The organism is Dermabacter sp. HMSC08H10 (assembly GCF_001807585.1).
Classification (GTDB): Bacteria; Actinomycetota; Actinomycetes; order Actinomycetales; family Dermabacteraceae; genus Dermabacter; species Dermabacter hominis.
In genome coordinates, this window is record NZ_KV789428.1 from 1 (window position 1) to 101,639 (window position 101,639).

Sequence of the window (101,639 nt, forward strand, 5' to 3'; positions counted from 1 at the left end):
GCCCGCGTGGAATGCTAGCTTTCCACGCGGGCGCCCCCTTTATGTGCGCTTTCGTGGCCAAGAGGTTCACCGACCAAATTGCAGCTTCACCGCAAATAAAGACCAGCGGCCTATTTCCCTATTTCCATATATCCAGGCGAAGAAAACCGTTCCCCGGGAAACTAACTGAGAAGCCAATACACAGTAAGACAGGCAACACAGCCGCGCAGATTTGCTGTTACACTGACTTTGTTCCTTACCTAGGAACAATGTCACAACATCAAGAGAGAGAGATCATCGTGTCTGAGCTCAATGCTGGCCCCCAAGCGGGCGTCGAGACCCAAACTACCGCTGACCAACGCGCGGTGCGCATGGGCAAGCGGGCCGACATGCTCAAGCAGCAGGAGCGTCTGCCTTACCCCGTTGGTGTAGAAAACACCACGACGATTCAGGCCGTCCTCGAAAAGCACGGTGAACTTGAAGGCTCCGAAGTAAAGACCGGCGACATAGTCGGCCTTTCTGGACGTGTCGTCCACATCCGCAAGACCGGCAAGCTCGTTTTCGCCGTTCTCCAGGCCGGGGATCACTCACGCTTGCAGTCAATGCTTGTGGAGAATGAAGTTGGCGAACAAGCATTCGAAGACTTCAACCGCCTCGTTGATATCGGTGACCACATCTTCGTGCACGGAGAAATCGGCACCTCCAGGACTGGCGAGCTTTCCATTTACGCTGACCGTTGGGAAATGGCTTCGAAGTCGCTTCGCCCACTACCGAACCTCCACACCGACCTCAGCGACGAAATGCGAATGCGTCGTCGCTATGTCGACCTCATTGTCAACCCCGAGGCACAGCGCATCGCACGCTTGCGAACTCGTGTGATCCAGGCTCTGCGCGACACCTTCCGCGAGCGTAACTACATCGAGCTCGAAACGCCTATGCTCCAGGTTGTGCCCTCAGGTGCATCCGCGCGTTCCTTCGATACGCACATGAACGCGTTCGATATGCAGGTTTCGCTACGTATCGCTCCTGAGCTCTTCCTCAAGCGTGCCGTTGTAGGTGGCCTCGACCGCGTATTCGAGATCAACCGCAACTTCCGCAATGAGGGAGCGGACTCGACGCACTCCCCCGAGTTCACCATGCTGGAGTGCTACGAGGCGTACGCCGACTACAACGTCATGGCCGATCTGGCACAAGAACTCATCCAGAACGCAGCCATCGCGGCAACCGGCTCAACCTTGGTCACCCTCGATGACGGCACTGAGTTCGACCTCGGTGGCGAATGGAAGCGCATCGACCTCTACGAGAGCATTTCACACTATGCAGGGGAAGAGATCACTCCTGAAACCTCCGCCGAGCACCTTCGCGAACTCGCCCGCAAGTTTGAGGTAGATGTGGATGAAGAGACGCTCGGCCACGGAAAGCTCGTCGAAGAAATTTGGGAGCATCTGATCCCCACCGAAGAGCTCTACAATCCCGTTTTCGTCATGAATTACCCAGTCGAGACGAGCCCGCTCACTCGCGATCACCGCGACCGCCCGGGCGTCGTGGAGAAGTGGGATCTTTACATCCGTGGCTCGGAAATCGGCACAGCCTACTCCGAGCTTGCTGATCCGGTTATCCAAAGGGAGCGGTTCGTGCAGCAGGCGCAGCTTGCAGCTGGCGGCGACGAAGATGCAATGCGTTACGACGAAGATTTCTGCGACGCCATGGAATACGGATTCCCTCCGTCAGGCGGCATGGGAATCGGCATCGACCGTGTACTCCAGACCATCACCGGTCTCGGTATCCGTGAAACCATCCTTTTCCCGCTGATCAAGCCCATCGAGAACTAGGAATCCAAGGGGCTCAAGCAGTGGATTAATAGCCATTAGCTTCGTGAGCCTTGACCCCGGGCCACCACAGGCCGGCATCTATGCCCCTGTGGTGGCCCGGTCACTACTGAATATAGCCAGCCGGAACTCGCATACAAACGCGAATCAGCCCTAAGATCGAAGACGTAGAAATAACCGCAGACTTCTGCTATAATCAGATAATCGCGCCATTAGCTCAGTTGGTTAGAGCAACTGACTCTTAATCAGTGGGTCCGGGGTTCGAATCCCTGATGGCGCACGGTAATCCCCACCTTCCCAGGTGGGGATTACTTTATGTTGGCTACCCACCGACCCGTGGACGCCTCACACGTATTCGAAAGCCACATCCCTATGCTTGCTCATCGATAGTGTCCTGTTGGCACAACGCTTGACCTTCACAACGAGACCAAAAACTCGAGTTTCTCGCTACTGCCCCGAGGCTCAATGCCACCACTTCGCTTCCGCCAACACTAGCCATTTCAAGGCAAAGGAGTTCTCAAGAGGTTTACGGCATTGCGCGAACGACTACCGCAGCGGCGTTGTGGCCGTCCGCTCGGACGCAGGGGTCTACAGCCACCTGTGGCTCCTGTATGGACTATACACACGTGCTTGCATACGGCAGTCATCGACCAGGAATCGCCTCCCATGGAGCATTTTCGACGCCCCACGATTCCGTTGCTGTTTTGCAAGGCAACAGCGTCCCGGCGGATCTGGCACACTGCACAAACTTAGTGCTTCGTCTAGTTTCGGCAACCAGAATGGCTTAGGAATCCACCTAGACACCAGAGAATGCTGAACTCTGTTGACAAATCCATTCATTCGCTGACAGCTAGTGACGCCGATGCCAAACGCCTTCGATTCGATCACAGCTACAAACGCACACCGGTGGCGACGGTCTCCAGCTCTACCGGCTCCAACACCGCCCGTTAGGTGGGAGAGGCAGCTCGCATCGTTTTAGCAAAGCACGAAGCGAGAGTATCCCAAAAAGCCAGGCACAAAAAACCGCCCCGCTTGCAGGAGCTGCTAGCAAGCGGGGCGGCAGTTAGTTATATGGGTTCAGTCCTGACACTCATATAGAGCCGGGCACAAACCCGTTAGACCCATGCTCGATCAGGCCGACGCTGGATTAAGGCCGGAGTTGGTTTGCTTAGCCTGTTCGATCTCGTCGTGAACCTTGGCATCATCATCCTTGCCCCCGTCAAGCAGTCGCGGAGCGAGGACACCGAAGAGGGTCCAACCGAAGAAGGTGACAAGCGCTCCACCCATCATGGCCTGCTCGCCAGCGGTGAAGAGGGAGTAGAGCGAGTAGAGAGCCGCAATAAATGCGAGCACGTTCACTGCGCGTGCCTTGCCTGCAGGAACTCCAGAACGCTTCTGCAGAATCTTGACCGCACCCATAGAAAGGAGGTAGGGAATCAGGTTGGTGATAACTGCAAGGTTGACAAGCACCTCGAACTGTTCAGCAAGGCTCGGGCTCATCGTGAAGAACGAGAGGAGAGTCTGCAGACCGGTGATGATGCACATACCGATGATCGGCGCGCCAGCTTTGGTCACGTGGTTGAAGATCCTAGGCAGCTGCCCAACCTTCGCCATCGAGCGGGCAACTTCCGCAATGGTGAACTGCCAGCCGAGGAGCGAGCCGAAGCAGGCAATAACCATGAGTGCAGTGATGATGCGTCCAACAACCGGGTTGAACATGTGTGCGAAGGCAAGGCCGAACGGACCGTTCGATGCAGCGAGCTCCTCGTGGTTGACGATGCCGGCGACAACGTTGGTCGAAAGGATGTACATAACTGCAGCACCGAGAGTACCGCCCATAACCGCGATAGGAACGTTCTTCTCGGGATTTTCAACGGCATCGGAGTTCGCAGAAGCGGACTCGAGACCGAGGAAGGCCCAAAGGGTCATTGCGATCGAGGACGAAACTGCCTTGAAGAACCCAAGGTCATGCGGGTTCCAGGCGGCGGCCCATGTGGACGGCGAGAACCAGAACCAGCCGATGATGCAAATGCCGAGCACCGGTGCGATAACGCCCCAAACGGTGATGGAGCCGATCTTGCCAGTGATGCTGGCACCACCGAAGTTGAGCACGGTTGCAAGCCACATGGTGGCGATGGCAAGACCACCCACGATAAGGGGACCATTGCTCATGCCTGAAGTATCGATATCGAAGAGCGTGAGGCCGTAGCCAACAGCCGAAATCGCGATCGCGATGTTCGCAATACCGAGCGAAAGAATGTAGGTGTAGTTGGCCATGAACGAGCCGGACTTACCGAAAGCATATTCGGCGTAGCCGCCCATGCCACCGGCGTTTCGACTGTAACGACCAAGCTTTGCAAAGCAGTACGCGAGAATCGTCGCACCGCCGGCGGTGACAATCCAAGAAAGGATCGAGATTGTGCCGATCTGAGCAAGCTTCGTAGGAAGCATGATAATGCCGGAGCCCATCATGTTAACCATCGTGAGGATGGTCAACTGCACAACTCCCATTTTCTTTTGAACTGGTTTATCGTTCATGTTTCAATTCTCCATAGTCTAGGGGCGGAGCCGCGGGACCGCCGCGGCCCCACCCCTTTGACAAATTAATTAGTTTTTGACCACGTACGCGTATGCACGCGTAGAGCCGTCGTCTTCATTCACCATGTGCACACCCTGGAGCTCCGGTGCGAAGCCGGGAAGCACATTGATGCCCTCTTCAAGGGTGAGGAAGTACTTGAGCTGGGCACCACCCCATACCTCACCGGGAACAACACAAATGATGCCCGGGGGGTAAGGCAATGCGCCCTCGGTTGCGATTCGACCCTCTGCCTCACTGAGCGGGATGAGTTCAACATCCCCCGCAATAAGGGCGGTGTTCGCATCTCGTGCACTCATTTCGCTCTTCGGCAGGGTCTCTTCACGGAACATTGCTCGCTGAAGTTTCGCGACCTCACGCTCTTTATAGAAGTCGTGCATCTCCTGGCAAAGCTGGCGAATGGTGTAGCCGCGGTAGCGCTCTTCGTTTTCAGCATAAACGCGCGGGAGCACCTCGGCCAACGGTACATCCTCGTCCAGCATTTGTTCAAACTGAACAAGTGCAGCAACCAGTTCCTGCATCTTCGGCAGAGTTTCTGCGGGCGTGATGAGGAAGAGGATTGTATTGAGGTCACACTTTTCAGGAATGATACCGAGCGTACGCAGGTAGTTAGCGAGGATATTGACCGGAACGCCAAAGTCCTCATACTCGTAACCGTCCTCAGTGTTACGAACACCGGGAGTTGTGAGAAGGAACTTCATCGGGTCGATGAAGTACTGGCCTTCGCGGTACGAGGGGAATCCATGCCAAGTTTCGCCCGGCTTGAACTCGAAGTACTCACGGCTCGCCATGATTTCTTCGGTCGGAGTGTCTTCCCACTTAACACCGTTAACGGTCGGCGGGAGGAACGGACGAATGTACTTGCATTCCTTCAGGATCATCTTGCGGGCTTCAATCGAAACCCTGAGCGCCTCAGCCCAAAGTTTTTCACCAGAGCCATCTGCGTGGATGCGTGCGTTAACGTCGAGTGACGCATACATCGGGTAGAACGGGCTCGTGGAGGCATGCATCATGTATGCATTGTTGAAGCGATCGGAATCGCAGTAACGAGCCTGGTCCTTGATGTGGTTGTCCTTCTTGTGGATCTGCGAAGCCTGCGAGAAGCCCGCCATACCCTTGTGGACAGACTGGGTCACAATGATGCCGGGATCGTTCTCGTTGAGGTCAAGAAGCATCGGCGAGGACTGCTTCATGATCGGGATCCACTGCTCGTAGCCAACCCAAGCGGAGTCGAACAGGACGTAGTCACAAAGGTGACCGATCTTATCGATAACTCGTCGAGCGTTGTAGATGGTGCCGTCGTAGGTGCCGAGCTGGAACACGGCGAGGCGAACGGGTCGCTCAGCCTTGGCACGCTCGGGGTCAACCTTCGCGACGCGCTCGCGAATGTAGGCTTCGTCGAAGCAGTGTGCGTCGATACCACCGATAAGACCGAACGCATTTCGTTCGGTTTCAAGGTAGACAGGCTTAGCATCGGCCATGACGAGGCTGCCGTGGTGAATCGACTTGTGGTTGTTGCGGTCGAACAGGACGACATCGCCCGGCGCGAGGAGAGCGTTGAGAACAACCTTGTTGGATGAAGAGGTGCCGTTCAGGACGAACCAAGTGTCGTCAGCGTGGAAAACTTCAGCTGCACGGTCGAGGGCTTCTTCGGGGGCGCCTTCGTGAATCAGAAGGTCGCCGAGCGCGACGTCCGAGCTGGAAAGGTCAGTGCGGAAAAGGTTTTCGCCATAAAATTCAAAAAACCGGCGACCTGTTGGGTGCCGGCGGAAGTACTGACCGCCGTGGTGGCCAGGACTCGGGAAGTTCGAGTTGCCAAGGTCACGGTAGTCAACCAGAGCTTCGAAGAACGGGGGGAGAATTTCGCGGTCGTAACGGCGAGCAAATTTCTCAACCTTACGTGCGAAATAATCGCTCTGAATGCGGTCTTTGGTGATCACATCATCGATTTCACCCTTACCGATAAGATCTTTACGGTCGGCCGAGACACACGCAATAACCGGGAGACCCCAGCCGAGTTCTACAATCTCTTTGCCTTTACCGTCTTGAACATCCTCTTCGGACAGCACGACCACAGCAGCATCGGTGAGGTCAGTTTCGCTAAGAGCAACTACCTGGCGTTCAGTTGGGAACCAACGTTTATAACTTTCAGCGAGCGAGTCGCTAACAACTACGTTTCCGTGTTTCACTTCAATCCCTCGGCAGAGCCGGGGCCCTTTCTAACGATACGGATATACTGCATTGTTCAACCTTTCACCTAGAGGGCTACCCAGCCCGGGTTCTAGGTCTCAAGGCCTAGTGAAATCCTCACATAGATGACACCCGAGCACCAGGACACTGGTCCCGCAAAATGGACAAAGTTGACAGCCGCCGCCCCAAATCTGCTTCCGCGCCCTCATGTGCCGTCCATGTCACCCACTGGGACCGCTAGTAAAGGTCATCGACCGCCGTCGGGAACGCCTCCGCGCAGATGCTCGAGTCGCCAGCCCTGAGAGGTGGTCCACCACACACCCCAATAACGATGTTCCCCACACTTGCGGGCCAAGCAGTCACGCGTCAGATATACTGGATCCATAAACTAAAGATTTAAGACGGTGTATAGAAATGTCGTGGAGAGCGCGCTGGGCTGCCCTAGCTGTCGTTCTGTTGCCAGTTTTCCTGATCAGTATCGATGTCACGGTTCTGAGCATCTCGCTCCCGGGCATCTCGCAGGATCTCCATCCGTCGGCAAATGAACTTCTGTGGATCGTCGATTCGTACTCGTTTGTGCTCGCGTGCCTGCTCATTGTGATGGGCAAGTTCGGCGACAGTTTCGGGCGGCTTCGTCTTTTGATGTGGGGCTCTGCCCTCTTCGGCGCGGCCTCTATTTTGTCGGGCTTTAGCACCTCGTCGCTCATGCTGATCGTGGGCCGTTCCCTCCAGGGACTCGGTGGTGCGACTCTCATGCCGTCGACGCTCGGCATGATCCGCCACATTTTCCAGAAGCGTTCGGAGAGGCGTCTCGCGCTTGCACTGTGGTCGGCAGCATTTTCTAGCGGTAGTGCGATTGGCCCGCTTCTCGGCGGCATCTTGCTCGAGGTCGCGAACTGGCGGTACGTGTTCTTTATTAACGTGCCGATCGTGATCGTCTTCGTGATCCTCGCGAGGCTTTACGTTCCCGAGTCAGACCTCGAGGAGGCCGAGCGCATCGACCTTCTCTCCCCCGTGCTACTGATCGCGTCGATCTTTGCGCTCGTGCTGAGCTTCAAGCTCCTCATTGACGATTTCGCGATCTGGCAGGCAGGCCTCTTGGTCGCTGGTGCGGCGGGTCTCGCGCTCTTTTGGCGTCGCCAGTACGTTGTCGCGAACCCGATTCTCGACGTGGATGTGGTCTCGGAGCCGACGTTCCGCTCGGCAACACTCATTAACGGCATCGCGTACTTCATCACGATTGGCACGCTGTTCTTCTTCCCGCAATACCTCATGGTTGTTTCGGGACTTTCGCCGATCGAGGCGGGCCTGTGGGCGCTTCCGATGGTTGTGGCGACGATTCTTGGCGCGCTCATCTCCCCGATCTTTGCTCGAAAGTTCCGGTCGAACCAGCTTGTGGCTCTCGGCCTTTTCACGTGCGGCATGGGCTGCCTTTCGGTGCCGCTGCTCGTGACCGTCCACTTCAACCCGTTCTTCTACTTCCTGTGCACGTTCCTCATCGGTCTTGGTATCGGGTTCTCGGAGCCGCTCACGAACGACACGATTCTGTCGTCGGCCCCGGACAAGGAGGCCGGCTCCGTTTCGGCAATTTCCGAAACGGCGTACGAGCTTGGCGGGGCGCTCGGCACTGCGGTTCTTGGTGGCGTGGGAATGCTCGCTTATCGCCTCTCCCTGTCCTCGCGCGAAGGCGGCATGGGTATTTCGGATCAGGTGCTTGAGGAGGCTAAGCAGACGATCGGGTCAGCGACGGTACTGGCCGAGCCCGGCAATTCTGCGAACCCGGATATGGCCTGGAATCTTGCAAAGGCGTCGTTCGTTGATGGGCAGAATGCCGCGATGTATCTCGCTGGCATTGCGGCCTTTGCCGCGACCATTATTGCGCTGCGTGGCATGCGCGCCGAGCTGCATTTGAGGCTTCAGGACAAGCTCGGCGCAAAACCCCCGCAGGAGTCCTCTGACCTGCAGTAATGGACTTTTCAACACAGTTTTGGTGCAGGTCTTTGCTCTAGGCTGAAGCCATGGCTTTCGTCGATACTCCCACCCCCGCCGATTACCCCGCTATCGCCCTTATTGCTAGGGATCTTTTGCGCGCCTCTGATCCTTCCGAGGTGTTCGACGGCACCGACCTCATCAACACGATTGAGGCGGGGCACCCCGCGATGGTGATCCGCGAATCACGCGGCTCCGGCGAGGAACCGGCACCGGTTGTGGCGTACGCGATGGTGCACGATCACGCTCGGGGCCGCATCGATGCGAAGTGGGCGGTACGTCGTGGCGATGAGTTCTATATCGCGCATGCCGCGCGCTGCCTGGAGTGGATCGAGAAGCAGGCCCGCATGCTTGGCGAGAAGCGCGGCGAGGAGGGCTTCGTGATCGTCACGGAGGTCGGCCCGGGTGATTTTATCCGCGCGGAGGCTCTCGCTGACGCCGGCTTTACGAAAGCGCGCACCTGGGTGGTGATGGACCAGGACATCCCCGCGCGTGTGCAGGAAATCAAGGAGCGGGGGTCCGACGCTTCCCTGGCTCCCCGCGTGGCTGCAAATGTTCGCGTTCGCACTCTTGCCGACGTTGAGGATCGCCGCGCTGCCCACGCTGCTCTTGAGCATGCTTTTGAGGATCACTTCAATCATTTCGAGGAGAGCTTCGACGAGTGGTGCGAGCGCACGGATCTGTATGCGCATCACGAGTGGGACCGCGATCTTTTGGCTGAGCTCGTTCCCGCGGATGGTTCGGCACCGATGGTGATCGGCACGCTCATGACGTCGTGGCTTCCCGAGTCGAAGACGGCCCACGTGGAGTATCTCGGCGTAACGCGCGAGGGTCGCGGCAAGGGAGCGGCGCACGCGCTGCTCGATGCTTTCTACCTGCTTGCCACGGAACACGGCTATGGCCGGGGCGAGCTTTTTGTGGACGCCGATTCTCCCACGGGGGCAAATCTCGCCTACGAGAAGATGAATTGGCGCCAGGATTTCCTCAAGGAGACGTGGCACAAGGAGATCACTCTCTAGCCTCTCGCACCGCCCCACCTTTACCCGCTGCAACCCCTCGCCCCGCTGCGCCCCGTTATCCCTCCCTCACCCTCACCCCGCTTCCCCCTCACCCCGCGGCCGTCTTCTTCCCTGCGGATGTGGTGAAAAACGGCGTCAGGGGCCCGAATATCAACGTGAGGTGGCGATTCGTCACCACCTTCGAAAAAGGCGGCGGAAAGTGGGCAACGAGGCGACCCCGGTAGCCCAGGAACCCGGAGCCAAGGAAAGTCGACTACAAGGCTCCCCAATGCGCTGGTCGGGGAAACTCCCCCTGGGCATGGCAAAGGGCCCGCTCCCCAAAAAGGAACGAGCCCTTTACTACCGCGGGATCACTCCCACTCGATCGTGCCCGGCGGCTTGCTCGTCACATCGAGGGTGACGCGGTTAATGCCATCAACCTCGTTCGTGATGCGCGTCGAGATCTTCGACAGAACATCGTAGGGAACCTTCGCCCAGTCGGCGGTCATGGCGTCGTCCGACGTCACCGGTCGAAGAACGATGGGGTGGCCGTACGTGCGGTGATCGCCCTGCACGCCAACGGAGCGCACGTCGGCGAGGAGCACGACGGGGCACTGCCAAATGTCGCGGTCGAGGCCGGCGAGGGTCATCTCTTCGCGGGCGATAGCGTCGGCGGCGCGAAGCGTGTCGAGTCGCTCCTTCGTGATCTCGCCGATGATGCGAATGCCGAGGCCCGGGCCGGGGAACGGCTGGCGCCACACGATTTCGTCAGGCAGGCCGAGCTGGGTGCCGACGGTGCGCACCTCATCCTTGAACAGCTGGCGAAGCGGCTCCACAAGTTCGAAGGTCAAATCGTCGGGAAGCCCACCAACGTTGTGGTGGCTCTTGATGTTGGAGGTGCCATCACCACCGCCGGACTCAACAACATCCGGGTACAGGGTGCCCTGCACGAGGAAAGCTTTGCGGCGGGCCTGGTCGCCGTCAACAACCCCCTGCTCGCGCAGAATATCTTCCTGGGCCTGCTCGAATACACGGATGAACTCACGGCCGATGATCTTGCGTTTTTGCTCGGGGTCGGTGACGCCCGCGAGCGCCTCGAGGAAGCGCTCTTCTGCGTCGACCACGACGAGTTTCGCGCCGCCCGTCGAGCCGCTGAAGGCGCGCTCAATTTCTTCGGATTCGCGAAGGCGCATGAGGCCGTGGTTGACGTACACGCACGTGAGGCGATCGCCGATCGCACGCTGCACGAGGGCCGCGGCAACGGCGGAGTCGACGCCGCCGCTCAGGGCGCAGATGGCGGTGCCGTCTTCACCGATCTGGGCGCGGATCAGCTCGACCTGTTCGTCGATGACGTTGGACATCGTCCATTCGGGCTTGATGCCGGCGCCGCGGTAGAGGAAGTTCTCGAGGATTTCTTGGCCGCGCTCGGAGTGCTTGACTTCGGGGTGCCACTGGACGCCGAAGATGCGCCGTTCGCGATTCTCGAATGCGGCAACGGGCGAGCCCGCCGAAACGGCGATCACGTCGAAGCCTTCGGGGGCTTCGTGAACGCTGTCGCCGTGGCTCATCCACACGTTCTGGTTGAGGTCTTGATCGGCAAGCAGAACGGAATCGCCCTGAATTTCAGTGAGCAGGGTCGCGCCGTACTCGCGCGTGCCCGTAGGGGCGACCGTGCCTCCAAGGGCCTGCGCGATCGCCTGGAAGCCGTAGCACAGGCCGAGTACCGGGATACCCGCCTCGAGGAGCGCGGGGTCGAGCTTCGGGGCGCCGTCGGCATACACGGAGCTGGGACCGCCGGAGAGGATGAGCGCTTTGGGGTTCTTCGCGAGGATTTCGCTCGCGCTCATCGAGTTCGGGACGACCTCGGAGTAAATGTTCGCTTCGCGGACCCGGCGCGCGATGAGCTGCGCGTATTGCGCACCAAAATCGACGACGAGGACCGGATCTTGCTGGGTGCTGAGCTGGTTGTCGTTCATCACGCTCTCCATCCTAATGCGCGTACTACTGGTCCGCCGCATCGCCGAGTGTGGGGCGCTCGGCGAGATCGCGCTCGACTTTGGCGTGAGTCCAGCGCTCGCCGAAGAAGCTCAGCACGGGGATCACGCCGAAGAACATGAGCAGGAGCATCCGCTCGAGGCCCCAGCGCATCTTGCTCCACAGATCGAAGGCGAGCACGACGTAGATCATGTAGATGAGGCCGTGGATGGGACTCCACGTCTTTGAAATCGTCGCCCACAGATCGCTCTGGCCCCCGTACACGAGGTAACGCATGATCATGATCGCGACGAGCACGAGCAGGGCGATACCTTCCACGATCGAGGCGACCCGGAAGCGGGCCATCGACGTGCGGATTTGAGTGTCATTGAGCGGCTTGCGAGCCACGGGGCCTCCTTGCGGCATGGTTGGGGCGGTGGCGGCTAGTCCGAGGTTTCGCCGGCGAGCCGCGATTCGAGTTCGAGCCTACGCTCAGCCTGCTCATCAAGGTAGGTGGAGCGCACGCTTCGCCACCAGATGTAGAGGAAAAACACGCCGAAGAGGATCCACTGGAGCATGTATCCGAAGTTTTGGAGGTTGAGGCCACTCGTGAAGCTCGACTGTGCGGCGGGAAGCGGCCCAAGGTCGCGCCACGCGTCCGCAGCGGTTGCGCTCGCACCGTCGGACTCCCCCGGCCCGGCCATGTACTGACGCGCCTCGTTCGTGAGGGCCCCGTACCCGGCGAGCATGGGCCCCTCCCACACGTTCACGAGCAGGGTGGAGGAAAGCGTTCCGACGGTCGCCACGCCCCCATCGCCCTCGCGGTGCACGGTGCCGCTCGCCTCCTCGGAAGCCTCGAGGCGCACGACTATTTCGTGCGAGCCGGTGGGCGGCTCGGGAAGGGTACCCCATTCGCTCGAAGGGGCGGTCGTGTAACCGCGCGCGACGGGGATGGATGTGCCGCGAAGCGGCCCTTGAGTGATGCGTGCGTTTGTGACGACGACGGCGGCCTCGTAGCCGTCGATCTCGCGGCCGGGCACGAGCACTTGCTCCGAGGCCACGAACTCTCCCGTGAATGACGCGAGGCGACCCTGGACCGCGTTTGTGACAGGTGCATGCGCGTCCATGAGCTCCTCGATCGGGACGGGCGCGGCGGAAGTTGTTTCCTCGCGGGCGTCGAGGGCTCGCGTTGCTCGCTCGAACTGCCAGTTCGCGAGGAGACCGCACACGAGGGTCGCTGTTGCCATGAGGGCGAGTAGGCCCAGGAACTTGGGGCGGAGAGCGACGCGAAGCATTCCTTAAGTGTAGGCGTGAGATTGAGCGAATGGGCCCTCGGTTCCCGGGCAGCGTCCAACTGCTCGCCCTATCCTAGAAAGCGTGTCTCACAGTGTGTATGTAACCTCGTCAGAAGGACGCTCCGGCAAGTCCACCGTTGCCCTCGGCCTCCTTGAAGCCCTCGTCGCCACGTCAGAGAACGTCGCCGTGTTCCGGCCGATTATTGATTCGCGCCACGAGCGTGACGCCGCCGTCGAACTCCTTACTTCGCACCCGGGCATCAGCCAGGGCTACGACGAAGCACTCGGCGTCACCTACGACCTCGTGAACTCCAATCCCGAAAAGGCGCAGGAAGAGATCATGCGCCGCTATCAGGAGCTGCGCGAGAAGTATCAAGCGGTGCTCGTTCTCGGTTCCGATTACAACGGACTCGCAAACCCCACCGAACTCGCCTTCAACGCTTCCGTGGCCGCGAATATCGGCGCGCCGGTTGTGCTGGTCGTCAGCGCACGCCGCCGCGATCCGCAGCAGGCCGCGACGGTCGCCCAGATCGCCTTCCACGAGTTTGCACAGAACCACGCGACCCCCGTCGCCGTCGTCATCAACCGCGCCGCGGACGAGGACCTGCCCGCAAGCCGCGAAGAGATCGCGAAGGTTCTTCCCGAAGGCGTGATCACCGCTGCCCTTCCCGAATCGGACATCGTCTACTCGCCGAGCGTGAACGCTATCAAGGATGCCGTGAACGGCACGGTCGTCCAGGGTGCGCCTGAGCTTCTCGATCGCGTCGCGCTCGACATCGTCGTGGCCGCGATGGGGCTGCCGAATGTGCTCAAGAATCTCCACGAGTCGAGCACCGTGATCGCCCCCGGCGACCGGCACGATCTCATCCAGGGCATCCTCATGTCACAGCAGTCGGGCACGTTCCCGTCGCTCAGCTCGCTCGTGCTCACGGGCGGTTACGACCTTCCCGAGGAAATCAAGACCCTCGGCACGGGCGACCTGCCGATCATCGTGACGGAGGAAAACACCTTCGAGGCCGCCGTTGCCGCGAGCAATATCGACGGCAAGCTCACCTCGACGCCGCAAAAGATCGACGCGGCCCGCCGCCTCGTCGCCGAAAATTTTGCGATGACCGACCTCATTTCGGCGCTCAACCTCGCAAAGAGCGACGTTGTGACACCGATGATGTTCCAGTTCGACCTGATTGCCCGCGCGCAGGGTGAGAAGAAGACGATCGTGCTTCCCGAGGGCGATGAGCCGCGCATCATCGCAGCCGCCGAGGCGATCCTCAGCCGCGGCGTTGCAAACCTCGTGCTGCTGGGAGACGAAACCGCGATCCGCCAGAAGGCTGTACAGCTCGGCCACGACATCGCCGAAGCCCGCATCGTGTCCCCGCACGATGAAGAGCTCGTCGAGAAGTTTGCCGAAGAGTTTGCGCGTCTTCGCGCAAAGAAGGGCGTGACCCTCGACCAGGCGCGAGACACCGTCCAGGACGTCTCCTACTTCGGCACGATGATGGTCCACATGGGCTACGCCGACGGCATGGTCTCGGGCGCCGTTAATTCCACCGCCCACACGATCCGCCCCGCGCTTCAAATCATCAAGACGAAGCCGGGCGCGAAAGTCGTCTCCTCCGTGTTCCTCATGGCGCTCGAGGATCGCGTCCTCGTGTACGGCGACTGCGCCGTGAACCCTGACCCGACCGCCGAGCAGCTCGCCGACATCGCCGCTCAGTCCGCCGCAACGGCCGAGCAGTTCGGCGTGGATCCGCGGATTGCGATGCTCTCGTACTCGACGGGCACGAGCGGTTCGGGGGCCGACGTCGACAAGGTTCGCGAAGCGACCGCGCTCGTGAAGGAAAACCACCCGGACCTGAACGTCGAGGGCCCGATCCAGTACGACGCCGCCGTGGACGCCTCAGTCGCGAAGACCAAGCTTCCCGATTCGGCCGTTGCAGGCCGCGCGACCGTGTTCGTGTTCCCCGACCTCAACACCGGTAACAACACGTACAAGGCAGTACAGCGCTCCGCCGGAGCGATCGCGATCGGCCCCGTCCTCCAGGGACTCAACAAGCCCGTGAACGACCTTTCGCGCGGCGCGCTCGTCGAGGACATCATCAACACCGTCGTGATCACCGCGATCCAGGCGCAGAACCAGAACTGACGGGCGAAGAGCCCCTTCTTGACTACGAACGGAGAAACCGTGACCAACAGCAACGTTCTCGTGATCAACTCGGGTTCGAGCTCGATTAAATTCCAGCTCATCGATCCCACCTCGAATCACGTGACCGCCTCCGGCATCGTCGAGCGCATCACGCTGCCCACGGGCAACGCCTCGATCGAGGCCGGAGACAAGGAAGAAACGTGGGAGGGCTCGATCCCCGATCACGTTAAGGGCATGCAGGTCGTCGAGGAGCTCTTCGCGAAGGTTGGCGTTGAGCTGACCGAGGAGACCGTGAGCGCCGTTGGCCACCGCGTTGTCCAGGGCGGCGCGGTGTTCCCCGAAGCCACCCTCGTGACCGACGAGGTCCGCGACCAGATCCACGAGCTCGGTGCCCTCGCGCCCCTGCACAACTACGCGGCGGTGGACGGCATCAACGGTGCACGCGCGCTCCTGCCGAACCTTCCCCACGTCGTCGTGTTCGACACGTCGTTCTTCACGCAGCTTCCGCCCGAGGCATACACGTATGCGATCAACAAGGAGGTCGCCGAGCAGTACAAGATTCGCCGCTACGGCGCACACGGCACCTCCCACGAGTTCATTTCCTCTCGCGTGCCGGGCTTCCTCGGCCGCGAAGGCGAAGACCTCCGCCAGATCGTCCTGCACCTCGGCAATGGCGCTTCTGCCTCCGCCGTCAAGAACGGCAAGCCCGTTGATACCTCGATGGGTCTCACCCCGCTCGAGGGCCTCGTCATGGGCACCCGCTCTGGCGACATCGACCCTTCCGTGTACGCGCTCCTCAGCCGCCAGGCCGGTATGGACCCCGCGGAGGTCGACACGCTTCTCAACAAGAAGTCCGGTCTCATGGGCCAGCTCGGCATGAGCGACTTCCGCGACATTTCCGCCGCCGTGGAGGCTGGCGACGAAGCCGCGAAGCTCACGCTCGGTATGTGGGCTCACCGCGTCAAGAAGTACGTGGGTGCGTACGCGTTCATCCTCGGTGGGCTCGATGTCATCACGTTCACCGCGGGCATCGGCGAGAACGCTTCGCTTGCCCGCTCGAGCGCCCTCGAGGGTCTCGAGGAGTTCGGGATCATCCTCGACGAGGAAGCAAACGCCCAGCGTAAGAAGGAACCGTGGATCATCTCGGCGCCTGAATCGAAGGTCACCGTTGTCGTGTACCCCACGAACGAAGAGCTCGCGATCGCGCAGCAAACTCTCGAGGTCGCGCGCGGCTGACGATTACCGCACAGAAAATGGGGCCCGCCGACAATGGCGAGCCCCATTTTTCGTGGAGGGTATCAGCGAGTCGTGACGACCTCGACGCGCTGGAACTCCTTGAGGTCCGTGTAGCCGGTCGTCGCCATCGCGTGGCGAAGCGCGCCGACGAGGTTCGTGGTGCCATCGGCAGAAAGGCCGGGGCCGAACAGGATCTGCTCGAGTGGCGCGACCTGGCCGACCTCGACACGGTGCCCGCGCGGCATCGTGGGGTGGTGTGCCTCGCTGCCCCAGTGGAAGCCGCCGCCGGGGGCTTCCGTGGCTCGTGCGAGCGCGGCACCGACCATGAGACCGTCGGCCCCGCACGCAATGGCCTTGACGATGTCACCGCTACGGCCGAGGCCACCGTCGGCAATCACGTGCACGTAGCGGCCGCCGGATTCGTCCATGTAGTCCCTGCGGGCCGCGGCGACATCCGCGACGGCAGAGGCGAGCGGCACGGAAATACCGAGGGTTTCCCACGTGGTTTGGCTCGCGCCGCCACCGAAGCCCACGAGAACGCCCGCCGCGCCCGTGCGCATGAGGTGGAGGGCCGCGGTGTAGGTTGCGCAGCCGCCCACGATGACGGGGACGTCGAGCTCGTAGATGAAGCGCTTGAGGTTGAGCGGCTCGCGGTTTCCCGAGACGTGCTCGGCGCTCACAGTAGTGCCGCGAATGAAGAAGATGTCGACGCCCGCATCGACGACGCTCTTCCAGTGTTCCTGCGTGCGCTGCGGCGAGAGGGAACCAGCCGCGACCACACCAGCTTCGCGTAGCTGCGTGATGCGCTCACGGATGAGGCCCGGCTTAATCGGCTCCGAGTAGATCTCGCGGATGCGGTGGTGAACATCCTTCGGGTCGAGGCGCGCAATCTCCTCCAGGAGCGGCGTGGGGTTCTCGTAGCGAGTCCACAGGCCCTCGAGATCGAGCACGCCGAGCCCACCGAACTGGCCGAGTTGGATCGCCGTTTCGGGACTCATCACGGAATCCATGGGGGCCGCGAAGATCGGGATGTCGAAGTGGTAGGCATCAACCTGCCACGAAGTTGAGACATCCTCCGGATCCCGCGTGCGGCGGGAGGGCACCACGGCTACATCGTCGAGGCCGTAGGTGCGACGGCCTCGCTTATTGCGTCCAATTTCGATTTCGTTCTGCACGGTTTCCAGTCTACAGAGGCCATACGGGATTGACGTCTGGTGTTTTGCCCTGCCGCTTGAGATAGTCGATGAAATTTTCGGCCCATGCGCGGTGAAGCTCGATTTGCTTCTTATGGAGCTCGGCGAGATCGCTTTCGGCAATGACCGTGTGCTTCTTCGCCATGGCGCGCAGAACATCGAGGGTCATGGATACATCGACATCTGCCGTGTGCATGTTTCCCTCGGGCTCCTCGATCCCGTACACCTCCATGAGAGTCGACAGATTGCGCTTGCCCTTGCGGTAGCGATCCAGCCCGCGATCGAGCACGAGCGGATCGACGACAGGCGCAATCGCGCGGCCGAGGCGATCCTCGAGCGTGGGCAGGCCGTTGCGGCTCAGCTCCGCTTCGATGATCGAAAGATCGAAGCCACCGTTGAACGCGACAATCGGCGCGCCCTGCTCAAGGCACTCAACGATGCGCACCGCTATTTCCTCGAGGGCGGGCGCAGGCTCCATGCCGTAGGCGCGCGCGTGTTCCGTGGAGATGCCGTGCACGCGCGAGGCCTGCTCGGGAATCTCCACGCCTGGGTTGATGAGCCACGTCGCGACAGTTTCGCCCTCGCGGCCCGGCCCCGTGGAGAACACGAGGGCTGCGGTCACGATGCGATCATTCGCGGTATCCGTGCCGGTGGTTTCCGTATCAAAGCCCAGCATCGGGCCGTCAATCCAACTCATGTCACAAGCCTACGTCGGGGTGGGACATTTAAACGTGGCCGGCCGTAGGATGAGGGAAAGACCCCCTCCGCGCGAGCAACCATGGAGAGCCGTGCTCGAACTGCACAACATCACCAAGTCCTACACGACGGGCACCTTTACCCAGGTCGCGCTTGCCGGCGTGAGCGTCGCGTTTCGTGACAACGAGTTCGTCGCGATCCTCGGCCAATCCGGATCCGGCAAAACCACGATGCTCAACGTGGTTGGCGGCCTCGATCACTTCGATTCCGGCGACCTCGTCATCGACGGTATCTCGACGAAAAACTTCAGGGACCGCGACTGGGATCGCTACCGCAACAACCGCATCGGTTTCGTTTTCCAGAGCTACAACCTCATCCCCCACCAGAGTGTCCTTGCGAACGTTGAGCTCGCTCTCACGCTCTCGGGCGTCGGGCGATCCGAGCGCCGCAAACGCGCCCTCGATGCGCTCGCCAAAGTGGGCCTTGGCGAACATGTGCACAAGAAACCGAGCCAGCTTTCCGGCGGGCAAATGCAGCGAGTAGCTATTGCACGCGCTCTCATCAACGACCCCGAGATTCTTCTCGCCGACGAGCCCACGGGTGCCCTCGACTCCGCCACGTCCGTGCAGGTCATGGACCTTCTTCGCGAGGTCGCGAGCGATCGCCTCGTCATCATGGTCACTCACAACCCCGAGCTCGCCCACGAATACGCAACCCGCGTCGTCGAGTTTGCCGACGGCAACGTCGTAGGTGATTCCGATCCCTTCGACCCGGCCCTCGAGGAGACGCGCGAAGCGAAGCCCACGCGCAACACGCGCATGGGGCCGCTCACGGCACTCATGCTCAGCTTCAACAACCTTATGACGAAAAAGGGCCGCACGATCATGACCTCGTTCGCGGGCTCGATCGGCATCATCGGTATCGCCGCGATTCTCGCGCTCGCGAACGGCGTCAACAGCTACATCGCCAAAACCGAGGAAAACGCTCTCGCGAACTACCCGCTCAGCATCCAAAAAACGGGGGTCTCGATGGAATCGGGACTCGCGAACGCCAAGCCCAAGGGCGAAGAAAAAGCGAACACGGTGCGCGCCGTTGAGATGTACACGCGCTCCATGAACTCGACGAGCACCAACGATCTCGCCTCCCTCAAGAAGTATTTCGACGCCAACGGAGGAGGAATCAATTCCTACGCCAAGGCGATCGAATACTCGTATGCGGCCGAACCTCAAATCTTCGCGCTCGACACCGACAAACCCGTGCAGGTTCACCCGGAACAGGCGTTTTCGCAATACTCGGGGGGTTTCTCGCTCAGTCCCGCGAGCGCGATGTTCTCGATGAACGCTTTCCGTCAGCTCCCCGAAAACACCGCGCTCTACACCTCGAAATACCGGGTCCTCGACGGCCGCTGGCCGACAAACGCGCACGAACTCGTGCTCGTCCTCGACGAAAATGGCCGAATGCCCGATCTATACGAGTACACGCTCGGCTTCAAGGACCACGCGAAACTCGACGAGATGATGGAAAACACGCAGGCGGGACGAGCATCGGGAGATTCCGACGGCACCTCGGGAGACAAAACCTCCACAAAACCCGGCGAGTACACCTACGACCAGATCATCGGCACCGAGTTCTCGCGCGTCAACGCCTTCGAGACCTACACCCACAACGACGACACCGGCACGTGGATCGACCGCAGCGGCGATGCCGACTTCATGCGCGAGAAGATCGAAAAAGGCGAGCGCCTCACGATCGTCGGCATCGTGCGGCCCAACGAAGGCGAGGACATGGGCGCGCTCCAGCAGGGCATCTCCTACCTCCCCGCCCTCACGGACCAGGTCATTACCGAAGCTGCCCAGTCGGAGATCGTCCACGAGCAGCGGGCGCATCCCGATGTCGACGTTTTCACCGGAAAGACATTCGACGAACTCAAAAACGACGATCAGGGCGACGACTTCGACATGAGCTCCCTGTTTACGGTCGACCAGGAGAAGATCCGCGGCGCATTCCAGATCGACGAGTCGAAGCTCCAGATGGACCTCAGCGGTCTCGATCTCAGCTCGATTCCCGCGCCGAGCTTCGATCCGGGCGCACTCGATATGAGCGACCTTGATCTTTCGAGCCTCGACCCGGGCGCGGTAACCGTCGGACCCCCAACCGTGGATCCCCAGGACCTCGACCTCGCCGGCCTCACCGCGCGCTACCCCCAGCTCGCCGATATCGACCTCCAGGACGCGCTCGCGAAGGCGCTTGAGGGCGACGTGATCCGGCCCGGTGCCGGCGCGTACCTCAGCGGCGAGGCGGGCGCGCTCATCCAGGGCTTTCAGGAGTACTACGCGGCGCATGCGGATTCCGACGGCGACCAGATTCCCGATCGGGACACGGCCGAGGTCGTGCTTGAGTACATGCAGACCGACGAGGTCAAAGGGAAACTAGACGAGATTTCGAGCTCCGACAAGGTGGTCGATCGCGCGCTACTTGAACAGCAACTTTTCGAGGCCCTCGGCGACGACCCGGCCCTCAAGGACGTTTCCTCCGCGGTCAGCAACGATCTCTCGAACGCCATCGCCGAGCAGCTCTCCACCCAGCTAGGCGGCGCCCTCGCAAGCCAAATTCAGCAGGCCATCGGCGGATATTTGACGAACGCGATCGGCTCCATGATGCAGGAATACATGAGCGCACTCCAGGGCGAGATTGAACGCCAGATCAATGACGCGATGTCCACGATGGGCGAGAATTTCGCGAATGCCATGAGTGTCGATCCGGAGAAATTCGCCGATGCGTTCGAAATGAACATGGACAAGGAAGAGCTCGCTGCGTTCATGTCGACGATGGTGTCGACGCGCGCGGCAAGCTACGAGGACAATCTCGAAAAGCTCGGCTGGGCAGACCGCACGAGTCCCGATCAAGTCGATATTTACCCGGCGAGTTTCAAGGACAAGGACAAGGTCAAGGCCATTCTCGACTCCTACAACGCGCAGGCCAAGGCGCGGGGCGAGAAGAAGAAGGAGATCGTCTACACCGACATGGTGGGGATGCTCATGAGCTCGGTGACGAGCATTATCAACGTGATCACGTGGATGCTCATCGCCTTCGTGTCGATCTCGCTCGTGGTCTCGTCGATCATGATCGCGATCATCACCTACATTTCCGTGCTTGAGCGGCGTAAAGAAATTGGCATCCTGCGTGCGGTAGGGGCGTCAAAGGCCGACGTCCGCCACGTGTTCAATGCGGAAACGGTCATCGAGGGGCTTCTCGCGGGCCTTATTGGTGTGGGCATCACGCTTCTGCTGTGCATTCCAGCGAACATCATCGTTGAGCAGAAATTCGACGTCGAGAATATTGCGAGCCTCCCGCCACTAGCGGGAGTGATCCTCGTGGGAATCTCGGTGCTGCTCACCGTACTGGCGGGCGTGATCCCCTCGGGGAGGGCGGCGCGACAGGACCCGGTCGAGGCCCTGCGCGCCGAATAGCCCCAGGCTTTAGCGGGCGCGGTAGTTCGGCGCCTCGACGATCTGCGCCATGTCGTGCGGGTGTGATTCCTTGAGACCCGCCGCCGTGATGCGCACGAACTTGCCGCGCTCCTTGAGCTCGGGGATCGTGTGGGCGCCCACGTAGAACATCGACTGCGCGAGGCCGCCCGTCAGCTGGTGCACGACGGTGCCGAGCGCGCCCTTGTAGGCGACAGTTCCCTCGATGCCCTCGGGCACGATCTTGTCGTCGGTCTCGACATCCGCCTGGAAGTAGCGGTCCTTCGAGAAGGACTTTTTGCCGCGCGAGGCCATCGCGCCGAGCGAGCCCATGCCGCGATAGCTCTTGAACTGCTTGCCGTTCATGAGGATCACCTCGCCGGGCGACTCGGCGGTGCCCGCGAGGAGCGAGCCGAGCATCACGGTATCGGCACCGGCAACGAGAGCCTTCGCGATGTCGCCCGAGTACTGCAGGCCACCATCGCCAATGAGGGGAACACCCGCGCTCTTGCATGCCTTCGAGGCTTCATAAATGGCCGTGACCTGCGGGACGCCGACGCCGGCGACGACGCGAGTCGTGCAGATCGAGCCCGGGCCCACGCCAACCTTGACGGCATCCACGCCCGCGTCAATCAGGGCCTGGGCACCTTCGCGGGTTGCGACGTTACCGCCGATGATCTGAACGCCGTCAAAGGCCTTATCAGCCTTGAGTCGGCGAATCATGTCGAGGGCGAGGCGCGCGTGACCATTCGCGGTGTCGACCACGAGCACGTCGACGCCCGCGTCGCGCAGCGCACCGGCGCGCTCGTAGGAATCGCCAAAGAAGCCCACGCCCGCGCCGATCAGCAGGCGCCCCTCGGCGTCCTTCGAGGCATTCGGGAACTGCTCGCTCTTGACGAAGTCCTTAACGGTGATGAGACCCGTGAGCGTCCCGTTCTCGTCGACGAGGGGAAGACGCTCGCGCTTGTGCTTGCGCAGCAGCGCCGTTGCCTCCTCGCGGCTCACGTCGGTGGGTGCCGTGTACACCTCGCGGGTCATGACGTCCGCAACCTTCGTGCTCGCCCACTCGGCGACGGGAATGAAGCGCAGGTCGCGGTTCGTGCAGATACCGAGAAGCTTCCCGTGTTCATCGACGACGGGCAGGCCCGAAACTCGGTAGTTGCCGCACGTCGCATCGAAGTCCTCGAGAGTCGCCTCCGGACCGATGGTCACGGGATTCGGGATGCGACCGGTCTGGGTACGCTTCACGAGGTCGACCTGGTGGGCCTGATCCTCAATCGAAAGGTTGCGGTGGAGGATGCCAATACCGCCGAGGCGCGCCATCGCAATCGCCATGCGAGCCTCGGTCACGGTATCCATCGCGGCGGAGGCGAGGGGCACCCTCAAGCTAATCTCGCGCGTGAGGCGCGAGGTCGTATCAACATCGCTGGGAATGACGTCCGTCTCCCCGGGGAGAAGCAGCACGTCGTCGTAGGTAAGGCCAACAAAACCGAAGGGATCATTCGTCATGATCCAACCTTAGCGCCGCCTCCTTGCCAGTTGCTTCCTGCGCGCATCAAATGCTTCGAGAAACACGTGCGGATCCTCGAATTCGCCGCGCCATGCCATCCCGTACTTCTTCGCAAGAGCGCGGTTCTCCCAGGACTTTCGCGCGGCTCGATCGCGCGCGAGCAACTGCGGGCGAGATACCCCCTCCCCCGCAAATACCCTCCGCTCGAATTCGGCGATTCCCTCGTAACTGCGGTCGTCCCAGCCGCTATAGGGGATGAGCAAGCGTCGGGCCCCCTCCCCCGCCTCCAGCGCCGTGACACCCTGGGGCCGAAAGTCCGGAACCACCGCCTGGACGTGCGCGACCGCAAGATGCTGCCGGCCCCGACGGACCTCGCCCGCAACCGGGTCCCACCAGGTAGTCCTGTGCACGCACGCGAGCACGGCGAGCAGAAGCAGCGCGAGCAGGGCCCAGCCCGCACACCACGCAAGCGGGAGCGACACAAACCATGGCCAACCGCTGATGCGCCCCACATACAGGCCCGTGACCGGAAGGAACAGCGCGGCAAGGAGCGGCGCCCCCCACTTGAGCCACGGCACTAGGCGCGCGACAAAGGTCGGGCCGAGCGCGATCCGGCCACCTTTCACACGCGGCTCAACGCGCTCAGTCATCTCCCGGCACCTCCGGCGGCCACCACTCGAACCGACGCTCCCTGCCCGTCACCGGATCAGTGAACGCCATGAGCACGCTCCACAGGGCGAGAGGCTCACTCACGTCCCGTCGTGACCGCTCCCCCGTCGCGGGATCGGGCGGGGGCGCGGGATACAGTTCGTCCCCCACAATCGGCAGGCCCACGTGTGCAAGGTGCACGCGCAGCTGGTGGGTGCGGCCCGTATGCGGTACCAGGCTCACGAGACTCCGACGGCTCTCCGCCTCACGCCGCATCATCCGCACGCTCGTCCACGCCTCTTTCCCATGCGGGTCAATGTGCGCCCAGAGATCACCGTGCCGTTTCGCGATGGGTTCGCGGATCTCGATCGGGCCGCGCTCGAGTTCGGCAAGCGTCGGCCCCTCCCCCGACACCCACGCCACGTACCGCTTTTGCACTTCCCCGCGCGCGAAGAGCTGCTGGTAGGCGCCCCGCTCCTGCGGAATCTTCGAGAGCACGAGGATCCCGCCGGTCTGCTTATCAAGCCGGTGAATCGGCGAGAGATCGGGAAGCCCATGCGCGACTCGTAGTCGCACGAGGGCACTGCGGCGAATGTGCTCGCCGCGCGGAATGCTCGCCATCGTGCGCGGCTTCGCGACCACGAGCAGATGCCCGTCCTCGTACACGCTCGGAATCTCGGCCGGCTCGAAAGGTTCCGGCGCGAGCTCCCGGTGGAAAAATACTTCGCGCGCACGCGTCATCGGCTCCTGGGCTGACCACGCGGCGCCATGCTGGTCCACGACCTCGCCCTCGGCGAAACGCGCACCGAGGTCACGCGCCTCAGGCGAACCGAGCGCAGGGAATCGGTCCAGCAGCACCTCGCCTACCGGACGGCCCACCTCGCGTGGCGCCGCCACCACCCTCACGGCATCGAGCCCAGCCCTCTGCGGCAAAGGCGGGCGGGCAAAACGCTTCGTACGGCGGGCAGGCATGGCTCCATTGTGCCAAGGAACCGGTGGCTTCAGATCCCCCAGATCATGAAGGTCAGCACATTGTGCGCGGCGTAGAACGCGACAATCGCGAGCACGAACATGTTCGGGTGACGATCGATGACCGTCAGCGAGCCGGGCATCATGCGGGCAAGCTCACCGGGGCGCGCATGATCAATATGGTCGATCCTGACGCCGTGAGCCTCGGCTTCGCGCACGAGAATCGACTGCGCCCGCGTGCCGTAAAACGCGCCCGAGAGGTTCGCAACGCGGCTCGTACTCGAGCGCATGATGAGGGCAGCATCGAACGCATCGACCTCGGACTCCACGGGGTCACGGGGTTCTTTTCCGCGGTAGATGTCGCGCACGAGCCAAATTCCCGAAAGCGCACTCCAGCGCGCCGAACGCGGGATGCGGAAGAGCCCTCGAACCTTGATCCGATCGTCATGAAGGATCACGCACTGGCTGACGATACGCAGCACCCCGATGAGCGCAAGAGCCACGACACCGAACCACACGTAAAGCGGCAGGGTGAACCAGTGATCGCGAAACAGGCGCGCATCACTCCAGAGGCCCTGACCGATGAAACTGATGCCCACGAGAAATTCAAGAAGAACCGTGAACACGATCGCCGCAAGGAGCGAGGCGCTCATGGCCGCGGGGCTCGGCCGCATAACAATCCTGTGCGCCTTGCCGTTGTGTCTCGTCGTCACATCCTGCGTGGGGCGCTCACCCCTGGGCGTGCTGCGCGATGGTGAGTGGAACACTGCGCTCATGCGATCCCCTCTCACTCTCGCGAGTCTCGGCAGGTCAGGCGTCGGTGTGCGTCGGCGCGTGTGGCGCGCTTTGGGTGCACTTTGCTAAGAATACGCCCCGCTTCTCGAGAAAGCTCAAGGAGCGGGGCGCGTGAGATGGGGGCCGACGATTGACTACTCTTCGTCGTCCTCGCGCTTGTCAACGACGAGGGTCTCGGTCGTCAGAACGAGGCCCGCGATCGAGGCGGCGTGGCGCAGGGCACTGCGCGTCACCTTGACCGGGTCGATGATGCCAGCGTCGACGAGGTCGACGTATTCGCCGGTCGCAGCGTTGAGGCCGGTGCCCACCGGGGACTCCTTGACCTTCTCGACTACGACGTAGCCCTCTTCACCGGCGTTCTCGGCGATCCAGCGCAGCGGCTCGGCAACGGCCTTGGCGACGGCGCGAACGCCGACGGCCTCGTCACCCTCGAGCCCGAGATCATCGGCGAGGACGGTCGCGGCCTGGACGATGGCCGAGCCACCGCCAGCGACGATGCCCTCTTCGATCGCGGCACGCGTTGCGGCGACCGCGTCTTCGATGCGCATCTTCTTTTCCTTGAGCTCGACCTCGGTGTGCGCGCCAACCTTGATGACGGACACGCCGCCCGAGAGCTTCGCGAGGCGCTCCTGGAGCTTCTCGCGGTCCCACTCGGAATCGGTGTTCTCAATTTCTGCCTTGATCTGCTGGACGCGATCGGACACGGCTTCGACATCACCGGCGCCGCCCACGATGGTCGTGTTGTCCTTCGTGATGACAACACGCTGTGCGGTGCCGAGCTGGCTGAGCTCGGTCGTCTTGAGGTCGAGGCCGAGATCCGGCGTGATGACCTCAGCGCCCGTGAGGATCGCGATGTCCTGCATCATGGCCTTGCGGCGGTCGCCGAAGGCAGGAGCCTTTACAGCGGCGCCCTTGAAGGAGCCGCGCAGCTTCGAGACCACGAGGGTTGCGAGGGCTTCGCCCTCGACGTCCTCGGCAATCACGAAGAGGGGCTTGCCGGACTCCACAACCTTCTCGAGCACGGGCAGGAACTCCTGCACGTTCGAGATCTTGCCCTGGTTAATGAGCACGTAGGCGTCTTCGAGAACGACTTCCTGGCGGTCAGCGTCGGTCACGAAGTGCGGGGAGATGAAGCCCTTGTCGAACTGCATGCCCTCGGTGAAGTCGAGCTCGAGCGCCGTCGTCGAGGACTCCTCGACCGTGATGACGCCGTCCTTGCCAACCTTGTCGAATGCCTCGGCAAGGAGCTCACCGATCTCGGCATCCTGCGACGACACGGTCGCGACGGAAGCGGTCTGCTCCTTCGAATCGATGTCGATCGCGATCTCGCCGAGCTTCTCGCTGAGGGCCTCGACAGCCTTCTCCATGCCGCGCTTGAGCGCCGCGGGGGCGGCACCCGAAGCAACGTTGCGCAGGCCCTCGTGCACGAGCGCCTGGGCGAGAACGGTTGCGGTCGTCGTGCCGTCGCCAGCAACGTCATTGGTCTTGGTCGCGACTTCCTTCGCGAGCTGAGCGCCGAGATCCTCGTAAGGATCATCGAGCTCGACCTCGCGAGCGATCGTCACGCCGTCGTTCGTGATGGTGGGGGCGCCCCACTTCTTGTCGAGGACGACGTTGCGGCCCTTGGGGCCAAGCGTCACCTTGACGGTGTCCGCGAGCTTGTCGACGCCGCGCTCAAGCGCGCGACGCGCCTCCTCGTCGTAAATGATTTCTTTTGCCACGGTGAGCCTTTCAGCCTTCGATGATTGCGAGAACGTCGCGCTGGCTCAGAACGAGGTATTCCTCGGAGCCGTACTTCAGCTCGGTGCCGCCGTACTTCGAGAAGACGACCTTGTCACCAACCTTGACGTCCATGGGGATGCGAGCACCCTTGTCGTCGAAGCGGCCTTCGCCAACGGCGACGACCTCGCCCTCCTGGGGCTTTTCCTTGGCAGTGTCGGGGATGATCAGGCCCGAAGCAGTCACCTGCTCGGCTTCGAGCGGGCGGACGACGACACGGTCCTCGAGGGGCTTAATGGAGACCGACATGCGACCTCACTCCTTCTTTAATCAATGTGAAGTTGACGGGTGTGCCACGGTGGGATGCTCGTCGTCGCGGTGCCGAGCAACCCGGCGCACCTTTGGCACTCTCACGCTGAGACTGCCAACGGATCAAGACTAGTGTGCCCGTTAGCACTCGTCAAAGCTGAGTGCCAGCTTTACGCGGAGCGCAAACCCCCACAACTCCTATGCAATTCGGGGGGTGGGATTCGGGTCAAAATGGGGCCTAGGTCCCATAAGCCCGTGGCTCTTACGTCACATATCCGGCATACCGGAACCCGGGTTCTGTATCACACGATCCGCCCTAGCGCGACTTAGTGTCCACTTCATAAGATTGAAGCACGTGAGAAACCAGCGGTGGAGAGCGCTCTACCGCCACTTTTCGCGCACAAATTAGGTACCACCGGTAGTGAGGACACACCCAAAATGACCATCATCCGCTCAATCTTCAAGACCTTCGAAAACCTCGCCGATCACATGGTTGGACAGGACGTCGAAAGACACAACACGGTTCACAAGAACCGACTTGGCGGCGACTTCGCGGCAATCGCACAGGCCCGAAGCAGCCAGGGCTCGACAACCCTCGGTCTCGGCCGCTAAATCCCCCAACCTCACCTACCGAACGCCCCGCGCGCCGCTCCTACGAGCGCAGCAGCGCCGGGCGTTTATTCATGCCCAAAAACCGACGGTCGGGACGCTCCTCAGCCGATCGCGGCAACCCATTCGTGGGTACCGTCGGAAAAATACTGGTCCTTCCAAATCGGAACGCGCGCCTTCACCTCATCCACGAGATCCGCACACGCCTCGAACGCACGCGCCCGGTGGGGAGCTGCGACCGCAGCAACGAGCGCCGAATCGCCCACCTCAAGAGCACCGTGGCGGTGGCTTGCGGCGACGAGAACATCCGGGTAGCGCTCGGCGATCGTGCGCACCACATCGACCATGACCTCGCTCGCGCTCGGGTGCGCTTCGTAGGCGAGACGCACAACCCCGCGCCCCTCATCGTGGTCGCGCACGAGCCCGTCGAAGGTCACAAGCGCGCCGCAACGCCGATCCTCGACACAACGGACCATGTCAGCGACGGCGACCGGCTCGCCACTCACGCTCGCGTGACGCACGCGGTCCTCGACGCCGCCGAGGTGCGGATCGCGCTCATCCTGCACTGCTTTCACGTCTTTCCCCTCGCTCATTCGTGACCTCCCCCATCGCGCTGGCGCAGCACGTGCTCGACAATGGGCTCGAGCACCGCCATACCGTCCTTCACTCCACCACGGGAGCCGGGCAGATTCACCACGAGAGTGCGACCGGCGAAACCGGCAAGCCCCCTGCTCACTACCGCGTACGGCGTCGATTCGCGCCCCTTGAGTCGCAACGCTTCCGCAATCCCGGGGATCTCCCGCGTGAGGTGGGGGCGAGTGTGTTCCGGCGTGACATCGCTCGGCGTGAGGCCGGTGCCTCCCGTCGTGATCGCGAGATCCACTCCCGAGGAGATGGCATCTGCAAGGGCGCGGCCAACGTCGGGCCCATCCGGAACCACCGTGACGCCACACCCGCGAAAGCCGCACCGTTCAAGCCACGCGGAGAGTACGGGCCCCGTAAGGTCCTCGTATTCGCCGCGAGCCGCACGCGTCGAGGCGACGATCACGCACGCCGACCAGCCGCGCTCCCCCACACAATTCACCGCGCACCGCCCTTGTCGCCGCGCGCGACGGCACGGTCCCAATCGCCGCTCTTACCCCCGGACTTCGCGAGAACCTTGACGTCGCCGATTACCGCGAGGTGATCGACGGCCTTCACCATGTCGTACACCGTGAGCGCCGCAACGCTCGCCGCCGTGAGCGCTTCCATCTCGACGCCCGTCTTCCCCTCGGTCTTGACGCGCGCGCGAACCTCGATCACCTCGGGAGCGATCCGCGCGAAGTCCACGGTGACCTTGGTAATGGGAAGCGGGTGGCACAGCGGGATCAGCTCGTGTGTGCGTTTGGCCGCCATGATGCCCGCAACTCGGGCGACGCTGAGCGCCTCCCCCTTCGGCAGCTCGCCCGAAAGAACCCGGTCGATCACGTCAGCGCGGCTCGTCAGGGTCGCGCTCGCGACAGCTTCGCGGGTCGTGACGGCTTTGCCCGACACATCGACCATGTGGCTCGAACCGTCGGAGCGCACGTGCGTAAGGGGGCTGCTATCGCCACTGTTGACACTGGTCATCGAAGAATCATCACCTCATGAATGTCGCCGTCGGCCACGCGCGTGACCTCCGGGGGAATAAGCACGAGCGCATCGCTCAGGGCGAGCGCGCCCACGAGATGCGAACCGGGGCCGCCCACGAGCTTCACGGTCGAGTCAGAGTTGAGCCGAGCGCGCCGAACCTGCACGAGCCCCTCCGGGGACGACTCGCTCGCGCCGGTTTGTGTGCGCACCGGCAGGTGCACACGCGCGCGCGGCGGAGCTGCGAGGGCGTCGCGAACGAACATCTCGAGGCTCACGTACGCCGAAACCGGGTTGCCGGGTAGCGCGATCCACGCGACCTCGCCATGCTCCGCCGCGAGAATACCGAGTCCCTGCGGCCCTCCCGGCTGCATCGCCACCTTGTCGAACGCGAGGCGCAGCGGCGAGGCTTCCATCTGGGCTGCCTGGCGAATCGGCTCAACGGCCCCCGCACTCACCCCGCCGGTCGACACGACAAGATGCGCTCGGGCACTCTCGCATGCCTCACCCACGTCATCGAGAAGCGCACGCGGATCATCCGGAACGCGAAGCCTGGCGCACACCTCAATCCCCGCGTCTTCAAGCGCCGCAGCCACGAGGAAGGAGTTCGCATCAAAAATGCGCCAGTCTTCCGGCTCCGGCTCCCCCGGCTCGCGCACTTCAGTTCCCGTCGAAACAACAACGGCGCGTAGCCGCTCGCGCACCTCCACTTCGGCCACACCGACAGAAGCGAGGTGCCCAATCAGGCGCGCAGTCAGCACCTGGCCTGCCCGCGCGACGACGTCGCCGCACTCGGTGTCGCTTCCCGCGGGGCGCACGAAACGCCCCTCGGTGCGGTGCTCGGGGGCGAGGGCAAACGTGAGGTCCGACGGTTGCTGGCCGACGTCGGATTCTTCCTTCGTCCGCTGGGAGAAGCGACCGACCGCGGTCTCTTCGACGGGGATTACGGCGTTCGCGCCCACAGGGATGGGGGCGCCCGTCATGATGGGACGGGCAGTTCCCGGCTCGAGCGTCGAGGGCTCGTCGCCCGCCGCGATGAGAGGGCCGAGCGGAAGCGTAATCGGGGCACCGTCGGGGGTTGGGGCGAGGCTTTCAACGTTGAGCGCGAAGCCGTCCATCTGCGAGTTTGCGACGGGAGGCACATTCACGGGCGAGGTCACGTCTCGGGAGAGGGTGCGGCCTCGGGCACGTTCGAGGCCGACGGTTGCCACGCCCGGGGCGTGTGGCGAATCCAGCACGGCGCCCACGAGCTCCCGAAGGCTCCGCCGGTGCTCGGCGAGAGGGATGCGACCAGGCGCGAAGCGCGAGTCTTGCTCCAAGGTGGTGTTCCTTCCTCGTGTGGCCAGGGCCTCTAGGGTAGCGCGCGAAAGTCCCCTAAGCTGGTGTGACACCTCTTTGTCGTTCCCCGTAAAGGAGAGCATGTCGATCGATCTCGGGATGCCGAAGCCCCGCGCCATGGACCCCATCGAGGAAGCGCCCTCGACCGAAGGACGCCCCGCAACGGGCGCGCTCATCGACACCTTCGGGCGTACGGCGCGCGACCTGCGCATCTCCCTCACGGATTTCTGCAACCTCCGCTGCACCTACTGCATGCCCGAGGCCGGCCTCCAATTCCTCAAGAAACCGCAGCTCATGAGCGTCGAAGAGGTCGCGCGGTTCGTCCGCATCGGCGTGGAGGAGCTCGGAATCCGGGAAGTGCGTTTCACGGGCGGCGAGCCGCTCACGCGAAACGACCTCGCCGACATCATCGCCGAAGTCGCCGCCCTCGATCCCCGGCCCGACATCTCGCTCACGACCAACGCGATCGGCCTCGAAAAACGCGCCGAAGGACTGGTGGCTGCGGGCCTTGACCGCATCAACATTTCGCTTGATTCGGCGCATTCCGAAACGTTTGAGGCAATGACTCGCCGCCCGTTCCTCCACCGCGTCCTCGAGGGCATCGAGGCCGCACGCGCAGCCGGGCTGAGTCCCATCAAAATCAACGCCGTTCTCCAACCCGGCGCGAACGAGCACGAAGCGGCCGAGCTCCTCGCGTGGTGCCTCGAGCGCGGCCTCGAACTGCGCTTCATCGAATACATGCCACTCGATGGCGCCGGCCGCTGGAACCGCGAGCGCATGGTGACCGCCGACGACGTGTGGCAGCTGCTCAGCCCCTACTACGTTCTGCACCCCGTGCGCGAGGTGCGCGGCGGGGCGCCCGCCGAAAAATTCGATGTGTGGCCGCGAGAAGGCGTCGCGGGCCCGGGAGCGCCGGGCACGATCGCCAAGGCGCTCAAGGATCGCGGCATCGCCCCCGCCGACACACGCGCGGTGCGGCGGGTTCTACCGCCACCGCCCGGCGAGCCGTTCGTCGAAGCGTGCGAGCGGCCGGGCACTGAGGCGCTCGGAACCGTCGGAATCATCGCCTCCGTTACCCGCTCGTTCTGCGCGGACTGCACCCGCACGCGCCTTACCGCCGAGGGTCGCGTGCGCACGTGCCTGTTCTCGCACACCGAGACGGACCTCCTCGGCCTCATGCGTTCCGGCGCGAGCGACGAAGCTATCGCCGATCGTTGGCGCGCCGCCCAATGGGGGAAGCAGGCTGGCCACGGCATGGAACGCAGCGACTTTGTTCAACCCGAGCGGCCCATGAGCGCCATTGGAGGATAGACGCATGACTGAAAAAACCACCGCCGACGTTCGCTTTTTTGCCGGCGCGGCCCACGCCTTCGGCACGAGCGAGCAACGGGTCGAGTTCGAAGGGACGACCCTCGGGGACCTGCTCGAAGCGCTGCGGTCAGGCGCTATTTCGGAGGCGGGGCCCGACGCCGGTGAGGTACTTGGCCGCTGCAGCTTCCTTGTTAATGCGGTGAGCGAGAACGACCCGAAGGCGCCCCTCGTCGCAAGCGAGGGCGGCACCATCAGGGTGGACGTGCTGCCGCCATTCGCGGGCGGCTGAGGGCCAGCCCGTTCGCGGCTCCCCCTCGCCGCAGCCCTCCGGGCGGGGTCTCCGTCTCCCCCCCCGGGCGAGGCCTCTCCGCGGCCCCTCCAGGCGACCCCTTCTCCGCAGCCTTCCAGGCGACCCCTCTCCGCAGCCTCTCTGGTACCCCTCCGCACCCACTCCGGCATCTCTCCTCGGTCTAGGAAACTAAACCCAACATTTGCGATGCTTTTCGGCGCTATACCGCCGCAAACGTTGGGTACAGATTCCCATTCGGTCCCTGTCCACCTTGCTCGACCGTTGCTATGACCGCGTTGGGCCGCAGGCGATTCTCGTCCTGCGCCTCAACGCTCTCTGTGCAACCGCTGCCGCGCGAGAATTCCCGAGCGCTCTCATCACCACATCATCGGGGGCGTTGAGCGGAAGTAGCGGCAGGTCACGGATATGGAGACGAAACACTTCGAGGCCGCGATCCGCGTACATGAAGTCCTTAGTCCGATCCCGTTCGATCGCGTCGAGCGTGCGGTGGTAGTCGCCGTCATACTCCCCCACAACCCGCTCCCTTTCCCAAAAGAAATCTGGCGAGCACACGATGCGCCCATGCTCGTCGAGAATTGGGACATTGAGACGCGGCTCTTTGAGCCCCGCGAAGACCATTGCGAGCCGTGCGCGACTCTCCTGTGCGGAATCGGATCCCACCCTGATAAGTTCGAGTGCCTTTCGCGCGCGGCAAATTCCGGGAAGGCCTGGGTAGGCGGCGACTGCTGCTTCTAATTCTGCGAGGGTTGCATAGGCGCCGGTTCGCCCGATCTCGAGGTTCGGGCGAGGCACGCGTACAAGCGCGTCGCCTGCGGCCACGAGGTAATCAAGCGGAACGATCGACGCGAGATCGAGCCAGGTACGCACGCGAGACAGGATTTGCAGCGTGTGGTTCCCGCGCCGGAGAGTGCGCACTTCGTGCGGTTCAACCCGTGAAAAATGCAGGTCAATCATGGGATGCGGCCGCGCGTCCTTCAGCGACGTCGTGAAGCTCATGGGCGCCGCGGGGTCCCACGTCGAGAGCTGGGGCGGAAGCGGCATCTCATGCACCCGCGCCGCATTCACCCCCGAAAGCACGAGGTGCGAGTACTTCGCGCAAAGCGCCCGGGCGAGTTCAGGCTCGGTGAAGTCCCGGTTCCTATCGGCATATAGACCGGGGCCGAGGGTCGCGATGTCGCTTCGCCGAAGTCGGTCTCGACTGATCCCGTGATCAGCGAGGTCACGCGAAACAAACACCGGAGGAAGCTTCTTTGGCAGCGGCAAGGGAGGTCGATTCATACGGCAAGTCTTGCCGCCGGCGGCCTTGCGAAAAAGCGCCCCTGCCAAATTGTGGATAACTTCCGATGGTTCAGGTCGCCGCGGCCCAAGACCCCGAATCTGTACCCAACGTTTGTGGCGGTATCGCGGCGAATACCCCCACAAACGTTGGGGTTAGTTTTCTAGGTCGAAAAAAGGGGTGGGCGAACCGGAGCAGCAAAGGGATGGGGAGCACGAGCCACACCAGCGCCCCTCACCTCCACAGCCGCAACGCCACTAATCACCCAGGGTTGCAGCAAGGTAGCCGCCCGCCATGTCGGCCACTTCGATCCCAAGCGCCGCAAGCTCGGCCTGCACCGCTGCCGAACGCGCCCCTCCCGCGCAGTGCACGATCGCGCCGCGCAGCCCATCGACTCCTTGAAGGGGTCCGACGGCCGCCCGCTCCCCTCGCGCAAATTCCATGAGTTCAGCCCGCGGGATATTGACGGCATGAGGCAGCATGCCCGCTGCAGCTTCCGATTCTTCGCGGATGTCGATGAGGAGCCGGCCGGAAGCAGCCGCTCGCCGCGCCTGAGCTGGCGAGAGGACTTCCCCGTGCACCGGCGCCGCCCCGGGTGACTCGACCGCGGGAAACCCACACGTCTCCACGAGGTCTTCGAGCTCGGCGACGGGCGCGCGGCCCGGACGACGGGCAACGTCGATGCGCGACCAGTCGCCGGTGAGTGCGTTATAGAGCTGAATGCACCCATAGAGCGGGGTGCCGAGCCCGGTGAGGACCTTGAGGGCCTCCATCGCCATTGTTGAACCGATGACGCCTACGAGCGGACCCAGCACCCCCGCCTCACTGCAGCTAGGGACCTCGCCTGGCTTCGGGGGGCGAGGGTGGACATCCCTATAGGTGACGCCACGGCCTGAATCGCCATAGAACGCAGCCACTTGCCCGTCGAACGCAAGGATCGACCCCCAGATCAGAGGCAGGTTGAGGATTTCGCAGGCGTCAGACACGAGGTAGCGAGTAGGGAAATTGTCGGTGCCGTCAAGAACAAGGTCGTGACCCTCGAGAACTTGAAGCACATTGATCGGCGTCAGCGCTTCGGGCACTTCCCGTACGTCGACGGTGGGGTTGAGTGCGCGGACGGCCGCTGCGGCGGAAGAGGTCTTCAGTGTTCCGACGGCGGACTCCGGATGTATAACTTGCCGCTGTAGGTTGGAAATATCCACTCGATCAGGGTCCGCAACGGTAATGTGACCAACGCCAGCGGCGGCTAGATATTGCAGGATAGGCGCTCCAAGACCTCCCGCCCCAACGACCACAACCCGGGCTTGCCTCAGCTTTTGCTGCGTCTCCAGCGTGAAACCCGGGAGATTGAGGTGCCGGGAGTAGCGCCTATAATCGGCACCACTAAGCTCTCGTGACGAATCACCGGCTGCATAATTAACCATGTTTTTTAGTCTCACAGTTTGACTTGAACGAAGGAGGCGTAGAAAAATCCTTCACAATGGTCCGGTGAACCACCTCACATGAGGTACAGTTCAACCGTTCCGTGAATAGTTCATGACCTTTCCGTGACGCCGCTGTTCACAATACGGTCAGCGTCTCCACGGTCGTTGAACTGCCCTATTCTGGAGCATCCCCGCGCCCGCCCCGGACGCACCCGATCCCGTCGCCCCCGGGCGCCGACTGCAAATAAGGAAAGCACGCGTGACCCTTATATCCACCCCCCTCAGCGCCTGCCGCGTCGCAGCCCCCTCGCGCCGCGCACAGAGTGCATGGGAAGTCAGCGAGCGTTTCACCGCTCTGATCGGAGCACTCTCGTGACAAAGTACCTCCTTCGCCGTTTCGTGAACTACGCGTTCCTCACCGTTGTGGCAACCGTGTTCGCCTACATCGCTGCCGGCAGCTTCTTCTATCCGCGCCGACGTTGGCTCAATCAGAATCCTCCAATTCCCGAGGCCTCAATCGACGCGACGCTCAACGAGTTGAACATGAATGACAAGGTGCCGATCCTTCAGCGCACCTGGACGTGGCTCTCGAACATCGTTGTAAAGCCGTGGAGCCAGAAGCTCGGCAAGGACATCTCGGGACAGTGGGTCATCGATCAGATGGCGATGCGCGCCGGCGTTTCGCTGCGCCTCCTGATCGCTGGCGCAATCCTCGGGGCCCTTATCGGCGTCATCCTCGGCGTGTGGGGCGCTGTTCGCCAGTACAAGCTTTCAGACCAGGTTGTCTCGTATGCCTCGTACGTGCTGATTTCGACCCCGACCTTCGTGGGCGGCCTCCTACTCATGGTTGTGGCCACGAAGCTTAACCAAGCACTCGGCACGCAGCTCATCCGCTTCAGCGGCTCGTATACCCCCACGTATCACGCGCAGGGTGGAATGACCGCTTTTCTCGACAGTGTCAACCACCTGATCCTTCCCACCATCGTCCTCGCCGCCTTCGGTGCAGCCGGGTACTCGCGCTACCAGCGCTCGATCATGCTTGACGTCCTCGGAAGCGACTTCATTCGCACGGCCCGCTCGAAGGGCGCAACCCGTAATCACGCTCTTGTCAAGCACGGTGTGCGCGTAGCGCTCATCCCCATGTCGACGTACTTCGCCTACTCCTTCGGCACGCTCGTCGCGGGCGCCGCGTTCCTCGAGATGATCTTCTCGTGGGCGGGCATGGGCCAGTACGGCATCAACGCGGTTCAGCAATCCGACGTCAACGCCCTCGCGGGCAACGTGTGCTTCACGTCGATCGTGATTCTGTTCTCCTCGATGCTTTCCGAAGTTCTTTACGCGGCGCTTGATCCGCGAGTGAGGGTGTGACGCCATGAGCTCCAGCAACCCGATTCCCCCCGTCAACGAAGCTACCGAGCTTCCCGAAGCCGTCCCCGCGACAGAAGAACTCGCGGAAACCGCAGCGACGGATCCGAAGGGCAAGCGCCGCCGCAAGGCGGAAAAAGCGCAAAAGAAGCCTCTTTCGCGCTGGGCTCTCGTGTGGCGTCGCCTCAAGCGCAAGCCAAACTTCTGGATTGGCGCGATCGTTCTTGGCGCGATCGTTCTGTTCGCGCTCTTCGGCAACATCCCGAACGTGTACGAGCTCGGCGAGACCGACGCCTACAGCTACAACTCCCCGCCTAGCGGGCAGCACTGGTTCGGTACGGACTCTATTGGCGTGGATCTCTACGCCTCGATGGTTGAAGCGCTTCGCAAGTCGCTCTTGATCGGGCTCCTTGCTGCGCCCGCCGCGACGCTCATTGCGGCGTTCGTGGGCTCGCTCGCCGGTTACATCGGCGGCAAGCTTGAGACCGTCGTCAACTGGATCATTAACCTCCTGCTCGTGCTCCCCGTGTTCTACGTGCTCATGATCATTTCGCCGCTTCTGTCGAACGTGAGCTGGATCGTCATCGTCGTCGCCATCGCGGGCTTCGGCTGGATGGTGATGGCGCAGATCGTGAAGAACCAGACCAAGTCCCTCAAAGACCGCGAATACGTGAAGGCCGCGCGCTACATGGGCGTTGGCACGACCACGATCCTCGCGCGCCACATCATCCCGAACGTTGCCTCGCTTCTCATCATCGATGCGGCGCTCGGCGTGAGCGGCGCAATCCTGTCCGAAACGTCGCTGAGCTTCTTCGGCCTCGGCATTCAGCCGCCGGACGTCTCCCTTGGAACGCTCATTGCGAACGGCCAGAATGCGGTTCTTACCCGCTGGTGGCTATTCGTGATTCCCGCAGCTTTCCTCGTCGCCCTGCTCACCTCGGTGAACTTGCTCGGTGACGCACTCCGCGACGCAATCGATCCCACGAGCGAGGTCAACCGTGCCTGAACCACTTCTTTCCGTCCAAGACCTCACGGTCACCTTCCCGAACGCCAATGGCGATGTTCGCGCCGTACGCGGCGTGAACTACCACGTCAACGAGGGTGAGTTCCTCGGTATCGTCGGTGAATCGGGCTCGGGTAAATCCGTCAGTTCGATGGCCGTCATGGGCCTTCTTCCCACTTCCGCGAAGATCACGGGCGAAATCACCTACCGCGGAGAGTCGCTCCTGCGCAAGAGTGACCGCCAGCTTTCCGACCTTCGCGGTCGCGAGATCTCGATGATCTTCCAGGATCCCCTGAGTGCCCTCACGCCGGTCTATACGATCGGCCAGCAAATCGAAGAGGCCCTCACGCTGCACAATTCGAATATGAGTTCGCAGGCGCTGCGTGCACGCTCGATCGAGCTTCTGAAGATCGTCGGCATCCCCGCCGCCGAGCGCCGTGTGAAGGCGTTCCCGCATGAGTTCTCGGGCGGTATGCGTCAGCGCGCCATGATCGCCATCGCGATGGCGAACGACCCGAAGCTCATCATCGCCGACGAGCCGACGACAGCTCTCGACGTGACGATTCAGGCGCAGATCCTCGAGGTCCTTCAAAAGGCAAAGGAAGTGACGGGGGCCGCCGTCGTGCTCATTACCCACGACCTCGGCGTCGTCGCCGGTAACGTGGATCGCGTTGCCGTGATGTACGCGGGCAAGCTCGTGGAAAAAGGCGGCGTTGACGAAATTTTTGCCGAGCCGCACATGCCGTACACCATGGGCCTGCTTCGCTCCGTCCCGAACATGCTGACGGCTGGCAAGGACCGCCTGGTTCCGCTCGAAGGTCGCCCGCCGAGCCTTGCCAACCTCAAGCCTGGATGCCCGTTCGCTGACCGTTGCCCGGCCGCGATCGATCTATGCCGCACCGAAGAACCCGAACTCATGACCCACGTCGGCGACGGCGATCGACAGGTCGCGTGCCACCGCGCGAAGGAAATTGCGGCGGGAACGCTCAAGCCGTCGGACATCTTCCCCCGCCCCCCGCACGTGGAGCGCGCGGTTAAGAGCCACGAGAACGACAAGCCCATCGTCAAGGCGACCGAGATCCAGCGCCACTTCCCGCTCTACAAGGGCGCTGTGTTCCGTCGCCAGGTTGGCGTCGTCAAGGCTGTGGATAACGTGTCCTTCGAGATCAAGCCGGGCCAGACGCTCGGACTCGTGGGTGAGTCCGGTTCGGGTAAGTCAACGACGAGCCTCGAAATCCTCGAACTCGTCGCGCCGCAGCACGGAACCCTCGAGGTGAGTGGGGTCGACGTCTCGACCCTCAAGAACAAGAAGGAACGCCTCGCTCTGCGTAAGGACGTCCAGATCGTCTTCCAGGATCCGATGGCTGCGGTCGACCCGCGCATGCCCGTGGGCGACATCATTGCCGAGCCCCTCACCGTGCACAAGGTGCCGAAAGACGAACGCTACAAGCGCGTCTACGAGCTCCTTGAGCGCGTTGGGCTCGACCCGGAGATGGCAGACCGCTATCCCCACGAATTTTCCGGCGGTCAGCGCCAGCGCATCGGCATTGCGCGCGCGCTCATCACCGAACCTAAGCTTCTCGTGCTCGATGAGCCCGTATCGGCTCTGGACGTGTCCGTTCAGGCCGGCGTGATCAACCTGCTCGAGGATCTCCGCGATGAACTCGGTTTGAGCTACCTTTTCGTGGCTCACGACCTCGCGATTGTGCGCGAGATCGCCGACAACATTGCGGTGATGTATCTGGGCCGCATCGTCGAATACGGCCCCGTCCAGGATGTCTTTGAGAACCCGAAGCATCCCTACACGCGTGCTCTCATGTCGGCGGTTCCGGTTCCGGATCCGAAGCTTGAGCGCGCCCGTACGCGAGTTCTTCTTGAGGGGGATCAACCAAGCCCCACTGAAGAGATCATCGGCTGCAACTTTGCTTCGCGATGCCCCCTGATCGGGATGCTCAGCGAAGAGCAGCAGAACCTGTGCCGGACTGCGGACCCTCAGGGCACGCAGGTCGGAGCCTCCCGGGTGGAATGCCATCATGCCGAGGAGACCTGGCGTCTAGACGACGATCAGTAGAAACTTTTTCCGCGGCCCGAGAACCCCTTTTCCCTTAAAAAGGGCCGCGGTTTCACACAGGAAGTGAGAGAACCATGAAGATCACGAGTACTCGCCGACTTTTCCTCCAGGGCACGGCTATCACCGGTGTGGCCGCGGCCGTCGCAGGCTGCTCGCAGAAGAGCGCCGAGGAGCAGAAGGAAGAAAACAAGAAGAAGAATGATGCCGCTGCGAAGGAAGCAGAGAAGCTCCCTTCGACCGCATGGAAGCGCCTGGATTACGATCAGGTTGCCGAGGGTGGCACGCTCTCAGTTGCGATCACGCAAATTCCGGCGAACTGGAACCCGAGCCACATCGACGGCAACGAAGTATCGACAACCAACGTCTCGAACTGGAAGGGCAACGCCAGAAACATCATTGCCGATGAAAAAGGCCAGATGAGCCCGAATCCTGATTACATCGAGTCGGCCGAGATCACGAGCGAAGATCCCCAGATCGTCACCGTGAAGTTCAACCAAAAGGCCGTATGGGATAACGATGGTTCGCCCGTCACCGTGAACGATCTCATCGCCGAGTGGAAGGCCTGCAACGGCGAAAACGAAGAGTTTGCGGCCGTCACAACTCAGGGATGGGACTCCATCAAGGAGGTCCGCGCGAAGGACGACTTCACCGCGGAAATCGAGTACAAGAACCCGTTCCCCGATTGGCTAAGCTTCACCTACCCGAGTGGCCCGAAGGCGCTCTTCGAGACCCCCGAAGCCTTCAACAAGGGATATGTGAACGATCCTGTTCCCGGCTGCGGTCCGTTTAAGATCACGAGCGTTGATCAAAACGGCGGTGTCGTCACGATGGAGCGCAACGACAAGTGGTGGGGCCGCGCCCCGAAGCTTGAGAAGGTTATTTTCAAGGTCACCACTCAGCAGAACATGCCGCAGGCCTTTGCCAATGGCGAAATCGACGTCATCGACATCGCCGATGGTGACACGCTCGGCCAGGCGAAGGGCCGCAAGGGCGCGCAGATTCAACGTTCGAATGGTCTCACGTGGACCCACCTCACGCTCAATGTGAACGCTGGTGAGGGCATTCTTCAGGACATTGAGGTGCGCAAGGCTATCTTTGCCGCGGTGGACCGAAACGCCGTGGGTCGCACGGTGGTTGAGCCCCTCGAGGCACCCATTGTTCTCAAGAACAATTACGTGTACATGCCTGGTCAGGAGGGCTACGAGGATTCGTTCGGCGACAACCTTTCGCCTGACGCCGACACGGAGGGCGCGAAGAAGATCCTCGAAGATGCGGGGTACACGCTCAACGGCAAGGTGTACGAGAAGGACGGCAAGAAGCTCAAGTTCTCGATCATTATTCCTGCGGAGGCGAAGTCGAACGAGGACCGCGCTCGCCAGATCATGACGAACCTCAACCAGGCTGGTTTCGAGATTGATCTGAAGACCGTTCCGAGCGACAAGTACTTCACCGACTACATCCTCAAGCAGAGCTTCGATTTCGTGACGTTTAGCTGGGTGGGTACCCTGCTTGCCGAACTTTCGAGTTCGAACACGTACCTGCCGGATTCGCAGCAGAACTACACGGGCTTTAAAGACGAGAAGCTCACGGAGATCAACACGCGCCTCCAGTCTGAGCTCGATAAGGCGAAGCGCCGCGAGATCGCGAACGAGTACTCGAAGAAGGTTGCCGAGAGCTACACCGTGCTTCCGTTCTACGCGACGCCCAACATCACCGGCCTCAAGGAGGGGCTCGTGAATATCGGCTCCGCGCAGCTCGAGACGGTTGATTTCACGGCCGTTGGTTACGAGCCGGGTAAGGAAGGCTAAGTAGCCTAAGCACTTACTCACCACACCACCGAAGGCCCCGCCTGGTCGCGTGCAACCAGGCGGGGTCATTCTTGTTCACAATGAGTGTTCTTTGGCCCACAACGATGGTTCTCAGCAGGACTTTTGTCGAAATTCCTGAAGCGTCAACGATACGATCGAGAGAGTCCCCCGACCATTCTCGAGAAAGGCCATCATGGCTTTCACAAGCACCCGCCGTCTCTTCCTTCAGGGCACTGCCCTGACTGGCGCCGCGGCAGCACTCACCGCGTGCTCGCAGCAGAGCGCCGAAGAGCGCGCGAAGCAGGCAAGCGCTGCAAACGAAAAAGCCGTAGAGGAGCAGATGAAGCTCCCCTCGACCGCGTGGGAGCGCGCCGACTACGACAAGGTTGCCGATGGCGGCACGTTTACCGTGGCGATCCCTCAGATTCCCGCGAACTGGAACCAGAGCCACATCGATGGCAACGAGGTTTCCGTTTCCGCAATCATGGAGACCGTTTCGCCGGAGACGCCGCTCAAGGCCGATGAAAAGGGCGGCGTTGAACTCAACCCCGATTACTTGACGTCGGCCGAGCTCACGAGCGAAGATCCGCAGATCGTCACCGTGAAGTACAACGAGAAAGCCGTGTGGAGCGATGGCACGCCCGTCACGGTAGACGACTTCATCTCTCAGCAGAAAGCGCAGAACGGCGAGAACGAGGCTTACCAGACGGCCTCGACGACCGGCTGGAGCTCGATCAAGGAGATCCGCAAGATCAACGACTTTGAGGCGGAGATCGAGTACGCGGAGACGTTCCCGTTCTGGAACGTGTACCTCTACCCGAGCTTGCCGAAGGCCATCACTGCAACGCCCGAGGCGTTCAACGGTCTCTCGAGCGAACCGCCCCTCACGCGCGGCCCGTTCAAGATCGACAACATTGATGCCACCGGCGGCGTGGTCACGGTGAAGCGCAATGACAAGTGGTGGGGCCGCGCTCCGAAGCTTGAAACGATCATCTTCAAGGTGACGACCCAGCAGAACATGGCGCAGGCGTTCGTGAATGGCGAGCTCGACATGATCGAGATCGCTGATGGTGATACCTACGGCCAGGCGAAGGGCCGCAAGAATGCCGTGATCCAGAAGTCGAACGGTCTTTCGTGGTCGCACCTCACGCTTAACGTGGGCGGCGCCGAGGGCGCGCTTGGCGATGCGAAGGTGCGCGAGGCGATCTTCCGCAGCATTGACCGCAACGCCGTGGCGCGTGCGGTGATGGAGCCCCTCGAATCGCCCGTGATTCTCGTGGACAACTTCATTTACATGCCCGGCCAGGAGGGCTACGAGGATTCCTTCGGTGGCCTCAAGTTTGATCCGGAAGCAGCGCAGAAGCTTCTTGAGGAAGCTGGCTACAAGAAGAACGGAGATGTTTATGAGAAGGACGGCAAGCCCCTTGCCTTCTCGATCCTCATTCCGGCCGAGGCGAAGTCGAACGAGGATCGAGCTCGCCAGATCATGACGAACCTCAACGCGATCGGTTTCAAGGTTGATCTGAAGACCGTTCCGAGCGACAAGTACTTCGATGACTACGTCGTTCCTGGCCGTTTTGCGGCTGTGACCTTTGGGTGGCGCGGCACGCTTTTCGCTGAGCAGTCGGGCACGAACGTGTTCCTCGAAGGATCGGGCCAGAACTTCACGGGCTTTGCTCCCGCAGAACTCACCGACCTCAACAAGAAGCTTCACTCGGAGCTCGATGAGGGGAAGCGCAAGGAGATCGCGAACGAGTTCTCGAAGGTTCAGGCAGGCGCGTACACGGTTCTTCCGTTCTACGCGACCCCGACGATCATTGGCCTCACCGAGGGCTTCGTGAACGTTGGCGCTGCGCAGTTCGAGACGACGGACTGGACGGCCGTGGGCAAGAAGGCCTGATCGGTTTTCTGGCTACGGGCCGGGTTTCGCTCTCCACGAATTTTCGAGGAGGGCGAGGCCCGGCCCGTTTCGTATGCGCGCAATCGAGGGGGCCGACGCTAGAGGGCCCCGGTCAACACCCCGAGGATGAGGAACGCGGCTGGGATCGCGAGGGGGATGATCCTCACGTGGGACTGGACAGTCCCGATTGCCGAGCTGGCGTCGGAATCCTTGTGGTGCGCGATCTGCCATGCCTCCCACGCGCTCACGAGAACACGCGAGGGTGAGCGTTCCTGGTCGTTGCGCAGGCGCTCGGCGGGGCCGATGTGCTGGCGGCCCGCGCGCCGGTCGCGACCGGAGATGCGCACGTGGGCGTCGGCGGGTTTATCGCGCCCAATTCCCGGAGCGTTCCAGGCGGTAATGGTGCGGGTCGTGCCACTTTCTGTGCGGGCACGGATCGAGACCATGGCGCCAAGGCCGATGTGGTCGATTGCGCCGTAGGGGGCGCTGTACTCGTGAAAAACGTTGCGGATGACCACGCCACGTTGGTAGACGAGGGTCGCGGGTGAGAACAGGACGAGCCACACGAGAGAGGCGGCGAGCGCGAGCCACGGGCCGAACTGGAGGACGGTGTCCCAGCGGTTTTTGAGGATGGCGTCGGCGAGGAGGAACGCGATGATCGCCCACGTGAGAGCGGGAATCCACAGTGCGCTCGCGGGGCGCAGAGAGATGGGTTTTTCGCCTTCGGTATCGAAGTTGGGCGTCACTGGTCGCCTTCGACGGGATCGCCGATGTAGGCGCGTACGAAGCGTTTCACCTGTTCGTGAGCGTCGGCCCACGTTTTCGCGCGGCCGCTGCCCACGAGGTAGCCGACCGCCATTGCCGCGAAGGGCCCCGCGGGGCGCACGACGGTGTGGGCGGCGACGCCCGTAAGCGAGAGGATGAGGTCGCGGTCGTCCTCGGTGAAGGCAGGGGTGAAGCCGGAGTCCTCTGCGGAAGCGTCGATGAAACGCTGAAGGGCTTCGATCATTGCCGGGTCGTCAGCCTTGGGGGTCATGAGTGTGTCTCCTTCACTTGGGGTCGTGCCCATTATCGCCTATCGAGCACCGATGCTGCCGCCGAGCGAGAGGACGCGCGCGCGGTCGCGCTCGAGAATGAGAAGGGCGTTCGCTTCAGCGAACGGGCGAAGGCGCGGCCCCTCGCACTGGGTCGCGATCAGGCGCCCGTGCTCGATCGAGAGGTGGGCGGGTTTCACGGTGGCGCCGGCCTTGAGCGGGCGATCCTTGCGGCGCACGTTCTCGAGCGGGAGGGTGATGGGCCGCGAGGGCGCGCCAAGCAGTGGCGCGACGAAGACATGGAACGCCGTGAAGGCGCCGACGGGGGTTCCGGGAAGGTGCACCATGGGGATCGTGGCGCTGCCTTCGGCATGGTCGACGGGCAGTCGCCCCACGCCTTGTGGCCCCCCGGGGCGCATCGCGAGGTGTTCGAAGATGGAGCAATTGAGGCCCGGCGTGGCGCCGAAGCCCTCGCCGAACGCCGCTTTCACGACGTCGCGCGCGCCAGAGCCGACACCGCCCGTCGTCACGATGAGGTCGTGCCGCGGCGCGATGGAGCGCGCGAGTCCAATGAGCTCTGCGGGATCGTCACCGACGTGATGGATGCTCGCCTCAGCGCCGAAGCGCGCGCATGTCGCCTCGAGCATCGGTCCGTTCGATTCGAGCACGGCGCCGCAGCGCGCTCCCGTGTCCGGGTGCAGGTCGGTCACGAGTTCGTCGCCCGTCATGACGATCGCGACTCGGCGCGGCCGCGTCAAACGCGCATGCGTCACCCCCACCGAGAGCGCGATCCCGATCAGCTCGGGGGTCACGATGTCGCCGGAACGCGCGAGCACATCGCCTTCGGGAATCTCCTCGCCGACCTCGCGCACGTGGCGACCCGGCGCGAGCGCTTTGGCGCGGTCGGCTTCGGCAATCGCGAGGGTGATGCGCGCGGGGGCGCGATCCGCCGTGGGATCGGCATCCGTGAACTCGACGGGGATCACGACATCGAGGTCATCGGGCAGCAGGCCGCCCGTCATGATGCGCGCGGCAGTTCCCGGGCTACGTTTTCCGACGGCTGCCCTGCCAGCAGAGATGTCACACGTGACCTCGAGCCCGGCGGGGCAAGCGTCGGCCGCTCCCTCTCCCAGCCCGAGTTCACGCGTACTCACGGCGAACCCATCCATCGCGCTCATACGGAACTGCGGGGCGGGGATGCGGGCGGTCAGGGGTTCGGCGAGCCTCCTGCCAAGTGCCCCTGCGAGCGGGGCGTCTTCGGTGCGGTCAGGGGCGAGGGCGGCGAGTGCGATCACTCGCGCGCGCCATTCGTCGAGGCTCACGTGCATATCGACATCTTTCGTGGCAGCGGGATCATTGCTCACCAACGTACACGCTCGCGAACGCGCCAGTGGTGGTTGGCCGATGCGTGATGCATGCCTCACGTACCCTACAATGGGACCACACCCGGAGTGACGTTGCCCGGGCCCGGATGCAACGCTGCTTTCGGATAAGAGTGGAAGGATCCCCAATGTTTAACCCCACCCGTCGTTCAGTCCTCGCGGCCACCGCAGCTGGTGCTGCTGTCGCCGGTCTCGCTGCGTGTTCCAATGACAATTCGAAAGGCGGCGGCGCTGCCAAGGCCGATTTCGAGGAGCGCGGCCCGATCAGCGTCGTGCGCGGTAAAGACAACACCGGTAAGTTCCAGGAATTCATCAAGCAGTGGAACGACAAGCACCCCGATGAAAAGGTGACGCTCATTGAGCTTCCCGAATCGGCTGACGAGCAGCGCTCGCAGCTCATCAACAACGCGCAGGCGAAGTCCGATGCCTACACCGTGCTCGGCCTCGACGTCGTGTGGACGGCCGAGTTCGCTGCCCAACAGTGGGTGGTCGAGCTTCCCGAAGACAAGTTCGACCTGGATGCGCTTCTTCCCTCGACCGTCGAGACAGGCAAGTACTTCGACAAGCTCTACGCCGTGCCCTACACGACGAACGCCCAGCTCCTCTTCTACCGCAAGGACCTCCTCCAGGCGGCGGGCTCGAACGAGCCGCCCAAGAGTTTCGAGGAGATGTACCAGATGATCGACGCAATTCGCGGAACCGAAGAGGGCAAGGACACCCTCGGTTTCGGCTCGCAATACTCGAAGTACGAGGGCCTCACGGTGCAGTTCACGGGTCTCGCGAAGTCCGCGGGCAAAGACCTGTTCGACAAGGAAGGCAAGCCCCAGGCGAACTCCGATGAGGCAAAGGCTGGCCTCAAGGCAGCCAAGGACGGCTTCGACAAGAAGTTCATCCCCGAAGAGGCCCTCACCTACAAGGAAGAGGAAAGCCGACAGGCCTTCCAGGACGGTCGCCTTGCCTTCCTCCAGAACTGGCCGTACGTGTGGAACCTCGCGAACGCTGACGATGGCTCGTCGAAGGTCAACGGCAAGTTCGATGCCTGCCCGGTCCCGGGCATCGGTAGCAACACCGGTGCAACCGCGCTCGGTGGTCTCAATTACGGGATTTCTGCCTTCGCGAAGAACAGAGGCACCGCGATCGACTTTATTTCGTTCCTCGCCAGTGAGGAACAGCAGAAGGCCCAGGCTCTCGCTACCGGCGAGGCACCCGCCCACGCCGCCGTGTATGAAGACCCTGAGGTGCTCGAGAAGTACCCGTACTACCAGACCCTCAAGGCTGCGGTCGATAACGGCACTGCACGACCGCAGGTCGTCAAGTACGGCGATGTGACGCAGGCGATTCAGGAAGCCGCTTATGACGTGCTTTCCGGCTCGAAGGAAGTCGACGAATCGCTCGATGCTCTTCAGAAGACCCTCGAGGAACTTCAGGCCTAAACGCTATGAATCGGGTCCGCGGCGCTCATCACGGTGCCGCGGGCCCGATCCGCTTTCAACCCTTTGAAGGGAACGCTGCATGTCTCGCTCCGACATCTCGAAAGGCGAAGGTCGCCTCGCCTATCTACTTCTCTTGCCCACGCTTGTCCTCTTGGCGATCGTCGTGGGCTTCCCTCTCGTACTCTCCGTGTGGCAGTCGTTCTTCGTCACCGGCGGCGGGATCGACCCCGAAACGGGCTTCATTCAGCAGGGGGACACGTTCGTCGGGCTCCAGAACTACATGGACGCCTTCACGTCAGTCGGCGCGGGCGCCGGGTTCTGGAATGCTTTCTGGAACACCACGCTCTTCACGATTATTGGCGTCAGTATCGAGACCGTTCTCGGCGTTGCTATGGCACTCATCATGGCCCGCGCGATGCGTGCCACGGGCCTTATCCGCGCGTCGATTCTCGTCCCGTGGGCCATTCCGACGGTTGTCTCGGCCCTCATGTGGCAGCTCATTTTTGACGCGAACGGCATCGCGAACAAGCTGATCCAGCACCAGGTGCTGTGGACAACCGAGGGGTGGCAAGCGAAGGCCGCGGTGCTCATCGCCGATATTTGGAAGACCGCCCCGTACATTGGCCTGTTGACCCTCGCGGGGCTCCAGACGATCGATGAGCAGGTTTACGAGGCGGCAAAGGTTGATGGTGCGAATCGCTGGCAAACCTTCTGGCGCATTACGCTTCCCATGATCCGCCCCGTGCTCGTCGTGGCCGTTTTGTTCCGCATGCTCGATGCGATGCGCATGTTCGATCTTCCATATGTGCTCCTCGGCAGGCTCGAGTCCGGCCAGACCCTCTCGATGCTTGCGCAAGATGCCGCAACCAAGACCAACTACGGCATGGCGTCGTCATACTCGATTGTGCTGTTCTGCTACATCTGCCTCGTAGCCTTCGTCTTCATCAAGGTGCTTGGGGCCGATGTACTCGGTGAAAGCGCCAAGAAGAAGCCGAAGAAAAACAAGAAGCGTCCGAGCCTGCGTGCCAGTAAAAACACCACCGTGACCGAGGGGAGCATGCCGTGAGCACCGCCGCCACCCACACCGCATCCGAAAACGAGACGCCGCGCACGCCCGTCACGCCCAAGAAGCACAAGGGCAACACTGGCGCGAAGATCATCGTCGGTCTCGGGGTCGCGTTCATCCTCGTGTACTGCCTCGCGCCGTTCTACTGGATGCTCGTGAGCTCCTTGCGACTGCCGAGCATGGGCCGATCGACCGATCTGATCCCGAATCCGATCTCGTTCGAAAACTTCAAGGCTGTGTTCGACCCAGCAAATAATTTTGGTCGAGCACTTCTCAACTCGCTTGTTGTCGCGGGCGGTACCACCCTCCTCGTGTTGTTGCTCGGGACCGCGGGCGCGTACGCGCTTGCACGCCTCAACTTCTGGGGCAAGGTCCTCGTGATGTTCGCGATCGTCGCGACGTCGATGTTCCCCGTAATCACGCTCGTTGTTCCCCTCTTGAAGCTGTTCAGCGGCGGTTACGACTGGGCGCCGATCAACTGGATCAACACCTACCAGGCGATGATCCTGCCAACGATTAGTTTCGCGCTCCCCCTTGCCGTGTGGAACCTCAACGCGTTCTTCCGGCAGCTTCCCGTGGAGCTCGAACAGGCAGCGATGGTCGATGGCACCACCCGTATCGGCGCGTTCGTGAGGGTCATCCTCCCGCTCGCGACACCGGGCATCTTCACGACGGCGATCATCACCTTCATCGCCGCGTGGAACGAGTTCCTCATCGCTCTCACGATGGTCAACGACCCCGCGATGCAGACCGCGAACGTCGCAATCTCGAAGTTCACGGGCATTTCGCAGTTCGACACTCCCTACGGCACGAAGATGGCGGCGGGCGTGATCGTGACGGTTCCTCTCATCATCATGGTGCTCGTGTTCCAGCGCCGCATCGTTGGTGGTTTGAGCGCGGGCTCGCTCAAGTAGTCCGTCGCGTAGCCTTGAGGGCATGAGTCTTTCCGGTCTTTCGCAGCTCCTCACGCCCGAGGGTATGGCCCTCCTCGACTCGCTTCCCAAGTATTCCGAGGAGGGCTCTCTTGCGCTCTCGCAGCGATTGCGCGGCGAAGGCCACTGTCCCGAACTCATCGCGGCGGCCCTCACCCAGTCACGTCTGCGCGCCAAGGCGCGCGACAAGTTTGGCGATTTCGCCTCGAGCATGCTGTTCACTGCGCACGGGCTCGAGCAGGCCACGCGGCTCGAGGTGGCGGCTCATCACGCCGCGCGGTTTCGCGACGCCCAAGTCCGGCGCGTAGCCGATCTTGGCTGCGGACTCGGGGGCGACACGATCGCAAAGGCGGCCCTCGGCCTCGAGGTTCTGGGCGTGGACTGCGATGAGGAAACGGCGGCACTCGCAACGGTGAACGTGCGCCCCTTCCCGAATGCGCGCATCACGCTTGGCCGGGCCGAGGACGTCGATTTTTCACACCTCGACGGCGCGTGGTTCGACCCCGCACGCCGTCAGAGCCGCCGTGGTCGCACGACGCGCATTCACGACCCCGAGGAGGCCACGCCGCCGCTCTCCTTCGTTCGCGCGGTAGCCGATGAAGTTGGCGCGGTGGGCGCAAAGCTCGCCCCCGCAATCGATCACGAGCACCTCGTGCCGGGCACGGAGACGCAGTGGGTCAGTTGGCGCGGCCAGGTTCTCGAGGCATGCATGTATTTCGGTCCGCTCGCCAGGCGCGTCGGCAAGGGTGCGCTCGCGGTACCGAGCGAGGCAACCGTCGGACCCGCCGGCGCCCTCGCCGAGGGCGCCGTGATCGCGCGCTCAGCCCTCGTGCTCGGTTCCGACGCTCGCTCAGCCCAACTCGTGCCCGATTCGAGTGACGAGGCCGAGCTGCGCAACCCTCCCGTGGGCTCGATTTGCGCGTACCTGTGGGAGCCCGATGGCGCGGTGATTCGCGCGGGCCTTCTGGGGACGCTCGCGCGAAAGCTTGGCGCGCACACGATTGACGACTCGATTGCCTACCTGAGCAGCGATGATGCCTCGCAAGCTGCTCTCGATTCGCCTCTCGCGCGGGCGTTTCGCGTGCGCGAGGTCATGCCGTTCACGACCAAGAAGATCGCGGCGAGGCTGCGCGAACTCGAGGTGGGCACGCTCGAGGTGAAAAAGCGCGGCATGGATATCGATCCGGCAAGGCTCAGGAGCGAGCTCAAGCTTGATCGGCGCGCACCGCACGCGGCGACGCTTATCGCCACGCGGGCCGGTGGCAGCCGCGTCGCGATTATCGCCGAGGCCTGCTAGTGCGCAGAGCCTAGACTGCCTCGAGCACGCGCTCCACAAAGTTCGGGTACTCGAGTAGCTCCGGCTCGAGCAGTGCGATGAGGGCACGCTCGATGCCGCCCTCCCCCGCTTTCGCCGCGGTCCCATCGATCGCGCTTTGCTGCGCATCGGGCGAGGCTACGCCATCGCGCTGGCGGCGAATCCACCCGGCTATTGCGGGCACGGCCCCTGCGGCTTCACGCCCCGCCGCGAGCTCCCTGAGGGTGATGGGGAGGATGCGGATGCGCAGCTTCGCGAGCGAATCATTGCCGATCTGCGAGAGCAAGTGCTTGATGTTGGGGTTCTCGAACCGCTCGAGGAGCGCCTCACGGTAGGCGGCGGCCTCGACCTCGCCCGGGAGATACCGCGTGGCCTCGTCCCACAGCGTCTCAACCTCGGCACGGACCTCGCGATCGCCGATAGCCTCGGCGACGGTCTCGTAGCCGCGATTCACGGCGGCATTCGCGAGCAGAGTGTGCGCACCGTTGAGGAGCCACAGCTTGCGGTTTTCGTATGGCTCAAGGTCATCCGTGAAAATCGCACCGGCCCTTTCCCAGGCGGGCCGGTCACCCACGAACTCGCCCTCGATAATCCACGAGGCAAATGGCTCGGTGACGACCGGCGAGGCGTCCTCGAAGCCCGTGAGCTCCTTCGCCGTTGCCCGATCGGCGTCCGTCGCCTTCGGGGTGATCCGGTCGATCGAGGTCGAAGTCACCGACACGTTGTCCTTGATCCACGTCGCGGCCTCGGCGCCAAGGCACGCCGCGTATTCATCGATCACGCCGCGCGTGAGCGGGCCGTTGCCGGGGAGGTTGTCGCACGGCACGATCGTGATCGCGCCGGCTCCCGAGCGGCGGCGCGCGTCGAGGCCGAGCACGAGACGCGCGAGGGCGGTCTCGAGCTTGGGTAGGCGGGCGTCGGATTCCAATTCGCCGGCCGTGCCCGCGGCATACTCCTCAAGCGCTTTCAAATCCGCCTTGACCGCGTCGTTGGCGCGGTCGAGCGCACCCTTCGCGTCGGTGCCGTACCCGGCCTCGGTGACGGTGAGGGTCACGAGCGAGACGTCGGGCGAGCGTAGGTCTGCGCACAAACCTTCGAGGTCGTTCGCCGCGTGCGCCTCGGAAATGACCGACATGACCTGCGCATCATCGCCTTCGGCCCCGCGCACGATGAGCGTGTACAGGCAGTCCTGGGCCGAGAGTTCCTCTGCGGCGCGGGGGCTACGGCCCGTGTAGGCGGAGAATCCCCATTCGCCGTCGTCATCCACCTCGCTCGTGTACCACGCCTGATGGGCGCGGAAGAACGCTCCGAGGCCCAAGTGGACAATGCGCACGGGGCGCGGCTCGAGGCCGCCCTTGGCAGTGAGATCGGCGTCGCGGCTGAGAACAGTCATCACTTCTCTCCCTTCGAAAGCATCGATTCGAGTTTGAAGACTCGCGCGGGCTGGTCAACCGTGAGCTCGCGGATGATCCGTAGCGCGCTCGACTTGGGAAGGCGCCCCTCCATGACGTAGCGCGCGAGGAACGCCGCGTCGCAGCGGCGCGCCATGTCGTGGCGCGTAGGAATGGAGAGGAATGCGCGCGTATCGTCGATGAAACCGGAACCCCGCGTGAATCCCGCGGTTTCGGTAATCGCCGAACGGAAGCGAATGATCGCGTCGGGGGCATCGATGAACCACCAGGGGGCACCGATGAACACGCTCGGATAAAAGCCCGCGAGCGGGGCCACCTCGCGCGAATACATCGTTTCGTCGATACCGAAAAGCACGAGGTGGAAGCCCTCCTCAAGCCCCACCTTTTCGAGAAGCGGGCGAATGTTGCGCGTATATTCGACCTGCTCGGGAATGTCGTGGCCCGTGTCGGGACCGAACCGCTCGAACGTCGCCGTCGAATGGTTGCGGAACACGCTCGGGTGCAGCGTCATGACGAGGCCGTCCTCGACACTCATCTGGGCGCAGCGCACGAGCATCGCGCCCGTAAAGTCACGCTTCTCGGCCTCGCTCGCCGTCCCATCGACCGCTTTCGCGAGGAGCGCTTCCAGCGCGTCATCGTCGAGGTCGATCGTGTACGGGGTCGGCACGCCGTGGTCGGCCGAGATCGCGCCGGCCTTGATGAAGCGTTCGCGCGAGGCCTTGAGGGCGCGCAGGTAGTCCGCAAGCGAGCGCGGGTCACCTCCCACGCTGTCCGCGAGCGCCGTTGCGGCCTCGGTAAAGCCCGGCTTGTTCGGGTCGAGAAAACGGTCGGGGCGCCAGGTCGGGACCACTCGCCCGTAAAGCTCGCCCGCTTCGTGGAGTAGCGCGAGTTCTGCGTGGGCCTCAAGGTCGTCGAGGGGGTCGTCGGTCGTCGCGAGGAAGGCGATCTTGAAACGCGTGAAAAGGGCACGCGGGCGGAACTCTTCGGTCGCCAGTTTCTCGGAGATCTGGTCGTAGAGCCGATCGGCGCTTTGCGCGCTAGGTTCCTCGTCGATGCCGAAGAGCGACACAAATTCGTCTGTGAGCCAGTAGCCGCTCGCGGTTCCCTCGAGGACGTGCCAGTTGGCGCAGAGAATCCGCCAGGCCTCGCGCGGATCGACAGGATCGGCGGTGCCCACGCCCACATCGCGGAGGTCGACGCCGTTCGCGTGGAGCATGCGGAACACATAGTGGTCGAAGGTGAGGAACAGGGTGGTGGGATCCGGGAACGGCTCGTTGTCGAGAAGGAGGCGGGGGTCCACATGTCCGTGCGGGGAAAGGATTGGAAGGTCCTTCACCTCGGCATAGATTTCACGTGCGAGGGCGCGCGTGTCGGGGTCGGCGGGAAAGAGTCGGTCGGGGTTGAGGTCGAGCGTCACTGTCACTTTCTCCCTTTCGGTTGGGGTGCGGGGCCGACGGAGCCTCGCATGAGTAGCTGCGTGGGGTACCTATCGGTTCCACGATCGCGCTCGCCGCTGAGCGCGGCGTGCACGTGGCGGATGGCCGCGGCGCCCATGTCGTCGAGCGGCGCGGCGATTGTGGTGAGCGGTGGGCAGGTGAAGTCGGAGCCGAAAATGTCGTCGATGCCGGCGATCGAGAAGTCCTCGGGGATGCGAAGGCCAGCGTCTCGTGCGGCGGTGAGCAGGCCAATCGCCATGATGTCGTTGTAGGCGATCACGGCGCTCGCACCCGTATCCCGCACCGCGTCGAGAGCGCGCTGCCCCGCTTCGCGGGTGGGGCGGTTCGGGCCGATCGTGAGGGCCTCAATCTGCTCGTCGCGGGCAGCGGCTTCGATGACCGCCCAACGCTTCGCGTTCGTCCACGAGCTCGCGGGGCCCCCAAGGTAGCAGAGGCGGTCGTGCCCCTCTGCGGCGAGGATTCGCACGAGTTCTCGCAGGGCCGGCTCGTGATCGGCAAGCACCGAAAAGGCCGACGGCGACTCGCGATTGATCGTGACCACGGGATTGAGAGCCGCGACTGTCGCAATCGCTTCGTCGTCCAAACGGGAGCTGGCGAGAACGAAACCGTCAACCGAAGGCGCGAGGGAGCGGGCACGCGAGGCTTCCTTCACGTGGTCCTCGCGAAACTCGGACGTGACAAGTACGTAGCCGTCCTTTTCTGCCTCGCGTTCGGCGCCGCGAACGATCTCGAATGACACGGGGTTCGTGATGTCGGCAACGAGCAGTGCGATGGTTCCAGTGCGGCCCGTGGGAAGGGCACGAGCGGCGGGGTTTGCGCGGTAGCCGAGCGTTGCCGCTGCCTCCTTGACGCGCTCTTCGGTGGCTTTGCTGACGCGGCCGGGTTTGTGAAGGGCACGCGAAGCGGTAGAGGCGCTGACTCCCACGTGCTTCGCGATGTCGTAGATCGTGACGCGACGCGCGGGTGTGCGGCGCGGTGGTGCGGGGTGTTCGTTTGGCATTTTGAGCTCTCGACGACGTCGTTGTCCTGTGCAGTCACGTCGAGACTACCCCCGAGGCCAGAGCGACGGCAACCGGTTGCACAACGCCGCGATATGTGCAACCCTGATCGAGTCAGGAATCAACGATGCCGCCGCGACTAGGGATCCCGAAGATGCGATACGCCACCACGCTCCTTTCCAGCACACAGGAAGGAGCCACCGTCACCCTCCATACGGATGCCACCCCCATCCGTCTGCTTGCCGTCACACCCGAGATTCTTCGCATCCGCGCGGGCTTTACCGATGACGGCGCATTCCGCGAGGCGTCCTACAGCCTCGTCACCACGGCCTGGCGCGATGAACTCGACGACTACATGGGCGCCAAACGCACCCGACTCGAACCCTCCCCCCTCTCCCTCGAGAACGACCCCGACTCCCCCACCGTGACCGTGCGAGGGGAGCGCTTGAGGATCGAGATAGACCGGGAGCCCTTCCGCCTCCGGGTTTACGATTCCGACGGTTCCCTCCTCCACGCCGATCTCATCGATCGCGGGTACCGGCTCGATCGCAATCAGCGGCGCATCCACACGAGCGAAATTGCCGCGGGCGACCACTTCTACGGATTCGGCGAAAAAACCGGCGAGTTCAACAAGGCGAAATCGTTCATGACGATGCGCGCCCAGGACTGCCTCGGCTACGACGCTGAGAGGGCCGATTCCCTCTATAAGCACATCCCGTTCTACATCAAGGCGAACGAGGTGAGCGGGGCAGCCGTCGGATACTTCTACCACAACACGTTCGCGTGCGATTTTGACATGGGCCGCTCCCACTCCAACTACTGGCCTGCCCATTCGACCTACCGCACCGACGGCGGAGATATTGATCTTTTCCTCATTGCCGGCCCGAGCGTGCGCGAGGTCGTGACTCGCTACACGCTCCTCACGGGAACCTCGGCGATGCTCCCCGCCGCCGCCCTCGGCTACCTCGGCAGCTCGATGTACTACCCCGAGCTGCCCAAGGATGCAGACGACGCGATCCTCAACTTCTACGATCACGCGCGGCGTGAAAACATCCCGATGGACGGCTTCCAGCTCTCCTCGGGCTATTGCCAGCAGGAGACCGACGAGGGCCTCAAACGCTGCGTGCTCACGTGGAACACGGAACGCTTCAAGGACCCGGCCGCGTTTTTCGCCGAGTCGAAGCGGCGCGGCATTGTCGTCTCCCCGAACGTGAAGCCCGGCGTGCTGAACGTCCACCCGCGCATGCCCGAGCTGATCGAGGACGGCGTGTTCGTGCGCGCCTCCGAGTCGGATGAGCCGGCACCCGCGCGCTGGTGGGGCGGCCCCGGCCACCTCGTTGACTTCACGAACCCCAAGGCCCGCGAGCGCTGGGAAAAAGACCTCACCGAGAACATGCTCGACTTCGGCACGGCGTCGATTTGGAACGATAACTGCGAGTATGACTCGATCGTTGACGAGGATGCCCGCTGCGATTTTGACGGCTACGGTGCTCCCCTCGCCGAGGCGCGCTCGATCATGGCAAACATTATGTGCTCGCTGACCGCCGACGCGATCGGAAAAGCACACCCGAACGCGCGCCCCTTCATCGTGTGCCGCGCGGGCTACGCGGGAATCCAGCGATTCGCGCAAACGTGGTCGGGCGATAACCACACGTGCTGGGAAACCCTCAAGGGCAACATCGCGACAATGCTCGGCATGAGCTTGTCGGGCGTTGCTAACCAGGGCGGCGATATCGGTGGCTTCCACGGCCCCGCGCCCGAGGGGGAACTGTTCGTGCGGTGGGTTCAAAACGGTATCTTCCAGCCGCGCTTCTCGATCCACTCCGTCAACAGCGACAACACGGTGACAGAGCCGTGGATGTACCCGAGCCTCACTCCTCTCGTGCGAGAGGCGATCCAACTGCGCTACCGCCTGTTCCCGTACCTGTACTCGCTCATGGAGCGCGCGCACCGCACGGGACTTCCAATCGCGGAACCGCTCGTGAGTGCCTTCCAGCACGATCCCGCGGTGTGGGACGAGAGCGTGAACTACATGCTCGGCGATTCGCTGTTCATCGCGAACGTCGTCGACAAGGGCGCCGACTCGAAAACCGTCACGTTCCCCGCGAACGAAACGTTCTACGACCTTGCCACCCGCGAACGCTACGAAGGTGGGCGCAGCTACGACATCCCCGTCACGCTCGCCTCGATCCCCACGTTCGTGCGTGAAGGTGGCATGGTCCCGCTCGCAAGCGAGGACCACATGAGCGTGTCGACCGAAACGGTCGACGCCCTCACACTCGTCACCGCGCCGGGACGCGACGGCCAGTTCACGCTCTATGAAGACGACGGCGTGAGCATGGACTACACGCGCGGGCGTTATTCTTCGACAACAGTGACCATGACCGCCGGTGACCGAGCCGTCTATACCTTCACCCACGAAGGAGACCTCGACACCCGCATCACGACGCTCGAACTCCAGGCCATTTCCCACGGCCAGGCACCCTTCTGGGTGAGCATCGACGGCGAGCAGATCCCGCACGCCCTGCACCCGAGCGACTTCGACTCGCAGGCCACCGTGTGGCTCTACGATCTCGAAACGTCCACCGTCCGCATTAAAACCCCATGGGATTCGAGCGAACACACGATCGTGGTCTCGTTCGAACAATTCGACATGATCGGCATGTAAATCCCCTCCCCTCGACCGTTGCAAGGAGGCAACATGACTCGTCGCATGACACGACGATCGGCGCTCGGCCTCGGGGCCGCCGCGCTGTCCGCCGCTGCGCTCGCCGGATGCTCATCCGGAAAGTTCACGAAGGACGGCAAGGTCAAACTGCGCATGGCCCACACGCTGGGCGACAAACACCCCACCTCGAAGGCCCTCGAAATCTTCGTTGACGAGGTCGAAAAACGCTCGAACGGAGACATCGGCATCGAGGTGTTCGGCAACGGCGTACTCGGAAGCGAGACCGAGTCGATCGAACAGCTGAGCCGCGGTGTCGTGGACATCGTGCGCTGCGCGGCGCCGTCGATCGCCCCGTACTCCTCCGGATACAACGCCTTTGGCCTGCCGTTCCTCTTCGATGACGAAGAACACTACTACCGCGCGATGGACTCGGGCGATATGCGCACCTTCTTCGATTCGAGCACGGAGGACGGTTTTCGCACGCTCACCTACTACACATCGGGGGCGCGGTCGTTTTACACGGTCGACAAGGCGATCGAAACGCCAGAAGACCTGCGCGGCTTCAAGATCCGCGTGCAGAACTTCCGTTCCCAAACCGAACTCATCAGCAAGCTCGGCGGCACACCGCTCATCCTGCCGTTCGGCGAGATCTACACGGGCCTCCAAACGGGTCTCGTGGACGGCGCCGAATCGAATGAGACTGCCCTTACCGACTCCGCGCACGGCGAGGTCGCGAAGGTCTTTACCTACACCGAGCACACCATGATTCCCGACGTCCTCTCGTTCAGTGAGGCAACGTGGAAGCTCCTCGATGCGGACCACCAAAAAGTCCTCAGCGAAGCGGCCATCGCCTCGACCGAGAAGCACAAGACCATTTGGAGTGAGGCGATCACCACGGCCATCACGGATGCTGAGGCCATGGGAGTCACATTTGTGAAGGACGTGGACCGCAAGTCGTTCCGCGAGCTTACCTCGGGCATCGTTCCCGAATTTGTTGACAAGTACGACGGCGTGAGCACCGTGCTCGACGCCATTGAGCACGCACGCAAGGGGGCGTAAGGGCCATGTACGACACCATGCTCAAGCTCAAGAAGGGCATCACTCTCGCCCTGTTCGTGATCGCCGGCGTTCTACTCGCCGCCATGGCGCTCCTCGTGATCATTCAGGTGTTCACGCGCTACGTTCTTTCCGATCCTGCCGATTGGACCGAGGAGCTCGTCACCGTTTCGCTCATGTGGGCCTGCTTCCTGTGCGGCGCATACGCGTTCGTCAACCGCAAGCACATGGCTCTCGTATTCTTCCGCGACCGCCTCCCCGAGGTTGGAAAGCGGATCGTCATGATCCTCGTCGACGCACTCGCGCTCGCCTTTGCGGCGATCGTGATCGTGTGGGGCGGCACGCAGCTCACGCTCGTCTCCCTCGATGCGCCATCCGCGATCCTCCAGATCCCCCGTGGCCTCTCCTATGGCGCGGCCCCCGTCGGCGGGCTCTTCATGGTGCTTGCCCAGATCATCAACCTCTGGGAGGACTTCACGGGTGAAACCCTGCCCGACACCGACCTTGGCGCCGACGACGAGACGCTCGTGGCCGAAGCCGCCGCAGATATCCGCACCGAGACTAAGGAGGCCCGCGCATGAGCACCATGACGGTCACCCTGCTCCTGTTTGGCACCTTCTTCCTCCTGCTCGCGGTTGGCGTGCCCATCGCCATTGGCATTTCCGTTGCCGCGTTCGCGAGCATCCTCATGATTCTGCCGCCCGACCAGGCCATCTTCGTCGTCATGCAGAAGATGAACACGGGCCTCGAGTCGTTCACGCTGCTCGCAATCCCACTGTTCATTCTTGCGGGCAACATCATGAACAACGGCGGTATCGCCAAGCGCCTCATCTCGCTCGCAGAACTCGTCACGGGCCGTGTTCCGGGCTCGCTCGTGCACACGAACATCGTGGGCAACATGCTGTTCGGCGCCCTTTCCGGTTCGGCGGTCGCCGCGGCAGCCGCAATCGGCGGCACCATGAGTAAGCAGCAGCGCGAGCGCGGCTACGACCCCGCGTTCACCGCAGCAGCGAATATCGCGTCGGCCCCCTCGGGCCTGCTCATTCCTCCGACCACGGCCTTCATCGTGTACTCGATGATCGCGGGCGGCACGTCCATCGCGGCGCTGTTCATGGCCGGTGCGGTGCCGGGCATCCTCATGGGCCTGACCGTGATCGCGGTTGCGCTCGTGTATGCGATCCGCAAAAAGTACCCGACCTCGGGACATGTGAGCGCCGCGCAGGCCGGTAAAACCATCCTCGAAGCCATTCCGGCGCTTCTGCTCATCGTCATCGTCGTCGGTGGCATCGTCGCGGGCATCTTCACCGCGACCGAAGGGGCGGGCATCGCCGTCGCGTACTGCCTCATCCTCTCGCTCCTGTACCGCAGCCTCACGTGGAGCGACATAAAGGCGGTCATGGCCCGCACGATCGGCACGACCGGCGTGATCCTCCTGCTGATCGCCGCGAGCTCGGCGATGAGTTGGGTCATGGCCTACACGGGCATGCCGCAGGCGATCAGCGATCTTCTCCTCGGTGTTTCCGATAACCCGATCGTGATTCTCCTGCTCATCAACATCGTCCTCATCGTCGTTGGCACGTTCATGGACATCACGCCCGCGATCCTCATCTTCACGCCGATCTTCCTGCCTATCGCGGAGGGCATCGGCATGGATCCGGTCCACTTCGGCGTGGTGCTCGTGTTCAACATGTGCATCGGCACGATGACCCCGCCCGTCGGCTCGGTGCTCTTCATCGGCACGAGCCTCGCGGGCACGACGATCGAGAAGGTCATCCCGAGGCTCCTGCCGTACCTCGCGGCACTATTCCTCATGCTGCTCATCGTCACCTTCGTGCCCGTGCTTTCGCTATGGCTGCCGGGCGCGATGGGGCTTCTATAGCTGTTAGCCAACGAGCAGCGTGTGAAATCAAAGGAGATTTATATGGCTTCAATGCACCCTTTTACAGGGGTGGATGGACGTCACCGTCGCCCCTCCCTCGCCGTTTCTCGGCGGTCTGTTCTCGGCTTTGCAGCAGCAGCCGGCGCAGCCAGCATGCTTGCGGCGTGCGGAGGGGCGGAAGGTAGCGTGAGCACAGATCACGTTCTTTCCATATCCCTCAATCAAACGGAAACGCACCCGAGCTACATCGCGCTCACGAAATTCAGTGAACTTCTTGAAGAAGCCACGAATGGCCGTTGGGGCGCGCGAGTGTATGCGAACGAGAGCCTCGGTGCCCAGCAGGAAGTCGTTCAGCTCGTGGCCGATGGCGCCGTGGATATGGCCGCCATTTCAAGCCCTCAGATGGAAAACCTGTCTCTTCGTTTCCGCCCACTCAACCTGCCCGGCGTCTTTACCGATAGCGACCATCAGGCGGCTGTTCTCAAGGACGAGTCGATCGTGGGCGAGCTCTTCGAGTCACTTGTGGAGTCAAAGAACATCCGTGTCCTTGGCGGTTTTACACAGGGATCACGTCACCTGTACACGAATACTCCCGTCGCTTCCCCTGACGACCTCAAAGGCAAGAAGATCCGCGTACAGGAGTCCGATGTTTTCATCGCGCTCATGCGTGCAATGGGGGCCTCCCCCACGCCGATGGCCTACGGCGAGGTGTATACCGCCCTCCAGGCAGGCGTGCTCGATGGCGCGGAAAACAATGAGATTAGCTACGTGAAGCAGCGCCACTATGAGGTCGCGAAGCACTTCACGCTCACGAACCACCTCGTGGGTCTCGACTACATCGTCGCCGGCGAAAACACGCTCACGAAGATGAGTGTTCAGGATCGCGAAGCATTCCTGAGCTGCTTCACCAAAGCGCAAGACTATTTCGTTGAGCTCTGGAACACCGAGACCGAAAAGGCCATCGACACGATGAAAGAAGCCGGCTCGACAATCCACGAGATCGATCCCTCGGCGTTCGGCCCGGCAATCGACTCGGTGGCCGAACAGTTCCTCTCGAACTCCGAGGATGAAGAGCTCTATACGAAAATCCGCGAACACCAATCAGCGAAGGGAGCGTCGAAGTGAGTACCGCAAGCGCCCCTACCCGAACCAATGCTCCTACATCCTCAGTTCGCCGCTGCATCATCGAGGTTCTCAAGTGGATCAGCATCGCCATCTTCGCGGTGCTCGTCCTCGTGGTGTTGTGGCAGGTGATCGCACGCCAACTCCTCGGCCAGCCCTCGACTTGGTCAACAACCGTCGCGCAGTACATGCTCGTGTGGCTCACGTTGTTCTCGATGGCGTTCGTGTTTGCGGAGCGCGGGCACGTGGCCGTCGATATCGTGTCTCGCCTTGCACCGCCCGCCGTGCAAAAGATTCTCGCGGTTCTGGTGGAGGTCGCGATCGCACTCTTCGCCGGACTCGGCCTCGTGTGGGGCGGCATCCGCGGCGTAGGGCTGACGTGGACCCAGACGATTCCAGGATTGCCGGTCACGATCGGCCACATGTACCTCGCGCTTCCCGTGTGCGGCGTGATCGTCGTTGTCGTAGCCATCATGGACCTCATTGACGCGTCAAAGCACGGTGTGCTCGCATCGCTCGAGCCCCAGGCTTCCGACGGCATCCCCGCCCCTGCGATTCCTCGTCAGAGCGCAGATGCGGGCCCCCATTCAGCGCACCGAAGCGTCGGTGGCTCGATCGACACGACGGAGGTGTGAGCCGTGGATCCCGCAATGCTCGCCGGTTCGATTCTCGTTCTTGGCATCGCTTTTCTCATTCTCATTGGCGCTCCTATCGCCGTCGCTATCGGATTGCCGTCGGTGATTGCGCTGATCGCTGTGCTGGATGCCGACTCCGCTGTGTTCGTTGCGGCGCAGCGAATGTTTACGGGTTCGAGTTCGTTCACGTTGCTCGCAATCCCGTTCTTCGTTCTCGCCGGCAACCTTATGAATAGTGGCGGTATTGCCACGCGCCTGATCGATGCGGCAAAAGTTCTCGTGGGCCGTTTGCCGGGCTCCCTCGCACACACGAATGTGGTCGCGAATGCGCTTTTCGGTTCGGTTTCGGGGGCCGCCGTGGCGTCGGCAGCTGCCGTTGGTACGACGATGAATCCTCGTCAGCGCCGCGAAGGGTATGACCCGGCTTTCGCTGCGGCCGTCAATGTGGCCTCTGCACCGTCGGGCATGCTCATCCCGCCGTCGAACACCTTGATCGTGTACTCCCTCGTATCGTCGACATCGGTCGCCGCGCTATTTGTTGCGGGCTACGGTCCCGGGATCGTGTGGGTGCTCGCGTGCATCGCCGTTGTGCTTCTTGCCGCGCGGCGACGCACCGAATTGCGGGGCGCCGAAGAGCGCGTTCCTTTTGCAGTGGCCTGTATGACGCTTGTGAGGGCCCTGCCCGCGATCCTGATGATCGTGATTGTCGTGGGCGGTTTGCTTGCCGGCATTTTCACGGCAACGGAGTCTGCGGTGATCGCGGTCGCTTACTGTTTCGTGCTCGGCCTCATTTACCGGGAGCTACACCTCAAAGACCTGCCGGGAATCCTTGCGGCCTCGGCCCGCACGACAGCAGTGGTCATGTTGCTCGTTTCGGTTTCCTCTGCGCTCGGCTGGGCGCTCAGCTACGCGACGATCCCCGAGACGGTCGCGCACGCACTGCTATCCCTAGCCGATTCGAAGATTGTCATCTTGCTCATCATGATGACAGTTCTGCTTATCGTCGGTACTTTCATGGATCCCACCCCCGCGATCCTGATCTTCACGCCGATCTTCCTGCCTATCGCTGAAAAGCTTGGCGTGGATCCGATCCACTTCGGTCTCATGATCACGTACAACCTGTGCATCGGCACGATCACGCCACCCGTAGGCAATGTGCTGTTCGTGGGTTCGAAAGTGGGTGGGGTGCGCGTTGAACCCGTCATCAAGGCGCTCGTGCCGTTCTTTATCGCGCTCATGATCGGGCTTTTGCTCGTCATGTTCATCCCGCAGATCACGTTGTTCCTGCCGGGCGTGTTCGGAGTGCTCATCTAGCGAGTGCGCGCACTCGCTACTCGGTATCGCGGGGCACCCACCGTGCAATTTGCGCGGCGAGGTGCCCCGCGCCGTATCCGTTGTCGATGTTGACGACCCCGATGCCGGGCGCACATGCCGAGAGCATCGTGAGGGCTGCGCTGATGCCTCCGGCGGCAACGCCGTAGCCCACGGACGTGGGCAGAGCGACGACGGGGCACGCGACCTGGCCGGCGATCACGGTGGGAAGTGCTCCGTCCATGCCCGCAACGGCGATGATGCACGCCGATTCACGCAGCTCAGGCAAGCGTTCAAGGAGCCGGTGTAGGCCCGCGATCCCAATATCGGGAATGAACCGCGTCGGCCGGCCCAGGTAGCGTGCGGTCAGCTCCGCCTCGCGCGCGACGGGGAGGTCACTCGTGCCGGCACAAGCGATGGTCACGAGCCCGCCGGTGGGGGTCGGTTCCGACGCCGGCCACGCCCCTATCGACGCTTCTTCGTCAAAGAAGAAACCTGGCAATTCTTCGCCAAGTGCGGCGGCTTTATCGGTGTCGAGGCGAGTGAAGAGGGTGGCAAGCGCGGGCGCCGTCCCCGTGTCGCGTGAACGCTGCCGGATCGCGCGGGCAATGCGCACGAGCTGATCGGTGCTTTTCGCGTCGCACAGAATCGCCTCGGGTGCGCCGCGCCGGCTAGCGCGGTCAAAATCGAGGTTAGCGATGCTGGCGAGGGAGGCGTCGGCCCCCTTGTGCGCGCTCATAGCGTTCCCTTCGCGTTCATGATGCTGAGGGTAAACGCGCCCGACTGGAGGCCGTCGAGGTCGAGACTCACGTAGGCGAATCCTGCAGCTTTACCGGCAGCGACCAGGGCGGCCCGCACCTCCGGTTCCACGGCGCGGGCGAGCTCGTTTCGCGGCAATTCGAGGCGGGCGACGCGGCCGTGGTGGCGCGCGCGGCAATCGCTGAAGCCGAGGTCAAAAACAGCATCCTCGAGGTCCTCGACCTGGCGGAGTTTCGCGGGCGTGACCTCCTCGCCGTGGGGAATGCGCGAAGCGAGGCACGGCGCTGCGGGTTTGTTGGCGACGGGGACACTGAGGGCGCGGGCAAGTTCGCGCACATCGCTTTTGGTGAGGCCGGCGCTCGCGAGGGGCCTGAGCACCGCATGGTTCGTTGCGGCGCTGGCGCCTGGGCGGTCGGGCCGCTTCGCATCGTCGGCGTTTTCGCCGTAGGCCACGGCGTCGAGGCGAAGCTCATCGAGGAGCTCGCTATCGATCCGCGTGAAAAGTTCGTCCTTGCAGAAGAAACACCGGTCCACGCCGTTTGCCACGTACTCGGGGCGCTCTCCCTCGTGCGTCTCTATCTCGTGAACCTGCACCCCGATGTCGTCTGCGACCTCGTGCGCGATCCGGCGCTCTCGCCGCGCAAGCGAGGGTGAGACGCCGAGGAGTGCCACGACTCGATCGGGCCCGAGGGCGCGCAGTGCGAGCGCGGCGAGGGTCGCGGAGTCGACTCCCCCGGAATAGGCGATGCCGACACGCTCATGCTGGGCGAGCTCGCGCATGGCGGCGTCGGCGCGCGAGGCAAGGTGGGTGGGGAGCGGGCTTTCGTGCACGCTCACAGGGCCTGCCGCTCACTCGCGAGGCGATGGAGCACCTCACCAGCGTGATCGACGACGAGGGTGTCGGGGTCGCGGCGAAGCTCCTCGAGATCGAGTGACGCTGGATCGACGTACTCGACGTTGTACTCTTCGCACACTTCGGGCGGGATCTGCGTCGCAAATGCGCGGCGCACGCGGTTGTTTTCCTCGCCAGTCTCGGGGTCGTACGTGCCAAGGCCCGTGACGTGCGTCGAGTGGGCGAGTTCGCCCCACGGGTGGTTCTTGAAGCGGTCCCACTGCTTCGTGAAGTACTCGATGTTGTGGTAGCCGATGTCGCGAAGGCCCGGATGCATGGCGGCAACCTCGGTGATGTGCGGGGCATAGATGATGACCTGGCCACCGTCGGCACACACCGGCTCGAGCTTGTAAAAGCCCTTTGCCCCCGTCCAGATGTCCTCGTACATCTCCGGCATGATCGCGACGATCCGCTTGTACGGTTTTTCGACGTAGCGGATGTGCGTGTGAGCCGAGATCTGCGCGCACGCGGCCCACGCGCTCTCGGGGCTGCCGAAGCTCATCGCGTGGAGGTCGCTGCTCGCGGAGCGCACGACCATCGCGAGGCAGTATTTGGTCGTCTCGATGCGTGCACTTGCCGCGTCGATGAGCTCTCGCACGGGTGTGATGCCAAGCGCACCGATGATGCGGCTCGCCGTGATGAGCGCCCCCACCCAGTGCGAGATGTCGATGACGTCGTGCACGGAGCAGCCGGGGAAGAAGTATTTATTGCCGCCTGAGAATCCCACGACTTCGTGGGGAAACACGGGGCCGACGATAAGGTTGACGTCCGCTTCGACGACGTGGCGATTGATGTTCACGCGCATGGGAACATCCGTGAGAAGCCCGCCCGTGAGCTCGGCGATCGTGTCGGCACCGATCTCACCGAGGTCGGCGATCTCCTCGTCGTTGTCCCATTCGTGGTTGCGGATCTCGAACGCGGGGTACGCGTCTTTGAGCTTTCCGCGCTCGGCGCCGAGCATCCGCTCGATGCTCTCTTCGCTCATTGCGGCGTGCGTGCCGAGCGCAATGAGCACCGTGATGTGCGAAGCGCGGTTCTTGAGCGCGTCGTGAACGGCGGGCATCACGCGAGGAAGCGGCACGGAGCGGGTGCCGTCGGGAATGATCACGCACACGCGCTTGCCGTCGAGATCGGCTGTCGCGAGTTGCTCGGCGACAAATCTCGAAATCTGCTCGTCGGTGAGCGTCTCGTCGGGGCCGCCGATGCGAGCGGCGGCGCTCACCAAAGATGCGGGAATGGGCTTCACGTGATCAACTCGTTCGCTCATATTGCCCATTATCGCGCGGATTACAATCGGTTGCCATGGGACATAGCGACGACCTCCACATTGATTCCCCCTCCGGCTCGATCGCATGGATCGACGCAACCGCAGGGATCGCGGGCGACATGCTGCTTGGAGCCCTCATCGACGCGGGAGCGGACCTCGAGCGCGTCCAATCCGTGCTCGATGTCCTCATCCCCGGCTCCGTAAAGCTCGCGAAACGCACCGTTGACCGCTGCGGGCAGCGAAGCCTCAAAGTAGACGTCGAACTGCTCGTCGAAAACCCGCCGCACCGCACGTGGACCTCGATCCGCGACATGCTCGAGAGTGCACGAGGGGCAGTCCCCGAACGCACGATCGACCTCGGTCTGCGCGTCTTTGGCATGCTCGCCAAAGCGGAGGGCCGCGCTCACGGCATCGATCCCGAGGATGTCCACTTCCACGAGGTCGGCGCACTCGATTCGATCGCCGACGTCATCGGCGCATGCGAGGCGTGGCGCCAACTCGGGATCGGTGAGGCTACGGGCAGCACGATCGCCGTCGGCTCGGGCCGCATCCGCGCCGCTCACGGTGATATTCCGGTGCCGGTTCCCGCAACGGCTTACCTCGCCGAGGGGTGGCCGACGGTCGCCGGCGACCTTTTGCCTCCCCGCCCGCACGGTCACGACCACGGCCATGCCCACTCGCACCCTCATGCGCACGATCACGAGCACGGTCACGAGCACGGTCACCAGCACGATCACGAACACCCGCTGCCCGAGCACGCCGCGGGCGGCCCGCACGCGGCGGCCGCGCCCCCGTCGGGCGTCGCCCCAGGCATCGGCGAACTCGCAACCCCCACGGGCGTTGCCCTCATGCGCGGCCTCGCGACGAGCTACGGCCCCATGCCGGGCATGGTGACGCGCGCCGTCGGCATCGGCGCCGGAACAAAAGACACGCCGGGACGCCCCAACGTCGTGCGCATCTTTCTCGGGGAAAGCTATCCGCATGCGTGACGCCCACGAGACGCCCGCGCGAGTCATCCAGCTCGAAGCCAACGTCGACGACGCCGATCCTCGCCTGTGGCCCGGCATCATCGACTCGATGCTCGAGGCCGGCGCGCTCGACTGCTGGCTCACGCCCATCATCATGAAGCACGGCCGCCCCGCCGTAACCGTTCACGCGCTCGCCCGTGAGGGCGAGGAGATTCGCCTCGCCGACCTCCTCCTCGACCTCACCGGCTCACTCGGCGTGCGGTACGCCCCGCTCGACCGGCGCATTCTTACGCGCAGGTTTGAGAAAGTCGAGATTGAGGGCGTGGAAGTGGCCGTCAAGGTGTCGGTGCGGTCCGACGGTTCCGTGGCCACCGTCGGACCTGAATTTCGTGATGTGCAGACCCTCGCCCGCCAACTTGGCGTCACCGAGCGTGAAGCGTTGCGGCGCGCCCGGGAGGCCATCGACTCTTAAACGGCGCCCTCGAGGGAACACGCGACGCCATTAAAGCCGTGATTGCAGTAGCCGGCTGGGTTTTTCGCGAGGTACTGCTGGTGCTCGGGCTCGGCGTAGTAGTAGGTGCCGGCACCCGCCTCGCTCAGCGGCGCTACCGCGGTTGAGATGGTGCCGCGATCGGCGGCGGTGAGCGCTTCCTGGTACGCATTGAGGGAGGAGCGAACGACGCGCTCTTGCGCCGGATCAGTCCAGAAGATCGCGCTTCGGTATTGCGTTCCGATGTCGTTGCCCTGGCGGTTCTCGGTCGTCGGGTCGTGCTGTTGCCAGAACTCGGTGAGCACACGCAGGAGCGCATGCTCATCCTCGTAGATCACCTTCACGGCCTCGGCGTGACCGGTCTTAGCCGAACACACCTCTTCGTAGGTGGGGTGGGGCGTGTATCCACCGGCATACACGGCCGCGGTAGTCCACACGCCCGGGATCTGCCACATGATGCGTTCGATACCCCAGAAGCAGCCGCCGGCGAGGAGCAGTTCGCCAGATCCTTCCGGCGCCCCTTCGCCGAGCATGTCGGTGCCGAGTACGAGGTGGTCGCGCGAGAGCGGAAAGGGGTAGTCATCGCGACCTGCGAGCGCGTCCTCGGGCTTCACCATGATCTTTTTGTGCGCGTTCATGATCTCGAGAAATGGAATCATGGGATGAACCTACGCGCCGGGGCTGGAGGGGCGGTGTGCGAAGGCGCAAAAATGCCTTAGAGGAGCACGATCACTTGAGCAAACAGAATTTTGGCGATCATCCCGGCAGCGAACATCGCCGAATAGCCGGGGTCGGTTCGCTCATCGTTCACGAACGATTTCACGTGATTGAGCAACACCGGTTGGCCCACGTAACCTGCGACGGCACCCGCGGTTCGGGCCGCGCTGAGACCGAGTGCGGCCCCCACTCCCCACAGGGCGAGCAGTGCAATGCCGAGGGTCAGCAAGGTCGCGATCCCCACGAGGACACCCGTCACGGAGAACGCGGTCCCGGCGAAGGCATGGCCGCTTTTGAGTCCGACGGATGCCAGGAACATGAAGAGACCAAATTGCCTAATGGTGAGGTTTGCACTCGTGGGCAGAGTCCACACGATCGGGCCTGTGCGACCCATATATCCGAGAACGAGCCCTACGACGAGCGGGCCCGCCGCACTCCCAAGCGCAAGCTTTGCCCCGCCGATAGAGAGCGACACGAAGCCCACGATGATGCCGAGGGCAACCCCGAGCCCGAGGCTCAAGAAATCAACCTCGGTGATGCGAGTTTCGGAGTCACCGAAAAACTCCGTGAGTTCCTTGCGTCGATCGTGCGGCATGACAACGCGCACGCGGTCGCCGAGCTGAAGGGTCATTTCGGCGTGGGCGAGCATATCCGTATCACCGCGGCGCACGCGCGTGATGATCGAGTCGAAACGCGTGGGCACGTGAAGATCGGCAACTGTGCGACCAGCGAGCTGCGGGTTCGAGACGATGAAGCGGCGGAAGTTGACCTTCGTACGGTCGTTCGCGAGGTGGGTATCGCTTTCGCGCCCGAGGAGCTTTGCGGCCTCGTGGACCGCGGCGGGCACGCCGACCATGAGGACCCGGTCCCCCGCGTGCAGAGATTCCGAAGGGTGAGCAACGCGAATCTCGTCGCCGCGCTGCAGGTAAGAAATCCGGAGGTCGCCGCCGGCCTTGCCCGGCAGTGAGGCAATTCCGGGGATCTTGCTGATCTTCATCGTGCGCTCGACCTCGACGGTGATGTCGAGAAGGTCCGTTGCGGACACTGACGACGGATCGTTTTTCCCGCTCATTTTCGAGCGCGTGATCGGCGGAATAATGAGCATGCCGAGAACGACGGCGAGCGGATACGCGATCGCGAAGCCCACCGCAGGAGCAGTCTCCCCGGGCACGATCGCACTCGCGCTACTGAGCGCTGGCGTCGCCGCTCCGGAACCGGCGAACATGCCGGCTGCCATCGGGCCGCCAAAACCGAAAAGGTAACCCGCCGCAATCGACAGTGCCGCTTGGACCCCGAGGAGCAGCACCCCACCCACGAGCAGTGATCCTTGTGCCCTGAGCTGCCTGAAGAACGATGCGCCCGAGGCGATACCGATCGTGTACACGAAGAGCGCCAAGCCGAGCGACTCCACGAGGTCGAGGTCGCTACCGAGACGCGGGTCGAGGGCACCGATCGCGAGCCCGACAAACAGTGCGCCAGCCGGCCCAAATTTAAGGGGGCCGAAAGGGATTGCGCCGACCAGGGTGCCGAGTGCCATCGTCACGATGAGGGTCAGCAGCGGGGAGCTCACGAGCAGGTCGATCATATTTCCCACAATAGGCACTGGTGGCCGTGTGCGCCCGCTCTTGCCCTTCTCCCCCACCCTCAAGGTGTAGACAACCACGTTATCCAGCCTGATTCGGTGGTGTCTTTGCGCTTTTCTTCACCTTCGGCTGCGCACATGCGTGCACGTGCACGGTCCGACGGTTGCCGGGGTAGCGTCGGAGCCGGATGCGCTCATGACGCGCCAGGGGTGTCCACTACTCGGGGGACACCCCCTGACCCACCGTGCCCCCCCTCGGCGGCGTCGGCGAACTGCTGGCCGATCGCCGACTGCGCCATCACGTCAGGCGCAGGTCTGTGACACAGGTTGCACCGTCGTCGGTGGTGGAAAATTCCGCGGTGCCGGTACGCCCCTGGTAGCTGACCTCAATCAGGCCGGTGACATCATCGGGAAGCCAGAAGCCAATAAACCCGTTGTCGAAGGTGGTTGTCGTCTCGTCCACCAGCACCTCACCGGTCGCCTCATCGGTGATCGTGACCTGGATATCCTCATTGGCGAGTTCCCCCTGGCAGGTCGTGAGGCTGTGGTAGAAGCAGTCGTGGGTGGAGGTGAGATAGGGTGCGATCGAGACATACGTCTGATTGTCGGGAAGATCGACCACGACCTCCTGGTCATCACTCGAGAGCAGCAGTTCATCGGCACGCACCGAGGCGATCAGATCCGTGGGACGCTCATTGACCTTCTGCCGGTCGAGGTGATCAATGATCTCCACCGCGTCCATGTCGGCCAGGCCATGGGTAGTCAGGAATGTATCCTGGGACACCGTCTCGTTGGCGGTGGGTTCCGGGTCGGCGGCCGAACACCCCGCGAGGACGAGGGCAAGGGCGACGGTTGCGATCGCTGCTCGTTTTTTCACGTCAATCTCCTTGGATCGTGGTAAGACCGTGAGAAGACACCGCCTCAAGGCTGATGCCATACCTTCATCTTGCACGGATGCCTGACGGACTAGAAATCAAAAACCCTGTTCACAGCCTTATAACAGGGCGAAAAGGGGGTGAATTCGGTGGGCTGGGTCACCACCGAGACACCACCCCACAGCCGTGGGCGATGTCCTTCTACCCACCCCGGGTATGCGATGCAGGCAGTGAAATCCCTGGTGGCGCCTGCTGAACCGACCAGGGGAGGCGATGCCGCCGGCCCGGGGTGGGGCACAGGGGTGACGGCGGTCGAAGGGTGATGTTTGAAGATTCGATGAAGATTCCCCGCCGGGCACTGAGCGAGGGTGGCATTCCCTCCTGGCCGGAGCGATGCTGGGGTCTATGGCTGACCGCACACCGACCACCGCCACGCCCCCGAGGCGGGTGCTGGTCGTCGATGATGAACAACCCCTGGCTCAGATGGTGGCCTCCTACCTCATCCGGGCCGGTTTCGATACCCGCCAGGCGCACACCGGCACCCAGGCGGTGGACGAGGCCCGTCGCTTTTCCCCCGATGTTGTGGTGCTGGATCTGGGGCTGCCCGAACTCGACGGTCTGGAGGTGTGTCGACGGATCCGCACCTTCTCGGACTGCTACATCCTCATGCTCACCGCGCGTGGCAGCGAGGACGACAAGATCAGCGGTTTGACCCTGGGGGCGGATGACTACATCACCAAACCTTTTAGTATCCGGGAACTGGTGACCCGGGTGCATGCGGTGCTGCGCCGCCCGCGCACCAGCACCACCCCACCGCAGGTGACCACCCCCTTGATCGTTGGTGACCTCTTCCTTGACCCTGTCGCCCATCGGGTGCAGGTGGGGGAGACGACCGTGGAACTCACCCGCACGGAGTTCGAGCTGCTGGTTGCCCTGGCCCTGCGCCCCGGCCAGGTGCTGACCCGCCGCGACCTGGTCACCGAGGTCTGGGACACCACGTGGGTCGGTGATGAACGCATCGTCGATGTCCATATCGGCAACTTGCGTCGCAAGCTCGGCACCGACACCCGGGGCCGGGGGTTTATCGACACCGTGCGTGGCGTGGGCTACCGGGTGGGGCAGCCATGAATCACGGGCCCGGCCTGACCTTCCGCTTCCTGACCGCCCAGGTGCTGATCGTGGTGATTAGCCTGCTGGTGGCCGTGACCGTGGCCACGATGGTGGGCCCGACCCTGTTCCATGATCATATGTTGATGACCGGCCCGGAGGACCCCTCGCTGGAGCTGTTCCATGCCGAGCAGGCCTACCGGGACGCCAACCTGATCACCCTGGCCGTCGCCCTGCCCACCGCCTTGATCAGCGCCCTGCTGGCCAGCCTGTGGTTATCGCGTCGCCTGCGCACCCCCCTGCAGGATCTCACCCGCGCCGCTACCAGCCTGACGGCCGGCAACTCCCGTATCCGCGTGCCCGCCGGAGAAGCAGGCCCCGAGGTCGCCACCCTGGCGCATGCCTTCAACACCATGGCCGACCGGCTGGAACACACCGAACAGGTCCGCCGCCAGATGCTCTCTGATCTGGCCCACGAAATGGGCACCCCCTTATCGGTGCTCACGGTCTACCTCGATGGTCTCCAGGACGGGGTCGTGGACTGGAATAATGCCACCCACACGATCATGGCTGACCAACTCACCCGCCTGACCCGGTTGATGGAAGACATCGACGATGTCTCCCGGGCCCAGGAACACCGGATCGATTTGGACCTGGCGGAGGAAGGGCTCGGGGATCTGCTCCATACCGCTGCTGCTGCCGCGGGGGAAGCTTATGCTGACAAAGGCGTCGATTTACAGGTCGAGACCATTACGGACACCGCCCGGGTGCTCGTGGACCGGCAACGCTTCGGCCAGGTGATGAGCAATCTCCTGTCGAACGCGCTACGGCACACCCCGGCCGGCGGGCATGTCCGGATCAGCGTCCACCAGCAGGGGGCGTCCACCGCGCTCATCCACGTCGCCGATGACGGCGAGGGCATCCCACCTGACCAGCTCGGACACATCTTCGAACGCTTCTATCGGGGGGATGCCGCCCGCAGCCGGGACGACGGCGGGGCCGGTATCGGTCTGACCATCTCCAAGGCATTGATCGAGGCCCACGGCGGCACTCTCACCGCCACCTCCCCCGGACCCGGTCGCGGAGCGGTGTTTGCCCTCCGCCTCCCGCTGTCCCCTCCCGACAGTGAGGAGGCTGCGCGGTGACCACACCCTGTCCCGCGTGAGGGCCGTTCCCTCCCCCCCCTTGAAAATATACCCCGGGGGGGTATACGCTCGAGAGCAGTATCGCCGCATCCCACCGACCCGAAGGAGCTTTCCCATGATCACCTCCCCGCCCCACCTCTTGCCGATGGCCTCCCACGGCTGCAGCTGTTGCGGACCTGCCTCACGTGCCGACACCGCCTCCATCCCTGCCGCCAGCGACTCGTCAGCAGGGGGGTCCTCCCCTAGCTACCAGGTCACCGGTGTCGTACCTCCGGAGATGGTTCGCCGGGCCATCGAGGACGCGGGCTACACCGTCTTATCCTGATCAGTTTTACCCATCATCTCGACCCGACCGGGTTGAGCGGAAGGAACGTCATGCGCACTCCCCACCATTCCAGCGATCACCATGATGATCACCCCGCTCCGGAAACAGACCACACCTACCACCCGGATCACGCCAGCCACGAACACCACGCAGATGCCGACACCCACGGCCAGGCGATGCCCCACGATCACCCGCACTCCGCCCTGGACGAAGACCACCACGTTCATGGTCACGGCGAACACACCGGACACAGCACCGCAATGTTTCGCGACCGCTTCTGGTGGTCGCTGATTCTGTCCATTCCCGTCGTTATTTTCAGCCCCATGGTCGCCCACCTGCTCGGCTACCACCTCCCGGCATTCCCCGGATCCACCTGGATCCCCCCGGTGCTGGGCACGATCATCTTCGTCTACGGCGGAACGCCTTTCCTCAAGGGCGGATGGAAAGAACTGAAATCCCGCCAACCCGGGATGATGCTCCTGATCGCCATGGCCATCACCGTGGCGTTTGTCGCCTCCTGGGTCACCACTCTGGGGCTGGGCAGTTTTGACCTGGACTTTTGGTGGGAGCTGGCGCTGCTGGTGACCATCATGCTGCTGGGCCACTGGCTGGAGATGCGCGCTCTCGGTGCCGCGTCCTCCGCGCTTGACGCGCTGGCTGCCCTGCTGCCGGATGAGGCCGAGAAAGTCATCGACGGGACCACCCGCACCGTGGCCATCTCCGAGCTGGTCGTCGACGACGTCGTGCTGGTGAGGGCCGGTGCCCGGGTGCCGGCCGACGGAACCATCCTCGACGGAGCCGCCGAATTCGATGAGGCGATGATCACCGGCGAATCCCGTCCCGTCTTCCGCGACACCGGTGACAAGGTGGTCGCCGGTACCGTGGCCACCGACAACACCGTCCGCATCCGGGTGGAGGCTACCGGCGGGGACACCGCCCTGGCCGGGATCCAACGCATGGTTGCCGACGCCCAGGAGTCCTCCTCCCGGGCCCAGGCCCTGGCGGATCGGGCGGCGGCGTTGTTGTTCTGGTTCGCGCTGATCTCCGCTCTGATCACCGCGGTGGTGTGGACCATCATCGGCAGTTCGGACGATGCCGTGGTGCGCACGGTCACGGTGCTGGTCATCGCCTGTCCGCATGCCCTGGGCCTGGCGATTCCGCTGGTCATTGCGATCTCCAGCGAGCGCGCCGCGAAATCCGGGGTGCTCATCAAGGACCGGATGGCGCTCGAGCGGATGCGCACCATCGACGTGGTGCTCTTCGACAAAACCGGCACCCTGACCGAGGGTGCGCACGCGATCACCGGTGTCGCGGCAGCTGTCGGCGTCACTGAGGGAGAGCTGCTGGCCCTGGCCGCCGCCGCGGAGGCCGACAGCGAGCACCCCGTAGCCCGCGCCATCGTGGCGGCCGCGGCCGCCCATCCCGAGGCCTCCCGTCGGCACATCCGTGCAACTGGTTTCAGCGCCGCTTCCGGCCGGGGGGTCCGGGCCACTGTCGATGGCGCTGAGATCCTCGTGGGCGGGCCGAACATGCTGCGCGAGTTCAATCTCACCACCCCGGCCGAGCTCACCGACACCACCAGCGCCTGGACCGGGCGTGGGGCCGGTGTGCTCCATATTGTTCGCGACGGTCAGATCATCGGTGCGGTGGCCGTCGAGGACAAGATCCGCCCCGAATCCCGCGCCGCCGTGAAAGCCCTGCAGGACCGCGGGGTGAAGGTCGCGATGATCACCGGCGACGCCCAGCAGGTGGCCCACGCTGTCGGTCAGGACTTAGGCATTGATGAGGTCTTCGCCGAGGTCCTGCCCCAGGACAAAGACGCCAAGGTCACGCAGCTTCAGGACCGGGGTTTGAGCGTGGCCATGGTCGGTGACGGTGTCAATGACGCCCCCGCCCTGACCCGCGCGGAGGTCGGTATCGCCATCGGTGCTGGCACGGATGTGGCCATGGAATCTGCCGGGGTGGTCCTCGCCAGTGATGACCCGCGGGCAGTGCTGTCGATGATTGAGCTGTCCCAGGCCAGCTACCGCAAGATGATCCAGAACCTGATCTGGGCCTCTGGCTACAACATCCTTGCCGTGCCGCTGGCCGCTGGAGTGCTCGCCCCGATCGGATTCGTGCTGTCCCCGGCCGTGGGCGCGATCTTGATGTCTGCCTCGACCATCGTGGTGGCCCTGAACGCCCAGCTGTTGCGCCGCATTGATCTGGATCCGGCTCACCTGGCTCCGACCGAGTCGAAGGAGGAACACACCACGCCTACTCCGGCATCCACTGCCGTCCACTGATCCACCACTTCTCTCCACTGCCCCCATATGACCCTGAAGGCTCCACCATGAAGCGCCCCCTTGTTCTTTCCGCTCTCGCCAAAGAGAGATAGCCGTAACGATTGCCACCTGCTGCGGGCGATGGGTCGTTGTCACCACAGCGGGTGCACCGGGGTGGATGTTTCTTCTCCCTCTGGTCGCACCACTGAGGAAAGGGGAAAGCTCCTGTGTCCAGACCCTTGGAGGACTACGCATTATTGTCCGATACTCACACGGCCGCCCTGGTCTGCCGGCAGGGCAGCTTTGATTGGGCGTTGGGTGGTGTCCCCCACCTTAGAGCGAAAATCGCCGCTTGAACTAGCGCAAGAAGCGGGGCAAGGGGGGCGGAAAAGAAACGAGGGCGCTCCCAACGCTAAGAACCGACCACCACGAGCCGGGTCTAGCTGCATGCGCATCGTGAAAACGGTCCCGTCGAAGCGCATGCCTGGCACAATGGGGCGCGTGACGACTTCGCCCCTAGAGCCGACGAGCTCGCACAAGCCGACCGCGAAAAGATCCCACGCCAGCGTAAGCACCACAGCCGATAGCCCCCGCGCGGACGAGACCACGAGCGGGCACGAATCTACGACTGACTCGGCACCCGGTAGCTCGCGCCTCAGCGAAAAGGCACGCACACACAGGGCAACGAAGACCCGCACGGATGCCGTCCTCGACACGATTCTCGACCCACGCCGCCTTGCCCCGCTCGGCCTCGCGCTCGCGGCGACCACGCTCTACGGGTGGCTCTCGATGCTCCAGTGGGATTCGTACTTCTTCCCGAGCTGGGATCTGGGCATCTTCGCCGAAGCCGTCAAGGAGTATGCGCACGTCAATGCCCCGATCGTTCCGATCAAGGGCGATAACTTCAACCTACTCGGCGACCACTTCCACCCGGTCCTCATCCTGCTCGCACCGCTGTGGTGGCTGTGGCCATCGCCAGCCGTGCTGCTGTGGGCGCAGGCCGCGCTGTTTGGGGCGAGCGTGTACCCACTCACGCGCGTCGCAATGGCGAAACTCGGTCCGCGGCTCGGCATGCTTGCCGGCGCCGGCTACGCGTTCTCCTTCGGGCTTCAAGGTAGCCAGAACGTGCAGTTTCACGAGTATGCGTTCGCCGTTCTCTTCGTGGCATTCGGTCTCGCCGCCTTCCTCGAGAACCGATCGAAGGCCGCGCTCCTGTGGATCGGCGCACTCGTGTTCGTCAAGGAAGATCTGGGGCTCACCGTGATGATGCTCGGCTTCGCAATGGCGTGGATGTGGCGCACTCCGGGGCTCGAAGCGGGAAGCCCCTCGCAGAGGCTCCGCGCGACGGTTGCGAGGCTAACGTCGGAAAAGAAACCCCGCTACGCGCTGCTGCTTGCCGCGTGGGGTCTCGTGTGGTTTGTCCTCGCCACCTGGGTGATTTTGCCGGCGCTGAGCCCCGCGAGCGCGTACGTGTACACGGAGAATTTTGCGCCGCTCACGCAGGCCTTCACGCCGCTCGTGAAGTGGCAAACGGTGCTCATGTTCGTGGCGTTCATGGGCGTCGTGGGGGTCACGAGTCCACTTGCGCTCGGTCTTCTTCCGACGCTTGCCTGGCGGTTCCTCGGCTCCGTCGAGCACTATTGGACCTGGCAGTGGCACTACAACTCGTTCCTCATGCCGATCGCGTTCGCGGCGCTCCTTGCGACCCTCCCGCACGTGCGGGGAGCTGCGCTCACGCATCTGGCTGAGCTGCGCGAACGCCCGCTAGCGCCGCAAAAAGCACAGCTGTGGACGAAACGCCTCGGCGTTGCCCTCTCGATCCTGTCGACCGCGTATCTCGCAACCTCGCTTCCCCTCACGTGGATCGCAACCGGGGCGCTCAACCCGAATTCGGAGTTCGCCAATGCCGCTCGACAGGGGCAGGCGCATGTGCCCAAGGGCGTGACGGTCGCGAGCGACATTCGCTTGATGGCCCCGCTCGTGGCGACAAACGATGTGCAGTGGATGCACGGCGAGACGAAGCGGGCACCCGAATGCGTCGCGGGCGTGTACGGGGCGCGCGAGCAGGAGCAGTTCCCCGGCGGTTGGGCCGCGTGGGCAAATGCGAAGTGGCCTGCGAATGCAAACGCAAAACCTGAACACCTCAACGGCGCGCGCGTCATCACGAGCGCGCGCGAGCCGTACGAACTCGTGTTTGCGAACTCTTACGTGCAGGTCGCGTGCCAGGGCGGCCCTAGAAGCGAGTGAGTCCTAGCGGCGAGTGAGCCCTCGAGGTCCGCGGGCATCGGCGGAGGCGAGTGGCCCCGCGGCGAGCGAGCGAACCGACCAGAGTTTGAGCGGCGAATACTGCTCGGCGAGAAGCGCCGTGCGGATGCCGCGGCCGTAGGCCTCGTTACGCACGCTGCGATTGAGCGAACTGATGTCGCGATCGAGGAGGGCATCAATCGCACCCGCGGCGGCCCAGCGCATCGCGACGACAGAAAGCTCGATGTGCGAGTCGATGAGGGCGTGGCCGACGTTGTGTGCGGAGATGAATCGCAGCCTCGGATTCGACGGATCGGATCCGACGTGGGCGCCGGGAATTTCGTCGGCTGCGAGGCGCGAGCGCCACAGCGGCACGATCACATCACGCGCCCCGCCCACAACGAGCGTGGGAGTCGTGATTGAGCGCCTCGCCGTTTCAAGGTCAAAGCTCTCCCCCGTGAACGGCGGGAACTGTGCGGCGCGACGCGCGTATACGGTGAGTGGGTCGAGCGGCTTGCCGTCGCTGGCCTCAGCAAATCCGAGTTCGGTCGCGGAAATGCGGCCAGCCAGGTCGTTTTCATACACGTAGGGCGTGGTGTTGAACCACTCGCGGCCGGTGATGATTTGGTGAATCGATGCCCACGCGAGCTGCCCGCGCCCCTGCACGAGGAGATCGACGAGATCGCGCACCGAATTCACGCCGCCATACTCGTGGACGGCAGCGAGCACAACGCCGGTCTCATCGACGGGGACGACGCGCTGCTCGACGAGCATCCGCACGGCGCGGGCAATCGATTCGGTCGCGTCGAACGTTCCGCGCCAATACAGGTCACGCATGAGTTCGCGAAGGGCGCGCCCGTCGCGCACGCCCGTAAACGGTGAGTCGAGCACCATGGAAAACACGCGCTCCGGGTGACGCAGCGCGAACCGTTGCGCAATGTAGGCACCGTACCCGGTTCCGTACAGCACCACGCGCGGCACTTGCGCGTGGTCGAGCACGGCACGCACATCGTCGAGCACGTTCTCCACACTCATCACGCCAACGGGAAGGTCATTGCCCTGCGCATCGGCGCGGCTCATGCCGACGCCTCGATGCTCCATCATGATGACGTCGAGTCCCTTTTTGACCATGTCGCGCCGCAGAATTTCGTACGGGAACACGCTCGCAACGCCCGGCCCGTCGGGAAGGACCATGATCGTGGGAAGCTCGGACTGATAGCCGGCCCGCACATACCTGAGCGGGAATAGGCGCCCTTCGGAGTTCTCGAACTCCCGGTAGACGGTCATCACGTCATTGCGGGAGGCGAGAAGCTCGTTCGCGGCTGGGCGATCGTAGAGGTCCATGCGCGGTGATTATTTCTTTCCGACGGTTGCCCACAGGAAGGCGTGGACCAGTGCGTTCATGCGTGCCGCTTGCGCATTGGACGCGGCGCCGCCGTGCCCACCTTCGATGTTTTCCCAGTACTTGACGGGGGCGCCGAGCTCCTCGAGCGCGGCCGTGAATTTGCGGGCGTGGCCGGGGTGCACGCGGTCGTCGCGGGTCGAGGTGAGCACGAAGGCGGGCGGGTACTCGACGTCATCGCGCAGCAGGTGGTACGGGCTGAAGGTCTTGATGAAGTTCCAGTCGTCGGTGTCGGGGTCGCCGTATTCGGCCATCCAGCTCGCTCCCGCGAGAAGGTGCGAGTAGCGCTTCATGTCCAAAAGCGGCACCTGGATCACGACGGCGCCGAACAGCTCGGGGTACTGCGTGAGCATGTTGCCGGTGAGCAGGCCGCCGTTGGAGCCGCCGCGCACGGCGAGGTGCTTCGCATCGGTCACACCGCGATCGATGAGGTCGCGCGCCACGCTCGAGAAGTCTTCGTAGACCCTGTGGCGGTTTTCTTTGAGTCCAGCTTGGTGCCATGCAGGCCCGTATTCGCCGCCACCTCGAATGTTCGCAAGCACGTACACGCCGCCTCGTTCAATCCATGCCTTGCCTGTCGCGCCCAGGTAGACCGGGGTGAGCGACACTTCGAAACCCCCGTAGCCATACAGCAGGGTGGGGCGGGGTCCGACGGTGGCCTGGGCCTTCGCAATCTCGAAGTATGGGATGCGCGTGCCGTCTGCACTGTCAACGAAGTGCTGGGTAACGGTGACGTCGCTCGCGTCGAAGCGTTCGGGCGTCGTCTTGATCGTCTCGATTTCGCCCGCGCCGCTGCCCTCGCGGATCCCGTCAAGGCTCGCGAGGCAAAGGGTTGCGGGCACGTGGAAGTCGTTGCGGGTGATCCACACGTCGTTGTTCTCGTCGGGATCGACGGCGGCCACGTAGAGCGAGCCCGTGAGTTCGGGGTAGAGGTCCTCGCGCTCCCAGCTGCCATCGCCGTTTTGATAGTGGGCGACCAAGCGATGCTTGACGTCGTCGAGGACGGTCACGACCAGGTAGTCCCTCGTGATCGTAAGACCGTCGAGCGAAGTCGTGGGGGTGGGGTCGAACAGGACGTCAAAGTCGCGGTTTCCCGCCATAAATGCGTCGAAGTCGCACGCGAGCAGGCTGCCGGCGGCGTACGTGTGGCCTCCCGTCACCCATTCGTTGCGCGGCCTCAGGATCGCGAGGTCGCGGTGGAAGCTCACGTCGATGTCGCTTGGGACGTCAACTTTGAGAAGCTGAAACTCGTCACCTTCGCGAGCCACGGCATACGTGGTCGAGGTGTAGAAGGTGTGCATGACCGTGACCCAGTCGCGCTCGAAACCGGGGGTCTGGTCGTGGCTTGGGTAGACGAGCATGTCCTGCGCGTCGCCCTCGAAAACAAGGGTGGCGTCGGCAAGAGCCGTGCCGCGTTTCCACACCCGCGCCTGGAGCGGGTAACCAGAATTGCTTCGCGTCCCCTCGCCGAAGTCAGTGCCGACCCACACGGTGTCTTCGTCGATCCACGAGACGAAGCCGCGCGCTTCGGGCCGCACGAAGCCGCCTTCGCTTTCCGGCACGAAGCTGCGGGTCTCGAGATCCCATTCGAACGTGACGTCGGCATCGCTTCCCCCGTGCGAGAGGCTCACGAGGAAGCGGCGATAGGGCGCGCCTTCGGCGGGACGCAGCGCGTGGGCGCCGTGCCACACCCAGTCCTCGCCTTCCGCGACGTTGAGGGCGTCGACATCGATGAGGGTTTCCCACTCGGGGTTCTCGGTGCGGTAGGAGTCGAGGGTCGTTCGGCGCCACACACCGCGCTCATGCTCGGCGTCTGTCCAAAAGTTGTAGAGGAAGTCGCCCCGTTTAGTGACGCCGGGAATTCGATCACTCGCGTTGAGGATCTCGAGGATTTCCGCTTCGAGTTCAGCGGTGAACGGATCGGCGTCGAGGTCTTTTTCAGTGCGGGCGTTGCGCTCGCGCACCCAGGCAAGCTGCTTCTCACCGGTGATGTCCTCGAGCCACAGATGCGGATCGCTCATGGTGTCTCCTCTTTCCCACTGCGGTGATGTGTTCTGGAGCAAGCCTAGCCGCGCCAGCTCAAATAAGGATGCGCGCCTCAGGTTCGTCCATGGGCTGAGTCCAGAACAGCTCCTCGAAGCGAGTGGCCTGCCGGAACGCTTCGATCGCGCGTTCGCGTTCGGCTTCTCCCGCAGCATCGCACGCTTCTTCGACGAGCTGCACGGCCTCTCGAGAAATCCGTGTAAACGTTTCGTCGGCGTACGCCTCGACCCACGTACCGTAGGGGTGCCCCTCGAGCGCGCCCTTGCTTGCGTCAAGAACGGCAACTCCCGATTCGGCATAGATCCAGTAGCACGGGAGCACGGCCGCGGCGGCAACCGCGTATGTGTCGTAGGTGGCGCTCGCGAGCAGGAAGTTGCTGTAGGCCGCAGTGTGCAGGCTCATCCCGAGTCCTTCGACTCGGTGGGCGGCGAGGATGTCGTTCGTGAAGAGCTCTTCCTGCATCACCTTTTCTTCGGCGATGGCGCCGACGGCTGACTTCGCCCAGAAGCGAAGCTCATCTGCCCCTGGCGTCTGGCGAGCGATAGCGGTCATCGTCTTCTGGTACGCGACGAGGTACTGGGCATCCTGCTGGATGTAGAACGTAAATTTTTCCGGATCGAGCGTGCCGGCGCCGAGTTCGGCGAGGAACGGCAGGGCGTCGATGCGCGCACGGATGTCTTTGGTTTCCTCCCACATCCGGGCCGTGTGCGGGCCCGCGGGCTCAATGAGTACCACGCTCTCACACCCCCTGAACGGTAATGAGGTGGTTGGTGGGGCCGTGGCCGCTCTCGGGAGTTTTCGAGAGCTCCCATTCCTTCGCGTGAAGAATCGCGCTTTGGAGGAACTCGCGTGCACTTGCCACGACGCCGATGTCGGTCGCGTCGGCACCGCCCGCCACACGCGCGTACTGCGCGGCGATGGCCGACGAAAGGGTGCAGCCGGTGCCGTGCGTATTGCGCGTATTGATCATCTCGCCCGTGAGAACGTCCACGACGTTGCCGAGCTGCACGAACACGTCGACGAGCGCGGATCCGCGAAGATGACCGCCCTTAACGAGAACTGACTTCGGGCCGCGATTGATGAGTTTGAGGCCCTGCTCCTTCATTTCTTCTTCGTCGGTCGCCGGGTCTTCGCCGAGCAACAGCGCGGCCTCGGGGATGTTGGGCGTGAGAACGTCGGCGAGCGGGAGGAGGCGATCACGGAGAATCTCCATGGCATCCTCCCCCATCAGCATGTCGCCCGAAGTCGCCACCATCACGGGGTCCAGCACGATCTTGCCGAAATCGCTGCGGCGCTCCTCGATGACATCCGCGATAACCTCGGCAACCTCGGCGTTAGGAATCATGCCGATCTTCGTGGCATCGACGTAAACGTCGTCAAGCAAAGTCGTGAGCTGCTCGCGCACGAAGGAGGCGGGCGGCGTAAACACGGCGTCCACGCCCTGCGTGTTCTGGGCGGTGAGAGACGTGAGAACGGCGCAGCCGTATGTGCCGAGCGCCGTAAACGTTTTAAGGTCTGCCTGGATACCGGCGCCGCCGCTCGGGTCGCTTCCGGCGATCGTCAGTGCAATGGGTGGGCGCATGGTGTTGTCCTCCTTGAAAACAGCTCACATTTGAAATGGGCTGAAGAATTTAGAGCGGCTGGTTCATCACGAACTCGCGGCGCAAAAACGTCGCGGAGGTCGCGGGGTCCTCGGATCCGGCGATCGCCGAAACCACGCAGATACCGTCACAGCCCGTGGCTGCGACCTCGCTCGCGTTGCGAATCGAAATACCTCCGATCGCCACCGCCACGATACCGGCCTCGTGTGCACGCGTGGTGAGAGAGGCGAGCTGCTCGAGACCCACGGCGGGGTCCGTATCCGTCTTCGTCGCGGTGTTCCAGATCGGGCCGATGCCTACGACGTCGGCGTGCCCCTCGGCAATCACCGCCTCCAGTTGCTCGGCGTTCGAGACGCTCACGCCGATGATCGCCTCGGCGCCGAGGAGTTCACGCACCTGGGATGCCGGCATATCGCCCTGACCCACGTGAACGTCGAGACCGAGCTCTCTGGCGGCGTCCACTCGGTCATTGACGATGACCGTAATCTCCCGGCCGTGCTGCTCCCCCACCTCGCGGGCCACGTCGCGCACCTGGCGCGCAAGCTCGACAAAGGCGTCGTCATCAAGGTCCTTATCTCGCACCTGGATTACGTGGGCGCCGCCCTCGATCGCTTCGGCAACCTGGGCGGGTACCTTATCGGCACCGCCTGCCATCGCCGAGTCAGTCACGAAGTAGAGCGCCCAGTCGGCTTTCGCCGCGCGCTCGCGCGAAGCGGAGGTGTTCATGCCGACGCCTCGGTCACGCGCACGCGTGCGGCAATGTCGGCGCCGCTCAGTTCATCGAGCGCATCGATCCACGCGACCGCGAACGAACCGGGGCGCGAGGCGCGCTCACCCGCGAGCTGACCAGCGGCACCGAAGTGCGCGTGGGCACTCAGCACCGCGAGGGCCTTCGCATCGACGGGGGCGAAGGCGGCGTCGGAAAAGAGAGATTCAAGTGCCGGAGCGATACTCACGTAGCCGGCCATCGTCGCGCCGAGCGCACAGCCCGTACCGATCACGCGCGGCATGAGGTCATGGCCGGACTCGAGCCAGAGCGCGCGGATGTCGCCTTCGCGGTCCCACACGATGAGGTCGCGCTTGCCGGAGACGGCAACGACCGCGCCCGTACGCTCGGCGAGGGATGCGGCGGCAGGCAAGGCGTCGTCCACCGAATCGGTCGCATCCACGCCACGACCACCCGCGCCGAGGCCCGCGAGCGCGGAAATCTCCGACGCATTGCCGCGGATCGCCGTAGGCGCGAGCTCAAGCAGGCGGTGCGCGAGCGACGTTCGAACCTCGAGCGCACCGATCGCCACGGGATCGAGGACCCACGGCACGCCCGCCTTCACAGCCGCCTCTGCCGCGAGCGGCATCGACTCAACCTGGTGCGGCGCGACCGTGCCGGTGTTAATCAGCACGCCGCTCGCAATCTGGGCGAACGTGGCAGCCTCACCCGGGTGATCGACCATCGCGGGAGCCTGGCCCGCGGCGAGCAACACGTTCGCGGTGACGTTTTGAACGACCGTGTTCGTCAAGCAATGCACGAGCGGTGCGGCCTCGCGCATGGCGTTTACGGCTGTGTCGATGCCGGCGGCGTATGACTGCGTCACGAGTGACATCCCTTCGCAGGTAGGTTTCCAGAGCAGGTTCGACGGGTTTGATCTCAGCCCTCAGGACCCGCAATCGGGCCCCGGGACACCCCGAGTCACGCCGTACAACCCTATCGCTACCTGGGTCGACACCTTCTGAAAGCCGCCGCAGTCAAGGAGTGTGAGAATAAGGGCGACGACATGAGACGTTGGCGAAAGGGAAAGGGACGCGCGTGAGCACACCCGATCAGAGCGACCCGGGCCAGGAGAGCCCGCACGAGCCTCGCCTGCCCGATTTCTCCGCGGGCTCGGCTGGCACGGGCAGTGGGAGGTCCGACGGCGCCGGTGCAAGCGGCGCTTCCGGGTGGGGAGATGATCCGAGCGGAGCCCTCAACGCCCAGCTACATGACAGCAGTGAGGAAAACAGCTCACGCAAAGCCGTCATCGGAGTCGTCATCGGCGGTATCGCGCTCATTGCCGCCCTGGGCCTTTTCGTCTCGCAAGTCGCGATGCGCAGCATCGAGAAAGAACCCATCGCCAAAGAAGGCTCGACCGTCGGCGTCAACACCCAGGGCGACCCCAACAACAAGGAAGAGCAGCCCACGCCAGCCGCCCCGAACGAGCCGCCACCCGAGATCTTCACGCAGGCCCCCACAACACAGTGCCTCATGTCCTCGAAGCCGACGGTGTCGCGCACCCAGAGCGGGAACACCATCAAGGGCGGAGGCCTCGAATACACGGTTCCCAAGAACTGGGATTCGGAGTGGTACCAGAACGAAAACGTGCCGTACCTCTACGACACGGGCGCCTATTCGAAGCAAGTCGAGTCGTTTTGGTACAGCGTCGTCACCGTGGGCCGCATCGAGTGGCAAGAAGATGTCGAAGGCCCTTACCCCGGCACCGAGCAGATGGCCATCGCCATGTTCCAGTGCTACGCCACGCACTTCAACGTTGTCGAGCAGTTCGGCGACAACCCGAAGATCACGAACTACACGAGCAAATCGACGACCGTCGACGGAAGGCCCGCGTGGATCGTCCAGGCAACCTACGGTTTCGACCCGAAGTCGAAGGGGATACGGCTGCGCACCACAAACGCCTCGATCGTCACCGCGATCGTCGTCGAGACTCCCAAGGGGCCAAGCGCACTCGTCTCCGACGTTGCCGCCGACCACCCCGAACACGTGAAGGGCCTCGAAGAGGCTATCGCCACCCTCAAGGTCACCGAGTAAGCGTCGGACCCGCAACTCCCCGGAAATGAGTTCGGCCCGAGCCCCTCACGGGGCCCGGGCCGTTTCTTGCTATGTGCGGTTAGCTGTCGCGCAAGATCGCGAGGATGCGGAGGATCTCCGTGTACATCCACACCACGGTCACGGCGAGGCCAAGGGCCGCCGTCCAGGCATAGGCCTTGGGGGCGCCGCTATCGACACCGTTGCGGATCACCTCGAGATCCATCACGAGGCTGTAGCTCGCGAGCGCCACGGCCACCAAGCCGATCACGACGCCGAGCATGCCCGTGCGGAGGTTAGTCACGCCGAGGAGGACGAGCACGAGGTTCACGAGCGTGAACACGAAGTAGGCACCGAAGGCGATGAGGAACATCTTCGTGAGCTTCGGGCTCGTACGCAGCTTCCCCATGCGGAAAAGAACGGTGATCGAGCCGGCGACGGCGAGAGTGCCAATCACGGCCTGGAGCACGATGCCCGGGTAGACCGTCTCGAAGAACAGGCTGATGCCACCGAGGAGCAGGCCCTCAAACACGGCGTAGGCGAGGGTGACCCACATGCTCGGCGTCTTCTTGAACGCGTTCACGAGAACGGTCACGAAGCTTCCGATAGCGCCAACGATCGCGGCGATCGACGCGAAAGCGAAGCCGATCTGGCGGCCTTCCTCCGTTCCCATCACGAGCGCCGTGACAGTCGGGAGCATCATGATCACGAACGCGACGGCGATGATCACGCCGAAGGTCGCCGTGATCGCGTTCATGGTGTTGCGCCACGTCATGCGGCCCGTGTCAAAGCCGGTTGCGGCCGGGCGGTTGTACATGGCTTCAAGATCGGCCGGGCTGTAGCCAGCCTGCTGGGATTGGGGAGCCTGGTAGCCCGGCGCCTGCTGCTGGGGCTGACCCCACTGCTGCTGGGTGCCCGGGGCCTGGTTGTACTCCGGAGCGGGAGCATAGCCGCCGGAATTACGGAAAGCGGGGCTATTGTTCAAGATTGCGTTGTTTCGCGCCACAGGGTGTCCTTTTCTCGAGGGCATCGCTACGTGCCCACAGTCTAGTTACGGTTATTCCAACGACTTTCAGAGACGCACTATTCCTCGCGGTGATGCGATTCGAGGTAGGCATCGTCGGCCTCGAGCGCGACGCTCTCACCCGCCGCACCTGCCGCAATCGCGACCATCTCTCCCGTTTGCGTTCGCAAAATGCTCACGCCGAACGTCGTATCTTCACTCTCATCATTGAGGGCGTTGATGTCATGCACGCCATCGCGATCGATCCACAGACCCGCGAAAGTCACAACCATGCCGAACAGGGCGAGGCCGCCCGCGAGGTAGAGCACCGCGGAAAACCCGAAGCCGGCGCTCAGAATGAACCCACCGAACATGACGCCAAGGGAATTCGCGACATTGAATGCGCCGTGGTGTGAGGCGGCCGCGAGGGTGACGGACTTGCCGGCGTTCGTCATGAGCCACGCCTGCATGAGCGGGCTCGTGATCGAGCTCGTCGCACTCACGAGGAACACACCCACGCCGAAGCCCACCGGGTTTTCTCGCAGCGCAATGAGCAGTATGAACATCAGAATAAAAATCGGGAACACGATGAACAGGCTCGCGCGGTAGGACCAGTCCGTGAGGTGCCCCGCGATCCAATTGCCGAGCGTCATACCCGCACCCGCGAGCGCGAGGATCACGGGGATGAGCAGCTTGTCGATACCGGCAACGCTCACCGTGACATCGGCAATGTATCCGTACATCGCGAAGAAGCTCGTGAAGCCCACGCATTCGATCACGATGACCATCCACATGCGTGGCTGCTTAAACGCCCCGAGTTCGTCTTTGATGCTGCGCCCCTTTGGAGCTTCCTGCGGCGGGATCGCGAGGAACAGCAACAGGATCGACAAGGCAAACACGCCCGCCACACTCCAGTACGCGGTTCGCCACCCGAGCTGCTGGCCGAAGGCCGTGAGCAGCGGGACGCCAAGCAGGTTGGCAACCGTGAGCCCCATCAGGGCAAGCGCGATGCCCTTACCTTGGTTACCCGGCCCCATGACGTCGGCAGCGAGAAGCGCCGCTACGCCAAAGAAGGCGCCGTGCGGAAGGCCCGCCAGGAACCGTGCCGGAATAAGCAGGCCGAAGACGGGCATCGACGCCGACAGCACCGACCCCACAAGCAGCCCGAGCGCGAGCAGCATGATGAGCTTTGGCCGGGCGATCTTCACGCCGAGGAGCGACACCGTGGGGGCACCTACGACAACGCCGAAGGCGTAAGCGCTCACCGCCCAGCCAGCGTGTGCGATGGCGTGCTCGGGATTCACGGCCATTTGCTCGGGAAGCAGCGAATGAGCGATGTCTGGCAGGATGCCCATCGACACAAACTCGCTCGAGCCGATACCGAACCCGCCGATCGCGATCGCGAACAGGGCGAATGCACGCTGAAATGGCGTCAGGGTGTCGTAAGAAGTGGGGCGCACGAGAGTCCTTCGCGGGAGATGACGGGTGAGCCGATCCGCTGCGCTCCCTCGGGCCCGGATGCACTAGTGAGAATAGTCCCTCGGGCCGAACACTGCCGAGCCGACGCGAACAATAGTGGCGCCTTCCTCGATCGCGATCTCAAGATCGTTACTCATGCCCATCGACAGCTCCTTGACAGCCTCGATGCCGAGACCGTCGCGAAGCTCCCTCAACTGGCGAAGCGAGCGACGAATCTCCACCTCGTCGTCCGTGTTCGTGCCGATTGTCATGAGGCCCTCGAGCGCGAGCGAGTCACTTTCGGCGCAGCGCTCGGCGACCTCCCTAAGCAAACCGAGATCCGGCTCATAGCCACCCTTCGACTCCTCGCCCGAGGTGTTCACCTGGATGAGGACTCGCTGCACTTTCCCGTCGTTCGCCGCGCGCTTCTCAATGCTCGTCAGCGCGCTTTCGCGATCGATCGAGTGGACGAGATCCGCAAAGCGCGAAATGTCGCGCGCCTTATTGGACTGGATCGTGCCGATGTAGTGGCGCATGACGCCGGCCTCGTGCAGGTCCTCGAGCTCGGCATGCTTGGCGAACTCCTGCTGGCGGTTCTCGCCTACGTCCACCTTGACGCCTCGCTTCTCGAAGAGCTCCACGGCCTCGCGAATCTCTTGAGCGGTGCGCGTCTTGGTCGCGAGCAGAATCAGGAGATCATCCATCGACCGCCCGCCGCGCGCAAGCGCCGCTTCAATCCGAGGTAGAAGTTCGTCGATCTTTTCGCTCATCATGTCTTTTCGCGTCCCTTTCGCCTTCGCTCCATGCACGGGCCATCGACTCTGGTGGCCTCATATATCCGTCATATCACGGCGGCGTGCGCGAAAGACGGGACCTGGATACGTCGCACCCCCAGTGGGACTCGAACCCACACTGAAAAGATTTTAAGTCTTCTGCCTCTGCCATTGGGCTATGGGGGCATTGCCCGAAGGGCCCCTCCATCCTAGGGGATAGGCTGAAGGCATGGCCCGCACTCTTGCCGACGCCTTGAGAGAGTTCGATGACGCACGACTCATCGAACTGTTAAACGCGCGCCGCGATCTCACCTCTCCCATCCCGCTTGGCATCGCCCCGCTCGCCGCGCGCGCCACACAGCCCGGCAGCGTCCACAGGGCACTGGGCAGTCTCGTTCTGCCCGAGCTACAACTCGCCGAGGTCTTTGCCGCCTACGCGGGGCCCGTGAGCCCGGAACAGCTCGCGCGTGCCGTGAGCACCTCGACCGAGCAGATCGCGCCGCACGTGTACCGGCTCGCGACGCTCGGCCTCGTGTTTACGGATGATAGCGGGCGCTCGCTCGTTCCCGTGCGCGCCCTCGCCGAGGCCCTCCCCCACCCCGCTGGCCTCGCCCCTCGCCTCTCGAGCGACCCGTCGCCCGATGAGGCCCGCACGATCGTCGAGGATCTCCCTGACTCACTTCGCGAAGTCGCCCACTCGCTCACCTTCGCCCCGGCGCGTCTCACGGGCTCGCCGACCTCGTCACTCGCGAAGCAGCTCTCATCGGCACGCCTCATCACGAAAGTCAATGGAACCGACGGCCCTCGCCTCCTCATCCCACGCACCGTCCATCTCGCCCTTCGCGACGGCATCGTCCACCGCACTTTCGCCCACGCCCCCACCCCGGGCCCCGAAGCCGCACCCGAGCGCTTCGAAGGCGCCCGCGACGCACAGGCCATCGAGGCGGCACTCGAGGCCAGCCGCATCGCGCACACGATCAGCACGTGGCACGCGGATCCACCGTCGGTCCTCAAACGCGGCGGTATTCCCCTGCGCGACGCGCGCCGTCTCGCCGCTGCCGCAGGCACGAGCCACGAGACGTGGACGAGCGTCATCCACGCCGCATGGGTCGGCGGGCTCATCGGCAACGACGGTGAAACGTGGCAGGTCACGCGCGAGTACGGGGAGTTTTCCGACGCTTCCCCAGCACGCCGCTGGGCCGACCTCTGCTCGGCGTATGTGCGCTCCAACTACCTCGGCGCGCTCGCCGGGACGCGCTTCGGAGAAGTCGGCCTCGACGGCTTCGCCCAGGGGGAGCCTCGCACAGGCGAAACTCCGCGCGCTGCGCTCTCGGCAAGCGTCGGAAGAAAAGGCGTGAAAGTGCGCCGGCGTCACATGCTGCGCCATCTCGCGGACTACCCCGAGCGGGAGGCGAGCGCGGCGAGTCTCGCGGAGTCGCTTGCGTGGGCGTTCCCCACGGTGCAGCGCGCAGCCCTGATCGAGGAGGCGTACGCGTTCACGCGCGAGGCCGAGGCATTCGGGCTCATCGTGGACGGTGTTCCAAGCGTGCTCGCTCCCGCGGCCCTCGAATCGCTCTCGCTCGAGGAAGTGGCGGCACTCGACGTTCTCGAAGCTGCGCTCGACGAGAAGCTTCCCGAACCCGTCGACCACATCTTGCTCGACGCGGATCTCACCGTGACCGTGCCCGGCCTGCCCTCTGCGCGGGTTGCGGCGGTACTCGAATGGACCGAAGTCACCTCGCGCGGCGCCGGGGTTGTGGCGCGCGTGACCAGCGAGTCGATCGCGCGAGCACTGAGCGCTGGCGGCTCCGCCGATGTCCTCATGGAAGAGCTCGCGGCGCTTTCGCTCACGGGTGTTCCGGACGTGCTCGCCTACCTCGTGCGGGATGAGGCACGCAAGCGTGGCCAGGTCACCGTCGGCCCCGCGACCTCGTTCATTATGGGCGAGGAGGAACACCTGGACCGGCTCATGGATTCGAGCGAGGCGCTTCGGCTTGGCCTTAAGCGGCTCGCCCCGACCGTCGTGATCTCGAGCGGGGATCCCGGTTTCGTGATGGGGTCGGCGCGCGCCGCTGGCCTCGCACCTCTTGCCGCGGGCGGTCGTGGCGCGGCGGTGGATGAGCGCACACTCGGTTCGGTGCGCGGTGGGCCCGTGGGGCTTGAGCTGGAGGCCGACGGTCGCGAGCAGGTCCTCGATGTCGAGCCTTCCGAGGCGGTCGCGCGCATTCGCGCTGCCGATTCGGGGCGCCTGGAGGAGGTTAGCGTTCCTCAGCGCTTACTCGCGGCGATTGCCGAGGAGCGCGAGGTTCAGATCGGCATTGTTGACGGCCGCGGCGGCACGCGCGTGCTGCAGGTCGAGCCGCTCGCGCTCGAGGGCGGGAGGCTGCGTGCGCGCGATGGGGAATCGGGCGAGGAGTTCACGGTGCTGATTCACAGGGTGCTCCTGCCCTAGCCCTTCCCTACTTCGTGAATTGCATAGGGGTTGTGGGGGTTTCGTTGCGGCGAATAACCCCCGCAACCCCTATGCAATTCAGGGGAAGAGTCAGTCCTGACGGGTTTCCGTACGATCACCCGTCCACTCCACGTGGTACGAGCCCTCCGCATCCACGCGCCGGTAGGTGTGCGCACCAAAGTAGTCGCGCTGCGCCTGCACGAGGGCCGCGGGGAGGCGCTCGGCCCGCACCGCGTCGTAGTACGCGAGGGTCGAGGAAAACACGGGCGCCGGAATTCCGACGGCTGCCGCAAACGCGACAATGCGACGCCACGCGGGGATGCACTTCGTAATCTCGGCGGTGAAGTACTCATCGGCAAGGAGCAACGGAAGCTCGGGGTTGCGCTCGTAAGCCTCGGTGATGCGGTTAAGGAAGCCCGCGCGGATGATGCAGCCGCCACGCCAGATGCGCGCCATGTCACCGAGCTTGATGTCCCATTCGTACTCCTTGGCGCCGGCCTTGATCTCGTCGAAGCCCTGGGAGTAGCTCACCAGTTTCGCGGCATACAGCGCCTGCTGAAGGTCGCTGATGAACTGCTCGGCGTCGTCGATCCTGATCGTCTGCGTCTCGCCCTTGAGGACGGCGCGTCCGGCCTCTCGCTGCTCCGTGCCGCCCGAGGTCGAGCGTGCGAAGGTCGCTTCGGCGATGCCGGTGACGGGGATGCCGAGGTCGAGGGCCGTCTTCGACGTCCATGCGCCGGTGCCCTTCTGGCCGGCCTGGTCGAGGATGATGTCGACGAACGGTTTTCCGGTCACGTTGTCGGTGTGGGTGAGCACGGCCGCCGTGATCTCGATGAGGAAGGAGTTGAGGTTGCCCTCGTTCCACTTCTCGAAAACCTTGCCGATCTCGGGGGCATTCATGCCGAGCGCCTTGCTCATGAGGTCGTAGGCTTCGGCGATGACCTGCATGTCGGCGTATTCGATGCCGTTGTGGACCATCTTCACGAAGTGGCCAGCGCCGTTCTCACCAACGTGGGTGCAGCACGGGACGCCGTCCACATGGGCGGAGATCTTTTCGAACATGGGGCCGAGACGGTCGTAGCTTGCCTTCGACCCGCCGGGCATGATCGAGGGGCCGTTGAGGGCGCCCTCTTCGCCGCCGGAGACGCCCGAGCCGACGAAGTGGAGGCCGCGTGCACGAAGCTCCTGCTCGCGGCGCACAGTGTCGGTGAACAGAGCGTTGCCGCAGTCCACGATGATGTCGCCCTCGTCCATGCGGGTCGCGAGTTCTTCAATCACGGCATCGGTAGCCTTGCCAGCCTTGACCATGATGATCGCGACGCGGGGCCTCTGGAGCGAGGCGACGAATTCGTCCATGGTTTCCGCGGGCACGAACTGGCCGTCCTGACCGTGCTCAGCAATCACACGCTCGGTCTTTTCCACGGAACGGTTGTGAATTGCCACTTTGAATCCGTTGCGTGCAAGGTTACGGGCGAGGTTCGAGCCCATGACCGCCATGCCGGTCACGCCGATGTCAGCGACAGAATGGGGGGCGGGATCAAAGTTGGCCATGCTCGTGCGGCTCCTTCGGTGTATGGGACTGTGGCGCAAGGTGGCGCTCGTTCACGAATAGTCTAAAAGCCTGTGCTGTGTACAGCCCCGATACGCAATAATGGGGGCCGACGGTCCCGGTCTTAGCATCGGGGTGCCATAAGCCGACCAGAGGAACAAGAGCATGACGGATCCGTATACCCCACCTCCTGGGACGTTCAGTAACCCATCAACGAACCAGCAGCAGTACCAACAACCCCAGTACTCACCTCAGGGGCAGCAGCCGAATGTGGGATACGCCCCGGGCGGCGCGTACGATGGCCCCGCACCCGGTACCGACGTCGGCAACGACATCTCGAAATCGTTCTCGTGGGCGTGGCAGGCGCTCTCCAAGAACTTTGTCGCGCTCGTTGTTCCAGGCATCATCTGGGCAGTCGTGTACGCGGGCTTGCTGGCCATTTTCTTTGTGGGCTATTTCGCGTCGATCATCGCACTCGCCAATAGCGCTAAAACTGGCAATAACGATAGCGCGGCGGCTGTCGCGGTGTTCGTTTTCGTGATCGTCGTCTTCATCGTCATGTTCCTGATTCAACTCCCGCTGGCCGCGTGGATGAGCGGGTCGTACAGAGCAGCCGGCCTCACCGCGAGGGGCGAGAAGCCTACGGTCGGCAGCGGAATGTTCCACTGGAGGACGTTCCTCACCTACATTCTCTACGGGATCCTCTCAACCGTCGCGATCATCATTCCCCTCATAGGCCCGCTGGCCTGCATGTTCTTCTTCTCGCTCGCGCCGTATCTTTCCGCGGGGCGCGACGCGGGGGCCATCACTGCATTCAAGGATGCAGCGAATAAAGCGCTTGCGAAGCCCGCACACGTGATCCTCGCCGCGATCGTGTCCTTCGCGGTGATGTTCGCGCTCGCGATCACGGGCATCGGGCTGCTCCTATTCCCCGTGGCACTGCCGTTTACGGCGCTCTTTTACATGTCGATGGTGGCGCGTATCGAGGGCACACGCCCGGCCCCCGTTGTCTAGGGCGGGGAGTGCGGGCACAGGCGCTCTCATCGTCCAATCCGATAAATCGATCCTTCTCGAGGTTGCCCACCCTTCGGCCGAGCAGGCGCGCGCCGCGATTGCACCTTTCGCGGAACTCGAGAAGTCGCCCGAGCATATCCACACCTACCGGCTCACGAACCTGGGGCTGTGGAATGCGAAGGCTGCGGGTTTCGATGCGGAATGGGTCGTCGACGCCCTCCTCACGCATTCGCGTTTTGCCGTTCCCAACGCGCTGCTCGTGGACGTCGCGGACACGATGGATCGCTACGGTGTTCTGAGCCTCCACAACTCCCCCGCGCACGGCCTCGTGCTCCTCGCGAAGGATCAGACGATCCTGACGGAGGTTCTGCGCTCAAAGCGCATCGCGCCGCTCGTGGGCGAACGCATCGATGACACGACGGTGCTTGCTCACCCCAGTGAGCGCGGCGCGCTCAAGCAGCAGCTCCTCAAACTGGGCTGGCCCGTCGAGGATCTCGCGGGTTTCGTGGACGGCGAGAGCCATCCGATTGCGCTCACGGACTCCCCGGGCACGTGGCAGCTTCGCCCGTATCAGCGCGAGGCGGTTGAGCACTTCACGAAGGGTGGCAGCGGCGTCGTTGTGCTCCCGTGCGGGTCGGGCAAGACGACCGTGGGGGCTGGCGCGATGGCAGCGCTCGAGCGCACGTGCCTCGTGCTCGTGACGAACACGGTTTCCGCCCGGCAGTGGCGCCGCGAGCTTCTCGAGCGCACATCGCTCACAGAGGGCGAAATTGGCGAGTACAGCGGAGCGAAGAAGGAGATCCGGCCGGTCACGATCGCGACGTACCAGGTGCTCACGTCAAAGCGCCGCGGTATTCATCCCCATCTTGAACTCGTGAGCGCCCGCGATTGGGGCCTCATCATTTACGACGAGGTTCATCTGCTTCCGGCCCCCGTGTTCCGTATGACCGCCGACCTCCAGGCCCGGCGACGGCTCGGCCTCACGGCGACCCTCGTGCGCGAGGATGGCCGCGAGGGCGAGGTCTTCTCGCTCATCGGCCCCAAGCGTTACGACGCGCCGTGGAAGCTCATCGAGGCGCAGGGCTGGATCGCCCCGGCAGAGATGACCGAGGTGCGCGTCACGATGTCGAGCTCCGAGCGCAAGGTGTACGCCTCGGCGGAGCCGAGGGATCGGCAGAGACTCGCGGCAACGAGCCCCGAGAAAGTTCCCGTCGTCGAGCAGCTCGTTGCGCGACACCGAGGTGAGGGCACGCTCGTGATCGGTCAGTATCTCGACCAGCTCGAGGAGATCGCGGATCGGCTCGACGCGCCGGTCGTCACGGGCGAGACTTCCCTTAAGGAGCGCGAATCACTTTTTACGCAGTTCCGCGAAGGCGAGATCGACCTTCTCGTCGTCTCAAAGGTCGCGAACTTCTCGCTCGATCTTCCGGAGGCGAGCGTGCTCATCCAGGTGAGCGGCGCTTTTGGCTCGCGTCAAGAGGAGGCGCAGCGGCTCGGCCGCATCGTGCGGCCGAAGCGCGATGGGCGCGCGGCGCATTTCTACACGGTCGTGACGCGCGATACGCAGGATCAGGACTTTGCACAGAACCGGCAAAGGTTCCTCGCGGAGCAGGGCTACGGCTACACAATCCTTGACGCGCGAGAGCTCGACGGCGGGAGTGTCTAGCCGCCGCCCGGTTTTCGGCCTGAGGAGGATCCGACGCTTGCACGCCCACGATCCGGCGCTCTTCCGTCAGTTGCCTGTCACCGAATATTTGCTCAGGGCAGGTAGGCTTCACGTATGAACTCCAAGGAATACGACGGTTTCTCCGACTCTTTTCGCGATAGCACCACTGAGGGCGTCACGCGCGCGAACCCCGCTGGCGCGGGCGTGGACAACGCGGGCGCTGCACCCTCGTCGCAGGCAGCACCCAAGACTTCAAGCCTCGATGGAGCCGGGCAGGCGTCGGAACCTCGCACCACTGCGGGCACCCGCAGCGCAAAGGCTGAACCGGCCCCTCGCCCCACCCAGCAGGCGCACCAACAGCCGATGCCAACCGCCACCCAAGAACAGCAGGCCGAGCCGCACGGGACCCAGCCCGCCCCGAAGTCGCGCATGGCTGTCGTGTGGGCCGCGCTCATCGTCGGCGCGATTTTGCTGATCCTCCTCCTGGTCTTCGTGATTCAGAACAACGTCTCGACCGAGTTCGAGTACTTCACGTGGCACTTCAACCTTCCGCTTGGCGTGGCGATGCTGCTCGCGGCCATCGCGGGGGCGCTCATTATGGCGCTCGCGGGTTCGGTGCGGATGATTCAGATGCGCTGGGAGCTTCACAAGCTCCGCCGCAATCAGAAGTAGCGGTTCGCCACACCCGCCCCGAAGTCACAGGCAATATTCAGCAAATATTCACCTTCGGGTTACACCATTGACCCATGAACACGGAGCAGGAGCAGGACTACGAGGCACGTCTTCTCGTAGTCGACGATGAACCGAACATTCGCGATCTTCTCGCCACGAGCCTTCGCTTCGCGGGCTTCGAGGTGTTTGCGGCCTCCAATGGTGCCGAAGCCATCAAGCTGGCGACCGAGAACGAACCCGATCTGATCGTTCTCGACGTCATGCTTCCCGACATCGACGGCTTCACGGTGACCCGCCGCCTTCGCGACAAGGGCCACCACTACCCGATCCTCTTCCTCACGGCGCGGGACGAAACGAAGGATAAGGTCGCGGGCCTCACGGTTGGCGGCGACGACTACGTGACGAAGCCGTTCAGCCTCGAAGAGGTCGTGGCGCGCATCCGCGCGGTGCTGCGCCGCACCCACGTGGGTGTTGCCGAGCCGAGCGAGAGCGCGCTCGTCGTGGGCGATCTTCGCCTCGATGAAGATTCGCACGAGGTCACGCGCGCCGATTCGCCGATCGATCTCTCCCCCACCGAATTCAAGCTGCTGCGTTACCTCATGCTCAATGCGGGCCGCGTCGTGTCGAAAACGCAGATCCTCGATCACGTGTGGGATTACGACTGGTCTGGCGAGGTAGGCATCGTCGAGAGCTACATTTCGTATCTGCGCCGCAAGATCGACGTCGTTGGTGAGCCCATGATCCACACGAAGAGGGGCATCGGCTACGTGCTGCGTCCGGCCGATCCGCGCTGACCTTGGCTCAAACCCCGAAGGCCCGCACCTCGCGGGCCCAACGTCCAGTCTCTCTGTGGACTCGAATTGTCGCGCTCATCGCGCTCGTTCTCGTTTCGGGAACGATCGTGACGGGCGCGCTTTCGCTGTTTCTGCTCAAGCGCACGCTTATCGAAGTGGTGGATGCTGACCTCGCGGCGGCGGTGAGCCCGAGCGTCATCGCGAATCCCCGGCGCAACATTTCGCTCATCACGACGGGCTCGCCGAATGCGCAGTACACACCCGTGGACTACGTAGTTGAGTGGCAGGATCAGTCCGGTGGGGTCCTGCAGCGAGTGGTGCAGGATTCCGAAGGCGACCTGTCTCTCGAGTTTCCTCCGCTCACCCGCGAGGAAGTTATTTCCTTGCAGGGCAAGCCCTTCACACTTGTCGCGGGCGACCGCGAGTCGTGGCGCGTGCGCGCGATCGCGTCGAATGATCCGGATGGCCCCTCGGTTTTCGTGGCGCTTCCACTTCGCAGCGTCGACAAGACGATGAACGAGATGGCGCTCATCATCGTGCTCGTGGGCACGATGGTCGTGCTCGTTGGAGTGGGGCTCGGCGGGTACGTGCTCCACTATGCGCTCGAGCCGTTGCGCGATGTCGAGAAGGCCGCGAAGAATGTCGCGGCGGGCACGCTCGGCACCCGCATTCCCGTGAGTTACTCCTCGCAAGAGGTGCATTCACTGAGCGTCGCCCTCAACGAGATGCTGATCCGTCTCGAGAAGGGTTTTCAAGCGCAGGCTGAATCGCAAGCTGAGGCGCTCGCGAGCCAGTCGCGCATGCGCCGTTTCGTCGCGGATGCCTCACACGAACTTCGCACGCCACTCGCCGCGATTCGCGGCAACGGCGAGCTGTATCGCATGGGGGCGATGCCGAACGAAGAAGACGTCGCACAAGCGATGCGGCGCATCGAGGACGAAGCCAAACGCATGGGGTCCCTCGTCGAATCTCTCTTGAGGCTCGCGCGGCTCGACGAGCAGCGCTCCTTCGACCTCGTGCCGCTCGATGCGTCGGGGATCGTGAAGGATGTCGTGCAGGACTTGAGGGCGCTTGATCCCACGCGCGAAGTTGCGATCGTGGATCTCGCGGGGGCTGTGCTCGCGCCCGAAGATGTGCCGCCGCTCGGTGTGCTCGGCGACGAGGCCGCGCTGCGACAGGTCATCGTGAACCTCGTGGGTAACGCGAACAGGCACACGCCGAAGGGATCACCGGTCGAGGTGGCACTCGGCACGGACCGCCACGGTAAGGCCATCATTGAGGTGCGCGATCACGGTGAGGGCATCCCCGCCGAGGCTCGCGAACGGGTTTTTGAGCGGTTCTTCCGCACCGACGAGTCGCGCCAGCGCCAACAGACGCAGGGCGGCGGCGCGGGCCTTGGCCTCTCGATTGCGGCGACGATCATGCAGCATCACAACGGCACGATCTCCATCCATCAAACGGATGGCGGCGGGGCGACGTTCCGTGTGGAGCTACCGGGAGCCACGCTCAGCTGAGTGCGCTCCACTGCTGATGGAGGATGCGCAGCTCGTTACCGCCTCGCACCGTCACGATACGGAACTTCCTACCTGCGGCCTCGAGCACGGTGTCAACGAGGTGGAGGTGGGGGCCTATTTCGCGCGCGGTGACATCGCCGCTCACGCTCACGCCTCGGCCACGCAGCGCCTCGACGCCCTTCGCCCACTCCTCGGCGTTCATTGTGCGCGCGCGTGTATCGATGAGATGGGGATCATCGCCGAGGCTCGCAAGCGGTGAGGCACTGTCGAGCCACAGGGAACGCTCGAGGCTGGCAGGCGTCGGAATCTCCTCCCCTGCGCCGGGCCGGGCAGCCCCCTGACCCGCACCTGCCCTGCTGGTGGCGCCCGTGAAGCCAGGCCCCTCGTTCGGCGCCGTGCCCTTTTGGTAGGCGGTCGCAGCGGCTCGGGCGCGCTCGTCGGCGGCCTCGTTCATCTCGTTGCCCGCATGACCCTTGGCCCATTCAAAGCGGACGTTGCGCCCCTGCATCTCTTGGTCGATCGCCTGCATCAGCTCGACGTTGAGCACGGGCTTACCGTCTTTTTTCTTCCAACCCTTCTTTTTCCAGCCGGGCATCCATGTCGTGACGGAGTTGATGACGTACTGCGAGTCACACAGGATCACGAGGTCTTCGCCCGCGAGGCCGGCCTCGCGGCTCTGGCTGAGCAGCTCACGCACGGCGGTGAGCTCGCCAATATTGTTCGTGCCGTGGGCACTTCCGCCGGCGCTCCAACAGTCTTCGCTCACGTACCAGGCCCAGCCGGTGGGGCCCGGATTTCCGAGTGCGGAGCCATCTGCTGCTGCGGTAATCGTCATGGACATATTTTTTCACAGACACCAGCGGCAGGGCGCGCACGGAATAGAGACGCATGTGCGGGACGTTTGGTGAGAGTCCGACGGTTCCGCGCATCCATCGTGCGCACGTATGTGGAGGTTTCTTATGTCTAAGCGTCCCGACCTGGCAATTCTTGACCTTGTGGGAGTGAGCGAGGGACAGTCCTTCGCCGAAGCGATCGAGGCATCGATGCGCGCGGTCGAGCTCGCCGACGAGCAGGGGTATAAGCGGTATTGGTTCGCCGAGCACCACAACACATTGAATCTCGCCTCGAACGCGACGTCGCTTCTCATTGATCGCGCCGCCTCGCGCACGAAGCATATTCGCGTGGGTTCAGGCGGGATCATGCTCCCAAACCACGCGCCTCTTCAGGTCATCGAGCAGTTCGGCACGCTCACGCAGTTCCACGGAGAGCGCATCGACCTGGGCCTCGGCCGCGCACCGGGCACCGACCCGCTCACGGCGCAGCTCCTTGGCCGCACGAGCGCAGAACCGGAGGATTTTGCGCGGGCCGTTGCTGACATGCAGGCGTGGGCGAGCGATGACACACTCTCGCGCTACCGGATCGGAGCTTACGTGGCGCAGGGGACGAATGTACCGATGTGGGTGCTGGGCAGTTCCCTTGCGGGCGCTGGCCTCGCGGCACGGCTCGGATTGCCGTTCGCAGTCGCAAGTCACTTCGCACCGTTCCAGTACAAAGAGGCGATCGCGCTTTATCGCCGCGAATTCAACGCCGAGGCGCCCACGGCGCAAGTGACGCAGCCACGAGTGATGGTGGGGGTAAACGTATACGTTGCGGCAACGGACCAGGAAGCCGAGCGACAGTTCTCGACGCTCCAACAAGCCTTTGCGGCGCTTGGGACAGGCAAGCGCCAGCTCATTCAGCCGCCCGCCGAGATTTCGGCGCTGCTGCCGGCACCCGTGCTCGAGCGCGTGAATGGGGCTCTCGCGGTGCGCGCGGTGGGCTCTCCCGCAAAGGTTGAGGCGGAGCTTTCGCGCCTCGCGGAGGAGACTCACGCCGATGAGTTCATCGTGTCGAATTACTTCCACGACCCCGAGGCGCGATATGAGAGCCAGCGCCTGCTTGCGCAGGCGTGGCTTAGCTAAGGGGCGGACTTACGTCCCTCTCGTCATCCTTTCTCAAATAACGATTTTGTTACCAACGTCGACTGGCGGTGGTGGCGTGGCACGTCCACTAACCGAATAGTACCCCAAGGCAACTTTTAGAATGGTTAACGCTCAGATAATAACCGTAATATTTAAGGGGGTTATCGACTTTTCTATTCTCACGCTCAATAACCTGTGCAGCATTCGTACCGACCTCCCGTTACACTAATGACGGCACCCGCCACAACACTGCGATCTGCGCCTTTGCGTGACAGCGTCGCAACCAAGCACTACATCCTCGCACCGCTAACCCTTAACATTTCCGTAACACTTGCTATAGCCACGTTTCTAGTGGACACAGCTACCGCCATATCCCGAACGCTCCTCCGGGCATCACGGCGTCACGCGGGCCTGCCACACCAGCGCGCTCGCCCCGGGGACGCCTCTCTCAACTCCCGAGAAATTACGCACTTCACAAACGATTCAAAACCGGCTAGTGTCATCTCTGGACGTCCGCAACGAGTGTTGTTCGACGAACCCATCTACTCCCCAAACGACGAAAGTTGGAGAACTCATGGTCTTCGATGCTTTCCGCAAGCGGAACAGCCACCGCGCGGATTCCTCAGTTACCCCCATGTGGCGCCGCGGTGCCGCAGCCCTCGCCGTCGGCGCCGTCCTCGGCACCTCCGGCGTTGTTGGCACTTCCGCCCTCGCCGCTACGAACGCATGCGCTACCGAAGGTGGCATGACTGCGGGCCAGCCCACTGCGGAAGAGGCTCAGGCTGCCGCTGACCAGGCGAAGGCCGCTGCCGACCAGGCACAGGCCACCGCAGACGAAGCTGCTGCTGCCGCCGACGCCGCCGCAGCAGACGCCGAAAAGCTGCAGACTGCAGCCGACCAGGCACAAGCTGAAGCCGACCAGGCACAGGCCACCGCAGACGAAGCTGCAGACGCTGCCAAAGCCGCAGCCGCAGAAGCTGACAAGCTCCAGACCGCCGCTGAGACTAAGCAGTCCGCAGCCGACGACGCCGCCAACCTTGCTCAGCA

The 101,639-nt window shown here is 63.3% G+C and carries 84 protein-coding genes, 2 tRNA genes and 1 riboswitch; of the genes, 42 read left to right on the plus strand and 44 right to left on the minus strand.

The annotated features are described in order from the left end of the window. The first annotated feature begins 248 nt into the window (after positions 1–248). Complete coding sequence (gene lysS / locus HMPREF3176_RS07765; protein ID WP_256365633.1) at positions 249–1,811, plus strand: lysine--tRNA ligase; 1,563 nt, start codon at positions 249–251, stop codon at positions 1,809–1,811. 203 nt (positions 1,812–2,014) lie between these two features. After that, a tRNA-Lys gene (locus HMPREF3176_RS07770) sits at positions 2,015–2,088 on the plus strand. 851 nt (positions 2,089–2,939) lie between these two features. Here the strand turns inward: HMPREF3176_RS07770 and potE are convergent. Beyond that, positions 2,940–4,346 (minus strand): putrescine-ornithine antiporter, encoded by a 1,407-nt coding sequence (gene potE / locus HMPREF3176_RS07775; protein ID WP_070459505.1) that lies wholly within the window; start codon positions 4,344–4,346, stop codon positions 2,940–2,942. A 69-nt stretch (positions 4,347–4,415) separates the two neighbouring features. Beyond that, positions 4,416–6,593, minus strand: a complete 2,178-nt coding sequence (speC, locus tag HMPREF3176_RS07780; protein WP_070459508.1) for an ornithine decarboxylase — start codon at positions 6,591–6,593, stop codon at positions 4,416–4,418. 457 nt (positions 6,594–7,050) lie between these two features. Here speC and HMPREF3176_RS07785 point away from each other — a divergent pair, with 457 nt between their 5' ends. Continuing rightward, positions 7,051–8,562, plus strand: coding sequence for an MFS transporter (locus HMPREF3176_RS07785; protein ID WP_168161966.1), 1,512 nt, complete (start codon positions 7,051–7,053; stop codon positions 8,560–8,562). A gap of 50 nt (positions 8,563–8,612) precedes the next feature. Beyond that, on the plus strand, positions 8,613–9,602 hold the full coding sequence (locus HMPREF3176_RS07790; protein ID WP_070459514.1) for a GNAT family N-acetyltransferase: 990 nt from the start codon (positions 8,613–8,615) through the stop codon (positions 9,600–9,602). A gap of 350 nt (positions 9,603–9,952) precedes the next feature. Here HMPREF3176_RS07790 and guaA read toward each other — a convergent pair whose 3' ends face one another. Genes guaA through HMPREF3176_RS07805 form a run of 3 tightly spaced genes read right to left on the minus strand, consistent with a single transcriptional unit; the run spans position 9,953 to position 12,850 of the window. Beyond that, positions 9,953–11,557, minus strand: coding sequence for a glutamine-hydrolyzing GMP synthase (guaA, locus tag HMPREF3176_RS07795; protein ID WP_141742393.1), 1,605 nt, complete (start codon positions 11,555–11,557; stop codon positions 9,953–9,955). Positions 11,558–11,582: 25 nt separating this feature from the next. Further along, on the minus strand, positions 11,583–11,963 hold the full coding sequence (locus HMPREF3176_RS07800; protein ID WP_016663906.1) for a DUF3817 domain-containing protein: 381 nt from the start codon (positions 11,961–11,963) through the stop codon (positions 11,583–11,585). A gap of 35 nt (positions 11,964–11,998) precedes the next feature. Continuing rightward, positions 11,999–12,850 carry an SURF1 family protein gene (locus HMPREF3176_RS07805; protein WP_070459520.1) on the minus strand — a complete coding sequence of 284 codons (852 nt, stop codon included), beginning with the start codon at positions 12,848–12,850 and terminating at the stop codon, positions 11,999–12,001. An 82-nt stretch (positions 12,851–12,932) separates the two neighbouring features. Between HMPREF3176_RS07805 and pta the strand changes: the two genes are divergently transcribed. Continuing rightward, positions 12,933–14,993, plus strand: a complete 2,061-nt coding sequence (gene pta / locus HMPREF3176_RS07810; protein WP_070459523.1) for a phosphate acetyltransferase — start codon at positions 12,933–12,935, stop codon at positions 14,991–14,993. A 39-nt stretch (positions 14,994–15,032) separates the two neighbouring features. Further along, a complete protein-coding gene (locus HMPREF3176_RS07815; protein ID WP_070459654.1) occupies positions 15,033–16,229 on the plus strand; it encodes an acetate/propionate family kinase in 1,197 nt (398 codons plus the stop codon). A 62-nt stretch (positions 16,230–16,291) separates the two neighbouring features. On the opposite strand, the gene HMPREF3176_RS07820 is transcribed toward HMPREF3176_RS07815, so the two are convergent. Both HMPREF3176_RS07820 and HMPREF3176_RS07825 read right to left on the minus strand, forming a co-directional pair. Beyond that, positions 16,292–17,404: a GuaB3 family IMP dehydrogenase-related protein gene (locus HMPREF3176_RS07820; RefSeq protein WP_016663902.1), complete on the minus strand. Its 1,113-nt coding sequence runs from the start codon at positions 17,402–17,404 to the stop codon at positions 16,292–16,294. Between the two features lie 10 nt (positions 17,405–17,414). Beyond that, the gene (locus HMPREF3176_RS07825) at positions 17,415–18,119 is read right to left on the minus strand and encodes an exonuclease domain-containing protein (protein ID WP_070459525.1); all 705 of its coding nucleotides are present in this window, start codon (positions 18,117–18,119) and stop codon (positions 17,415–17,417) included. Positions 18,120–18,210: 91 nt separating this feature from the next. Between HMPREF3176_RS07825 and HMPREF3176_RS07830 the strand changes: the two genes are divergently transcribed. Then, the gene (locus tag HMPREF3176_RS07830; RefSeq protein ID WP_070459528.1) at positions 18,211–21,588 is read left to right on the plus strand and encodes an ABC transporter ATP-binding protein/permease; all 3,378 of its coding nucleotides are present in this window, start codon (positions 18,211–18,213) and stop codon (positions 21,586–21,588) included. A 9-nt stretch (positions 21,589–21,597) separates the two neighbouring features. Here the strand turns inward: HMPREF3176_RS07830 and guaB are convergent, their stop codons facing one another. From guaB to groES, 6 genes are all read right to left on the minus strand, one after another. After that, positions 21,598–23,094: an IMP dehydrogenase gene (guaB, locus tag HMPREF3176_RS07835; RefSeq protein WP_016663899.1), complete on the minus strand. Its 1,497-nt coding sequence runs from the start codon at positions 23,092–23,094 to the stop codon at positions 21,598–21,600. Positions 23,095–23,103: 9 nt separating this feature from the next. Further along, positions 23,104–23,745, minus strand: coding sequence for a hypothetical protein (locus HMPREF3176_RS07840; protein ID WP_016663898.1), 642 nt, complete (start codon positions 23,743–23,745; stop codon positions 23,104–23,106). Next, entirely contained in the window at positions 23,738–24,715 is a 978-nt protein-coding gene (locus tag HMPREF3176_RS07845; protein ID WP_070459531.1) for a pseudouridine synthase, read from the minus strand. The genes HMPREF3176_RS07840 and HMPREF3176_RS07845 overlap by 8 nt, the downstream gene beginning before the upstream one ends. Before the next feature lie 29 nt (positions 24,716–24,744). Beyond that, positions 24,745–25,488 (minus strand): hypothetical protein, encoded by a 744-nt coding sequence (locus HMPREF3176_RS07850; protein ID WP_016663896.1) that lies wholly within the window; start codon positions 25,486–25,488, stop codon positions 24,745–24,747. 153 nt (positions 25,489–25,641) lie between these two features. After that, positions 25,642–27,228 carry a chaperonin GroEL gene (groL, locus tag HMPREF3176_RS07855; RefSeq protein WP_016663895.1) on the minus strand — a complete coding sequence of 529 codons (1,587 nt, stop codon included), beginning with the start codon at positions 27,226–27,228 and terminating at the stop codon, positions 25,642–25,644. Between the two features lie 10 nt (positions 27,229–27,238). Then, positions 27,239–27,535, minus strand: coding sequence for a co-chaperone GroES (gene groES / locus HMPREF3176_RS07860; RefSeq protein WP_016663894.1), 297 nt, complete (start codon positions 27,533–27,535; stop codon positions 27,239–27,241). A gap of 438 nt (positions 27,536–27,973) precedes the next feature. Between groES and HMPREF3176_RS10375 the strand changes: the two genes are divergently transcribed. Beyond that, complete coding sequence (locus HMPREF3176_RS10375) at positions 27,974–28,147, plus strand: hypothetical protein (RefSeq protein WP_016663893.1); 174 nt, start codon at positions 27,974–27,976, stop codon at positions 28,145–28,147. Positions 28,148–28,248: 101 nt separating this feature from the next. Here HMPREF3176_RS10375 and HMPREF3176_RS07865 read toward each other — a convergent pair whose 3' ends face one another. Genes HMPREF3176_RS07865 through glp form a run of 4 tightly spaced genes read right to left on the minus strand, consistent with a single transcriptional unit; the run spans position 28,249 to position 31,071 of the window. Next, positions 28,249–28,737, minus strand: a complete 489-nt coding sequence (locus HMPREF3176_RS07865; protein WP_083286326.1) for a molybdenum cofactor biosynthesis protein MoaE — start codon at positions 28,735–28,737, stop codon at positions 28,249–28,251. Beyond that, positions 28,734–29,228 (minus strand): MogA/MoaB family molybdenum cofactor biosynthesis protein, encoded by a 495-nt coding sequence (locus HMPREF3176_RS07870; protein WP_070459534.1) that lies wholly within the window; start codon positions 29,226–29,228, stop codon positions 28,734–28,736. The genes HMPREF3176_RS07865 and HMPREF3176_RS07870 overlap by 4 nt, the downstream gene beginning before the upstream one ends. Then, the gene (moaC, locus tag HMPREF3176_RS07875; protein WP_070459537.1) at positions 29,225–29,752 is read right to left on the minus strand and encodes a cyclic pyranopterin monophosphate synthase MoaC; all 528 of its coding nucleotides are present in this window, start codon (positions 29,750–29,752) and stop codon (positions 29,225–29,227) included. The genes HMPREF3176_RS07870 and moaC overlap by 4 nt, the downstream gene beginning before the upstream one ends. Further along, positions 29,749–31,071, minus strand: coding sequence for a molybdopterin molybdotransferase MoeA (gene glp / locus HMPREF3176_RS07880; protein WP_168161967.1), 1,323 nt, complete (start codon positions 31,069–31,071; stop codon positions 29,749–29,751). Before glp ends, moaC begins: the two co-directional genes overlap by 4 nt. 100 nt (positions 31,072–31,171) lie before the next feature. On the opposite strand from glp, the gene HMPREF3176_RS07885 reads away from it, so the two are divergent. Both HMPREF3176_RS07885 and HMPREF3176_RS07890 read left to right on the plus strand, forming a co-directional pair. Further along, positions 31,172–32,401 carry a GTP 3',8-cyclase MoaA gene (locus HMPREF3176_RS07885; RefSeq protein WP_141742395.1) on the plus strand — a complete coding sequence of 410 codons (1,230 nt, stop codon included), beginning with the start codon at positions 31,172–31,174 and terminating at the stop codon, positions 32,399–32,401. A gap of 4 nt (positions 32,402–32,405) precedes the next feature. Then, complete coding sequence (locus HMPREF3176_RS07890) at positions 32,406–32,690, plus strand: MoaD/ThiS family protein (RefSeq protein ID WP_070459540.1); 285 nt, start codon at positions 32,406–32,408, stop codon at positions 32,688–32,690. Between the two features lie 285 nt (positions 32,691–32,975). Here the strand turns inward: HMPREF3176_RS07890 and HMPREF3176_RS10380 are convergent, their stop codons facing one another. Beyond that, positions 32,976–33,989 (minus strand): hypothetical protein, encoded by a 1,014-nt coding sequence (locus HMPREF3176_RS10380; RefSeq protein ID WP_161493674.1) that lies wholly within the window; start codon positions 33,987–33,989, stop codon positions 32,976–32,978. A gap of 255 nt (positions 33,990–34,244) precedes the next feature. Next, positions 34,245–35,411 (minus strand): ThiF family adenylyltransferase, encoded by a 1,167-nt coding sequence (locus tag HMPREF3176_RS07900; RefSeq protein WP_070459666.1) that lies wholly within the window; start codon positions 35,409–35,411, stop codon positions 34,245–34,247. Positions 35,412–35,783: 372 nt separating this feature from the next. Here HMPREF3176_RS07900 and HMPREF3176_RS07905 point away from each other — a divergent pair, with 372 nt between their 5' ends. The 5 genes from HMPREF3176_RS07905 to HMPREF3176_RS07925 all read left to right on the plus strand — a co-directional run bounded on the left by HMPREF3176_RS07905 (position 35,784) and on the right by HMPREF3176_RS07925 (position 43,558). After that, positions 35,784–36,779: an ABC transporter permease gene (locus HMPREF3176_RS07905; RefSeq protein WP_070459543.1), complete on the plus strand. Its 996-nt coding sequence runs from the start codon at positions 35,784–35,786 to the stop codon at positions 36,777–36,779. 4 nt (positions 36,780–36,783) lie between these two features. After that, a complete protein-coding gene (locus HMPREF3176_RS07910; RefSeq protein ID WP_070459544.1) occupies positions 36,784–37,782 on the plus strand; it encodes an ABC transporter permease in 999 nt (332 codons plus the stop codon). Further along, a complete protein-coding gene (locus tag HMPREF3176_RS07915; protein WP_083286327.1) occupies positions 37,775–39,850 on the plus strand; it encodes a dipeptide ABC transporter ATP-binding protein in 2,076 nt (691 codons plus the stop codon). Before HMPREF3176_RS07910 ends, HMPREF3176_RS07915 begins: the two co-directional genes overlap by 8 nt. Positions 39,851–39,924: 74 nt before the next feature. Continuing rightward, complete coding sequence (locus tag HMPREF3176_RS07920; RefSeq protein ID WP_070459547.1) at positions 39,925–41,658, plus strand: ABC transporter family substrate-binding protein; 1,734 nt, start codon at positions 39,925–39,927, stop codon at positions 41,656–41,658. Between the two features lie 193 nt (positions 41,659–41,851). Further along, a complete protein-coding gene (locus tag HMPREF3176_RS07925; RefSeq protein ID WP_070459550.1) occupies positions 41,852–43,558 on the plus strand; it encodes an ABC transporter family substrate-binding protein in 1,707 nt (568 codons plus the stop codon). Between the two features lie 98 nt (positions 43,559–43,656). Here HMPREF3176_RS07925 and HMPREF3176_RS07930 read toward each other — a convergent pair whose 3' ends face one another. The 3 genes from HMPREF3176_RS07930 to HMPREF3176_RS07940 are packed head-to-tail and all read right to left on the minus strand — an operon-like array spanning position 43,657 to position 45,956. Continuing rightward, positions 43,657–44,304 (minus strand): hypothetical protein, encoded by a 648-nt coding sequence (locus HMPREF3176_RS07930; RefSeq protein ID WP_070459553.1) that lies wholly within the window; start codon positions 44,302–44,304, stop codon positions 43,657–43,659. Further along, on the minus strand, positions 44,301–44,594 hold the full coding sequence (locus HMPREF3176_RS07935) for a DUF6457 domain-containing protein (RefSeq protein ID WP_070459556.1): 294 nt from the start codon (positions 44,592–44,594) through the stop codon (positions 44,301–44,303). The genes HMPREF3176_RS07930 and HMPREF3176_RS07935 overlap by 4 nt, the downstream gene beginning before the upstream one ends. Positions 44,595–44,633: 39 nt before the next feature. Next, on the minus strand, positions 44,634–45,956 hold the full coding sequence (locus HMPREF3176_RS07940) for a molybdopterin molybdotransferase MoeA (RefSeq protein WP_141742397.1): 1,323 nt from the start codon (positions 45,954–45,956) through the stop codon (positions 44,634–44,636). A gap of 146 nt (positions 45,957–46,102) precedes the next feature. Here HMPREF3176_RS07940 and HMPREF3176_RS07945 point away from each other — a divergent pair, with 146 nt between their 5' ends. From HMPREF3176_RS07945 to HMPREF3176_RS07960, 4 genes are all read left to right on the plus strand, one after another. Next, positions 46,103–47,407: an ABC transporter substrate-binding protein gene (locus HMPREF3176_RS07945; RefSeq protein ID WP_070459562.1), complete on the plus strand. Its 1,305-nt coding sequence runs from the start codon at positions 46,103–46,105 to the stop codon at positions 47,405–47,407. Between the two features lie 79 nt (positions 47,408–47,486). Next, positions 47,487–48,473, plus strand: a complete 987-nt coding sequence (locus tag HMPREF3176_RS07950; protein WP_070459564.1) for a carbohydrate ABC transporter permease — start codon at positions 47,487–47,489, stop codon at positions 48,471–48,473. After that, positions 48,470–49,387, plus strand: coding sequence for a carbohydrate ABC transporter permease (locus HMPREF3176_RS07955; protein ID WP_070459566.1), 918 nt, complete (start codon positions 48,470–48,472; stop codon positions 49,385–49,387). The genes HMPREF3176_RS07950 and HMPREF3176_RS07955 overlap by 4 nt, the downstream gene beginning before the upstream one ends. Positions 49,388–49,409: 22 nt before the next feature. Then, entirely contained in the window at positions 49,410–50,702 is a 1,293-nt protein-coding gene (locus tag HMPREF3176_RS07960) for a THUMP-like domain-containing protein (protein ID WP_070459569.1), read from the plus strand. Positions 50,703–50,712: 10 nt separating this feature from the next. On the opposite strand, the gene HMPREF3176_RS07965 is transcribed toward HMPREF3176_RS07960, so the two are convergent. From HMPREF3176_RS07965 to HMPREF3176_RS07975, 3 genes are read right to left on the minus strand one after another with little or no spacing between them, the layout of a single operon-like run. Further along, on the minus strand, positions 50,713–52,113 hold the full coding sequence (locus HMPREF3176_RS07965; RefSeq protein ID WP_070459573.1) for a mannitol dehydrogenase family protein: 1,401 nt from the start codon (positions 52,111–52,113) through the stop codon (positions 50,713–50,715). Further along, positions 52,113–53,549: a glucuronate isomerase gene (uxaC, locus tag HMPREF3176_RS07970; protein ID WP_070459576.1), complete on the minus strand. Its 1,437-nt coding sequence runs from the start codon at positions 53,547–53,549 to the stop codon at positions 52,113–52,115. Before uxaC ends, HMPREF3176_RS07965 begins: the two co-directional genes overlap by 1 nt. A gap of 2 nt (positions 53,550–53,551) precedes the next feature. After that, a complete protein-coding gene (locus HMPREF3176_RS07975; protein ID WP_070459579.1) occupies positions 53,552–54,589 on the minus strand; it encodes a LacI family DNA-binding transcriptional regulator in 1,038 nt (345 codons plus the stop codon). Between the two features lie 152 nt (positions 54,590–54,741). Here HMPREF3176_RS07975 and HMPREF3176_RS07980 point away from each other — a divergent pair, with 152 nt between their 5' ends. The 7 genes from HMPREF3176_RS07980 (at position 54,742) to HMPREF3176_RS08010 (ending at position 63,261) form a co-directional block, all read left to right on the plus strand. After that, positions 54,742–57,255 (plus strand): glycoside hydrolase family 31 protein, encoded by a 2,514-nt coding sequence (locus HMPREF3176_RS07980; RefSeq protein ID WP_070459583.1) that lies wholly within the window; start codon positions 54,742–54,744, stop codon positions 57,253–57,255. A gap of 33 nt (positions 57,256–57,288) precedes the next feature. Then, positions 57,289–58,314, plus strand: coding sequence for a TRAP transporter substrate-binding protein (locus HMPREF3176_RS07985; protein ID WP_083286328.1), 1,026 nt, complete (start codon positions 57,289–57,291; stop codon positions 58,312–58,314). Between the two features lie 5 nt (positions 58,315–58,319). After that, positions 58,320–58,892 carry a TRAP transporter small permease gene (locus HMPREF3176_RS07990; RefSeq protein ID WP_070459586.1) on the plus strand — a complete coding sequence of 191 codons (573 nt, stop codon included), beginning with the start codon at positions 58,320–58,322 and terminating at the stop codon, positions 58,890–58,892. Next, positions 58,889–60,190: a TRAP transporter large permease gene (locus HMPREF3176_RS07995; protein WP_070459588.1), complete on the plus strand. Its 1,302-nt coding sequence runs from the start codon at positions 58,889–58,891 to the stop codon at positions 60,188–60,190. Before HMPREF3176_RS07990 ends, HMPREF3176_RS07995 begins: the two co-directional genes overlap by 4 nt. Before the next feature lie 186 nt (positions 60,191–60,376). Next, the gene (locus HMPREF3176_RS08000; protein WP_246826701.1) at positions 60,377–61,315 is read left to right on the plus strand and encodes a TRAP transporter substrate-binding protein; all 939 of its coding nucleotides are present in this window, start codon (positions 60,377–60,379) and stop codon (positions 61,313–61,315) included. After that, positions 61,312–61,947 carry a TRAP transporter small permease gene (locus HMPREF3176_RS08005; protein WP_070459595.1) on the plus strand — a complete coding sequence of 212 codons (636 nt, stop codon included), beginning with the start codon at positions 61,312–61,314 and terminating at the stop codon, positions 61,945–61,947. Before HMPREF3176_RS08000 ends, HMPREF3176_RS08005 begins: the two co-directional genes overlap by 4 nt. 3 nt (positions 61,948–61,950) lie before the next feature. Beyond that, the gene (locus tag HMPREF3176_RS08010) at positions 61,951–63,261 is read left to right on the plus strand and encodes a TRAP transporter large permease (protein ID WP_141742400.1); all 1,311 of its coding nucleotides are present in this window, start codon (positions 61,951–61,953) and stop codon (positions 63,259–63,261) included. A gap of 16 nt (positions 63,262–63,277) precedes the next feature. Here HMPREF3176_RS08010 and larB read toward each other — a convergent pair whose 3' ends face one another. The 3 genes from larB to HMPREF3176_RS08025 are packed head-to-tail and all read right to left on the minus strand — an operon-like array spanning position 63,278 to position 66,185. After that, positions 63,278–63,997: a nickel pincer cofactor biosynthesis protein LarB gene (larB, locus tag HMPREF3176_RS08015; RefSeq protein WP_070459601.1), complete on the minus strand. Its 720-nt coding sequence runs from the start codon at positions 63,995–63,997 to the stop codon at positions 63,278–63,280. Beyond that, positions 63,994–64,797 carry an ATP-dependent sacrificial sulfur transferase LarE gene (larE, locus tag HMPREF3176_RS08020; RefSeq protein ID WP_070459675.1) on the minus strand — a complete coding sequence of 268 codons (804 nt, stop codon included), beginning with the start codon at positions 64,795–64,797 and terminating at the stop codon, positions 63,994–63,996. Before larE ends, larB begins: the two co-directional genes overlap by 4 nt. 53 nt (positions 64,798–64,850) lie before the next feature. Further along, complete coding sequence (locus HMPREF3176_RS08025) at positions 64,851–66,185, minus strand: lactate racemase domain-containing protein (RefSeq protein WP_141742401.1); 1,335 nt, start codon at positions 66,183–66,185, stop codon at positions 64,851–64,853. Between the two features lie 26 nt (positions 66,186–66,211). Between HMPREF3176_RS08025 and HMPREF3176_RS10645 the strand changes: the two genes are divergently transcribed. Together HMPREF3176_RS10645 and larC are read left to right on the plus strand one after the other, a co-directional pair. After that, a complete protein-coding gene (locus HMPREF3176_RS10645; RefSeq protein WP_305790912.1) occupies positions 66,212–67,165 on the plus strand; it encodes a nickel pincer cofactor biosynthesis protein LarC in 954 nt (317 codons plus the stop codon). After that, entirely contained in the window at positions 67,158–67,616 is a 459-nt protein-coding gene (gene larC, locus HMPREF3176_RS10390) for a nickel pincer cofactor biosynthesis protein LarC2 (protein WP_168161968.1), read from the plus strand. Before HMPREF3176_RS10645 ends, larC begins: the two co-directional genes overlap by 8 nt. Here the strand turns inward: larC and msrA are convergent. From msrA to HMPREF3176_RS08045, 3 genes are all read right to left on the minus strand, one after another. After that, the gene (gene msrA, locus HMPREF3176_RS08035; RefSeq protein WP_070459606.1) at positions 67,613–68,293 is read right to left on the minus strand and encodes a peptide-methionine (S)-S-oxide reductase MsrA; all 681 of its coding nucleotides are present in this window, start codon (positions 68,291–68,293) and stop codon (positions 67,613–67,615) included. The genes larC and msrA overlap by 4 nt on opposite strands. A gap of 56 nt (positions 68,294–68,349) precedes the next feature. Next, complete coding sequence (locus HMPREF3176_RS08040) at positions 68,350–69,936, minus strand: aspartate:alanine exchanger family transporter (protein ID WP_061210977.1); 1,587 nt, start codon at positions 69,934–69,936, stop codon at positions 68,350–68,352. Between the two features lie 295 nt (positions 69,937–70,231). Beyond that, the gene (locus HMPREF3176_RS08045) at positions 70,232–70,810 is read right to left on the minus strand and encodes a CueP family metal-binding protein (protein ID WP_034371909.1); all 579 of its coding nucleotides are present in this window, start codon (positions 70,808–70,810) and stop codon (positions 70,232–70,234) included. A gap of 403 nt (positions 70,811–71,213) precedes the next feature. Here HMPREF3176_RS08045 and HMPREF3176_RS08050 point away from each other — a divergent pair, with 403 nt between their 5' ends. The 3 genes from HMPREF3176_RS08050 to HMPREF3176_RS10105 all read left to right on the plus strand — a co-directional run bounded on the left by HMPREF3176_RS08050 (position 71,214) and on the right by HMPREF3176_RS10105 (position 73,385). Next, on the plus strand, positions 71,214–71,936 hold the full coding sequence (locus tag HMPREF3176_RS08050; protein WP_016663850.1) for a response regulator transcription factor: 723 nt from the start codon (positions 71,214–71,216) through the stop codon (positions 71,934–71,936). Next, positions 71,933–73,060 carry a sensor histidine kinase gene (locus HMPREF3176_RS08055; protein WP_070435533.1) on the plus strand — a complete coding sequence of 376 codons (1,128 nt, stop codon included), beginning with the start codon at positions 71,933–71,935 and terminating at the stop codon, positions 73,058–73,060. The genes HMPREF3176_RS08050 and HMPREF3176_RS08055 overlap by 4 nt, the downstream gene beginning before the upstream one ends. Positions 73,061–73,175: 115 nt before the next feature. Beyond that, a complete protein-coding gene (locus HMPREF3176_RS10105; protein ID WP_083286330.1) occupies positions 73,176–73,385 on the plus strand; it encodes a hypothetical protein in 210 nt (69 codons plus the stop codon). Here HMPREF3176_RS10105 and HMPREF3176_RS10445 read toward each other — a convergent pair. Further along, a complete protein-coding gene (locus HMPREF3176_RS10445; protein WP_070459609.1) occupies positions 73,367–73,636 on the minus strand; it encodes a hypothetical protein in 270 nt (89 codons plus the stop codon). The genes HMPREF3176_RS10105 and HMPREF3176_RS10445 overlap by 19 nt on opposite strands. Before the next feature lie 9 nt (positions 73,637–73,645). Here HMPREF3176_RS10445 and HMPREF3176_RS08065 point away from each other — a divergent pair, with 9 nt between their 5' ends. Both HMPREF3176_RS08065 and HMPREF3176_RS08070 read left to right on the plus strand, forming a co-directional pair. Next, positions 73,646–75,670, plus strand: a complete 2,025-nt coding sequence (locus HMPREF3176_RS08065) for a copper-translocating P-type ATPase (protein ID WP_070459612.1) — start codon at positions 73,646–73,648, stop codon at positions 75,668–75,670. Positions 75,671–76,150: 480 nt separating this feature from the next. Beyond that, positions 76,151–77,896, plus strand: a complete 1,746-nt coding sequence (locus HMPREF3176_RS08070) for a DUF2079 domain-containing protein (RefSeq protein ID WP_168161969.1) — start codon at positions 76,151–76,153, stop codon at positions 77,894–77,896. A gap of 3 nt (positions 77,897–77,899) precedes the next feature. Here the strand turns inward: HMPREF3176_RS08070 and HMPREF3176_RS08075 are convergent, their stop codons facing one another. The 6 genes from HMPREF3176_RS08075 to thiM form a co-directional block, all read right to left on the minus strand. After that, positions 77,900–79,237, minus strand: coding sequence for an alpha/beta fold hydrolase (locus HMPREF3176_RS08075; protein WP_016663845.1), 1,338 nt, complete (start codon positions 79,235–79,237; stop codon positions 77,900–77,902). 9 nt (positions 79,238–79,246) lie between these two features. After that, complete coding sequence (locus tag HMPREF3176_RS08080) at positions 79,247–81,316, minus strand: prolyl oligopeptidase family serine peptidase (protein ID WP_070459621.1); 2,070 nt, start codon at positions 81,314–81,316, stop codon at positions 79,247–79,249. Between the two features lie 58 nt (positions 81,317–81,374). Beyond that, a complete protein-coding gene (locus HMPREF3176_RS08085) occupies positions 81,375–82,073 on the minus strand; it encodes a TenA family protein (RefSeq protein WP_141742402.1) in 699 nt (232 codons plus the stop codon). A gap of 4 nt (positions 82,074–82,077) precedes the next feature. Next, complete coding sequence (gene thiD, locus HMPREF3176_RS08090) at positions 82,078–82,920, minus strand: bifunctional hydroxymethylpyrimidine kinase/phosphomethylpyrimidine kinase (protein WP_034371886.1); 843 nt, start codon at positions 82,918–82,920, stop codon at positions 82,078–82,080. Positions 82,921–82,969: 49 nt separating this feature from the next. Next, positions 82,970–83,665, minus strand: a complete 696-nt coding sequence (thiE, locus tag HMPREF3176_RS08095; RefSeq protein WP_070459627.1) for a thiamine phosphate synthase — start codon at positions 83,663–83,665, stop codon at positions 82,970–82,972. Continuing rightward, positions 83,662–84,540 carry a hydroxyethylthiazole kinase gene (thiM, locus tag HMPREF3176_RS08100; RefSeq protein WP_168161970.1) on the minus strand — a complete coding sequence of 293 codons (879 nt, stop codon included), beginning with the start codon at positions 84,538–84,540 and terminating at the stop codon, positions 83,662–83,664. Before thiM ends, thiE begins: the two co-directional genes overlap by 4 nt. Further along, a riboswitch (TPP riboswitch) is annotated at positions 84,523–84,634 on the minus strand. (Overlaps the previous gene by 18 nt.) A 109-nt stretch (positions 84,635–84,743) precedes the next feature. On the opposite strand from thiM, the gene HMPREF3176_RS08105 reads away from it, so the two are divergent. Further along, on the plus strand, positions 84,744–85,739 hold the full coding sequence (locus tag HMPREF3176_RS08105) for a hypothetical protein (RefSeq protein ID WP_070459681.1): 996 nt from the start codon (positions 84,744–84,746) through the stop codon (positions 85,737–85,739). Positions 85,740–85,818: 79 nt separating this feature from the next. Here HMPREF3176_RS08105 and HMPREF3176_RS08110 read toward each other — a convergent pair whose 3' ends face one another. From HMPREF3176_RS08110 to HMPREF3176_RS08125, 4 genes are all read right to left on the minus strand, one after another. Beyond that, on the minus strand, positions 85,819–86,742 hold the full coding sequence (locus HMPREF3176_RS08110; protein WP_070459630.1) for a Bax inhibitor-1/YccA family protein: 924 nt from the start codon (positions 86,740–86,742) through the stop codon (positions 85,819–85,821). A gap of 77 nt (positions 86,743–86,819) precedes the next feature. Continuing rightward, a complete protein-coding gene (locus tag HMPREF3176_RS08115; RefSeq protein WP_070459633.1) occupies positions 86,820–88,199 on the minus strand; it encodes an MFS transporter in 1,380 nt (459 codons plus the stop codon). A 63-nt stretch (positions 88,200–88,262) separates the two neighbouring features. Further along, complete coding sequence (locus HMPREF3176_RS08120) at positions 88,263–88,970, minus strand: YggS family pyridoxal phosphate-dependent enzyme (RefSeq protein ID WP_083286334.1); 708 nt, start codon at positions 88,968–88,970, stop codon at positions 88,263–88,265. Positions 88,971–89,083: 113 nt separating this feature from the next. After that, positions 89,084–89,156: transfer RNA gene (locus tag HMPREF3176_RS08125), tRNA-Leu, on the minus strand. A 43-nt stretch (positions 89,157–89,199) separates the two neighbouring features. Between HMPREF3176_RS08125 and HMPREF3176_RS08130 the strand changes: the two genes are divergently transcribed. Then, positions 89,200–91,422, plus strand: coding sequence for a helicase-associated domain-containing protein (locus HMPREF3176_RS08130; RefSeq protein WP_070459636.1), 2,223 nt, complete (start codon positions 89,200–89,202; stop codon positions 91,420–91,422). A gap of 90 nt (positions 91,423–91,512) precedes the next feature. On the opposite strand, the gene gndA is transcribed toward HMPREF3176_RS08130, so the two are convergent. Continuing rightward, positions 91,513–92,973 carry an NADP-dependent phosphogluconate dehydrogenase gene (gene gndA / locus HMPREF3176_RS08135; RefSeq protein WP_070459639.1) on the minus strand — a complete coding sequence of 487 codons (1,461 nt, stop codon included), beginning with the start codon at positions 92,971–92,973 and terminating at the stop codon, positions 91,513–91,515. 163 nt (positions 92,974–93,136) lie between these two features. On the opposite strand from gndA, the gene HMPREF3176_RS08140 reads away from it, so the two are divergent. The 5 genes from HMPREF3176_RS08140 to HMPREF3176_RS08160 all read left to right on the plus strand — a co-directional run bounded on the left by HMPREF3176_RS08140 (position 93,137) and on the right by HMPREF3176_RS08160 (position 98,631). After that, the gene (locus tag HMPREF3176_RS08140) at positions 93,137–93,985 is read left to right on the plus strand and encodes a hypothetical protein (RefSeq protein WP_141742405.1); all 849 of its coding nucleotides are present in this window, start codon (positions 93,137–93,139) and stop codon (positions 93,983–93,985) included. Further along, complete coding sequence (locus tag HMPREF3176_RS08145) at positions 93,978–95,651, plus strand: DNA repair helicase XPB (protein ID WP_070459645.1); 1,674 nt, start codon at positions 93,978–93,980, stop codon at positions 95,649–95,651. The genes HMPREF3176_RS08140 and HMPREF3176_RS08145 overlap by 8 nt, the downstream gene beginning before the upstream one ends. A 114-nt stretch (positions 95,652–95,765) precedes the next feature. Further along, positions 95,766–96,323 carry a lipopolysaccharide assembly protein LapA domain-containing protein gene (locus HMPREF3176_RS10585; RefSeq protein WP_246826703.1) on the plus strand — a complete coding sequence of 186 codons (558 nt, stop codon included), beginning with the start codon at positions 95,766–95,768 and terminating at the stop codon, positions 96,321–96,323. 74 nt (positions 96,324–96,397) lie between these two features. Beyond that, positions 96,398–97,117 (plus strand): response regulator transcription factor, encoded by a 720-nt coding sequence (locus HMPREF3176_RS08155; protein ID WP_016663830.1) that lies wholly within the window; start codon positions 96,398–96,400, stop codon positions 97,115–97,117. A 2-nt stretch (positions 97,118–97,119) separates the two neighbouring features. Then, on the plus strand, positions 97,120–98,631 hold the full coding sequence (locus HMPREF3176_RS08160; RefSeq protein ID WP_246826705.1) for a HAMP domain-containing sensor histidine kinase: 1,512 nt from the start codon (positions 97,120–97,122) through the stop codon (positions 98,629–98,631). Here the strand turns inward: HMPREF3176_RS08160 and HMPREF3176_RS08165 are convergent. Beyond that, entirely contained in the window at positions 98,624–99,466 is an 843-nt protein-coding gene (locus HMPREF3176_RS08165; protein WP_070459687.1) for an RNase H family protein, read from the minus strand. The genes HMPREF3176_RS08160 and HMPREF3176_RS08165 overlap by 8 nt on opposite strands. Positions 99,467–99,590: 124 nt before the next feature. Between HMPREF3176_RS08165 and HMPREF3176_RS08170 the strand changes: the two genes are divergently transcribed. Together HMPREF3176_RS08170 and HMPREF3176_RS08175 are read left to right on the plus strand one after the other, a co-directional pair. Continuing rightward, on the plus strand, positions 99,591–100,592 hold the full coding sequence (locus tag HMPREF3176_RS08170) for an LLM class flavin-dependent oxidoreductase (RefSeq protein ID WP_070459647.1): 1,002 nt from the start codon (positions 99,591–99,593) through the stop codon (positions 100,590–100,592). A 574-nt stretch (positions 100,593–101,166) separates the two neighbouring features. Further along, a partial coding sequence (locus tag HMPREF3176_RS08175; protein WP_210386462.1) for a hypothetical protein occupies positions 101,167–101,639 on the plus strand: 473 nt, incomplete at its 3' end.

Coding starts and splice junctions, on each gene's coding strand:
- HMPREF3176_RS10105 (WP_083286330.1), top strand. CDS start 73,176: ATGATCACCTCCCCGCCCCACCTCTTGCCGATGGCCTCCCACGGCTGC.
- HMPREF3176_RS10380 (WP_161493674.1), bottom strand. CDS start 33,989: ATGAATCGACCTCCCTTGCCGCTGCCAAAGAAGCTTCCTCCGGTGTTT.
- HMPREF3176_RS08025 (WP_141742401.1), bottom strand. CDS start 66,185: ATGGGCAATATGAGCGAACGAGTTGATCACGTGAAGCCCATTCCCGCA.
- HMPREF3176_RS07945 (WP_070459562.1), top strand. CDS start 46,103: ATGTTTAACCCCACCCGTCGTTCAGTCCTCGCGGCCACCGCAGCTGGT.
- HMPREF3176_RS08165 (WP_070459687.1), bottom strand. CDS start 99,466: ATGACGATTACCGCAGCAGCAGATGGCTCCGCACTCGGAAATCCGGGC.
- HMPREF3176_RS07975 (WP_070459579.1), bottom strand. CDS start 54,589: ATGCCAAACGAACACCCCGCACCACCGCGCCGCACACCCGCGCGTCGC.
- potE (WP_070459505.1), bottom strand. CDS start 4,346: ATGAACGATAAACCAGTTCAAAAGAAAATGGGAGTTGTGCAGTTGACC.
- HMPREF3176_RS07805 (WP_070459520.1), bottom strand. CDS start 12,850: ATGCTTCGCGTCGCTCTCCGCCCCAAGTTCCTGGGCCTACTCGCCCTC.
- larB (WP_070459601.1), bottom strand. CDS start 63,997: ATGAGCGCGCACAAGGGGGCCGACGCCTCCCTCGCCAGCATCGCTAAC.
- guaB (WP_016663899.1), bottom strand. CDS start 23,094: ATGACGAATGATCCCTTCGGTTTTGTTGGCCTTACCTACGACGACGTG.
- HMPREF3176_RS07980 (WP_070459583.1), top strand. CDS start 54,742: ATGCGATACGCCACCACGCTCCTTTCCAGCACACAGGAAGGAGCCACC.
- HMPREF3176_RS07960 (WP_070459569.1), top strand. CDS start 49,410: ATGAGTCTTTCCGGTCTTTCGCAGCTCCTCACGCCCGAGGGTATGGCC.
- HMPREF3176_RS07865 (WP_083286326.1), bottom strand. CDS start 28,737: ATGAGCGAGGGGAAAGACGTGAAAGCAGTGCAGGATGAGCGCGATCCG.
- HMPREF3176_RS07950 (WP_070459564.1), top strand. CDS start 47,487: ATGTCTCGCTCCGACATCTCGAAAGGCGAAGGTCGCCTCGCCTATCTA.
- thiE (WP_070459627.1), bottom strand. CDS start 83,665: ATGAACACCTCCGCTTCGCGCGAGCGCGCGGCGAAAGCCGACTGGGCG.
- HMPREF3176_RS07925 (WP_070459550.1), top strand. CDS start 41,852: ATGGCTTTCACAAGCACCCGCCGTCTCTTCCTTCAGGGCACTGCCCTG.
- HMPREF3176_RS08050 (WP_016663850.1), top strand. CDS start 71,214: ATGGCTGACCGCACACCGACCACCGCCACGCCCCCGAGGCGGGTGCTG.
- msrA (WP_070459606.1), bottom strand. CDS start 68,293: ATGATTCCATTTCTCGAGATCATGAACGCGCACAAAAAGATCATGGTG.
- groES (WP_016663894.1), bottom strand. CDS start 27,535: ATGTCGGTCTCCATTAAGCCCCTCGAGGACCGTGTCGTCGTCCGCCCG.
- HMPREF3176_RS07920 (WP_070459547.1), top strand. CDS start 39,925: ATGAAGATCACGAGTACTCGCCGACTTTTCCTCCAGGGCACGGCTATC.
- HMPREF3176_RS10645 (WP_305790912.1), top strand. CDS start 66,212: ATGGGACATAGCGACGACCTCCACATTGATTCCCCCTCCGGCTCGATC.
- thiM (WP_168161970.1), bottom strand. CDS start 84,540: ATGTCACTCGTGACGCAGTCATACGCCGCCGGCATCGACACAGCCGTA.
- HMPREF3176_RS07965 (WP_070459573.1), bottom strand. CDS start 52,113: ATGACTGTTCTCAGCCGCGACGCCGATCTCACTGCCAAGGGCGGCCTC.
- HMPREF3176_RS07825 (WP_070459525.1), bottom strand. CDS start 18,119: ATGAGTTGGATTGACGGCCCGATGCTGGGCTTTGATACGGAAACCACC.
- larC (WP_168161968.1), top strand. CDS start 67,158: ATGCGTGACGCCCACGAGACGCCCGCGCGAGTCATCCAGCTCGAAGCC.
- HMPREF3176_RS07790 (WP_070459514.1), top strand. CDS start 8,613: ATGGCTTTCGTCGATACTCCCACCCCCGCCGATTACCCCGCTATCGCC.
- HMPREF3176_RS07850 (WP_016663896.1), bottom strand. CDS start 25,488: ATGAGCGCAGTGTTCCACTCACCATCGCGCAGCACGCCCAGGGGTGAG.
- gndA (WP_070459639.1), bottom strand. CDS start 92,973: ATGGCCAACTTTGATCCCGCCCCCCATTCTGTCGCTGACATCGGCGTG.
- HMPREF3176_RS08055 (WP_070435533.1), top strand. CDS start 71,933: ATGAATCACGGGCCCGGCCTGACCTTCCGCTTCCTGACCGCCCAGGTG.
- HMPREF3176_RS08065 (WP_070459612.1), top strand. CDS start 73,646: ATGTTTCGCGACCGCTTCTGGTGGTCGCTGATTCTGTCCATTCCCGTC.
- HMPREF3176_RS07990 (WP_070459586.1), top strand. CDS start 58,320: ATGTACGACACCATGCTCAAGCTCAAGAAGGGCATCACTCTCGCCCTG.
- HMPREF3176_RS07995 (WP_070459588.1), top strand. CDS start 58,889: ATGAGCACCATGACGGTCACCCTGCTCCTGTTTGGCACCTTCTTCCTC.
- larE (WP_070459675.1), bottom strand. CDS start 64,797: ATGCGCGAGCTCGCCCAGCATGAGCGTGTCGGCATCGCCTATTCCGGG.
- HMPREF3176_RS07935 (WP_070459556.1), bottom strand. CDS start 44,594: ATGACCCCCAAGGCTGACGACCCGGCAATGATCGAAGCCCTTCAGCGT.
- HMPREF3176_RS07840 (WP_016663898.1), bottom strand. CDS start 23,745: ATGACTGAGCGCGTTGAGCCGCGTGTGAAAGGTGGCCGGATCGCGCTC.
- thiD (WP_034371886.1), bottom strand. CDS start 82,920: ATGCGCCCACCCATTGCACTGACGATCGCCGGAAGCGACCCGAGCGGC.
- HMPREF3176_RS08155 (WP_016663830.1), top strand. CDS start 96,398: ATGAACACGGAGCAGGAGCAGGACTACGAGGCACGTCTTCTCGTAGTC.
- HMPREF3176_RS07900 (WP_070459666.1), bottom strand. CDS start 35,411: ATGGTTAATTATGCAGCCGGTGATTCGTCACGAGAGCTTAGTGGTGCC.
- HMPREF3176_RS08075 (WP_016663845.1), bottom strand. CDS start 79,237: ATGGACCTCTACGATCGCCCAGCCGCGAACGAGCTTCTCGCCTCCCGC.
- HMPREF3176_RS10375 (WP_016663893.1), top strand. CDS start 27,974: ATGACCATCATCCGCTCAATCTTCAAGACCTTCGAAAACCTCGCCGAT.
- HMPREF3176_RS08130 (WP_070459636.1), top strand. CDS start 89,200: ATGGCCCGCACTCTTGCCGACGCCTTGAGAGAGTTCGATGACGCACGA.
- HMPREF3176_RS08040 (WP_061210977.1), bottom strand. CDS start 69,936: ATGATCGACCTGCTCGTGAGCTCCCCGCTGCTGACCCTCATCGTGACG.
- HMPREF3176_RS08170 (WP_070459647.1), top strand. CDS start 99,591: ATGTCTAAGCGTCCCGACCTGGCAATTCTTGACCTTGTGGGAGTGAGC.
- HMPREF3176_RS07890 (WP_070459540.1), top strand. CDS start 32,406: ATGACTGAAAAAACCACCGCCGACGTTCGCTTTTTTGCCGGCGCGGCC.
- moaC (WP_070459537.1), bottom strand. CDS start 29,752: ATGACCAGTGTCAACAGTGGCGATAGCAGCCCCCTTACGCACGTGCGC.
- HMPREF3176_RS07845 (WP_070459531.1), bottom strand. CDS start 24,715: ATGCCTGCCCGCCGTACGAAGCGTTTTGCCCGCCCGCCTTTGCCGCAG.
- guaA (WP_141742393.1), bottom strand. CDS start 11,557: ATGAACGACAACCAGCTCAGCACCCAGCAAGATCCGGTCCTCGTCGTC.
- HMPREF3176_RS10585 (WP_246826703.1), top strand. CDS start 95,766: ATGAACTCCAAGGAATACGACGGTTTCTCCGACTCTTTTCGCGATAGC.
- HMPREF3176_RS07910 (WP_070459544.1), top strand. CDS start 36,784: ATGAGCTCCAGCAACCCGATTCCCCCCGTCAACGAAGCTACCGAGCTT.
- HMPREF3176_RS07885 (WP_141742395.1), top strand. CDS start 31,172: ATGTCGATCGATCTCGGGATGCCGAAGCCCCGCGCCATGGACCCCATC.
- HMPREF3176_RS08140 (WP_141742405.1), top strand. CDS start 93,137: ATGACGGATCCGTATACCCCACCTCCTGGGACGTTCAGTAACCCATCA.
- HMPREF3176_RS08120 (WP_083286334.1), bottom strand. CDS start 88,970: ATGATGAGCGAAAAGATCGACGAACTTCTACCTCGGATTGAAGCGGCG.
- HMPREF3176_RS08080 (WP_070459621.1), bottom strand. CDS start 81,316: ATGAGCGATCCGCATCTGTGGCTCGAGGACATCACCGGTGAGAAGCAG.
- lysS (WP_256365633.1), top strand. CDS start 249: ATGTCACAACATCAAGAGAGAGAGATCATCGTGTCTGAGCTCAATGCT.
- HMPREF3176_RS07985 (WP_083286328.1), top strand. CDS start 57,289: ATGACTCGTCGCATGACACGACGATCGGCGCTCGGCCTCGGGGCCGCC.